Here is a 114610-nt window from a genome sequence, read left to right as displayed (position 1 = left end):
GAAAACTGTGAAAAAATCGAATCCGCTCCAATTGGCTCAATAGCCATTGGCCTATTTTTCTAAATCAAATTGCGTTTTTTTTGCAATTGAACACCTCAGCAAATTCTATCGATACTTAGCCAAACTGCTTTTTTTTGCGCAGATACACATAATACGCACCATCACCCCCGTGGCTGATATGCGCCGGAGTCACCTGAAGGACCGCTTGCGCCAGTGGCGGCAGGCTCAGCCAGTGGGGGACTTGATTTCGGAGGACACCGCGCGGGGTTGGGATAGGGCCGGGCTCGTCTCGATCCTTACCCTTTCCTGTAATTACCAACACGAGCCGTTTTCCCGAGGCTTGTGCCGATAGGATAAACTTGACCAATACAGGGTGCGCCGTGTCCATTCTCATGCCGTGCAGATCCAGACGACCTTCGGGTTTAAGTTTGCCGCGTTTCATCCGACCAAACGCCTTAACGTCCATACGCACGCCGTCTCTGCGTAGCGCTTCAGAAATTGACGTTTTCAGATTGTTGCCGGCTGGCGTCGGTTGCGATTTTTGTCCCAATTCGAAAGTTTCCAGTCTGGGTACCGGCGACTTTGTTGGTTTGGGTTTGGGAAGAACAGTCGGGTGTACCGTTTGCGGTAGCTCAGGATGCAAACGCTCGGCTTGTTTCGCGACTTTGCGCCAAAGTTCAATTTCGTCTGCGGTCAGTTTCCGGCGCGGCATCAGAACTCATCCGGCAAAAGAGCATACGCGCGCTGGATCGGCAGCAACAGAATCATTCGACCGGAATCTTTAAGGCGCCCTGCAGCTTCACCTGCCGCATCACCGGTACCAAAGAAAATATCCGCGCGCTGGGCACCCTTGATTGCCGAACCTGTATCTTGGGCAATCATCAACTGGCGAATTGGTTTCTCTCCATCCTTTTCGATCCAAACCGGCGCCCCCAAAGGTGTATAGATCGGGTCCGCCGCGATACTGCGCAACTTTGTGACTGAGCGGTTCATGGCACCCAATGGTCCAAGCTCGGGGGCGACACGTGTAACTTCACGAAAGAAAACGTACGAAGGGTTGTGTAATAGCAATTCAGCGCCTGCTTCAGGGTTTTTTCGGACCCAAGCACGTATCATTTGGGCGCTGACTTCGTGAGCGCCCAGCGCACCACGCCGAACCAACTCGGCCCCGATCGAACGATACGGATGTCCGTTTGCGCCTCCGTAGCCAACTCGCAATTTACTACCGTCAGGCAACCGGATACGCCCTGATCCTTGGATTTGCAGAAAAAACAGTTCAACCGGGTCATCGACCCACGCGATCTCCAGTCCGCGACCTTGCATAACGTCACTGGTCAATAACTCTCGTCGGCTCAGCCAACGGTCGGATTTCCTGGCCTCGGGCGGCATTCGGTATAGGGGATAGCGGTACTTTGCTGATGGCGACGTTGCGCCATCGAGCTCAGGTTCGAAATAGCCCGTAAATAAGGCAGCGGCCCCATCCTCGACCAACAGGGGACGAAAAAACAACTCAAAAAACGAGCGCGCGGATTCCGGACTATGCGTCTGCGCCGCCGCGCATAACGCTTTCCAGTCCGGGTCCTCCAGATCGCTGCATGTATTTAAAAAAACAGAAAGGGCCGCCCAATGATCGTCAGCAGCCCAGCCATCCAAATCTTCGAAAGCCAGAATGGTGCGTTTCACCTCTGCACTGGGGGCGCTCGCGGCGGTCATAGCGGCCACCAAGAAAAGCGACCGGAGTTTTCCAATCATGCGTCCGTGGCAACTAACAGCCAGTTTGGATCATCAGTACCCATGACGCGGGCAAAGGTCCAACTGTCCTTTTGGCGTTTTACAGTATTGGGGCTTCCTTCGATAATGTCGCCGCCTCGATCCCTAACGACCGAAGTCAACTCTCCAATAAACCGCATCGTGATTTCGGCCTGGTTTGTGTCCTTGTCAAAATGAGCGTCCGCCAATGTCGTTTCGCGTACACCCACGAACTCGGCTTCAATCGTCAAGCCCTTATCCTCCCTGTCTGCCACGACCGAAACGAAGCTGTCGAACACTTCTTCAGACAGGAACGGTTGGATTTCGTCCAGATTGCCCTTTTCGAATCCCATAACGATCATTTCGTATGCGCCACGCGCGCCCTGAACAAACTCACCGACAGAAAAACTGGGTTCGACACGTTTCATTGCGGCCAAAGTTTGCGCTTGTTCGCTATCTTCTGGCACGTGATCGGTGATGTCATGATCCGGGCCACCTTCGATTACTTCAAAATCGCGACGCGACTTGCTGGCTTCGGGTTGTTGCTGCAGCGGCGGCTTTTCAAATCCTTCACGTGTTCCCAGTACGCTTTTCAGGCGCATGATCAGGAAAACAGCGATACCAAGCAAGACCAATAGCTGGATCATGGGATTGTTCATTTCGTCCTCTTTTCAGAACCGAGACTTTGTAAGCACAGCCTCATGCTCCTATGTAGGTGACAGTTGGTGGCAAGTCCACAGCCCGAACTACTAGAAAGGACAGCGCATATGTACCTGTTTCTGGCTTTTTTGTTGGTACCCATAATTGAGATCACCCTGTTCATTCAGGTCGGTGGTCTGATTGGGCTATGGCCGACACTTGCCATTGTCGTATTGACGGCTGTTTTAGGTGCCGTTTTGGTGCGGACACAAGGTCGCATGGCGCTGGGAGAATTACAGCGGTCCTTTTCCCAAATGGATGACCCGACTGAACCCTTAGCGCACGGCGCTATGATTTTGCTTTCGGGGGCTTTGTTAGTAACACCTGGTTTCTTCACTGACATTATTGGTTTTGCATTGTTAATTCCCGCTATACGTTTGGCTTTGTTCCACTACTTGAAGTCCAAAATCTCGGTCACGCAATTCCAGATGGGCGCGGGTGCGCAATTCCATAGCCGTCCAGAACCATTTGAAAATGCCGATGTGATTGACGGTGAGTACTCCGAGGTCCGGCCCAGAAATGGCTCCGCGAAACCTTCTAAGTGGGTAGAGCGGCCGCACCAGCATTGAGGTGGCTCGCGCAACTTGTTAAGCAGTGACGAAAATCATTTTTGGAGTAGATCCATGGCCGACGAAGACGCCAAAGAAAACACCGCGGCACAGGCCGCACCGCAGGTCCAAATGCGCGTTTTGGGGCAGTTCATCCGCGATTTGTCCTTTGAAAACGTAATGGCGCAAAAGGGCGTATCAGGCGAAGTTCAGCCTGAAATAGCGGTGCAGGTTAACCTGGATGCAAAAAAGCGACCGACTGAACACCAATATGAAGTGTCGATCAAGCTGAACCTGAAATCCAAAGCCAAGGGCATGGAAGATATTCTTTTCGTTTGCGAAATCGATTATTGCGGCCTGTTTCATGTTGAAGGCGTGCCAGAAGATCAGCTACATCCGTTCCTGCTGATTGAATGTCCGCGCATGTTGTTCCCTTTCCTGCGCCGCATTGTCAGCGACATTACCCGCGACGGAGGTTATCCACCGGTCAATTTGGACAATATCGACTTTGTAGCACTTTATCGAAATGAAATTGCGCGCCGCCAGGCTGCGCAGACGCAGAAAACAGAAGCTTAAGTTATCTGCTCGCGTCTGGGCACCCTCAGACGCGGGTCCAAAGGGCATTTTCGCCAAGGTTTTCTACAAAAGAGTTGTGTGCCACGCGCTCTTCTTCTGTGATCCGTTCAGGCAATGCTACCGCGCGCGGCGCAGGACGCCATGCATCGCCTCCTTCAGATACCGTCGACGCCGCTGTAGCCAGACCAAAATCCGGCTGCCGCCCACCAATCAGCTCAAGATAAACTTCAGCCAATATTTCCGAATCGAGTAATGCCCCATGAAGAACACGGTTCGAGTTATCGATGTTGAACCGGCGGCATAGCGCATCCAATGAGGCAGGAGAACCGGGGAACCGTTTTCGCGCGATTGCCAATGTGTCAACGGCCTGTTCAATCGGTATCATCGGCGCACCCATCCAACCCAATTCGGCATTCAGAAACTTCATATCAAAGGATGCGTTGTGGATTACTAGTTTTGCGTCACCGACAAAGTCGCGAAATTCCAGACCAACTTTTTTGAAAACCGGTTTATCCTTCAGCGTAATCTGCCCAGGCTTTGTAGGTTGAGGCGGGTCCAGTAAGTCTGGGCCGATTCCGTGTACACCAAACGCGTCTTCGGGCATTGATCGCTCTGGGTTAATGTAGACGTGATACGTTTCGCCGGTTGCTACATGATTCCATAGCTCCACGGCACCGATTTCTACGATCCGGTCACCGTTTTCGGGGTCAAAGCCAGTGGTTTCCGTATCGAGTACGATCTCACGCATTTCGCATTCCCACTCTGATTTGTCTGACTATATCCTGCACCTGCGCACGGGCGTGGTCCAGTGTATCCGTGACAATTACAAAGTCCGATCGCCGGCATTTCTCTTCATTTGGCATTTGTTTGGATCTGATTTGATCGAATTGAGCCTCAGTCATCGTGCCCCGTGTCATGACTCTGCGCTTTTGTTCCTCGGGCGATATCGAAACGCACGCGACCGCGTCCATGTCGGCGTCCCCGCCAGTTTCAAAGAGTAACGGGATATCAAATACAATGATATCTGCTGTTTCCGAGGCACGAAAAGTCGCCCGGTCTTTGGAAACCAATGGATGAACTATGGATTCGATTACTTTCAATGCCGACGGTTCCTTAGAAATAATCTGCTTTAAGACAATTCTGTTGACCGAGCCGTCTATTACAGCTTCAGGATAGATCTCTGATATCGACTGCACGGCGGTACCCCCTGGTGAGTACAACCGATGGACTGCATCATCTGCATCCCACAAAGCACATCCTTCGTCCGCAAACATCTTTGCTGTAGTGCTTTTTCCCATACCAATCGAACCGGTGAGTCCAAGGGCGAAACTCATGCTAACGCCGCCGTACGCGCGTCTTCGTCAACTTCTGGACGTAATCCGAACCAACGCTCAAAACCGGGCACAGCCTGGTGGAGCAACATGCCTAAGCCGTCGACCGTGGTGCATCCAGCTTCTTCAGCCGTCCGCAGGAGACGCGTTTTCAAAGGAGTGTAGACAAGATCCGTTACAACGGTACCCGGCTGCAATCCATCCAGTGGTACGCGCAACTCTGGCTGTCCTTGCATTCCCAAAGACGTTGTGTTGACGACCAGTTCGGCATTCTCGACAACATTTCCGGCCTGCACCCAATCGACTACCGTAATGCGTTGTCCAAATTCCTCTTTCAGATGGTCGGCTCTGTTGCGTGTACGATTGGTCAGCATAATTTCTGGAACACCTGCATCTGCAAGAGCCCACAATACTGCTCTGGCCGCTCCTCCAGCGCCGAACACAACTGCTGGACCATCCTGAGGCACCCAATCCGGAGCGCCCGATCTCAGGTTCGCCATAAAACCATACCCGTCAGTGTTGTCCGCATGGATCGAACCATCTTCACGGAATACCAGTGTATTCGCTGCCCCTATGACAGAAGCGCGGTCGGCTGCGTGATCCGACAGACGCAGTGCGGCCTCTTTGTGTGGAACTGTTATGTTAGCGCCGACAAAACCTGCCTTGGGCAGTGCCCGCAAAACTGTTTCGAGATCAGCAGGCGCCACGTCCATCGGGATGTAATGACCTGATAACCCATGAGCCTTGAGCCAATGACCATGTAATTTCGGTGACTGGGAGTGTGCAACGGGGTGTCCTATCACCCCGGCCAGTGGGATACGATGGTCCGTCATTGGTCAATTACGCCTTTCACAGCCAAAAAATTAATGATTTCTAACAACGGAATACCCAGAACGTTAAAGTAATCGCCGTCTATGTCCGCAAATAGGCGTACACCTTCTTCTTCCAGTTTATACGCTCCAACAGAATAGCGAATACTTTCCCAATTTCGAGTGACATAGTCGCGTAAGTACGCGTCCGAACTCGCTCGCATCCGCAATCGCACCTGGCCAATATGTCTCCAGACTGGTTCGCTATTCTGATAGACGACTGCCGCAGAAAGCAAAGCGTGCCGTCTACCGCGCATAGACTTGAGCTGTTGCAGAGCATCTTCAGGCGAATCCGGTTTCGAAATTACCTTGCCGTCAAAGTCCAATACCTGGTCGCACCCTATTACCATAGCACCTGGCGACTTATCACTGACTTTCCGCGCCTTCATTTCGGCCAAAGCGTCTGCGATATCCCGAGGAGACGCATCTTCGGCCAACAACGCTTGTTTCACGCTATCCTCGTCTATGCGCGCGACATTTACGGAAAAATCAATACCAGCATTTCGCAGCAGCTGTGCTCGAATAGTAGAACCAGAAGCCAAAACAATGGGGACAGACATGTGGAAAACCAGCCGAGTAATTCGTTAACAGTTCTGGGATGTTTTGTATGGTTTTCCGATTGACACGCAAGTCCTGTGTTCATGCAAAAAATATCTGTGAGTCGCTCAAGTTCGGTCCAGATGGGACAAGGATAAGTTCATTAAACGGGATAAGGTAGTTTTCAAAGAGTTCCTCAGGAGATATCCCCAGAATTAAGTTTGTGTCTACATCTCAACCTGTTGTTTTTATTTATTTATTTTTCTATATCAACAGAACTTCTACTCTGAACTTTAAACTCATCCAGCTTGGGGAAAAACCTTGGACAAACAAGTAATCCACGGATTCTACACTCCCTACAAAACCATCATCCTTTTTCTTTTCTATTTTTTTTATTAGGGAAGATCAGAACAAAGCTCGAGGCCGGGATGACTGACTTTCTTATTACCCTTTATCCATGGGTGAAGTCCTTACACATCATGGCAGTGATTTCATGGATGGCTGGTCTATTCTATTTACCGCGATTGTTCGTCTATCACGTCGAAAAGGCGCAAACGGTGGCAGGTGCGCAAGAAATTTTCTTTGAAATGGAAGAAAAGCTACTTCGTGTGATCATGCGTCCTGCAATAATAGTAGCATGGATATGCGGATTATTGATGGTCTTTACGCCTGGCATTGTCAGTTGGGATTGGGCATGGCCGTGGGTTAAAGGCGTTGCCGTATTAGGTATGACTTGGTTTCACCATTGGTTAATGGCAAGGCGAAAGGACTTTTTGGCGGGAAGCAATAGACTTACCGGGCGCCAGTATCGAATGATGAACGAAGTTCCGACAGTCTTGATGGTGATTATTGTACTATCTGTTGTTCTAAAGTTCTAAGGGCGTTTGACTCTGCTGCCATTGACCCTTAATTAAGGCAAAACGCTCCCGTCCGGGCTGCTTATCTTCCAACTGCAAATTTTCAGATGTGCCGCAGGCTTTGCGGCCAAGGTCCGTATAATCATGACAACTGAATCCCTGAACCTGTCCGATCTCAAGGCCAAAAGCCCAAAAGACCTTTTGGCGATGGCTGAAGAGCTAGAGATCGAAAACGCCTCGACCATGCGCAAGGGCGAGATGATGTTCCAGATTCTGCGCGAACGCGCGGATGAAGGTTGGACTGTCGGCGGTGACGGTGTGCTTGAAGTTCTCCAAGATGGCTTCGGGTTTCTGCGGTCGCCTGAAGCTAATTATCTTCCCGGACCAGACGACATCTATGTCTCACCAGACATGATCCGCCAGCACTCGTTGCGTACAGGTGACACGGTTGAAGGTGAAATAAAGGCGCCGGATGAGAACGAACGTTATTTTGCGCTGATCAAGGTTACGAAAATCAATTTTGAAGAACCTGATAAGGCCAAACATAAGATCCTTTTCGACAACCTGACGCCTTTGTATCCAGAAGAGCGTCTTAAAATGGAGATTGAGGATCCAACCATCAAAGACAAGTCTGCCCGTGTTATTGACTTGGTCGCGCCGATCGGTAAGGGACAGCGTTCGTTGATCGTGGCGCCGCCGCGGACAGGTAAGACAGTAATCTTGCAGAACATTGCGCACTCTATCGAACAGAACCATCCTGAATGCTATTTGATCGTACTATTGATCGATGAACGTCCCGAAGAAGTGACGGACATGCAGCGGTCGGTGAAGGGCGAAGTCGTTTCTTCTACCTTCGACGAACCGGCGACACGTCACGTGGCTGTGTCAGAAATGGTAATCGAAAAAGCAAAACGTTTAGTCGAGCATAAACGAGATGTTGTTATTCTTCTCGACTCGATAACAAGACTTGGTAGAGCTTTTAACACTGTTGTTCCATCTTCAGGTAAAGTTTTAACGGGTGGTGTCGACGCAAATGCACTTCAGCGGCCAAAGCGGTTCTTCGGCGCCGCACGGAATATAGAAGAGGGCGGTTCGCTGACCATCATCGCGACAGCGCTAATCGACACCGGTAGCCGGATGGACGAAGTGATCTTTGAAGAATTCAAGGGTACCGGTAACTCAGAAATTGTTTTGGATCGTAAGATTGCTGATAAGCGCGTGTTCCCGGCAATCGACATCCTCAAATCTGGTACCCGTAAAGAGGATCTTCTGGTTGATAAAGGCGATCTCGCTAAGACTTTTGTCTTGCGTCGCATCCTGAACCCAATGGGGACAACAGACGCGATTGAGTTTTTGCTGTCAAAGTTAAAGCAGACTAAGACGAACTCTGAATTCTTTGACTCTATGAATACCTGAAACAGAGAGCTGACTCTCGCGGGGCCTACGAATGGATACGATATTCGCCTTGGCCAGTGCGCAAGGCAAGGCCGGGGTGGCTGTTATTCGTCTTTCCGGCCCACTGGCCCACACAGCCGCAAAGAAGCTTGCGGGCAAAGATCTTCCGCCTCGTGGCATGCGACATTGCTGTCTGCGTGATTTTAGTGGTGCGCGACTGGATGACGGTCTGGTTTTAACCTTTCAAGCGCCTAAGAGCTTTACAGGCGAAGATGTGGCCGAGCTGCAAATCCACGGCAGCGTTGCTACTGTAAACGCGTTACTTCGGTGTCTTTCTGAAATACGCGGACTTCGTCTTGCGGATCCGGGAGAGTTCACCCGGCGAGCGTTGGAAAATGGTAAGATCGACCTGACTCAGGTAGAAGGTTTGGCGGATCTAATAGATGCGGAAACCGAAGCCCAACGCAAGCAGGCTCAATCCGTTCTAGCCGGTTCGTTAGGATCTTTGGTAGAGCGTTGGCGTCGAGATTTAATCCGAGCGGCGGCACTGCTCGAGGCGGTGATTGACTTTGCCGATGAGGAGGTTCCGACTGACGTATCCCCAGAGGTCCAAACTCTGGTTTCGGGAGTTGTTTCAGACTTGGAGCAGGAAGCAAGAGGCGTACGTATTGCGGAACGAATCCGAAATGGTTTTGAAGTTGCGATTGTCGGTTTGCCAAATGCGGGAAAATCTACTCTCCTGAATGCGTTGGCTGGCAGGGAAGCGGCGATTACATCGGAATTCGCTGGAACAACCCGGGATGTGATCGAAGTTCGAATGGACCTAGCGGGCCTTCCAGTCACACTGCTTGACACGGCGGGGTTACGAGAGACGGATGATTATGTCGAAAGCATCGGGGTAGAATTGGCGCGAAAGAGAGCTGAAACTGCAGATTTAAGGGTTTTTTTATCCGAGACAACGGACGAGTTGGGGGTTGAGTTGCAGGCCGGCGATATACAAGTTCTTCCAAAGGCCGATCTTCGGAGCTCGTCTGCGGGTGTGTCTGGAAAAACTGGGCAGGGTATTGACGAACTTGTATCCAACATATCGCGGGTTCTGGTTAATCGATCCACTATCAGTGGTATTGCAACACGAGAACGACACCGTATAGCGATGTTAAAGGCAATAGACGCTTTAACTGCTGCGCGGACTGTTCTGGAATCGGGGCCGGATATGTATGATATAGTTGCAGAAGAGTTACGCTCAGCTATTCGAGCACTCGAATCAATAGTTGGCAGAATAGACGTTGAGAACTTGCTGGACGAAATATTTTCCAGTTTTTGTTTGGGAAAGTAAGGATTGTTTCACGTGAAACATTCAAAGTTTGATGTTGTAGTTGTCGGCGCTGGACATGCCGGAACAGAGGCAGCTCATGCAGCGGCAAGGATGGGTGTGTGCACGGCATTAGTTACTTTGTCTGAACGAGATATCGGAGTGATGTCCTGCAACCCTGCGATTGGCGGCCTTGGTAAAGGGCACCTGGTGCGAGAGATCGACGCCATGGACGGTGTTATGGGAAGAGTAGCAGACCGCGCTGGTATACAGTTTCGGTTATTAAACAGACGGAAGGGACCCGCAGTACAGGGACCTCGCGCGCAAGCGGATCGCGCCCTTTACCGCGCAGTAATGCAATATGAAACGCAGCGACAACCGAATCTTTCTGTTATCACAGGCGAAGTCACCGACTTTGTTTTACGGAATGACCGTGTTTCTGGTGTTCGTTTATCGGATGGTTCCGAAGTTTATTCTGGGTCGGTTATTCTTACCTCGGGCACGTTTCTGCGCGGCGTTATTCACATTGGAGACGTTTCGCGCCCCGGCGGCCGAATGGGCGACAAGCCGTCTGTCAGGCTGGCAGATAGGCTGGATAATTTTGGAATACCGACAGCTCGGCTAAAAACAGGAACACCGCCCAGGTTAGATGGGCGTACAATTAATTGGAACGTTTTAGAAAGACAGGAAGGCGACCCTGAGCCCACCTTGTTTTCATTCTTGTCGAGCGCCACAACAGCACCTCAGATCGCATGTGGAATCACTCATACGAATGCACGGACTCATGAAATAATTGAAAAAAATCTTTCCAGGTCGGCTATGTATGGTGGTCACATAGAAGGAGTGGGACCCAGATACTGTCCTTCAATTGAGGACAAGATTGTAAGGTTTGCTGATAAGGAATCTCACCAGATCTTTCTGGAGCCCGAAGGCGTAAATGACCACACGGTATACCCGAATGGAATCTCGACCTCGTTGCCTGAGGAAGTGCAGTGGGATTATGTGCGGTCGATCAAAGGTTTAGAAATGGCGGAGATCCTGCAGCCAGGATACGCCATTGAATATGATTATGTAGATCCGCGCGCTTTAACCGCCTCATTGTCGGTGCATGAAGTACCGGGTCTGTACCTGGCCGGACAAATCAATGGAACCACGGGTTATGAAGAAGCTGCTGCACAAGGTCTTGTAGCCGGTTTAAATGCAGCACTAGAATCCCAAGGCCGTGAGCCGCAGCATTTTACTCGAACGGACAGCTATATTGGAGTTATGATTGATGATTTAACTACGCGCGGTGTTGCAGAGCCATACAGAATGTTTACGTCGCGCGCGGAGTTTCGGCTTTCACTTAGGGCTGACAATGCCGACCAACGTTTGACGCCGATTGGCATAGATTTAGGTTGCGTAAGCAAAGAGCGGCAATCAGCGTTTGAGAACAAGAAAGAGAAATTGAAGGCCGCAAAGTCGAAGCTTACTTCGGTTTCGTTGACCCCTAAAGAAATTCGTTCTTCCGGTATAAATGTCAATCAAGACGGTAACCGTCGAGATGGAATGGCATTGTTGGCTTTTCCGGACGTTACGTTTGATGATGTCGCCGCCTTATTGCCAAGTGTTGTTGGCACAGAACCGGAAATACGCCGCCAGATCGAGCGAGAAGCCCTGTACGCCAACTATATTACCCGTCAACAGAGAGATGTTGACGCGATGAAGCGAGATGAGTCGCATAGAATTCCTAACGATTTCGACTACTTTCTACTGGATGGATTGTCGACGGAGATGAAGCAAAAACTGTCCAAGGCGCGCCCAGAAAATATAGCGCAGGCAAGTAGGGTCGAAGGGGTGACTCCCGCTGCTCTAACCCTTGTTCTTGCGAAACTTAAGCGATCTCAGAAAGCTTTAAAGGCATGATGGAAAGCTTCGGTAAGGAGCTGCGCGACCTGAATGTTTCACGTGAAACATTTGACCGACTTTCTATTTACGCCAACTTGATAACCCGCTGGAACGCAAAAATAAATCTAGTTTCGCGAAAGAGTTTAAGTGAACTATGGTTCCGACATATACTGGATTCTGCACAGCTTTTCAGGTGTGCGCCAACCGCTAATCATTGGGTAGATCTTGGAAGCGGCGGGGGGTTTCCGGGAATGGTATGCGCCATAATGGCGATTGAAGAAGCGCCGGCAACACGGTTTTCGCTAGTAGAGAGCGACCAGCGAAAATCGGCGTTTTTGAGAACCGTGGCTAGGGAGTGCAAGGCAAACTGCACGGTTATTTCGAAGCGAATTGAAGAAATTGATCCACTTGATGCCGACGTCCTTTCAGCACGGGCTTTGGCCAATCTGACAACACTGATTTCTTTTTGTGAAAGACATTTGACCGACACTGGCTTAGCACTGTTCCTTAAGGGCGAAAGCTGGGAAAAAGAGCTGGCGGAAGCGCGAGAAGAATGGAACTTTCAAGTTGAGCCAATTACAAGCTTAACCGAGCGCAAGGCCGTTATCCTTAAGATAAAAGGAGTGACTCGTGGTTGATCTTTCTCGTCCAAACGGACCCCGGATAATTGCAGTTGCCAATCAAAAGGGGGGCGTGGGGAAGACGACGACAGCAATTAATCTTGCCGCGGGCTTAGCAGAAGCAGGATGTAAAGTACTGGTGGTAGACCTGGATCCGCAAGGAAACGCGTCTACTGGCCTGGGGGTCGAGGATCGAGATTGGACAACTTATGATCTGATTTTGGATGATGCTCCACTTGAGGCTGTTGTTCAGGAGACGGAAATCGAGAACTTACTTATCGTGCCGGCTACAGTAGACCTCAGTTCGGCGGATATCGAATTAATTTCAAATGAAAAGCGTAGTTACTTGTTACACGACGCCCTCAGGCAAACATCTATAGATTCATTTGAATTGGACTTTGTATTAATAGATTGCCCCCCATCGCTGAACTTATTGACAGTGAACGCGATGGTGGCTGCACATTCTGTTTTAGTTCCATTGCAAAGTGAGTTCTTTGCACTTGAGGGATTATCGCAATTAATGCTCACGATCCGAGAAGTTCGCCAAACAGCCAACCCAGCCCTGAGAATCGAAGGCGTTGTGTTAACAATGTTTGATAACCGCAACAACTTGTCCCGTCAGGTCGAAAAGGACGCACGTGACAACCTCGGAGAGATGGTATTTAAAACCAAGATACCAAGAAACGTGCGGGTCAGCGAGGCACCGTCTTATGCGTTGCCAGTGTTACAGTATGACTCGGGTTCATTGGGGGCGATGGCTTATCGGCATCTTGCTCGGGAAATAATGCACAAAAACAAAAAGGTAGCTGCCTAAGTGGTTATCAGGAGGGTGAAATGAGCGTTAAGAAAAGCAAATCTCGCGGATTGGGACGGGGACTTTCAGCTTTAATGGCGGACGTGACGCCAGAAAGTGAAGGCCGTGCTTCTTCAGAGCCGCGGCGACCGGACCAAAAGGTTCCAATAGAAAAGCTTCGTGCCAACCCGAACCAACCCCGCCGCACATTTTCACAGGACCAACTGGATGACCTTGCTGCCTCAGTCAAAGAAAAAGGAATTATTCAGCCACTGATCGTGCGAAGTGTTTCGTTTGATGAGTATGAAATTGTTGCTGGCGAACGTCGATGGCGTGCTGCTCAGATGGCGCAACTTCATGAAATTCCTGTAATTATTCGGGATCTGGATGATACCGAAGTTCTCGAGATTGCGATCATCGAGAACATTCAGCGTGCGGATTTGAATGCTGTCGAAGAGGCGGCAGGTTACAAACAGCTGATGGACAAGTTCGGCCACACTCAGGAAAAACTTTCTCAGGCTTTGGGAAAAAGTCGCAGTCATATCGCCAATCTGATGCGCTTGCTGACATTGCCGATGGATGTTCAAACACTTGTCGTTGAAGGCAAGCTGTCCGCAGGTCATGCGCGCGCACTTATCACCGCAAATAACGCATCGGAATTGGCAAAAGAGGTTGTCCGCAAGGGCCTATCTGTTCGTGAGACCGAAGCAATGGTTCAAAAACAGAGCCATAATGATGAAGAAAAACAGACAAAAGCAAAAAGGAACCGCCCCGAAAAGGACGCAGACACACGAGCGCTTGAAAAGGACCTGTCCGCAATTTTGGCGATGAAGGTATCGATCAACCACAAGCCTGGGAGCGAAACGGGGCAAGTCGTGCTGAACTATGAAAATCTGGATCAATTGGACGATCTGTGCGCCAAGCTTAGCCGTTAGGTCTTGTCCAGATAAAGATCATCACGCCCCCTAGCGTTAGCGCTTGTATAATCAAGACATAGGGCGGTACGGAAAACACAACAGATAGTCCAAATACGGCGATAACTGAGATAGTGGCGGCCTTTTTCGCCCCCGGACGGATGGAGCCGGAGGTTTGCCAGTCCAGTATCATTGGTCCAAAAGTTCGATGAGTTATGAGCCAATTGTGAAGGCGTGACGAAGAGCGAGCAAAAAAGAAGGCCGCCAGCAAGAGAAAAGGTACTGTTGGTAACAGCGGCAATACAATCCCGATTATTGCAATTGCAACGCAGATCAACCCCAGCCCTGCCCAAAGAAACTGCATATACTACTCCAGCAGTGATCTTATGACTGCGTTCAATACAGCGCGTCCTTTGTCAGTTGCAGAAAGTTGGTTGCCCCTGACGTTCACCATACCATAGCCGATGAGTTCCTCAATTTTGCTTTCGTTCAACGGAACCGCGGAAAGGGCATTAAACCGTTCTATATCTAGACCATCTGTCAGTCTTATGCACATCATGAGGTATTCAATGGCTTGATCCTGTTTTGCTAAAACAAAACGTTTCTTTTCGCCTGTTCCTTTGGAAACGGCATTGAGCCAAGCATTTGGCGACAAGTAAGTTTCAGTGGCGAATTTATGCCCGCCCAATGTAAGCCGCCCATGAGCACCAGGGCCTACGCCGACGTAGTCACCGTAACGCCAATAGATCAGATTGTGTCGTGACTCAGCGCCGGGGCGAGCATGATTTGATACCTCGTAAGCTGGCAGCCCGTTTGCCTCGCAAATCTCCTGCGTCGCAGTGTACATGTCGGCAGAGCTGTCTTCTTCTGGCAGGCCGCGTAATTTACCCAGAGCGTAGCGATCGCCAAAGGCGGTACCGTCTTCGATTGTCAGTTGATAAAGCGATAAATGATCAACTGCCATAGACAATGCCTCGGACAGCTCTGCGCGCCATTCACCCACGGATTGGTGTTGCCTGGCATAAATCAGGTCAAAGCTGACCCTGTTAAAGCAATCGCGGGCAACGTCAAAGGCTGCGCGTGCCTCGGCCACTGTATGATTCCGGCCCAATCGACGCAGATCGTTATCATTCAGCGCTTGGATACCCATCGAGATGCGATTGACACCAGCATCGCGGTAGGCGCCAAAACGTCCGGCCTCGACGGAACTGGGATTTGCTTCAAGGGTTATCTCCATGTCATTAGCTGGCCGCCAGAGCGCGCGCGCCGTATCAATGATCGCCGCAACAGACTCCGGGTCCATTAGTGAAGGGGTGCCGCCTCCAAAGAATATCGTATTAAGAATCCGGTCTGAAGTTTGATGTGCCGAACGCTTCAATTCACTCAGATAAGCCGCAAGCCACTGTTTTTGATTAATATTTATGGACACATAGCTATTGAAATCGCAATATGGGCATTTGGCCTCACAAAAAGGCCAATGAACATAGAGGCCAAAGCCTCCATTCAGCCAATCATCCGCCAAAGCAGCCATTCACAAACATCTGAACAGCGCGTCCACGGTGGCTGATCTTATTCTTTTCCCAACGATCCATTTCAGCATAAGTGACTTCGTAGCCTGATGGGACAAACATCGGATCATATCCGAACCCGTCTTTGCCTCGGATGGGCCAAACCAAATGGCCTGGGGCGACACCCTCAAAAACTTCGTCATGCCCATCGGGCCAAGCCAAAACCAAAGTGCAGCGAAACTGTGCTGTGCGGGGAAAGGGGGCCCTTTTTTTCTCTAACTCATGATGTGCTCGGGTCATTGCTGCCAGGAAATCGCGGCCCTGATCAGTTTCAGCCCAATCCGCCGTGTACACTCCTGGCGCCCCATTCAGGGCGTCGATTGTAATCCCAGAGTCATCCGAAAGCGCGGGTAGACCTGTAGCTTTGGCTGCAGCATGGGCTTTGATCCGGGCATTGCCGACAAAGGTATCTTCGGTTTCTTCTGGTTCGGGCAAGCCCAAGTCACCGGCACCCACAACCGCCACCCCAAAGGGCCTCAGGAGATGCGCCATCTCCTCAAGCTTGCCTGTATTGTGCGTTGCAACAAGCAGTCTGTCGCCTGTGAACTTGCGCGTCATGCGGTGGCGGCCTTTTGAGCAGCAACCAATTCACCGACTCCCTTTTCAGCCAGATTCATCAAGTTGTTCATTTGATCACGACTAAAGACCGAACCCTCCGCACTCATCTGAACTTCGATCAGCTTCCCAGAGCCCGTCATAATAAAATTGCCGTCGACGCCGGCTTCGCTGTCTTCCGGGTAATCCAGATCCAAAACAGGTTGACCGGCATATATACCACAGGAAACAGCCGCCACAGGGTCGACAAGTGGGTCCGAAATCACGTCCCCTGATTTAAGAAGCTTATTAACCGCCAGTCGCAGAGCGACCCAGCCGCCAGTAATTGACGCGCAGCGAGTTCCTCCGTCAGCTTGAATGACGTCACAGTCTACAGTGATCTGGCGTTCTCCAAGAGCTACACGGTCCACGCCAGCACGTAATGCGCGACCAATTAGGCGTTGAATTTCAACCGTACGGCCGCCTTGTTTGCCGCTGGCTGCCTCGCGCCTCATTCGAGTGTTTGTTGCGCGCGGAAGCATGCCGTACTCCGCAGTGACCCAACCCAGACCAGAACCTTTGATAAAAGGCGGCACACGATCTTCAATTGTTGCTGTACACAGCACATGGGTGTCGCCAACCTTGATCAGGCACGATCCTTCGGCATGTTTGGTAAATTCCGTTTCAATTGAAACGGCGCGCATTTCACTTAAATCTCTTCCTGAAGGTCGCATGGGATTTCCTTTGTTTTCTGGATTGGGGATAACGCTCAGCGGCGCTACGATGCAACCCCGATTGACCTTTCCGATGTCTGCTATTTAATGACAGTCCAGCAGAGGATTCTTGATGAGTGAAGCCAGTAAAATACTGGATGAAATGAACGACCGATCACGTGAAGTGTTCCGTTTGATCGTCGAGAGCTATCTGGACAGCGGTGAACCGGTTGGCAGCCGTACCTTGACCAGAACGCTTTCAGAAAAAGTTAGCGCAGCTACCGTTCGAAACGTTATGCAAGACCTCGAATTTTTGGGTCTTCTCGATAGTCCGCATATCAGTGCGGGTCGCATACCTACGCAGGTGGGTTTGCGAATGTTTGTAGATGGCTTGTTGGAAGTGGGCGACCTTGGTGCAGACGATCAACAGAAATTGGATGAGACTTTAGGCTCTAATTCAGGCGATGTTGGCGATATGCTTGATCGCGTCGGATCAGCATTGTCGCACGTGACCCACGGAGCATCCTTGGTTCTGACGCCTAAGCACGAATCCGAGATTAAGCACATAGAGTTTGTTTCGCTTGCGCACGATAGGGCTTTGGTGGTTCTGGTTTTTGCTGATGGACATGTTGAAAACCGACTTTTTACACCGCCTCCCGGGCAAACGCCCAGCTCAATGCGTGAAGCGGCGAATTTTTTGAACGCTTTGATCGAGGGGCGAACGCTCAGCGAAGTTCGGCAGCAAATGCAAACCCAAATTGCCAGCCGAAGACAAGAGATCGACTTGCTGGCACGTGAAATGGTCGAAAGCGGCATGGCGGCTTGGGACGGTGATGGAGCAGATTCGGCAAGACTTATAGTGCGCGGGAGAGCGAATCTGCTTGGCGAAACAGGTCAACAAGAGGAACTTGACCGGATTCGAACCCTGTTTGATGATCTTGAACGCAAGCGTGACATAGCTGAATTTCTCGAATTAACCGAAACGGGCGAAGGTGTTCGCATTTTTATTGGCTCTGAGAACAAACTTTTCTCACTTTCGGGTTCCTCTTTGGTGGTGTCTCCATATATGAACGCTGATCGAAAGATTATCGGTGCGGTTGGGGTCATTGGACCAACACGCCTTAACTATGGGCGAATCGTTCCGATTGTGGACTATACAGCGCAACTGGTCGGCAAGCTGATATCCGATCGGAGCTAGAGGGTAAGAGATGGCAGAACCCAAGAACGAAGAATTTCTGGATGACATCGCAACCGCCGAGGCGGAAGAAATGGCAGATGAGTTTGTGGAAATCAGCGAAGAAGCGTTGGAGCTGGATGAGCTGCGCGCCGAGCGGGACGATTTCAAAGATAAGTTCATGCGAGCGCTGGCTGATGCGGAGAATGCTCGCAAGAGAGGCGACAAAGCGCGCCGCGAAGCCGAGCAATACGGTGGCTCGAAACTGGCAAGAGATATGCTGCCTGTTTATGACAATCTAAAGCGGGCATTGGAGGCTGCGACTGATGAGCAGAAAGAGGTTGCCGCCGGTTTGATCGAAGGTGTCGAATTGACGATGCGAGCGCTGACAGACGTATTCCACAAACATGGGATCGAAGTGATTGCGCCCCAAGTTGGCGATCGATTTGATCCAAACGTGCATGAAGCCATGTTCGAGGCACCGGTTCCCGGCACCAAAGCCGGCGACATTATTCAAGTTTCAGCAGAGGGTTTTATGCTGCACGACAGACTGTTGCGTCCGGCGCAGGTCGGTGTTTCGTCAACCCCTGCCAACTAAATGCACGTATAGACGCGAACAGTTTCTGAAGGTGTGAGAGGCGGTCAAGAATTGGCCGCCTCTTTGAGCTTATATAACAAATCAAGAGCTTCACGAGGCGTCAGCTCGTCTGGCAAAACCTCGTTTAACATGTCCTCTACTTGCGATGCCCTTGGCGAAGGTGGTGGCGGAGATGGTGTGGCCGAGAAAAGCGGCAGGTCGTCTATCAGCGTCTTTTGCTTGCCGCCTTCACGCTCCGTTTTCTCCAATTGGTCCAACACAATGCGGGCACGCTCAACGACAGCCGGAGGAAGACCCGCAAGCTGGGCGACCTGAACACCATATGAACGATCGGCCGCGCCCTTGTGCACCTCATGTAAAAATATAACCTCGCCCTCCCACTCTTTCACTGCGACAGTAGCGTTTTCGACTCCGTCTAAGGACCCAGCCAGCGCCGTAAGTTCATGATAGTGAGTGGCAAACAGAGCCCGGCACTGATTGGCGGCATGCAAATGCTCTAATGTCGCCCAGGCAATTGACAAGCCATCATAGGTAGCGGTGCCCCGGCCAATCTCGTCGAGGATCACCAGCGCGCGGTTGTCTGCCTGGTTTAAGATAGCGGCTGTTTCGACCATCTCGACCATAAATGTAGATCGGCCGCGAGCAAGATCATCAGACGCACCAACGCGGCTAAACAGTTGGCTCACAAGGCCGATATGCGTTTTTTCTGCCGGAACATAACTGCCCATTTGCGCTAACAGAGCGATAAGGGCGTTCTGCCGTAAAAAAGTGGACTTACCTGCCATATTTGGGCCGGTCAGCAACCAAATCGCCGCGCCCGCATCTGCATTAAGCTCGCAATCATTCGCCACAAACGGATCACCGTTTTGCTGACGCAAAGCATTCTCGACAACCGGGTGTCGACCACTAATCACTTCGAATGCGCGGGAGTTGTCGATGTGTGGGCGGCACCAGTTCTCGCCGCGCGCAAGATCGCCCAGCGCGGTGGTCAGGTCCAGTTCAGACAGGCCCCTCGCAGCTTGGTTTAAAAGCACGGCCTGATCGAGGACAGCGCCAGAAAGCCTTGAGTAGAGCCGCTTTTCGATCTCTAACGCATGGTTGCCGGCATTCAGTATCCGCGTTTCAATTTCTGACAGTTCTACTGTAGTGAACCTTACCTGGTTGGCTGTGGTCTGGCGATGGATGTAGGTTTCACTCAAAGGCGGGCTTAACATTTTCTCGGCATGGGTGGCCGTGGTTTCGATGAAATAGCCCAGTACGTTGTTGTGCTTGATCTTAAGCGAAGAGATTCCGGTGTGGCTGGAATATTTTTGTTGGAACCCCGCAATTACAGAGCGGCCTTCGTCGCGTAGTTTTCTGGCTTCATCCAGTTCGCCGTCAAACCCCGGCGCAATGAAGCCGCCATCACGCGCCAGCAAAGGCGGTTCTGCGGTTATAGCTTCGTCCAGAAGGGATAGAAGATCATCAAATCCCAGTAAGTTCTGCAGTGCCGTCGTTAACCGGACAGGTAGGTCCCGTCCGGTGCAAATTTCGGCGATTGCCGAAGCTTGTGTCAGAGCGTTTCGTATTGCCGCCAAGTCCCGTGGGCCACCGCGATCCAGCGACAGGCGGGAAAGAGCGCGGTCCAGGTCCGGGGTCTTCCGCAACGCATCACGGAGGTCGGAGGCCAACGGCCCTTCTTCGACAGCAAAGTTTACTGCATCCAGGCGGTCTTGGATCACATTCAGATTGCGCGATGGGCTGGACAGGCGCTGCTCCAACAGCCTTGCGCCGCCAGGAGTAACGGTGCGATCCATCACCGACAGTAGCGAACCAGCGCGACCGCCGGACAGCGAGCGGGTCAACTCCAGATTGCGCCTGGTAGCGGCGTCAATCTGAACGACGCGGTCCTCGGACTCTTTTAGCGGTGTCTGCAGCAAAGGGAGTTTGCCCTTCTGAGTGATCTCAAGGTAATCAACCAAAGCACCCATGGCCGAGACTTCAGCTCGGCTGAAGCTGCCAAATGCGTCCAATGCGTTTACTTGAAACAACGCGCAAACACGCTTTTCAGCGGCAGTACTATCAAAACTGGCACGCCCGATGGGAGTCATGGAAATTCCCATATCCCGAGCCAAGTCCCCCAATCTCTGCTCGATTCCATCGGCAACGATAAGCTCCGATGGTGCCAAACGCGCCAACTCGGGATTCAGGTGCACTGTCGCCAGTGGCATTACGTGAAACGCGCCAGTTGAAATATCTGCCCATGCCAGCGCAGCTTCGTCTCGAACCTCAGAGTAGGCGGCCAAAAAGTTGTTCCGTCGCGCCTCTAACAGCGCATCTTCAGTCAGGGTTCCTGGGGTAACAAGACGGACTACATCGCGCTTTACGATAGATTTAGAGCCTCTTTTCTTTGCCTCGGCCGGGCTTTCCATCTGTTCACAGACCGCCACTCGGAATCCTTTGCGGATCAATGTCAGTAAATACCCTTCTGCCGAATGAACTGGCACGCCACACATCGGAATGTCTTCACCATTGTGTTTTCCACGTTTGGTCAGCGCGATGTCCAATGCTTCAGCGGCATTCACGGCGTCTTCAAAAAACATCTCATAAAAATCCCCCATGCGATAAAAGAGCAAAGCGTCGGCATGGTTCTCTTTGATTTCGAGATATTGCGCCATCATCGGCGTGACTGTGGACAAGGCTTACCTCTTATGGCGTCTTCCGCGGGCGACCTTACAAATCCCCTCACTGGTGTGAAAGATGAAATGTATTCGAGATTGAGGCGCGTCCCAGCCTGCGCTATGAGGCGAAGGCCTTGAAGCTGTAAAGAAATGACCCGTTTGATGCCAAAAGCAAAGATTACCCAAGAAGAGGCGCTGGCCTTTCACCTGGAGCCAACCCCCGGCAAGTGGGAGGTTCAAGCCACAATTCCGATGACCACACAGCGAGACCTGTCGCTTGCGTACAGTCCCGGCGTGGCGGTACCGTGTGAGGCCATCGCTGATACCCCGGAAACGGCTTATGACTATACAAACAAGGGCAATCTGGTTGCTGTGATCTCGAATGGCACTGCGGTTCTGGGTCTTGGTAATATTGGCGCCCTTGCCTCAAAGCCGGTGATGGAGGGTAAATCTGTTCTGTTCAAGCGGTTCGCAGACGTAAACTCGATCGACATAGAACTTGATACTGAAGACCCCGATGAATTCTGCCGCGCTGTACGTTCGATGGGGCCGACGTTTGGCGGCATCAACCTCGAAGATATCAAGGCTCCTGAATGTTTCATCATTGAACAGCGCCTGAAAGAAGAGATGGACATCCCGGTCTTTCACGATGATCAGCACGGAACGGCCGTGATTTGCGCGGCTGGTCTGATCAACGCTCTTCACATCTCGGGAAAGAAGATCGAGGATGTTAAGATCGTACTGAACGGGGCAGGTGCTGCCGGAATCGCCTGTATTGAGCTCCTTAAAGCGATGGGAGCAAGCCACGAAAACTGTATTGTCTGCGACACCAAGGGCGTAATCTATCAAGGCCGCACCGAAGGTATGAACCAGTGGAAGTCAGCCCACGCGGTTTCGACGGATCTTCGTACGCTGGAGGAGGCAATGAAGGGTGCTGACGTATTTCTGGGCGTTTCCGTCAAAGGGGCGGTAACCCAGGAAATGGTCCTGAGTATGGCCGACAACCCCGTGATTTTTGCCATGGCGAACCCAGATCCTGAGATCACTCCGGAAGAGGCGCATGAGGTCCGCGTTGACGCCATCGTCGCAACAGGTCGCAGCGACTATCCTAATCAGGTCAATAACGTACTGGGCTTTCCATACTTGTTTCGCGGCGCTTTGGACATTCATGCACGTGCTATCAATGACGAAATGAAAATCGCCTGCGCTCATGCTTTGGCGCGTCTTGCGCGAGAAGATGTGCCGGACGAAGTCGCGATGGCCTATGGCAAGTCGCTGACCTTTGGACGGGATTATATCATTCCAACGCCTTTTGATCCCCGGCTGATTCACCGCATCCCATCGGCCGTGGCCCGCGCAGGTATGGACACCGGCGCAGCCCGGCGACCGATAATTGATATGGAAGCCTACGAACTGAGCCTCAAGTCACGCATGGACCCAACAGCTAGTATTCTTAGGGGGTTGAATGCCCGCGCCCGCGCTGCCCAAAGCAGAATGATTTTTGCCGAAGGCGACGATCCACGCGTATTGCGCGCAGCCGTAATGTATCAGCGTTCCGGTTTTGGAAAGGCCTTGGTTGTCGGCCGTCCGGACGACGTTAAGCTAAAACTGGAAGAGGCGGGTCTGGGCGATGCCGTGCGAGAGTTAGAAGTGGTGAACGCCGCTAACACTACGCATTTGGATGCCTACAAGGAGTTCTTGTATCAAAGGCTTCAACGCAAGGGTTTTGACCGTAAGGATATTCACCGACTGGCAGCGCGCGATCGCCATGTGTTCTCGTCACTGATGCTGGCACATGGGCACGGGGACGGGCTAGTAACCGGTGCAACACGTAAATCGGCACACGTACTGGATCGAATCAATCATGTCTTCGATGCGGATGCCGCGAGAGGCGCCGCAGGCGTGACAGCTCTGTTGCACAAGGGGCGCATCGTCCTGATCGGCGACACTCTGGTTCACGAATGGCCAGATGAGAACGATTTGGCCAACATAGCAGAGCGTGCGGTCGCGGTAGCTCGGCATATGGGTCTGGAACCTCGGGTCGCATTTGTCAGTTTCTCGACCTTTGGTTATCCGGTTTCAGAACGTGCCGAAAAAATGCATGTCGCACCGACGGTTCTGGACAAACGCGGTGTCGATTTTGAATACGAAGGTGAGATGACGGTCGATGTGGCGCTGAATGTGGATCAGCAAGAAAGCTATCCGTTCCAACGCCTGACAGGTCCGGCAAACATCCTGATCGTACCTGCGCGCCATTCTGCGTCTATTTCGACAAAGTTGATGCAGGAAATGGGTGGCGCAACAGTAATTGGCCCCATTCTTTCTGGTATCGACAAGCCAATTCAGATTTGTTCGACAGTCTCAACTGCGAATGACATTTTGAATATGGCCATTCTGGCCTCCTGCGATATCGGATAAGATATGACCATCTGGAATCTTGGCTCGATCAACGCAGACATGGTATATTCCGTGCCGCACTTGCCCCGGCCCGGGGAAACTTTGGCGGCGCAAGGGCTTGACCGTTTTCTTGGCGGTAAGGGGGCAAATATGTCCGTCGCAGCCGCCAGAGCGGGATCGCGGGTTTCGCATATCGGGGCAGTTGGCCCTGATGGGCGCTGGGCACAGGAAAGACTGACAGAATACGGCGTGGATACACGCAATATTGCTCAAGTGGATAGCCCTACGGGCCATGCCATAATCGCGGTGGATGACCATGGAGAGAACAGCATAATCCTGTTTCAGGGTGCCAACCATGCGATTTCCGAAGACCTGTTGGCAGGAGCGTTGTCCTCGGCGCATCCTGGTGATCTGCTGGTGATGCAGAACGAAACCAACGCGCAGATAATTGCCGGTAAAATGGCGCACGAAATGGGCCTCACCGTATGTTACTCGGCGGCACCATTTCAGTCAGACGCGGTTCTGGCCGTCCTGCCATACTTGGATTTTCTGATCTTGAACGAGGTTGAGGCTGAACAGTTGAAACAGTCCACCGGCAACTCGCCGTCAGAGTTGCCGGTGGAGCATGTGATCGTTACACTCGGGGCAATGGGCGCGCGGTATTTTCACCATGATTCCGAGCCTGTTGATTTTGAAGCGCACTCAGTTGAACCAGTAGATACGACCGGGGCGGGGGACACGTTCACAGGTTATGTGCTGTCAGGCATGGACCGCGGTATGCCAATGGCACAGGCGATAGTACTAGCAAATCGCGCCGCGGCGCTTATGGTGACTCGACACGGTACAGCAGATGTGATTCCAGATCTGAAAGAAGTGCGCGAAGCGAGTTTCGGTTAAGATCCGGCAAAGGGTGCCTTACCGCCCCAAAGCTGTTTGACCCGGGCGTCGCGCCCGCAAGCTTTGCGATAGGCTTTGTAGGCATTCTTTTGGCGTTTAGGACCAAACCGCGTAAGTACAAGCTTGTCTCCTTTATAGTAGTCCTGATGATATGCCTCAGCCGGGTAAAAGGCTGAATGGTTCAGGATAGGCGTGACAACCGTCTGTCCCAGTACGCGCTGGGCATCAGCCTTAGCGGCCTCGGCAATCGCCTTTTCCCCTGAATTAGAGACAAAGATTGCAGTGCGATAGCTTTCGCCTCGGTCGCAAAACTGACCACCGGGGTCTGTTGGATCGACGGAACGGAAGAACATTTCTAATAGCTTCGCGCGCGAAACCAGATTTGGATCAAATGTAATCTGGACGGCCTCATAGTGACCCGTTCCGCCCTTTGTTACCTGATCATAGGTCGGGTTGGCTGTTGAACCACCAGTATAACCAGATACGGCACCAATTACGCCCGACACGGATTCGAAATCAGATTCCACGCACCAGAAACACCCACCTGCAACTGTCAGTGTTTCAGTTCCCGCGGCCGGCGCGGGGAGGGCGCGTAATATCGCTGCCAGAGTAATCAAAAAAAACAACAAGGCAGGCTTAATGCAGTTGGTGCGAACATTCCGGTCCATGACAAGTCTCCTTCAATCACAAGGCTGCCTTCGGACTCTGCCCGTTTCAATCCGCTGTCATCGTTTGTCACGGGTTGGTGACAGGATTTTATCGCTCTAACGGTTGTGTGTCAGGGCATCCAGGTGTTCGATCCGCTCTTTAAACCCGGGATGGGTGCTGAACCAGTTGCCGTGCTGATCCCCATGATGCGACACCATTAAGTCGAAGAATTCACTCAGTCCTTTGGGGTCAAAACCTGCGCGTTCTGCCAACCTGACACCAAACTGGTCTGCCGCAAGCTCGTGTTGACGTGAGTAAGAAAGCGACAGTATCAGGCTGCCTTCCAGTAAAACGTCCTCAAGGATTGGTCCGGTGTCTCCCGCCAATAAGCTGATTAAGACAAAACCGCCAGCTGAGCGATAAATTTGGCGCAACCCATGCTGCTGGGCCACGTGCCCGACTTCGTGCCCGATGACACCGGCGACTGCGTCTGGTGAGGCGATATTGATGAGATCATCGGTAATAACGATTGTACCGTTTGGCAGCGCCATCGCGTTCGGGCCCATTCCGGGCATGTTTCGAAATTCAAGCTTGTAGTCATGTCCACCTGCTTGCGATCCCAGAGCAGAAATAATCAGATCGAAGCTGATTTGAACTTCTTCCTTCTTCTTGTCCGGCAGTCTACTTGGTTCCGCAGCAATCGCGTCAATTGTCTGCATGATGGTTTTGTCGATTGACGCAATCAGGGTCGGAGGAGTCATCCAAACCGCCAGTGACATGAGGATGGGCAGCCCGTATTTCCAAACACCCCAAGTTCCGACGAGGCAGGCCAGCAGAACGATCATCAGGCGAGGATGAAGTCGCTCGTACCGGTGCAGAAGCGATCCACGACGGTCACCAACTAAGTGCTCCAGCGCATCGTGATGGTTTGTCAGAAACAAGGTGCCGTCTGGTAAAACAACGTGACGCTCTGCTCTGCCAACGCGGGTTCCTAGCTGCAGTTTAAGGGGATCACATTGCACAATAACCCGTTCGTCATCATCGATCAGCCAGGCCGTATTGGTGTCGACAGATAAGCGGGCCGCCATCTCTCGTGAACTGAGGGGCGGATAGGCGCGCCCGGTGACGGATGCGTCAATGTTTTGGGCGTTATGCACCATGCGTTTAGACCGCGAATCCGATATCGAATCCTTCGATATCACCGTAGGCGTCGCCAATTGCACTAACGTTAGCGGTAATTTCGCCGACGAATTCATCCAGCGGCCCGCCTGGGACAAATGTGGTGTGGCTGGCTAAGTACGACGCGCGGCGGACATGAGCCCACGGCAGCATCAGACCCAGCGACAGCACCACGACGACAAAGTTTGACATGTCAATCCAAAGCAAACTTAGAGCAGAAACATCCGAATAGAACCGGTGGTTTTCACCCAGAATAGTGTAATTGTAGACTGTGTTGCGCAACATGGCTTGGTAGATGGCCACGGCGGGAATGATGCCAAAAGGCACAATTCCGATAGTCAAAATGGTTATGATTTGGAACGTGCTGCCGACAAAAAACTGCAGTTGCGTGTCAGCAGCGACGCTGTCCATTTGGGCGGCAATTATTGTCAGTGCGGCAACGAAAATTTGGAGAATGACTATCAAGGTTATAACGGTTACCAATACCCAGGCAAAAGCTGCCAGCATCGCCGTATAGAACGGTTTTATCGGGCTATCAAAATATAGTGGTGTTTGCCCGAATTTGTGCCCATTCACGTGAAACCGTTGAACCGATCGTGCCACAAAGGGCCACGTTGTAAACAACGTCAATATGGCGATGATCGGGTAAAGGTAGTAATTCAAAGCGGCGGACCCGGTTGTACCATTAAAGGCGAACCGAACGTTGGACCAGCTGGTCATATGGGCATTGAAGCGTAATGACTTGACCAACAAGTATGGGATCAACATCAAAAGTGTCAGCGACAAAACTATGTTCAAAAACGGAATAATTGACAGCAGAGCAGAGGCGATAACTAAAACAAGAATTATCAGCCTTGCTATCAAAATCTGCTTTCCAGTGGCGTGAAAATCAAAATTGCGCCCTGCGACATAGGTATTCTGGTAAAAGTACTTTTTGGTTCGAACCTTGGCCCAAGCGCTGTAGATGCCCAAAGTCAGAATTGACAAAAGCAGGTTTACAATCCAAATCCCAAAAAATTCTTTCGCTGTTCCCCGAAATTCGAAATCAGCAGAAAGGTTATATTCCCCGTCCGTGTGCATAAGATCCTCAATCATGCTGCCAAAAAGAAAGGGCCAACCCGCGGCGGAGTCGGCCTCTTTTTGAAATAAATCAAACGGACATTTGTTAGGAAAAGTTGTGTTCAGAAACAGAAAATCAACTTTTGCGTGTTTTTATTTTAGACGCTTATCCCGCGCAGCAAGCAACTTGAGGCGCAGTGCGTTCAATTGAATGAACCCTGCAGCATCTTTTTGATCATAGGCCCCAGCATCTTCCTCAAACGTCACGTGCGCCTCGGAATACAAAGAGTGGTCTGACCAGCGACCCACGGTCGAGGCCAATCCCTTGTAAAGCTTAAGGCGAACGGTCCCAGTGACATGTTCTTGGGACTTGTCTATCGCAGCCTGCAACATCTCGCGTTCTGGGCTGTACCAAAAACCATTATAGATCAGTTCGGCATATTGCGGCATCAGCTGATCTTTCAGATGCATCGCGCCTCGGTCCATGGTTATCGACTCGATACCACGGTGCGCTTCCAGCAGGACAGTACCGCCTGGGGTTTCGTAGATACCGCGTGATTTCATACCTACAAAACGTCCTTCGACCAGATCTAAACGACCAATCCCATGCTTACCGCCATATTCATTCAGCTTTGTCAGGATCGTTGCGGGGCTCATCGCTTCGCCGTTGATACTTACGGCATCGCCTTTTTCAAAGCCGATCTCGATGTATTCTGGCTCGTTTGGGGCATCCTCGGGGTGGACGGTGCGCTGGTATACATAGTCTGGCGCCATATCGGCAGGGTCTTCCAGAACTTTACCCTCGGAAGACGTATGTAACAGGTTAGCGTCGACTGAAAACGGTGCTTCACCGCGTTTGTCCTTGGCAATAGGTATCTGATTGGCTTCAGCGAATTCCAGCAATTTTGTACGGCTTGTAAGGTCCCACTCCCGCCATGGAGCGATAACTTTGATGTCTGGGTTCAGCGCATAGGCAGCCAGCTCAAATCGGACCTGATCATTGCCTTTACCAGTCGCGCCATGGGCAACAGCATCCGCACCGGTCGCCTCCGCAATTTCTACAAGGCGTTTTGAGATCAGCGGCCGGGCGATCGAGGTGCCCAAAAGGTAAAGGCCTTCGTATTGCGCGTTGGCGCGGAACATCGGGAAGACAAAATCGCGAACGAACTCTTCGCGAATGTCCTCTATATAGATATTTTCAGGTTTGATCCCCAGCAGCTCGGCCTTTTTGCGGGCAGGCTCTAGTTCCTCGCCCTGACCCAGATCAGCAGTGAAGGTCACAACCTCACAGCCATACTCGGTCTGCAGCCATTTCAGGATGATCGAGGTATCGAGGCCACCGGAATAGGCCAGAACAACTTTCTTGGGCGCGGACATCTGACTTCCCTTTATGCGTAGAACGATTGGCCCCTAGCGGGTTTTGAACGTGGGGGCAAGTTGCGTGGATTGACGCACTACAGGATTTGAAATGTTGGATGGATAGATTTGCGAGCAAACCGGGCAAATTCAGAGCCGAAAAGTCACGTGTCAAAGGAACTTGTACGAGAAGATGCCAAGCAATTCAGTCCAGCTGGAGTCTTAACCTGTCGGCTCAGAAAGAGCTATTAGGGCCGATCTAAAGGCGATAATTTGTCAGATTTTAAAAGCCGGTACCCAGAAATCTGGGTCGGTATAGTGCCGTCTTGGTTATGTTCAATGCGAATTCTTGTATTTCGGCAAACTGAGGCTGTCCAAGTCGTCGAAATGAGCAGGTCCCACCGAGCATCCGTACACATATGTATTCCTTGCCCTTTCTACAGTGATACGGCAGTGAACCGGTTATGAGTGATTTTTTGACCCGCGCCCGAGCTGCTGAACAGGCGATGCGATCTGTTTTCCCCGCTACCCCACTGCAGAGGAACGCGCACCTGTCAGACCGCTATGGTGCAGAAATCTGGTTGAAACGCGAGGACCTAAGCCCGGTGCGGTCCTACAAGATTCGCGGTGCGTACAACGCGATGCGCAAGCGGCCGGAACAGGACCTTTTCGTTTGCGCAAGCGCAGGGAACCACGCGCAAGGCGTGGCTTATATGTGCAAACACTTAGGTTTGAGAGGCGTAATTTTCATGCCCGTCACAACACCGCAGCAAAAAATCCAGAAGACCCGGATTTTTGGCGGCGATAACGTCGAAATTCATCTGATTGGAGACTACTTTGATGACACGTTGGCCGCCGCGAAATCATGGTGCACCAAGCAAGGCGGATATTTTCTATCGCCTTTTGACGATGACGACGTGATTGAAGGCCAGGCCTCGTTGGCGGTCGAAATCGAAACCCAACTGAGTGATACACCCGATCATATAATATTGCCGGTCGGCGGCGGTGGTATGTCCGCCGGTGTTGCGACGTGGTTTGGAGAACGCACCCACTGCCTGTTCGTAGAACCTTCTGGTGGGGCCTGTTTGCGCGCTGCGCTCGCTGCTGGCCACCCAGTTTCGCTGGATCATATCGACACATTCGTTGATGGCGCTGCTGTAGGAAGGATTGGTGCGAAACCGTTTGAGTTACTGAAGACGCGTCACTTATCGGATGTTCTTGTTCTTTCCGAGGATCGAATTTGCACGACAATGATCGAGATGCTGAATGTTGAAGGCATCGTTCTGGAGCCTGCGGGGGCGCTCGCAATAGAAGCAATTCGCGACGTCCAAAGTTTCGTTCGGGGCAAAACCGTGGTTTGCGTCACTTCGGGAGGAAACTTTGACTTTGAGCGTTTGCCCGAAGTCAAGGAGCGTGCGCAACGGTATCTGGGCGTCAAAAAGTACTTTATTCTTCGGCTACCGCAGCGTCCGGGTGCCCTAAAAGAATTTCTGGGCGTTTTAGGTCCCGATGATGATATCGCCCGGTTTGAATACATGAAAAAGTCTGCGCGCAATTTCGGTTCGGTTCTAATCGGGATCGAAACGCGTAAGCCTGAAAACTTCGTCCGCCTTCTAGCTCATTTGGATGACGCTGGATTCACCTACACCGACATTACCGAGGACGAAACGCTGGCACAGTTCGTGATCTAAGTCAGCGCAGGTGCCTCTTTCGTTTTGTGTCAAACTCTGTTTTCGAGGCATAAAACGCCGCGACAATCTCTGCAATGTGCGCGTCCATTTCATTACCCGCGGCGGCGCGCCTTTCTCCGTCCTGGCATAATTTGGAAACCTGATCAAAGCCCAAACTCGAAGCACTACCTTTTAAAAAGTGCAAATTCTGTTCAATTTGCCCGCGTTCCGTTTCTTGTTGCAGACGTAAAATTACGCCCTGCACCTCCCGTAGAAAAATCCGTAGAATCGCCTCGAATTCATCACTGCCCACTTCGTCCCACAACTGCTTGACTCTGGGCCAATTTATCATGGCCTGCCCCCACCTTTACCTCGAGTGTCCGACGATATTCAGTTCCGGGTAAACACCCCGTTAAGGGCGGCAAGATCGGGGTTTCACCAGATATTAAGTGCCCAGCTCATAAGCTGAAGGAGAAAAAGACTAGCAGGGAAAACATGGTGCCGGGAATCAGACAATCCGAGGTCAGAGTAGAGCCGGATTTTGGCGCGATTCGGAAGGTGCTGATCGTCGACGACAGCCGCCTGCAGCGTCGAATTCTGGCGGCTTCTCTCAAGAAATGGGGATTCGAAGTACTCGAAGCTGAGAATGGCGAGCAAGCAATTGCCATCTGCAGGTTGGAGCAGCCTGATTTGGTCCTCAGCGATTGGGTAATGCCCGGTATGGGCGGACTTGAATTTTGCAAAGCTTTCCGGGAATTGGAAAGCAGGCATTATAGCTATTTCATATTGTTGACAGCCAAAAGCGAAAAACAGGAAGTTGCGCGCGGATTGGATGCTGGTGCGGACGATTTCCTGATCAAGCCGCTGGAGGCTGACGAGTTGCGCGCTCGCATTGCCGCTGGGGCCCGCATACTTCTTATGCAGCGCGAACTTTCAGAGAAGAACCAGCTGATTGAAGCCGCGCTGGAAGAGTTGCGGCTGGCTCATGACGCGATCGACAAGGATTTGATGCAGGCGCGCAAAATTCAAGAATCTCTGGTGCCAGAGTTAAAGGCGTCATTTGGCGCATCCAAGGTCAGTTTGTTGCTGAAGCCATGCGGCCATATCGGTGGAGATCTTGTCGGGATGTTTTCGCCAGGAGCTAATCGGCTTGGGTTCTACAGCATCGACGTTTCAGGGCATGGTATAACCTCGGCGATGATGACAGCGCGTCTGGGGGGATATCTTTCAAGCAAACACTTCGATCAAAACGTCGCGATGGAACAGCGCTTCAATAGTTTTTACGCTTTGCTGCCACCAGAGGAGGTGGCAAAGGTATTGAACTCACGATTGATGGCTGACACAGGAATTGAAGAATATTTCACCATGGCATATGCCACTGTCGACCTGAGGAACGGGCACCTCAAGATGGTACAGGCCGGACACCCTCACCCACTTCTTTTGAGGCGTGATGGCAGCACCGAGTTTTTAGGCGACGGTGGTTTGCCGATTGGTTTGCTGCCAGACGCGCCATTTCAACAGACCGACGTCTTTCTGGAACCGGGCGACAGGTTACTTTTGTATTCTGACGGATTTACTGAATGCCGCCTGCTGAATGGAAGTTTGTTGGACGAAACCGGGTTGCAAAGAATGGCCCTTGAATGCGCAGCAACCTTGGCAGAGGGGTCAGAGTTTTTAGATGATTTGTTCTGGCAGTTGACCCAAGCCATGTCGCCCAAGGGCGGAATGGATGATGATGTTTCGGCGGTCTTCTTTGAATACAATGGTCCCTAAAGATCACGAAGCAGCAGCGACGCAAAATGCCGATCTCCGGCGTTTCCCAATAAATGGGCAGCATCCGCAGTTCGCATCCACAAAGCCTCATGGAAGGGTTCTGTTGGAAGGCCTTTGCATCGGACCGGACGGGCGCAGTAAATCAGGCATATTTTTTCGGCCCAAAGATCGTATTCAGGCATAAAGACAAAGCGGCGAAATGCGCCGACACGGCGTGGCGTAGCGATTGACCAACCGGTTTCTTCGAACACTTCACGATGTAAAGCGGCGACTGGAGACTCGCCCGGGTCAATTCCACCGCCTGGCAGTTGCAAATCCGGATCAGGTTGCCTTTGGCAGGTCAGCAAAAGGCGATCTCCTTGCGGCAAAAGTGAATACACTCCAATCCGGCGGGTATAATTTCGGCCCCGTTCGGGGCTTTCGCCAAACCGCCTGATCATGTATGGCCCCTTTCAACCGAGTCCGTTCAACCTATATGGTGGCGGTATGCCAACCCTTGGCGTGTAAGGAAACCCCATGTCTCTTGGAACGAAAATCGCGTGGGACGATACCGTCCTACCCTTTCAACTTGATGTATCAGATATGCGTGGCCGTGTGGCGCGCTTGGATGGCGTACTAGACGGAATCCTTAAGCAGCACGAGTACCCAGATACCGTCGAGGCTCTGGTAGCCGAAATGGCCTTGTTGACCGCGTTAATCGGCCAGACCGTATCTCTGCGCTGGAAACTGTCGCTTCAGGTTCAGTCCAAAGGCGCAGTGCGAATGATAGCGACTGATTATTATGCGCCTCAGGAAGAAGGGCAACCTGCGCAGATCAGAGCCTATGCCAGTTTTGACAGGGATCGATTGACCGACAATGCGCCGTTCGATCAGGTCGGTGAAGGTTACTTTGCGATCATGATTGACCAAGGCGAAGGTACGCAGCCCTACCAAGGAATTACGCCGCTTGCCGGAGGGTCGCTGAGCGCGTGTGCGGAGGCGTATTTTGCGCAGTCCGAACAATTACCGACAAGGTTTTCACTAAGCTTTGGCAAATCGACGGAGCCGAAAGTTGGAGAACATTGGCGTGCGGGTGGAATCATGTTGCAACACATGCCTAAGGCGTCACCATTTGCTGCCTCGGAGGACGGTAACGGAGAGATTCTGACCGCTTCTGACCTAGTTGACGGAGAAGAGGGAGAAAACTGGGAACGCGTCAACATCCTTTTGGATACAGTTGACGACCTGGAGCTAATCGGACCATCCGTGGCGCCCACAGATTTGTTGGTTCGGCTTTTCCACGAAGAACAGCCGCGCGTCTATGACGCGCAGGCTGTGCAGTTTGGGTGCACCTGTTCCGAGGACCGCGTCCGGCAAAGCCTTTCAATTTACTCCGCTCAGGACATTGAGAAGATGACGACGGAAGACGGCAGTGTAACGGCGGACTGCCAGTTCTGTGGTGCTCACTATGTGCTGGACCCTCGAACGGTCGGCTTTGATGCCGAAGACGCGGATGGCGTCTGATACGATCTCGAAACTAAAGGCGGCTCTGAGTCGCCAAGGAGCCGGGTCCAGCGATTTTGATCTGAACCCGGAAGTTAATCTGCCCGCGGGGCGCAAACTGCGCCCTGCCGGGGTGCTTGTTCCAGTAATGGTGACCGAAAGTGATCCGCGCCTAATTTTGACCAAAAGGTCGTCGGCACTAAAACACCACCCCGGTCAAATCGCGTTTCCGGGCGGCAAGCAGGATGAAGGTGACAAGGATGTCACTGCGACCGCACTACGCGAAGCAAAGGAAGAAATCGGTCTACCGCTGGAATTTCCACGTATTCTGGGACGTCTGCCGACCCATGAAACCGTTACATCCTTTTCGGTGACCCCAGTTATTGCTGTGCTTGATCGTCCGTTCGACCCTGTACCAGAACCTGGCGAGGTAGAAGAGGTCTTCTCGGTTCCGCTTGCGCATGTCCTAGACCCCGCGAACTACGTGATCGAATCTCGTCGGTGGCGCGGCCAAAAGCGATATTACTTTACCGTACCATACGGGCCTTATTACATTTGGGGCGCCACGGCCCGCATTCTGCGAGGGCTGGCGGCGCAGGTAAACGAATGAATCGAATCACCGAAGAATGGATAACCAAACCGGCTACTCAGGCGGTTTGTGCCGCACTGACAGCAGGAGGTGCGCAGGTTTTTTTTGTCGGTGGCTGTGTACGAAACACGATCCTGCAGGTGCCAGTAACGGATATAGACATTTCCACAGATGCGCATCCGGAACAGGTCATTCACATGGCTGCGGCGGCGGGGCTGAAAGCGATCCCAACCGGTTTTGAGCATGGAACAATTACCGTTGTAAGCGATGGTGTACCACACGAAGTCACAACTTTTCGCCGAGATGTAAAAACTGACGGTCGCCGCGCGGTTGTTGCTTTTTCGGAGAAGGTCGAGGAAGACGCCGCTCGCCGCGACTTTACGATGAACGCGCTTTATGCCCGGCCGGACGGTTCTATTCTGGACCCACTGAATTGCATGCCGGATTTATTGGCGCGAAAGGTTCGATTTATTGGCACGGCTCGGGACAGAATCCGCGAGGATTACTTACGCTCGCTGCGATATTTTCGGTTTCACGCCTGGTATGGCGACGCCGAGGCCGGATTTGATGCCGACGCGCTATCTGCGATTGCTGAAAATCTTGGCGGGCTAATCGGGCTGTCGCGGGAAAGGGTTGGGGCAGAGCTACTGAAACTCTTGGGCGCGCCGGATCCTGCACCTTCAGTCGCGGCAATGCGCCAAGCCGGTGTTCTGGCGAGTGTACTACCGGGCTCTGAAGATCGACCGCTTCCAATCCTGGTTGCAGCTGAAAATGATGCGGGTGCGATCCCCGATCCTGTTCGGCGACTGGCTGCCATCGCCAGGCCCGAAGTTGCGGAAACCTTGCGCCTCAGCCGCGCTCAACTGCACCGGCTGACAAGGATGAGGGACGAAGCGATGAGTCCGGCAAGTGTTGCCGAACTTGGATTTCGCTACGGCATCGAAGGTGGATTGCACAAAACACTGTTGCGTTGTGCATTTCTGGAGCATCCATGGTCACATCAGATGGCAAGGGATTTGAAACGCGGGGCAAGCGCCAAATTCCCGGTAAAGGCGCAAGATCTGATACCGGACTTTACCGGCCCGGCGCTGGGTCGGAAACTGGCCGAGCTCGAGGCAAGATGGATCGAGTCAGGGTTTAAACTGAAACGCGAAGATTTGCTGTCTGAGTAAATGAAGTCTCAAAAGGGGATGACAAGCTGAGCGGTTTGTGATTACGTTCGGCTGTGACCCAATAGGAGGGAGGAATGCGAATGTATTACGGGATTTGGTTCGCCTAAAGCGCGGAACACTTGACCCGTAGGGTGGTGTTTAAGCGCCATCTTTTTTCGTATTCCAATTTTAAGCTCATCGGAGCACCCTCAATGTTTCGCTATTTCGAAAACCTCGTTGACCCATTTGTCGCCTATGATGAGGTCGACAAACCACCAACGCAATTGTGGCCTTTCATGTTGGATTATTCCCGGCCTTTCTTTCGCGTTTTTGTTTGGGCGGGGCTCATTTCCGTGGTCGTTGCCGCAGTCGAAATCGGGCTCATCTATTACATGGGCCGGGTCGTTGACCTGCTAGGGAAAAGTCCGGCTGAGGTTTGGCGGGACCACGGGACCGAGCTGTTGCTGGTTGCCGCGTTTGTCCTGTTGTTGCGGCCCCTCCTACATGTCATCGATGTTCTGTTGCTGAACAACACTATCTTACCCAACTTTGGTACGCTAATCCGATGGCGTGCACATAAACATGTTTTGCGCCAATCCGTTGGTTGGTTCGAAAATGATTTTGCAGGGCGAATTGCAAACCGGATAATGCAAACACCGCCTGCAGCTGGTGAAGTCGTGTTTCAAGTGTTTGACGCGATTTCATTCTCCCTGGCGTATCTAATTGGAGCTGCAATACTTTTGATGGCTGCAGACCCACGTTTGCTGTTGCCGCTGCTGATCTGGTTTGCCCTTTACGCGCTTCTCGTGCGCTGGACGGTGAAGCGTGTCGGGCCGGCGTCGCAGGCTGCATCAGATGCGCGGTCCACCGTGACGGGGCGTGTCGTTGACAGCTATACCAACATACATTCGGTCAAGATGTTTGCCCACGCCCAGCAAGAGTTGGACTATGCCCGCGAGGCCATTGAAGAAACGCGCCGCACATTCCAGATCGAAATGCGTATCTTCACAATCATGGATGCTGTTTTGGTTACATTGAACGGATTGTTGATCGTTGGCGTTGTTGGATGGGCGATTATGTTGTGGATGCAAGGCAGCGCAACCGTGGGCGTTGTGGCCGCAGCAACGGCACTGACTCTGCGTCTCAATGCGATGACCGGTTGGATCATGTGGGCGCTTACAAGCTTTTTCCGGCAGCTTGGTGTTGTAGCCGAAGGCATGGAGACGATAGCGCAGCCCATCGACCTTTTGGATTCGCCGGGCTCCAAGCCCCTGCAGCTAACAGAAGGTCGGATTGAAATCCGCGATTTATCGCATCACTACGGTCGGAAAGCTGGTGGGTTGGATCGCGTCTCAATGACGATACACCCAGGGGAAAAAATTGGTCTGATCGGTCGGTCGGGAGCTGGAAAATCGACCCTAGTTAAGCTTCTTTTGCGGTTTTACGATGTCGAAAAAGGCGCAATCCTTATTGATGATCAGAATATTGCTAACGTGTCTCAGGACAGTCTCAGGCGCCACATCGGTATGGTTCAGCAGGACAGCGCGCTTTTGCACCGCTCTGTCCGCGATAACATATTGTACGGACGTCCCGACGCGACCGAAGAGCAGATGGTCGCCGCGGCCAAGCAGGCAGAGGCTCATGAGTTCATTCTGGACCTTCAGGATCCACAGGGCCGTGCGGGATACGATGCGCATGTCGGTGAACGAGGCGTAAAGCTTAGCGGGGGTCAACGGCAACGCGTGACGCTGGCGCGGGTTATTTTAAAGGATGCTCCAATCCTTTTGCTGGACGAAGCAACTTCGGCACTAGATTCCGAGGTTGAAGCGTCAATTCAGGAGACACTTTACGGAATGATGCAGGGAAAGACCGTGATCGCGATAGCTCACAGGCTTAGTACGATTGCACAGATGGACCGGATTCTAGTCATGGATAGCGGGCGGATCGTCGAGCAAGGCGCTCACGCTGATTTGTTGGCCCATGGCGGCCTGTACGCGCAATTCTGGGCGCGGCAGTCCGGAGGATTCATGAACCCAGAGGCCGCCGAATGAGAATTGCCGATCTCATTCAGCCTTTCCGACCAACCGAAACGCCCCCGCCGCAGACTTTGGGGGCGTTCATTCGCTGGTGTTTGTCTGGTGCCTGGCCCATGTTGTTCGCGGCTGCGTTCTTTTCGGCCTTTGCGGGCGCTATGGAGGCAGGTACCGCTTGGATCTTGGGGCGCGTCATTGACGTGGTGACCGCCAGTGGCCCGGATAACTTTCTGACAGGTGCAAACTTGTGGAAGCTGATGGGTGCGGTTGCTTTTTTCATGTTGCTGCGACCCCTGTTGTTCGGCCTCTCCTCGCTGTCGAACAACTATATCGTCATGCCGAATATCACGCCGTTGGTTCTTGCCAAACTAAACCGCTGGACATTGGGACAGTCGGTGACTTACTTCGACGACGATTTTGCTGGTCGCATTGCTCAAAAACAGATGCAAACCTCGAACGCGATGGCGTCTGTGGTGTCTGAAACAATCAGCGCGATTGTATTTGCAATTGCCTCGTTGGTTGGCTCTTTGCTTTTGTTAGGGTCAATACATCCATTGGTTATGGCGCCGTTCGCGGCTTGGCTGGTGGTCTACTTTCTATTAATCCGCTGGTACTTGCCTCGAATACGTAAACGTTCTGCTGCGCGCGCCGGCGCACGCGCGACGGTTTCCGGGCAGGTTGTCGATACGATTACCAACATCAAGACAGTAAAGCTGTTCGCGCATGGCGAATTTGAAGAACAATCCGCACAACAATCGATGGTTGATTTGCGGGAAAGATCCCTTGATTTTGGTATGTTGTCCGCAAGTTTTCGATTTGTGCTAATGACACTTGCTGGCGTTCTGCCAGTTCTGCTGCTGGGTGCGACGCTTTTGTTGTGGCAGAATGGGAACGCCACGGCTGGTGACATAGTTGCTGCAGGCGCTGTTTCTATCCGGATTGCTCAGATGACTGGCTGGGTCAGTTTCACTCTTATGGGTCTTTATGCAAATGTCGGTGAAATCGAAAACGGAATGAAAACCCTGACCAAGCGAGACAGGTTCGAAGATGCGCCTGCAGCGCAAAACCTGAACGTAAAACGCGGGCAGATTGTTTTTGAAAATGTAAGCTTTGCCTATGGTCGGGACATAGGCGGTGTAACGGACCTATCCATGACAATTGAGCCGGGCGAAAAACTTGGTATTGTCGGCGCTTCCGGGGCGGGAAAGTCCACATTAGTTTCACTGCTTCTTAGACTCTATGACAGGGAAAAAGGCGCTATTCTTATAGACGGGCAAGATGTTGCGGCGGTTACCCAAGACAGCTTGCGGAGTCAGATCGGAATGGTCACGCAGGAAACCGCGATGTTTAACAGATCAGCGCGTGACAACATTCTTTATGGTAACCCATCCGTGTCCGAGAAAGACATGATTTCTGCTGCGCGGAAGGCTGAGGCGCATGAGTTCATTTGCGATCTGCAGGACGCGCATGGCCGCAAAGGATACGATGCGCATCTAGGAGAACGCGGTGTGAAACTAAGTGGCGGGCAGCGCCAACGGATTGCTTTGGCGCGCGCGATCCTAAAGGACGCGCCTATTCTCGTTCTGGATGAAGCGACTTCGGCGTTGGATTCCGAGGTTGAAGCTTCTATCCAAACGGCCCTGCATCGGGTGATGGAAGGCAAGACAGTTTTGGCCATCGCGCACCGCCTTTCGACACTGAGCGAGATGGACAGAATCATTGTTCTGGACCATGGCAAGATCGTCGAAAACGGGTCTCATGACGTTCTGCTGGCTCAAAACGGTCTGTACGCCCGCTTTTGGCATCGGCAATCCGGAGGTTTCATTCAAACCGCGGCTGCCGAATAAGGGTTTTGTTACTGGCCAAGCCCCGGTATCAGGCCAGCCATGACGCAGGATTACACCATTCTCCGGCTTGGACATCATGGAGACGGAATAGCAGACGGTCCGATATACGCCCCTCGCACTTTACCGGGCGAGGTGGTTACTGGCGTGCTTGAAGGTGATCGACTGAGCGATATTCGCTTCAAATCCCCATCAAGTGAGCGCGTCAAAGCCCCTTGTGATCATTATAAGTCTTGTGGCGGATGCCAATTGCAACATGCTTCGGACGAGTTCGTAGCGAGATGGAAGATGGACGTGGTTCGAGCGGCATTAGCCGCACAACACATCGAAGCCATTTTGCGCCCCATCCAGACTTCTCCTGTCCGGTCCCGCCGGCGTGCAGTGTTATCCGCGCGCCGCACAAAAAGAGGAGCCTTAACAGGGTTTCATGGGCGCAGCTCAGGCACCATCGTGGAAATATCAGATTGCCATGTGCTTGACCCTGCCCTGACAAACGCCCTGCCCGTTGCCGAGGCTATGGCTGAATTGGGCGGCAGCCGCAAAGCCGAACTCTCGGTTACTCTCACCCTTTCCGAGGTCGGACTGGATGTGGCGGTGAGAGGGGGTAAGGCGTTAGACGGTCCGCTGGAATTGGCATTGGCGCAAGAAACAGAGCAGCACGGTCTTGCGCGCTTGACTTGGAATGATGAGATCATTGCCATGCGGCAACCACCGGCCCAGCATTTGGGACCGGACCTCGTAGTCCCGCCGCCAGGCGCGTTTTTGCAGGCTACAAAGCACGGAGAGCAGGCTCTAACACAGGCGGTTATGGAAATATCCAAAGGCGCAACGAAAATAGCTGACTTGTTTGCTGGCTGCGGTACGTTTTCCTTCCCGCTTGCCCATTTGGCCGAAGTCCATGCAGTCGAAGGCGACGCAGCTATGACCCGCGCGTTGGACCAGGGTTGGCGTACGAGCATTGGCTTAAAAAAAATCTCAACCGAGGTGAGGGACCTTTTTCGCCGCCCTCTTATGGCAGACGAGTTAAAACAGTTCGATACCGTCGTTTTGGATCCACCGCGGGCTGGTGCCATCGCGCAGATTGCAGAAGTGGCAATGTCCAAATGTCCTGTCGTCGCCTACGTGTCGTGCAATCCAATCAGTTTTGCGCGGGACGCCAAAAAACTGATTGCCGCGGGTTACACCCTTGAATGGATACAGGTTGTTGACCAATTTCGATGGTCGTCACACATCGAACTGGTGGCCGGGTTCACACTTCGTCGATAGATAGGATCAAACAGGAGAGTGCCAGAATGGAGATCAGGCAGCGGCTGCAGGATTTTGTCGAGGATCCAAGGTTTGCGCGGTTCATCACAGCCGTAATTCTTGTCAACGCGGTCCTATTGGGAATGGAGACTGCACCCAGTTTGATGGACCGCTTTGGTTCGGTAATCGTTTTTTTGGACACGATTTGCCTTGCGATTTTTGTTGCTGAAATCGCGTTGAAGCTGGTCACCTTCGGGCGGCGATTTTTTACCAGCGGCTGGAATTTGTTTGATTTTACCATCGTTGGGGTCGCACTGATCCCAGGAGGCGGTGGCCTTTCAGTGCTGCGGGCCCTTCGAATTCTGCGCGTTTTACGGGTAATTTCAGTTGCCCCACGATTGCGCCGTGTCGTCGAGGGCTTCATCTCAGCGCTTCCCGGAATGGCCAGCGTTTTCCTGTTGATGGCCATTTTGTTCTACATAGGCGCGGTGATTTCGACAAAACTGTTTTCTCAATCCTTTCCGGATTGGTTTGGCGACCTTGGTCTGTCAGCCTACACGTTGTTCCAGATCATGACGTTGGAAAGCTGGTCGATGGGCATCGTTCGGCCGGTGATGCAGGTTTACCCGTATGCTTGGTTGTTTTTTGTCCCCTTCATAATGGTGACGACATTTGCGGTGGTAAACCTGCTGGTTGGTTTGATCGTCAATTCGATGCAGGATGCGCACCATGCAGAGGATGAAGTTAAAACAGATGCGTATCGTGATGAGGTGCTTGAGCGGCTGGAAAACATCGAACGCAGACTTATAGAACAGGCGAACATCAAAAAGTGATTTCAGTTTTTCTCGTTTCTGGCATAATGCGAAAAAAAAGAGCAATCAGGCAGTGAAAACATGGATCGTCGAGCATTTGGACTAGGGGCGATGGCGACGCTGAGCCTTTCAGCATGTGCCTCCACAGGCCCCAGATTTCTAAGTTACAATGGCCCTGAAGTGACCTCTTTGGTCATAAACAAGGGTGCCCGCAGAATGTATCTTCTGCATAACGAAAGGGTCCTCAAGGAATATAAGGTGGATCTTGGGTTTGCGCCCTACGGTACAAAAACCAAACGTGGCGATGGTCGTACACCCGAAGGTACCTATCTAATAGATCGCCGCAATCCGCGCAGCAGATATCATCTTTCACTGGGTATCTCGTACCCAAATTCTGAAGATATCGCCAAGGCCAAAGCTGCAGGTGTCGATCCGGGCGGTGACATTTTTATTCATGGCCAACCCAATCGACGATCTGAACGCAAGCGTGCGAAGAAAACAGAAGACTGGACAGCAGGCTGCATCGCGGTGAAGAACAATGAGATCGAAGAGATATATTCCATGGTCTACGAAGGTACTGTGATTACACTGCGCCCTTGATTTTATGCACCAGATGGCCACCAGGGACCAAAGCCAAACAGCAAATAGTCTTGCCGATAGGCTTTGTGCGCCAAGGCTTCTAAATCCGCATCGTAAATTTGAGCCAACGTGAACGGAGAGTCTGGATCTGATGCGATTGGTCTTGGCGGGTGTAGGTGACCAACTTGTCGGGCCAGCTCGGGCAACGCGTTGTTCAATTCGTCTTCGCGCAGAATGCTGTCCGGCAACGCGAAAGATGAAATCCCCTGTAATGTCTGAACCTGCGAACACCAAAGCCCATCGACGCGGATGGGCGTTTGTCCGGCTAAAATCTTCTGCAAAAACGCAAGAAATGCTGAAAATCCCTCGTGGTGCTGTTCAACGGAATAATTTGAAAGTTCAAAATCTTCCGGTATTGGAAGTTTGTAGCGGTTGCGCAGCATGTTGCGAATTTTGATGTATGCGCCTGGCGCCGTTCCCAGTATACGCTCGCAGTACACGGAATGAGCCCTCGCCAGTGGATGCCGCAAAACTGTAAATTTGCGGTGGCCTGGTTTCGATTCCATCCAACTGCGCACTTTTTTTTGGTTACGATCGGTTAATAAGTCTTGGACATTGACCGAATCCAGCTCAGCAAGCCACCGTTCGACCGCCGCCTCGGGACCTCCGCGAACCGGAAGATACATCAAGGACGTTTTTGCTGCACATACGTATCGGGATACAGAAGGCCCTCTTCGTGGTTCGAAATTCGGGGTGCGATGCAGATTAAACCGATCCAACCCTGATACCGCGCGTTCCATTTCCTCGGGGTTCTTGACTTTAGACAAAGTCAGCTCAGGGTTTTGGCGTTTCAGATGTCGGCTAAGTTCATTCAGACGCGAACGTACACCAAGCCATCCTGCCAACCCATTTAGAACTTCAATATCGTTCAGATCATCAAAGCCGATGTAAAACGGAGTTTGACCAGACGTTTGCAGTTTATTCAAAACCATGCGTTGAAAATCGGTCCGCTGCTCGATTTGTTCAGCAAACTCTGCTGGGTCAAATGTAACTTGTGCCTCACGTCTTTGTTTTATGTTCACAAGCTTCCACTGATTGGTTTCAACCGCGATCTTCCATGAGACATAACTGTCCAGTGGGTTGCGCGTTAATATGATTTTAGCGCAACGCGGGTCGTCCAGTGCGGGACCCAAAGCGCGTGCGTCGTGAGTGCTAAAAAAGCGAAACCCATTCAGTTCACCAGGTGCATTGCGAATTGCGTCGATTAGTGCTGATGGATCGCGATCACGCTTTTCGGGTGTGAAACCCAGCATTTCAGGCAATTTGGGCAACCCCACGAAAAATGGATTGAAAGCTTCGCCATAACAGGTGACCCCATCCAGTGTGTTTAAGTGAAGCTCTAAAAGGTTGGACCCGGTGCGCATATCGGCCAACACGATGAAATAGTCAAAGTCCGGTGTCATTGCAGTCTATTTCACCAGATAGGGTTTGCGAAATGGCTTGACTTGCGTGTCAAAAACATCGTCGGCAGAAAAATCACCCGTCAAATATGGGTGCATACCCTGGTTCTTGAGGTTTTGAAGAAATTTACCGAACCCAGTCAGATCAACCATTTTTGGAGCCTCGGTTACAGGCCTAAGATGCGGAGCGCCAATATCATCGATTATGGTCTGAAGCTGTTCCATAGGAGATTCGACGAATTCGGAAAGTGACCAAATACGAATGTCAGCCTTGGCATCCAGCGATTTCAAAACCCTCAACTGTTGCGTTTCGACTTGCTGCAACCGGGCGGCCTCGGCCCGGATATCCGCGAAATTCATATTCGATCTAAATAACGAAATGGCCCAGGCTCCGGTTATGATCGAAATTTTAGCGTTCTTATCGAACGCCAGAAAAGTGTTGATTTTTTGTAAATCGGAGGGACCGAACTGGAAGCACTGTCGTTCGCCGCGCGTGTTCCAGATCAGGTTCGTGATAAAGGCTTCCGGGTTATAGTCCCTCAACTTGGCGCTATCGCTTAGTCCGCCATTCAACACCGTTTCATTTCCGCCAAACCGTGCCCGTTCGGGGCTGAAAAGATGTCCGTGAACGCGGGAACCGGTTGCGTTAGTCAGCCATGGCTGGAAATCTGAAAACAGATCGGTAAAGCCCTGAAAGACTGAATATGGGAAAGCTGTTAACCCGCACCCTTTGTTTAGACTGGGAAATCGGCTTTGCATATATAACCCATCCCGGCCCCGCGTGCGTCGTTCCATTGCCTTTGCAAATAGACGGTCGATTTTGCCTGGATTGGGCTCGGCGGGTTTCATGGCGCCAGCTTGATCGGTCAGAAATGCCTGATACAGCCGATCCGCCCGATGCCATACCTTGCGCGCAACAAAACAGTCTGACCGGCGCAGCAATTGCAGGTGATCATCGTAGAAAATGTGAGGCCGACCTTGGTAGTCAAATTTTGACAACGTCAAAGAGCGGCTTTCTATTTGAGTAGAATATAGTCGGGCCAGGGTTTGAAAATAACTTTCGTCCGGGATCCAAACCTGCTGAAAATACCGGTCGTAAATCCGGCGTTTTGGGTCTTGCAGAATGGCGGAAAGGGTCTGTCGGGTGAGGCACCACCACTGACTGCCCATATGAGGAACTAATCCTTCCGGAACGGCACGGCGAATTCCCAAGGCTCGTTGAAGTCGAACATGTGCGTCAAATAATCTGCGCTGTTTTCGCCAGGAAAACGGAAACCGAAATGTGAACCGCTCAAGATCCAGACCACCGACTGTCCACGTTACGTCGCGAGTGGTTGCGCTTTCAATGAAATCTACCCGCTTGCGATCGGCCAAATAATTGACCAATTCAGTCACTGGCCGCAACGGTAGACAAGCCCCGGACGACAGATAGACATGGTGAACTTCTGAAAACCGTTCCAACAAAAGGGTGGCTGCAGACTGTGACGCTGCAACAATACCCCAACCTCCCCAATCACAGACATGACGATCGGAAAACAATATCAGCGGATCGTCAGAGCAAGACTTAACGAACTGGGAATAAGTCGTTTTTTTTACCTTGCGGTCAACGTGGATCACTACTGGACAGCCCGATGCGGTCCAGTGTCTGGCAACTTGTTCCGCCCGGTCCAAGGCGGTGTGAACCAGCATGACGATGCCCAGAGTGCTCATGCCCAGTTTCCTTTAGACATCAGCCCCAATATTTCCAGTTGCCGCCAGTTGATGAACTTTTCTGACCACTCGTTCCAAAAAACAGGACCATCCTGCAACCGTTCAGCATAAGCGCGATATTCATCCGACTGGCGGTAATGTTGTCCGCGACTCAGTTCTTCGTGTGCTTTGTCACCCAAGGTGTCGAGCAGTTTGGCGTGCAATAGAGCACCGCTGGTCTTTTCTCCGCCATTTTGCTCGTAGACTTGGTTCAACCCTCGCGGAAGCAATGCATGGGTCGAGCTTACATATGTGTAGCGCCGATCCCACTTGACCAGCGGGATCTTATTCAAAGCTGGCGCTTTGGAAGGTGTTTCATAAAAAAACACCCGACTGCGTGGCCCGCCTTGTATCCAAAGATTTCCGTAGGTCGGATTGCGCGAAATCATATAATTCCCAGTGTCGAACCACGGTGCGACCTCAAAGGGGTTCTGACCTTCTTGGTACGGCGTCTCTTCGATTGGGCCGCGCGGATACATGTCGATTAACATTGTGCCAAAACTGCGTACACTTGTGTCGTCGAGCCAATCCGTGAGAGCACGGATTGGTCGGGTATCGCAAAATGGATAGATAAAGAACTCGTCCGGATCGACTGTTAGGACCCAATGGCCATGGGCGTAACTGCGTAGCAAGTAATTGACCCAATCGACCCCAAAGGTTGCGCGTCGATAGCTGGCCTGGGTGTTCCAAACGGAAACGTCAGGTTGTTGGGTCAAAAACTCGGCTGATCCATCGTCGCTGTCATTGTCGACAAACAGAAAATGATCAACACCCAGCTTGCGGTAGTAATCCAGGAAATACGGAAGGCGGATTTTCTCGTTCCGGATGACGCTCATCAAGAGTATGTCATCAGGCTGGATGACATTGGTGGCGTCTTGTTTGACGTTCAACTCACGTCTTTTGCGCATGCAACGCAACAAACGGCGCTTGCGCCGCAGTCTCATCCGATAGGAATCCAAAAGGCTCACGCGACTGCCCTACCCTCTTTACGCGAGCTTGCCCGGAAGTGGCATTGGCCTGAGTGGTCCCGGACAATTAACGTTTTATGGCATTTTTGCACATTGCGAGGCAACGGGTTTAAATCCCGTATATTTCTCCTTGAAGCCCCGGCATTTCATATCCTGCCCCAATCCCCTGCCTGCATCAGGCCAAGATCAACCAACTGCACCCAATCTTCATACTTGGTTGACTGGTGTGTCCACATATTGGGTCCTGAAATTATGTCATCGTAATAGGATTGGAACTTCAAAGGATCGTGAAAATGCTGTCCCCTTTCCTTTTCGGCTTTAGATTTTTCGATCACATCCGGAAGGAATTTGTTGTGTAACAAAACGCCTGAAGGCATTTTACCACCGGGCCCATCGTAGGCCTGATTCAAATGGTGTGGAAGTGCCGAGTGGCACGAGTTCACATAGGTAAAGTGCCGAGACCATCGTACAAGCGGTATCTTGTTCAATGTCGGCGAGAGGTCTGGGCTATCGGTGAGAAAGACACGTTCCCGAACGCCTCCTTGAACCCAGAGGTTGTCCATGGGTTTCTGCCTTTTGATCCTGTAAGGCCCATCGTCAAACCAGCCCAAGGTCGATACCGGGTCCGTTTTTGGGTCATAATTCTGCGTGCCGAGCGGACCCTTAGGGTACATATCCAGCATTAGCGCGCCGAATGCGATCTGGCCAGTCGCATCAAGCCAGTTAGTTAGATGCGGCAATGGTCTCGTGTCGTGGTGGGCGTAAATCAGGATTTCGTCAGCGTCCACCATCAGCGCCCAGTGCTCGTGGCCATAACGCATTTGCAGCCACGTAAGCCAATCAAGTCCGAACCGAGACCTCCGGTAGCTTGCATCGGTATGCCACAACGAGACGTCAGGTTGATTGCAAAGAAATTCAAAGGTGCCATCGTCGCTGCCGTTATCCACCATTAGGAAATGGTCAACTCCCAAGCTGCGATAGTGATGGAAGAACCAAGGCAAGCGGGTTATCTCGTTTCGCACGATGGAAAAGGCCAGAATAGCACCTGGCGCAATGTTTTCCGTGCGATTTGACTGACAGCTTAGCTGATGGCGGCTTCTAAAAGACCGCCAAAGCAGACGTTTGCGTTTGAGGCGCAGCCGATATTTCTGCTGCCAATTCAGAGGATTAGAATCGGCAGCTTCGCTATTTACGTAATCCTTATTTCCAGGAGCCACCGTTTTCTTGCCACCGTCCGGCATTCGCCTAATTTTCGCAGCATGCGAGCGCATAACAGGTTTGCGCCAGGGCTGTGCAAGCATGAAACCCAATATAACTTGCGCCGCCTGTCACTCGGATATTGGTCATTCCAAACCCATCGCGGCCATCATTTCCTCGATTTTGGAAACGTCCTGAGGGTTATTCAACTCCCAGAATTGGCGGCCCTTGGCTTCAACTTCCACACACAAAACTTTGCGCCCGTTTTCCATAAAACGTAATTGTTCAAGTCCTTCTAGCGTTTCCAGGGGCCCAATATGCCAATTGGGATAAGCCGCGAGCGCATCTGGGCGGTAAGCGTACACTCCGACATGATGAAAAACTGGCGTATCATCTGAGCTATCGTATGTTTCTGAAGTAAAGGGTATCACTTCCTTCGAGAAATATAACGCGCTCTTATCATTCCCGAAAACCGCAGTCGTTCCACCAACCCGGCCATGTTTTCGATCATTCAAAAGACCGTTCAGCGCGTCGCCGTCACATCGTAGAACCGGGGTTGCGACGCCTGCCTGGGGAGCGGCACGCAGACCCGAGATCAAGTCCTCGATGAACCAATGCGGGGTCAACGGGGCGTCACCCTGCAAGTTGACTACGATTTCGTATCTTCCGTTCAGTTTGGCCAAGGTTTCAGCGCAGCGTTCAGTGCCGTTTCGACAACTTTCAGAAGTCATTACAACTTCGGCGCCAAACCCTTCAGAAACTTGGCGAATTCGATCATCGTCAGTTGCTACCACAACCCGATCAGCGCCAGACACGCTCATAGCCGCGCGCCAGGATCTTTCAATCAAAGTCATGGTGGCGCCCTTTGCGCCAGTCAGCGGCACGAGGGGTTTGCCCGGATAGCGGGAAGAGGCATAGCGCGCGGGAATGGCAATAAGAACAGACATCAGGCTTCCTTAAGCTCAACACCCGGAGCGTAGGCTATGAAGAATGGATTTGCATAGCCATCCTTTCCATATTCAAGAGGCATATGATCATCAAACCTCACTACTTTGCCGCCCGCACCCAAAAGTACGGCGTGCCCTGCAGCGGTGTCCCATTCCATTGTGCGGCCAACCCGGGGGTAAAGGTCGGCTTCACCTGTAGCCACTAAACAAAACTTCAGCGATGATCCTGCACTCTTGCTGTCTCGGACATGATATTTATCAATATAGTCCTCGGTCGCCTGATCGCGATGCGATTTCGAGGCCACAACAAAAAGTCCGGAATTGTCAGGTTTAGAGACTGAAATTGGCGCCGTCTCTCCCGGCTGATCTTTCTCCAAAGCGCCGGTTTCTTCGACTGACTGACCATTGGCCTGAGTGTAAAACATCCTTCCGCGCGCAGGCGCATAAACCACACCCCGCGTTGGTACGCCGTTTTCCACCAGTGCTATATTTACGGTGAAATCACCACGTCGATTTATGAACTCTTTGGTGCCGTCCAACGGATCGACAATCAGAAAGGTTTCATTGGTTTTTTTGTGCGAGTCTGCCTGCTCTTCGGTAACCAACATGACATCGGGGAACGAATCCCGCAGGCCCGCCGCGATCAAGGCGTCAGCGGCTTCGTCGGCTTCGGTCACAGGGCTGGAATCGGATTTGACTTTTACCTCAAAGTCATCGACTTCGTAGATCTGCATGATCCTGTCGCCAGCTTCTAAGGCAAGTCGCCTTATGACGGGAATGAGGGAATTATAATTCACAAAAAAACTCCGTTCCTGTGGTTTGTTGATCCGAAATTATGTCGGCCTTATGCTGCGATGAATACGGAACGGCAAGAATTTCGTGCCAAATTGATGGCGAAGTAGCAGGGAAGAGTGTTCGCGTGTTTCATTACAGTAGAAATCAGACTTTGGTGGGCGGAGCATTCACGACTGCCGAATTGGTCTTTCACGCCGTCGTTCGTAACATTCGATCTCAGCACTCAAACGCGGTTGTCGCGATTATTGTTAATATTATTCAAGTCCTTCTCATTGTTACGGCGTTCTATTTTCTTTTGTCATTATTAGGAACACGAGTAGCCAAGATACGCGGGGAATTCATACTTTTCCTTCTTTCTGGCGTCTTCGTCTTTCTGACGCATATTAAATCCGTTGGAGCGATTGCCAGCGCTGGTTCCGGCAACAGTCCGATGATGCTGCATTCCCCGATGAACCGGATTGTTATGCTGATGGCGTCGGCCTTTGGGATTTTTTACACCCAGCTCGTTTCGATCCTTGTGATCTTGTTTGGATACAGCGTTGCCGTCGCCCCGCTGGAGGTTCAAGACCCTGGCGGAGCGTTTGCCATGCTGGTTTTGTCGTGGTTTACGGGGTGTGCGGTGGGCTTGGTTTTTCTAGCTATACAGCCCTGGTTTCCGCGTCTGGCCGCAATATTGAGTTTGGCTTATCGGCGCTTGAACATGATTTTTTCAGGCAAAATGTTCATTGCCAATGCGCTGGGCGGTTTCATGTTGACCATGTTTGCCTGGAACCCCTTGTTCCACATAATTGATCAGTGCCGCGGCTTCATTTTTCGAAATTACTTTCCGCGTAACACCAGTTGGGAATATGCGCTTTGGGTCGGGATTGTTCTGACCATGATCGGTTTAATGGCTGAATTTTACACGCGAAAGCATGTGTCGAAAAGCTGGAGCGCGCGGCGTTAGGTCGCCACACGCAACGTTAGGTTTATGCGCCCACCTTTCGGCAGCAATCGAGACGAACCAAACCGGATGCGGTCAACTCCGTGATAGGCAAGCCGAGCGGGGCCTCCCATAATGACCACATCACCTGAACCCAACCAGATCGACTCGGTTTTGCCTCCCCTGGTGGTATTGCCAATGCGGAACAATGCATCATCGCCCAAGGAAATTGAGACAACGGGCCATGAAAAATCCGCCTCATCTTTGTCTTGATGCATGCCCATGCGTGTACCGTCGCCATAATAGTTGATCAGGCAGCATTCGGGCAAACGGGCCACGCCTGTTACATCATGCCAGATAGAGGCGATTTGGTCTGGAATCGCGGGCCAAACCACGCCATTGGGGTGGGTATCCTGATATCTATAGCCGCGCTTGTCCGAGACCCACCCCAGATTCCCCGCCGACGTCATGCGCACCGACATTTTCTTGCCAGAAGGAGTTGTCGGATGAAATAAAGGTGCGGATTTCAGAACCGGGCGCAGAACCTGAACCAATTCAGTTTGAGCGGAGGTATTCAAATAGTTCTTTCGAATGTCGAAACCACGCAAAAGCAGCCTTGTCATCGCGGAATCCTCATTCCTTAACTATTCCTTTTCCCAAAAGGCACCAGAATCCTTGATTCCCACGTTTCTGAACGCTTGCAGGCCTCTGGTCACGCCCTTATATACGCCGGGACGCGCTAAGGTGTAGTGCCGTAGCGCAAATCAGATCGGGGCAGGGATGCCATAACGGGTCCCGGCCTCGGGACATCGCCTTGAAGAGAAAGGGATTGCAAAAATGGGAAAAGTAATCGGGATCGACCTCGGAACCACGAACTCGTGTGTTGCCATCATGGACGGCTCGCAGCCGAAGGTCATCGAAAATGCCGAAGGGGCGCGGACCACGCCCTCGATCGTCGCGTTTACCGAAGATGAGCGACTGGTCGGTCAGCCTGCAAAGCGACAGGCGGTCACCAACCCCGACAATACGATCTTTGGCGTAAAGCGCCTGATCGGACGTCGTGTGGATGATGCAGAAGTAGAAAAAGATAAGAAGATGGTCCCGTATGCCATCGTCGATGGTGGCAACGGCGACGCGTGGGTCGAAGCCCGCGGCGAAAAATACTCCCCAAGCCAGATTTCGGCCTTCACTCTGGGTAAAATGAAGGAAACCGCCGAAAGCTATTTGGGTGAGGAGGTCACACAAGCCGTAATCACCGTTCCGGCATACTTCAACGATGCTCAACGTCAGGCTACAAAAGATGCTGGTAAAATTGCCGGTCTTGAAGTTCTGCGGATCATCAACGAACCGACAGCGGCTGCACTTGCCTATGGTCTGGACAAAGAAGAAACTCAAACCATTGCGGTTTACGACCTTGGCGGTGGTACTTTTGACGTGACCATTCTGGAAATCGACGACGGCCTGTTCGAGGTCAAATCGACCAATGGTGACACCTTCCTGGGTGGCGAAGACTTTGACATGCGCATCGTCAACTACCTGGCGGATGAGTTCAAAAAGGAACATGGTGTCGATCTGTCCGCCGACAAGATGGCCCTGCAGCGTCTGAAAGAGGCTGCTGAAAAAGCCAAAATCGAACTTTCGTCAACCTCGCAGACCGAAATCAACCAGCCATTTATTTCGATGGGTTCGAACGGTCAGCCGCTGCACATGGTTATGAAGTTGACCCGTGCAAAGCTGGAATCCTTGGTTTCTGACCTGATCAAAAAGTCGATGAAACCCTGTCAGGCCGCTCTGAAAGACGCTGGTCTGTCTGCAGGCGATGTGGACGAAGTTGTTCTTGTCGGCGGCATGACCCGTATGCCGAAAGTGATCGAAGAGGTTACCAAATTCTTCGGTAAGGAACCCCACAAAGGCGTGAATCCGGACGAAGTGGTTGCCATGGGCGCCGCAATTCAGGCCGGTGTTCTGCAGGGCGATGTCAAAGACGTGGTTCTGCTGGACGTTACTCCGCTGTCGCTGGGCATCGAAACGCTTGGTGGCGTGTTCACCCGGCTCATTGACCGTAACACGACGATCCCAACGAAAAAGTCCCAGGTCTTTTCTACGGCCGAAGACAACCAAAACGCCGTAACGATCCGAGTGTTCCAAGGTGAACGTGAAATGGCGACTGACAACAAAATATTGGGTCAGTTCAACCTGGAAGACATCCCGCCCGCACCACGAGGCATGCCTCAGATCGAAGTTACCTTTGACATCGACGCCAACGGTATTGTTTCGGTTTCAGCCAAGGACAAAGGTACCGGCAAGGAACAAAAGATCACCATCCAGGCCTCTGGCGGATTGTCCGATGAAGATATCGAAAAGATGGTCAAGGACGCCGAAGAGAATGCCGAAGCTGACAAGGAACGCCGTGAACTGGTAGACGCCAAAAACCAGGCGGAAAGCCTCATCCACTCGACTGAGAAGTCAATGGAAGAGCATTCCGACAAAGTCGACCCGACCACGATCGAAGCCATTGAACTGGCAATCGCTGCACTGAAGGATGAGTTGGAAACCGAAAATGCCGACAAGATCAAGTCGGGCATCCAAAACGTCACCGAAGCTGCTATGAAGCTCGGCGAAGCTATCTATAAGGCTCAGTCCGAAGAGGCTGATGATGAACCGGCGGCTGCGGACGCTGCTCCGGGCGAAGATGACATCGTCGATGCCGAGTTCGAAGATCTGGACGACGACAAGCGTAACTAACGGAAAGCCGGGCCAATTCGGGCCGGTCCGGTTGCCGGGCCGGCCCGATTACGTTGAGGCAGAAGGACATGCTGATGTCAAAACGCGACTATTACGAAGTGCTCGGCGTGTCCAAGGGCGCTTCGGCGGATGAGATCAAAAAGGGCTTTCGTAGAAAAGCCAAGGAACTTCACCCGGACCGCAACAAGGACAACCCCGACGCAGAAGCGCAGTTCAAAGAGGCTAACGAGGCCTATGATATATTGCGCGATGCCGACAAAAAGGCGGCCTACGACCGTTTCGGTCATGCCGCGTTTGAAAACGGTATGGGAGGCGGAGGCCGCCCCGGCGGTGGGTTCGGCGGTCAGGGAGATTTTTCAAGCGCGTTTTCGGACGTGTTTGATGATCTGTTCGGCGACTTCATGGGCGGTCAAAGGGGCGGCGGCGGTCGTCGTGCTGCGCGGGGTTCGGACCTACGGTATAACCTTCGGGTAACCCTTGAGGAAGCCTTTGGCGGTTTGCAGAAGACCATAAACGTGCCGACGGCAGTTGCCTGTTCGTCTTGTGAAGGTACCGGCGCTGAGGGTGGCGTTGAGCCCACGACCTGCCCGACGTGCTCTGGCATGGGAAAAGTCCGGGCGCAACAGGGTTTCTTTACGGTGGAGCGTACGTGCCCAACCTGTTCGGGGCTTGGCCAGATCATTAAGAACCCGTGTAAGTCGTGCCAAGGTGCTGGTCGCGTCGAAAAAGAACGCGCGTTGTCGGTCAACATTCCCGCAGGTGTTGAAACAGGTACACGCATTCGTCTTGCAGGCGAGGGCGAGGCTGGAATGCGCGGCGGACCTCCGGGTGACTTGTATATATTTGTCGAGGTCTCTGATCATAAACTTTTCGAACGCGACAGCGTGAATCTCTATTGCCGTGTTCCGGTCAGCATGGCTAAGGCGGCGCTGGGCGGCTCGATCGAAGTTCCGACTATCGACGGTGGGCGTGGGCGCGTTCAGATACCAGCAGGCAGCCAATCTGGTCGCCAGATGCGCCTGCGCGGAAAGGGCATGCCGGCCCTGCGCGGCGGCGGCGTTGGCGATATGTTCATCGAGTTAGCGGTGGAAACTCCGGTCAACCTGACAAGCCGCCAAAAGGAAATTCTGAAAGAGTTTGAAGATTTGGGCGAAGACAATCACCCGGAATCTAAAAGCTTCTTTTCGTCTGTAAAGTCATTCTGGGACGGAATGAAAGGCTGAGTCCAACTTGACTCGGCTTTGCCGACACTTCTCATATTTTTGGACCAGATCAATGGGGACAACTAGTTTTGATCTGGTCTCACTGTCTCTGTGGTGGTTGGCGCTATCTGTGAAATGAATCAAGTTCATTTACTCTATTTTTTCCAAATTTGACGATAGAATTTCGTATTTGCGCTTGCACTCAGACTCACCACCTGAGAATGTCCCTCCAACCGTTGGGGTGCCCTGATTGGAGGGCTGAGAGGCGTTGCTGCGTCAACCCATCGAACCTGATCCGGGCAATACCGGCGTAGGGAACGGTCTATTATGCACAGACGTTTTCTAAGTTCGCTTTGCCTTATATTGGAGCAAAGGCATGGCGTACGTAGCTTTGGCAATAGCTGGATCCGACAGCGGCGGGGGCGCGGGCATTCAGGCGGACCTAAAAGCCATGTCCGCGCTTGGCGTTTTTGGCGCCAGCGTAATCACTGCGGTAACCGCTCAAAACACACAGACCGTCAAGGCTGTTCACGGTATCCCACAGGACGTAATTGCAGCACAAATCGAAGCAGTTCTGTCCGATCTTGATGTCGGCGCGATCAAGGTGGGAATGCTTGCAACGCGCGAGATAATCCAGACCGTGGCGATTGGCCTTCAGGGATACGAAGGTCCACTGGTACTTGATCCAGTCATGATCGCAAAGTCCGGAGATGTTCTGTTGCGGCAAGATGCAGTTCGGACGCTACGCGAAACACTGTTGCCGCGCGCAACGGTTTTGACACCCAACTTGCCCGAGGCCGCCCTATTGCTCGATGCCCCTTTGGCGGAATCACCGAAGGAAATGGTAGAACAGGGGTTGGCTTTGTGCGAGTTCGGCGCGGGTGCAGTCCTGATGAAGGGCGGCCACGCAATCGGGGAAACTTGCCACGATCTATTGATTGACTGCAAAGGTATAGTTGGTGAATTCAAGGCCCGACGAAGGAAGACGAAGAATACTCATGGTACGGGATGTACCCTGTCATCTTCCGTTGCTGCAGGGTTGGCAAGTGGGCTTGATTTGAAGCTGGCCACCGCAACTGCACATGCCTACTTGCAGGGCGCGATCGCGCATGCGGACGATTTGAAAATCGGTTCTGGCCACGGTCCAGTTCATCACTTCCATAAGGTTTGGGCGACGTGAGCAAGTGGTCGGTAATTGGTGCCGGAGTGGCGGGCTTGACTGTGGCGTGCGAGCTGTCTGCCAGGGGTGAGTCGGTGACCGTCTATGACACCAAAGGATTGCCCGGAAAGCAAAGTTGTTCGTGGTGGGCAGGTGGCATGTTGGCACCCTGGTGCGAATCCGAAAAGGCGGAAGAACCGGTTCTGAGGCTGGGCCGAAAGGCGATCGCTTGGTGGGCAAACAGAACCGAAATTACAAAAAACGGAACTTTAGTCGTTGCGAACAAGCGCGACGCTCCGGACCTAAAGAGGTTCGGGCGGCGAACCGGGGGTTTCTGCAAGATAAAGGATGTCCAATTGCTAAAGTTAGAGCCTGACCTGACTGGTTTTGACGATGGACTGTTTTTTGCAGAAGAAGCCCATTTGGATCCCAGAAGGGCCCTGCGTGATCTGCATAACTACTTAATCAACCAAGGCGTGAAAATCAGTCGTCAAACTGCACCAAGCAACCTTGGAAACACGATTGACTGCCGGGGGTTGAGTGCTCGGGACGTTCTTAAAGATTTGCGGGGGGTCAAGGGTGAAATGCTTATCATCCGTTGTCCCGACGTACGATTGTCTCGACCTGTGCGACTGTTGCATCCGCGAATACCTCTTTATGTCGTGCCGCGTGGCGACGGCGTCTACATGCTGGGTGCGACCATGATTGAGGCTGAGGATCGTGGTCGCATTACCGCCCGGTCAATGCTGGAATTGCTGAGCGCTGCTTATTCTCTGAACCCCGCCTTTGGTGAGGCAGAAGTTCTGGAAGTTGGTGTCGACTTACGCCCTGCGTTTCCGGACAACCTGCCGCGTATCAGGCGGCGAGGACGCACAATTTACGCCAACGGCCTCTATCGTCACGGGTACTTACTTGCCCCTGCTTTGGCGCAAGGCGTGGCCGACTTGGCGTTGGAAAATAAACACTCGGAGATGGTCGATGAAGATAGTTCTTAATGGTGAGCTTTGTGAAGTTCAGGCAATGAATCTCGCAGAAGTTCTGGTGGAGCGCGGGCTAAACAGTCGCGTCGCTACCGCGGTAAACGAAGAATTTGTGCCATCAGTCATGCGCGCGGGTCATCAGCTAAGGGACGGAGACCGCGTCGAAGTTCTTTCGCCGATGCAGGGAGGCTAATTGTGAAACCTTTTTACGGGACGCAGTTGCCCAGCCGAATGATGCTGGGTACGGCTCAATACCCAAGCCCGGCAGTCCTTGCGCAGGCGTTTCGTGCCAGCAAGGCGAGTGTCGCGACGGTGTCTCTGCGTCGTGAGTCAGGTGCCGGGGAAACTTTCTGGCGGATGATCCAGGACCTGGGCGTGCTGATCCTGCCCAATACAGCTGGATGTCACACGGTTAAAGAGGCCGTGACTACAGCACACATGGCGCGAGAAGTTTTTGATACCAACTGGATCAAGCTGGAAGTCATTGGTCATGCAGATAGTCTGCAGCCAGATGTTTTTCAGCTGGTCGAAGCCGCACGCATATTGGCCGCCGATGGGTTTCAAGTCTTTCCCTACACAACGGAGGATCTGATTGTTGGCGAAAAGCTTTTGGATGCAGGCTGCGAAATATTGATGCCCTGGGGCGCGCCAATTGGATCAGGCCTTGGGCTGAACAATGAATATGCTTTACGGGCCATGCGTGCAGAATTTCCGGATGTCCCAATGGTGATAGACGCGGGGATAGGCTTGCCTAGCCATGCGGCTCATGCGATGGAACTGGGCTTTGATGCTGTGCTGATGAACACCGCAGTAGCCCATGCGGGTGATCCAGTGGAAATGGCACGAGCTATGGCGCAGGCAATTGAGGCGGGGACGAAAGCCCATCGGGCTGATCCCATTGAAGCTCGCGACATGGCAGAACCGTCCACGCCGGTTATCGGGAAGGCCTTTTTAACATGAATTTGGCCCGGTTTTACCCGATATTCGATAACTCGGATTGGTTGCGTAGAATGCTGCCTTTCGGGATAAAGCTTGTTCAGCTTCGCATCAAAAACCAGCCAAAAAGCAAGGTCTGCGAAGAAATCGCGATTTCACGCGAACTTTGCCAGAGCCAAGGCGCTGTTCTGGTGATTAACGACTACTGGCAAGAAGCGATCGATGCGGGGTGCGATTGGGTTCATCTTGGACAGCAGGATTTGGACGGGGCCGATCTTGCGGCGATCAAGAAGGCCGGCTTAAAACTCGGCGTATCGACCCATGACGATCTAGAGCTTGAAAGAGCTTTGGCAATAAACCCCGACTATGTGGCATTTGGTCCGATTTATCCGACGGTTCTCAAGAAGATGAAGTGGCGCCAACAAGGTCTGCCGCGTGTAACAGAATGGAAGTCACGAGTTGGCAGTATCCCATTGGTTGGGATAGGCGGCATGAGCGTTGAACGCGCGCCAGGGGTCTTGGCCGCCGGTGCGGATGTTGTTTCGGCGGTGACAGACATAACGCTGAACTCGAATCCTGAGTCACGTTTAATCCAATGGATTGAGGCGACTAGGTGAACCGGTACCAGCGTCAAACAATACTGCCGGAAGTGGGCGCGCATGGACAAAAATGTTTGTCCGAAGCCCGTGTTTTGATTGTGGGTGCTGGCGGGTTGGCCGCGCCAGTCTTGCAACTGCTCGCAGGGGCCGGATTAGGACATCTGACAATCGTTGATGGCGATGTTGTGGCACTATCGAACTTGCATCGCCAAACGTTGTTCAGCGAAACCGATTGCGGGCGACCCAAGGCACAAGTCGCGGCAGAACGATGCCGTGCGATAAACAGTGAAATCACAACCAACGTTCTGGAACAGGCTCTAACACCGTACATTGCGCCAGAATTGGTTGCTGACTCCGATGTTGTTTTGGATTGTGCGGACAGCTACGCTGCTAGTTACACGCTGTCTGATGTGTGTTTTACGCTAAAAAAGCCGCTTATCAGTGCCTCGGCCCTTGGTCTGTCCGGTTACGTTGGCGGGTTTTGTGGTGGCTCTCCGTCTCTGCGAGCGCTTTTCCCAGATGCTCCTGATACCTTGGCGAGCTGCGCGACAGTGGGTGTGTTGGGTCCGGTCGTAAGCATGATTGGGGCCATGCAGGCGCAAATGGCTCTGAATAAACTTCTTAGTTTTGACCCTTCGCCGTTGGGACAGTTAGTACAGTTTGATGCCCGGACCGGCCGCAGCACAGTATTTCGTTTTGACGATGCGCCTGAACCTGAGCGGTATTTCTCATTTGTCTCAGCCAATCAAATGTCCGAGCGCGATCAAATTATCGAATTGCGCGACACACTTGAGGCACCAGTGCCGATTCATCCGTCCGCAGCACGAATCTCTGTCGGTGAGCTTCAGAAATTAGCCCCTAAACAAGGCCAAAGACTGGTTTTGTGCTGCGCGACGGGTCTGCGTGCTTGGCGTGCTGCAGAGTCGGTTCAATCAATTTGGTCAGCTGAGATCGTTCTGGCCGCAGCTTCGGCTTTGTGAGCAAAGGGCAATACTGGAAATGACAACCAAAATCACAAATGACCGAACACGAGCAATTAAATGAGCAAGCAAAATCGTCGCCGTGTATCGTTTTCGAAATTTTTCGCGACGGTTTTGCGTTCCATAGGTGTGTTTTTCAGAGTTTGGCCCATTCCAACGCCCAATTTAACAACGTGTGTGGGGTTGTTGGTTATTCCGATATCGGCAAACTTGCCAACAGGAAATGCATTGAAGCCGCGTACACGCAAATGCCATTTGGACGCAAAGCTGTGACGAAGGCGCCTTCTCTGACAATCAGTGGTGCGGCGAAAATCCGTGGTGCTCCTTTGTTCGGTACCTTGAATCTGACTCTGGCTGCCGGGCAATGGAATTGCCTTCTGGGAGCGTCAGGAGTGGGCAAGACCACCGTTCTGCGCCTGATCGCGGGACTTGCAACCAAAGCGAAATTTTCCGGACAAATCACAGCAGGCGATGAGCAGCCAATTTCTGGTCGAGTCGCCTACATGGCCCAGAATGACCTGCTGCTACCTTGGGCGACCGTGACTCAAAACGTGTCCTTGGGCGCGCGCTTGCGGGGTGAAAAACCAGATTCTGACCGTCAGGATCACCTGATCAAGCGGATGGGTCTACAAGACCACCGGAACAAAAAACCCGGTGCTTTGTCTGGTGGTCAGCGTCAACGTGTTGCCCTAGCTCGCACTTTGATGGAGGACTGCCCCTTCGTTTTATTGGACGAGCCATTTTCAGCACTTGATGCACGCACCCGCGCAGATATGCAGGACTTGGCGAGCGAGGCCCTGCAGGGCCGCACAGTGTTGCTTGTAACTCATGACCCTGGCGAGGCTTCCCGGCTTGGACATTCGATCACGGTCATGACGGAACAACGTCTAATACGGTTTCAGCCACCGAATACATTGCCGCCGCGGAACGTTGATGATCTTTCAACGCTGGAAGTTCAAGGAGCATTGCTGCGCCTGCTACGGAAGGATGCGGCTTGAAATATCTTTCCGGTTTTTTCGCCGTTCTATTCGGGCTTGCGGTTTGGCAGGCCTTTGTCGAACTGACTGGGCTGCCCAAATTTATCTTGCCGGGTCCGGTACGGGTCGCCGATACTTGGTGGCAGAACCGCTGGCTGATCGCCGAGCACGCATGGGCAACAGCGGTCGAGGTTGTTGTCGCTCTGCTCTGCGGTACCGCCCTGGGCGTCGCCACCGCGCTACAACTTGCCAGTTCGCGTATTGCCCGGATGTTGGTTCAGCCCGTACTGGTCTTTAGTCAATCTCTGCCGGTTTTTGTTCTTGCCCCTCTGTTGACCCTTTGGCTGGGTTACGGACTTTGGTCCAAAGTGGCGATGGCGGTTCTTATCATTTACTTTCCAATTACTTCGTCATTCTTCGACGGGTTAATGAGGACTCCGTCCGGTTACCTTGATCTGGCTCGCGTTATGCAAATTGGCCCCAAGGCGGTGCTTTGGCACATCCGAATTCCTGCAGCTTTACCTTCGCTGGCCACGGGGCTGCGTCTGGCGGCAATTTATGCCCCGATTGGGGCAGTTATTGGCGAATGGGTTGGGTCGGCACAGGGTTTGGGCTATCTGATGCTGCTTGCAAACGGTCGCGCCAAGACCGACCTGATGTTCGCAGCGATGCTTACACTTGGTGTATTTTCGATCACCTTGCATTTGATCGCTCACCACGCGACGGCTCGACTGATAGGCGAAAGCCGTTAACCTTTCAGAAACTGATTCTGCCGCAAATTTCAAACATGACACAGGACGCCTTTGCTGAAGCACCGACGCTATTTGAAATTGACGAAGCCCCGGTACAGCCGCTGCCTTCTGGTAAGTTGCCATCTTACATCAAGGATCACCGCAAAAGGCTGCGCGAACGGTTCATGTCAGGCGGTTCGGCCGCTATGCCGGACTATGAATTGCTGGAACTTGTACTGTTCCGTTCGATTCCACGGCAGGACGTTAAGCCGTTGGCGCGGGTTTTGATGGACACTTTCGGTGACTTCAACCGTGTTTTAACGGCACCAGAAGAACGGTTGCGAAAGGTGAAAGGCGTAGGCGACACGGTGATCACCGACCTGAAATTACTCGAGGCTTGCGCGCATCGAATGGCGCGCGCGCGCGTTATTCAGAGGCATGTGATTTCCGGATGGGACGCCTTGCTAGACTATTGCCACACAACGATGGCCCATCGAGAGACAGAACAATTTCGCGTCTTCTTTTTGGACCGAAAAAATGTCCTGATCGCTGATGAGGAACAAGCAAAGGGCACAGTTGACCACGTACCGGTTTATCCGCGCGAGGTTGCCAAACGCGCGCTCGAGCTAAACGCCTCAGCATTGATTCTGGTTCATAACCATCCGTCAGGTGATCCGACGCCGTCGCAATCTGATATCGAAATGACAAACCGAATTCAGGACGCATGCTTGGCGCTAGGTCTTACACTGCATGATCATTTGATAATCGGAAAATCGACTGAGCTGAGTTTTCGGGCCAAAGGATATTTGTAAGGTCTATTGGATCCAGATTTCGACCCTGCGATTGATCTTTTTCCCCCATTCGGTGTCGTCACAGGCCATAGGCATTGCTTCGCCGAACCCTACGGTGGTTAGTTCGGTACTGTCTGGAATTGCTGTTTCAACCGCAGCCAGAACAGCATTTCTAACGGTGTTTGCCCTGAGTTTCGCTATTTGTGCATTCGAAGAAGCTGGTCCCTCGCCGTCGCTGAAACCAACAAAAGTCAGTTTGCGTGCATCGAACACGCCTCCCTCGAGAGCCTGCGCCAGTTGTAATATGTTAGATCGGGATTGAGCATCCGGGCGCGAGGATCCGGTCTCAAATCGAAATGAAAGAGTCAGCCTGGACATTGGGCGTAAGACTTCAATCATGCGTTGCAGTTCATCAAGACCAACTTCGGCTCCGCCAGAAGCAATCGAATTTGCAAGGCGATCGCCCTGCAGCCCTATGCGTATTGTTTCTGGTTCCTGATCGACCAGCCCTGCTTTGCGGATCACGACTTGGGCCGCAGGAGTTTGCGTATAAGCTAAAAACTGTCGGGTAATTCGAGGCAGGCGATATTGCGGAAGATACAAGAACATAGGCGCGGTCAGTGGGTAATCTTCGGTCTTCACCGATTTGCGTGTGGCGGTAATTTCATGCCCGCATCCTCCTGACAGTGCCAGGGCGCGTGCATCCCCGATTTCCGCAAGACTGCCGATCGCGATAGAAAATGGGTCATTGACGACGGTTTGGGTCAACTTACGAATTTGAGTGTGCCTAATGACATCATCGGAAAGTGTTGTTTTTGACGGGAATAGCAACTGATCGTCAACGGCTTGTGCAAGTCCCGAACCATTTGGAGGTAAGTGCAAAGAAATCGGAGCGTCTGGCCCCCCTAACTCTGACCAGTTCGCAATATCGCCAGCAAAAACGCGCACCAGATCTGATAGCGAAATATTTTGCACGGGATTGTCTGAGGAAACCATTGGCACAATGGCGTCCAGCGCCAAAACACGTGACCGTACTGGATGGGAAAGATCACCCAGGCCAGCTGCCTTGGCCGCATCCATCTCAGATTGTCGAACCTCTCGCTGAGCAAGAACAACATCTGCCTTGTTGTTGACGAGGTCTTCAAATCCGCCGCCTGTATCTGTTGAGCGGATAAAAAATTTGGCCAACGCCGCCTTGCGATCGGATTGAAGCAGACCATAAATAGTTTCCCGACCGTCTACTTCTTGGCGGCTGACGGTCAGGTTTTCTCGTTGTGCAAAGTCCTTTAACAATGCTGGCAAAAGTGCTTCCGCCATTACGGAAGAACCGGAGAACCGAATTTCAGCAACGTAGTCGATCAAATTTGGACACGCTGGGCCATCACAGGTCACGCCAGAGCCATCGATCGTCAGTTCGCCAAACTGGGTTTCCAATCGATAGAACTCACCGTCGTAACCCAAAAGAGTTCCGACTACTTCGACCTTGCCGTCATGCGAAGTCAGAGTGATGTCTTGAGCGAGTGTGCTGGTTGCGGCGACTACGCCGATCAGCGCAATAATCGCCGCACGAAAAATTGCCATTTTTGCCCGTTGACCTGACTGCCCTTACTTTGCGGCGATTGTCAGGTCTTGAAGCAGATTATTCAACACCAGAAAGTCCTCTGAAGTTGAACAGTCAGGCAGTGTCACTGTTAGGTCTCGGGATCGCAGGCGCCGGTCGCCCCGAAGCTCCAGCGTCTGCACGTTCAACGCGCTACCGCAATTGGCTTCGGTTACTTCTGCTTCCAGACTCAGTGCTATTTCGCCTGTCGGCGTTTCGGGTCCGTTGGGGTAAGAATAAATCTGGGCCTGGCGCGTCCCTGAATTTTCAGGTTGACCTAAATGAATTACCGAACCTGTACCATTGGATTCCGAACTTGCCCAAACGTGGCCGTCGTCCCCATAACTTGCGCCAAACTCCAGCGCGTGTAGTTGTAGTTCGGTCTCGCCTTGCCACTGCAAAGCCACACGTTCAAATGCCTCAATATCGGGAACATGCGTCGTTGCAACTGTACCTTTGTCATCGCCAAAAGAGATCAGGAAAATCGCATATTCAGAGAGAGCTGGAACAGTCAGTTTCAGTGTGCCGTTAGCATCGGTGGACGCAGTAAAAGTAAGGCCGCTGTGAAGGATCTGGACTTGCTCGTTCTGATGGCACGGAGCTTTTAACGTCAAACGTGCCGAGGCGTCAGGTGCTGCCGTCGCTCGAGCATTCAGGGAACAATTCGTTTGTGGAACAGGTTGCGCACGCTGCAAGCCCCTTTGAGGCCCGAACGCCAAAGTTGGACTATGAGACGGCGTCGGAGAAGACGTTAAAGTAATTCTTTCAAGTCCGGCCAGCACCGAAGCTTGATCAGATTCCGTTAGTTCACCAACAGCTTCGACTTGGTCGGCCCGTCCTGCAGAACCATTCTGCATCAGATAACCAATTGCCAGGGCGCATGCCACAGTGCCACCCATGGTCACGTAGTTTCTTACAACAAACAATTCACCATCCCCAATAACCGGAGCGACTCTGACTCTCTTTAACAATCACGGCTTATATGTGGCCGTGCGGCGGAGTCATTGTGTCCGGAATTGGGCTGGTTTAAGTCAGGCGCCCATGACAGTGCTTAAACTTCTTTCCAGATCCGCAGGGGCATTTGTCGTTACGCGACGGATTGCCCCAAGTTGATGGATCGTCTTCTACAAATCCAGGCAAAGCATCACCCGAAGCTTCGGCCTCTGCTACTGCTTCGGCTCGATTTGTCGCCTGATCCACCGCCTGTTGTGCCTGAGCCTGTTGCGCTGCCATCTGCGCTAGCATTTCCTTCTGTTCTTCTTCGGTCAGAGGGCGAACACGCGACAATTGCTGTGTGACGGTTTCGCGCAGGCCGTCAAGCATGCCCTCGAAAAGCTGGAAGCTCTCATTCTTGTACTCATTCAGCGGATCACGCTGGGCGTAGCCGCGGAACGCAACAACTGAACGCAGGTGCTCCAACGTCAGCAGATGCTCTCGCCATTTGGTGTCAATTGTCTGCAACAGAACCTGCTTTTCGATGTTTCGCATGTTTTCCGGACCAAAGGCGACTGCCTTCTGAGCCATCATTTCGTCGGCTGCTTTGACCAAACGCTCGCGTATTTCTTCGTCGTCCACGCCTTCTTCGGCTGCCCAGTCCTGAACCGGAGCATCGATGGTCAGCTTTTCTTTAACGGCTTCGTACAGACCGTCTACATCCCATTGGTCAGCATATGTTTTTGGCGGCATAAATTCGTCGATCAGGTCTTCGATCACCTGCTCGCGCATGTCCGAAACGATATCTGACAGGTCGTCCGAGGACATAATCTCGCGCCTTTGGCTAAATATTACCTTGCGCTGATCGTTCATGACATCGTCGAACTTGAGGACGTTTTTGCGCATGTCGAAGTTTCGCCCTTCGACCTTGGACTGAGCGCGTTCCAGTGACTTGTTTACCCACGGGTGGATAATCGCCTCACCTTCTTTCATTCCCAACGTGGTCAACACCTTGTCCAGTCTTTCCGAGCCAAAGATGCGCATCAGATCGTCTTCGAGGCTCAGGTAGAAAACAGTGCGACCCGGATCGCCCTGCCGGCCTGACCGGCCACGCAGCTGGTTGTCGATGCGGCGACTTTCATGACGCTCTGAGGCCATGACGTACAGACCCCCGGCGTCCAGTACTTTTTCTTTTTCTTCAGCATGCCGCGCTTCTTCGGCAGCGCGCAGCTCGGCCGGATCAGCTTCGGGATTTTCAGCCAAGGCCTGCAAAACCTTCAACTCGACATTTCCGCCTAGTTGAATATCTGTACCTCGACCAGCCATATTCGTGGCGATGGTAACCGCACCCAAACGGCCAGCGTCTGCCACGATTTGCGCTTCTTTCTCGTGTTGACGAGCATTCAGGACGTTGTGCTCGATACCTTCTTTGGTCAACAGCTGGCTGAGCAGTTCTGACTTTTCGATGGATGTCGTACCCAACAAAACCGGTTGGCCTTTGTCGGCGGCCTTTTTGGTTTGCTGGATCATAGCGTCGTATTTTTCCGCAGCGGTGCGATAGACTTGGTCGTCGCGATCCTCGCGTGCGATTGGTTTGTTCGTGGGTACTTCGACGACGCCAAGACCGTAAATCTCGGCAAACTCTTCAGCTTCGGTCAAAGCGGTCCCGGTCATGCCGCTTAGTTTTTCATAAAGGCGGAAGTAATTTTGGAACGTCACGCTTGCAAGGGTCACGTTTTCAGGTTGAATTTGAACACCTTCCTTGGCTTCGATGGCTTGGTGCAAACCTTCCGACAGACGTCGCCCTGGCATCATGCGCCCAGTGAACTCATCAATCAAAACGACATTACCATCCCGAACGATGTAGTCCTTATCTCGCACGAACAGTTTGTGCGCACGCAGTCCCTGATTGACATGGTGCACTACAGTCGTGCTTTCTGGGTCGTAGAGCGAGTGACCTTCGGGAAGCAGACCTGCAGCGATCAGCTGTTGCTCGAGAAATTCGTTGCCTTCGTCCGTGAACGTCACGTTTCTGGTCTTTTCGTCCAGTGTAAAGTGTTCTTCGTTAAGGGTCGGGATCACGGCATCGATTGCAGTGTACAAGTCCGAGCGATCCTGAGAGGGGCCTGAGATAATAAGAGGTGTTCGCGCCTCGTCGATCAGGATCGAATCAACTTCGTCCACGATCGCGAAGTTGTGGTGCTTTTGGTAAACCTGGTTCAGGTCCGCCTTCATATTGTCGCGAAGGTAGTCAAATCCCAGTTCGTTGTTGGTGGTATAGGTGACGTCGCAATTATAAGCAGCCATCTTCTCGTCGTCGGGTTGGCCGGACCAAATTACACCAGTTGTCATGCCCACGGCATTGAATACGTTGCCCATCCACTCGGCATCTCGTTTGGCCAAGTATTCGTTTACCGTAACAACGTGAACACCTTTACCCGTCAATGCGTTCAGATAAGCAGGGAAAGTAGCGACCAGAGTCTTGCCTTCACCTGTTTTCATCTCGGATATGTTGCCTTGGTGCAGGAAGGCGCCGCCCATCAACTGTACATCAAATGCACGCAGGCCCAAAGCTCGCTTCGCACCCTCCCGCACATTTGCGAACGCCTCTGGCATCAGGTCATCCAGGCTTTCGCCGCCCAGCGCGCGCTTACGCAATTCTTCGGTTTTTTCCTTCAGGCCTTCATCCGACAGTTTTTCAAACTCTGGCTCCATCGCGTTGATCTTTTCGATCAGGGGGCGGGTCGCCTTGATCTTGCGGTCGTTCGGTGTTCCGAACACCTTTTTGGCGAGCGTTCCGAGTCCCAGCATGTTCACTCCAGCGGATCAAATCTTGTCTTGGTTGCGACAGGCTTGCCCACCTTGCGCGCAACCCATAGATACGGGGGGTGAAAGGCGGCCCTGTCCAAGGCTTCAAAGCGATGTAAGCGGCAGGTTCCAGAGTGTCAACGCCGCGCCCTGTCGTGGCAAGAAAATAGGATGATTCCATGCCCAAAGGCCTCACTTTTTTGCCATCGTTGGCATTTGCTGCCGTGATGGCGCTGCCGCTTGTCGCTGAAACCAAGCCAGATGCGAAAACAGTTGCGGCCCGCGTCAATGGTGACGAGATCACATTGGGTCACGTCATTGCAACGACTGCAAACCTGCCGCAGCAGTACCAGCAGTTGGAGGATGAGGTTTTATACGACTTTATTCTCGAGCAGTTGGTTCAGCAGCAACTTCTAAGCCAGCAGCAAGAGAACCTGACCCAAAGAAATGCCCTGACGTTGGAAAACGAGTCGCGATCACTGCTTGCTGTGCAAACCGTGAATGCCATCACCGAAACAGAAGTCACCGAAGAGGCAATTCAGGCCGCTTATGATGCGCGGTTCGCAGATTTTGAAGGCGACGACGAGTTCGACGCAAGCCATATCCTTGTGGAAACCGAAGATGAGGCCAAGGCAATAAAGGCTCAGCTCGAAGATGGAGCAGACTTTGCGGAAATGGCAAAAGAGAAGTCCACGGGCCCCTCTGGTCCGAATGGCGGTGCACTTGGTTGGTTCGGGAAAGGACAGATGGTTCCTGAGTTTGAATCTGCGGTCGTCGAACTGGAAAAGGGTCAAGTTTCGGAACCGGTGCAAACCCAATTTGGCTGGCACCTTGTGATTCTGAATGACCGGCGCAAATCAAAGGCACCTGAACTCGACGCTATTCGTGAAGAATTGGCTCAAACCATTCGGCAGGACGCTATCCAGGCCCGGTTGGACGAATTGACCGAACAGTCCAAAATCGAACGCCCTGAAATTGAGGGCGCCGGTCCGGAAATTATCCGTCAGTTGGACCTAATTCAGGAGTAGACCAAACGTGGCCGCGATCACCAAAGTTTCCCCGCTTGCTCCAGCGGGCTTTCCAGAATTGCCATCGATCGATGGCGTGCGATTTGCCACGGTTGAGGCTGGAGTACGCTACCGGGGTCGCACAGACGTCATGTTGGCAGTTTTGGACCCCGGCACTTCGATTGCCGGAGTTTTTACGCGTTCAGCAACCCGTGCAGCACCAGTTCTCGACTGTCAGGAAAAAATTGGCGGCGCCAACGATAAGCCGGCAGCAATTCTTGTGAACTCAGGCAACGCAAACGCGTTTACGGGTCAATACGGTCAGACTTCGGTGACGGAGTTGACACAGGCCGTCGCCAAAGCCACCGGCGTGCCAATTGAAAGGGTATTCACATCGTCGACAGGCGTCATTGGCGAGCCATTACCCCACGATAGAATTGTCTCAAAGCTTGAAGCGCTTAAATCTCGGCTCAGTCGCCACGCGATTGAAGATGCCGCCCGGGCAATTATGACCACCGACACATTTCCCAAGGGGGCCAGTACAAAGGTCGAAATCGGTGGAAAAACAGTCTCTATTGCAGGGATAGCCAAGGGGTCGGGAATGATCGCGCCAGATATGGCGACGATGCTGGTATACATATTCACGGATGCGGTGGTGAAACAATCAGAGTTGCAAAGCCTGTTGAGCACTCAAACAGATCGAACTTTTAACTGTATAACCGTCGATAGTGACACGTCGACATCTGACACGTTACTGCTGTGTGCAACCGGCGCTTCCGGCGCGGACGTAACCGGGAGCGCGGAATTTGCCCAAGCGCTGGAAACCGTAATGCTGGACTTGGCTCAGCAAGTCGTCCGCGACGGAGAAGGTGCAACGAAGTTCGTGGAGGTCCGCGTTACAGGAGCCGTTTCGGACGGCGATGCCAAGGTCCACGGATCGGCAATTGCCAACTCACCGCTTGTGAAAACTGCAATAGCAGGCGAAGACCCGAATTGGGGCCGTGTTGTAATGGCGATCGGAAAATCAGGAGCGGCAGCAGACCGCGACAAGTTGAGTATTTCCTTTGGTGATATTCTGGTGGCTGAAAACGGCTGGGTCAGCCCGGGTTACCGTGAGGAAGACGCCGCAGATTATATGAAAGGTCAGGACCTGGTTATTGCCGTCGATCTTGGGCTGGGCGATGGAGCATCCACTGTTTGGACCTGTGACCTGACCCACGGCTACATCGAGATAAACGCGGATTATCGCTCGTGAAGACCATATTAGTCTCTGCAGTTGCCCTGATTGATATCGAAGGAAGGGTGTTGTTGGCGCAGCGCCCCGAAGGTAAATCCATGGCCGGCTTGTGGGAATTTCCCGGAGGCAAGATCGAACATGGTGAAACGCCAGAATCCGCGCTGATCCGCGAATTGCACGAGGAACTTGGCATCGATACTTGGGCCTCGTGCCTGGCGCCGCTCACTTTTGCCAGCCACAGTTATGATGACTTCCATCTGCTGATGCCACTCTTTGCCTGCCGCAAATGGGAAGGTATACCGCAGTCCAAAGAAGGTCAGGCGCTGAAGTGGGTCCGCGCGCAAGATTTACGCAATTATCCGATGCCTGCAGCAGACGTGCCATTGATTCCGATTTTGCGGGATTGGTTGTGAGTGTGAAGTAATTGAAACCCAGCGGTTATTTTGATGTGATTTTTCATGACTAAAAAATTTACAATTCTATCAGGCGTACTGCTAATCGCTTTGATCTGCTATTTGCCATTTGAACTTAACGAGTGCGACGAGATGATGAAGGAACATGGGGATGTCTTCATCTGCCTGCCAATCACTTTTGTTGCGATTCCAGTCTTTGCCGTGGTTTTTCTTGTGCTGTTGGCGCTTCTTCTGAGATCAAAGAGACGAATGCAATAAAATACAATTTTTTCATGCCGACTTGACTGCCTTTTTTACAGATCCGCCGCCACTCTGCGCTTTGCGCACCCTGTTACAATTCGTAAGAATTGAGAAAACATCAGGAAAAAGTTGACGCTGATCGTTCTTGTGTTCCTAATCGGGACGCAGGCGGCCGGGGTATGGTCCGGACCCGCCATTTCCGACCCTGGGAGGGGTTGGACAGGGAGGAAAAAAGATTGGCTCAGACGCTGTCGGGCGCCGAAGGGATGTATTCTCTTCCGGCGCTGCTTCATCGCAATGCGACTCAATTTGGCGATGCCCCGGCCTATCGGGAAAAAGAGTTTGGAATCTGGCAATGCTGGTCCTGGGCTGAAACAGCCAAAGAGGTTCGGTCGATTGCATTGGGTTTTCTTGAAATTGGCGTCGAAAAAGGGGACCACATTGCCGTGATCGGACGCAACCGTCCGGCACATTATTGGTCGATGGTAGCGGCGCAAATGGTGGGCGCCGTGCCAGTGCCGCTTTATCAGGAATCCGTCGCTGAAGAGATGGCTTATGTGATGGAGCACTGCGGCGCAAAGTACGTAGTATGCGGCGATCAGGAGCAGGTCGACAAAGTTATCGAGATCCAGCAAAACCTGCATCAGGTCAAACATATCCTCTACACCGACAAGCGGGGGATGCGGAAATACGACCACAGCCAGATGAATGCTTTGTCCGACATCATGGCCGAGGGAAGCGCCGGGCACGCGAGATTTGATGCCGAACTGGACAAACGTATCTCTGAAATCACTTACGACGACACTTGTGTAATGCTTTATACGTCGGGCACCACGGGCAAGCCCAAGGGCGTAGTATTGTCGAACCGGAACGTTATCGAAAGCGCTAAGAATTCGTCGGACTTTGATCACCTGAACCAGAAAGAGGATATACTTTCCTATTTACCAATGGCTTGGGTCGGGGATTTCATTTTTTCGATCGGACAGGCCTATTGGTGCGGGTTCTGCGTAAATTGCCCCGAAAGTGCCGATACGATGATGACCGATCTGCGTGAGATCGGGCCGACATATTTCTTTGCTCCGCCGCGTGTATTCGAAACTCAGCTAACAAACGTCATGATTAGGATGGAGGATGCGAGCAATCTGAAGCAGCGGATGTTCCGTTATTTTATGGCGCACGCGAAGAAAGTGGGTGGCCGTCTGCTTGACGGTGGTCAAGTAGGACTTGCCGATCGCATGAAATATGCATTGGGCAATTTGCTGGTATACGGACCGCTGAAAGACACCTTGGGATACGGTCGATTCAGGGTCGGCTATACGGCAGGCGAAGCGATCGGGCCTGAAATTTTCGACTTTTATCGGTCACTGGGAATAAATCTAAAACAGCTATACGGTCAGACCGAAGCAACTGTATTTATTACTATTCAGCCGGACGGCGAGGTCCGAGCTGACACTGTGGGCGTGCCAGCGCCGGACGTCGAACTGAAAATCGACGATACAGGTGAGATTCACTATCGCTCGCCCGGGGTGTTTGTCGAATATTTCAAGAACCCCGAGTCTACTGCGTCAACAAAGGATGCTGAAGGATGGGTTGCCACAGGCGATGCCGGATTTATCGAAGAAGAATCCGGCCATCTGCGTATTATCGACCGCGCTAAAGATGTCGGCAAAATGGCTGACGGATCGATGTTTGCCCCCAAGTATGTTGAAAACAAACTAAAGTTTTATCCTGACATCCTTGAGGTCGTTCTGTTCGGCAATGGAAAAGACCGTTGCGTAGCTTTTATCAATATTGACCTGACGGCCGTGAGCAATTGGGCGGAACGGAACAACGTAGCTTATGCCTCCTATCAGGAATTAACCGGCCACCCCCGAGTATTAGAGACCATACGCAGCCATGTTAAAGAGGTGAACAAGTCAGTTGCAGCAGACGAGATGCTATCGGGCTGTCAGGTGCACCGCTTTGTGGTTCTACACAAAGAACTGGATGCCGATGATGGCGAAATGACCAGAACCCGAAAAGTGCGCCGTCGCTTTGTCGAAGAAAAGTTTCAGGACATCATAGATGCGCTCTATGACGGTTCAAAAACCGTATCTACGACCACTGAAGTCACATACGAAGACGGTCGCAAGGGTTCGATCAGTGCAACCTTAGAAATCGTCGATGCGCCAGTTGTAAAGTCTACTGAACACAGGGTGGCCGCAGAATGATTGCCCACAGTGCGCCTCTCGACCTGCTGTCGCCGCCTCATTCGGTTTCCCGTTTTTGCGTAAGTCAAGGAGCCACGGATGCTGGATAACTCCGAAGGATATATCACCGAAGATGGCCGAAAGATCGGTGGCGTGGTGATGGAGATGAAAAACATCACCCTGCGTTTTGGCGGCGTGGTGGCGATCAAGGATATTTCGTTTGATATCCGCGAAGGCGAAATCCGCGCCATCATTGGCCCCAACGGAGCCGGCAAGTCTTCGATGTTGAACGTGATCTCAGGGTTTTACTTACCGCAAGAAGGTGAGGTTTGGTTTCATGCCGCAAAGCGCCCTCAGATGCGCCCTTACGAGGTTGCGCGGCAAGGCATCGCTCGAACGTTCCAGAACATTGCATTGTTCGAAGGAATGAGCGTGTTGGATAATGTGATGACGGGACGCCTTAACTACATGAAAACAAATATCTTCCAGCAGGCATTGTGGAAGGGAAAGGCCGAGGCAGAAGAAGTCGAAAATCGTGAAGCGGTCGAAAAAATTATCGACTTTCTCGAAATTCAGCACATTCGCAAAACGCCAGTTTCGCGGCTGCCTTATGGCTTGAAAAAGCGTGTGGAACTGGCCCGTGCTTTGGCGGCCGAGCCAAAACTGTTGTTATTGGACGAGCCGATGGCTGGAATGAATGTTGAAGAGAAAGAGGACATGAGCCGTTTTGTCCTCGATGTGAATGATGAATTCGGCACCACCATTGCTTTGATCGAACATGACATGGGCGTTGTGATGGACCTGAGTGACCGTGTGGTCGTGATGGATTACGGGCGCAAAATTGGTGACGGCACACCTGATGAGGTGCGCAACAACCAAGAAGTTATCGACGCCTATTTGGGAGTCAGCCATGACTAATTTCCGGTCTGACATTTGGGAGGGTAATAATGCCTGAGCAACTGGTATTTGCGATGGAGGTCATCCTCAACGGTTTGATGGCCGGTGTACTGTATGCGCTGGTCGCGCTAGGCTTTGTTCTGATCTACAAAGCGTCAGGAATTTTCAATTATGCGCAAGGTGTTATGGCCTTGTTTGCAGCTATGACACTGGTGGGCATAATGAACGGTCAGGTGCCGTTTGCACATCTGATCAACGCCGTTTTTGGAACACATATTCATAAGTTTGGCTGGAATATACCGGCGTTCGTGGCCATCCTTTTGACTATGGCCGTCATGGTCTTTCTGGCATGGGCGGTGCAAAGGTTCGTAATGCGGCATCTGGTCGGCCAGGAACCTATTATCCTGTTTATGGCCACGATAGGATTGGCCTACTTCCTGGAGGGTGTTGCGGATCTGATGTGGGGGTCCGAGATCAAGACACTGGATGTTGGTTTGCCGCAAGGCATCAACCTGTGGATTGACGAGGCAACGTTCAACATATTCGGGTACGGCTTCTTCATCGATAATCTGGATATTGTGGCCACGGTCATCGCAGCTTTGTTGGTGGCAGCTCTGGTTGCATTCAGCCAGTATACCAAACAGGGCCGGGCGATGCGTGCGGTTGCGGACGATCACCAAGCTGCGTTGTCAGTCGGAATTTCGCTGAATTTCATATGGGTGATGGTGTGGTCAGTCGCCGGTTTTGTCGCGCTGGTCGCGGGCATAATGTGGGGAACCAAGTCCGGAGTGCAGTTTTCATTATCGCTGATCGCTCTTAAGGCATTGCCAGTCCTCATGCTGGGTGGGTTCACATCGATCCCGGGCGCGATTGTGGGCGGGTTGATCATTGGAGTCGGCGAGAAGCTGTTCGAGTTTACTATAGGTCCCATGGTTGGCGGTGCCACGGAGAATTGGTTTGCCTACGTCTTGGCCCTGATCTTTCTTGTGTTCCGGCCACAAGGTCTGTTCGGCGAGAAAATCATCGAGAGGGTGTAGCGATGCAAAAGCTGATCGCCATCGTCAATGTCATTGCTTGGGCTGGCTTCTGGGCATTTGGTTATATCGCTGTCACCTCTGACAGTCTTAGTCAAAGCCAGATGGTTGTCGCCGCCTTGCTCGCATTTGCCGGGCTGGTCACAGGAGTTCTGGCTTACATGAAACTAGTGCGCGCCTCAGAATCGAGCGGATATGCAAAAGGGTCCAATCAATTGGACGCCGCCACTCGAAACCGGGCGCAAGAAGAATGGGGAAAGTAAGACATGTTCTATCGTGAAGCAGGGGACTTCAAAGTCTCCTACGTGGATGACAGCCAGACTTTCCCAATCAAGTTTGACAGATATCGGTATTACTTTGTTTTAGCGGTGGCGTTCGGCATTATTCCATTTGTCATCAATGATTATTGGGCAAACGCCCTTCTGCTGCCATTTCTGATCTATGCGATCGCCGCAATTGGGTTGAATATTCTGGTTGGATATTGCGGGCAAGTCAGTCTTGGTACAGGCGGATTTATGGCGGTCGGTGCATACGCCTGTTACAAACTGATGACCGCCTTTCCCGATGTCAGCATGTTCATTCACGTTTTGCTAGCGGGCGGCATCACAGCTCTTGTCGGCGTGTTATTCGGGTTGCCTTCGCTGCGAATAAAAGGTTTTTACTTGGCCGTTGCCACGCTTGCAGCCCAGTTTTTTCTGGTCTGGCTTTTTAACCGAGTGCCGTGGTTCTACAACTACTCTGCATCAGGCCAGATCAACGCACCTGAACGCGATGTATTCGGCATTATCATCACGGGGCCAAACGCTCCGGCGTGGGCGACGTATCTGTTCTGCCTGATCTTCCTGACTGTTTGCGCCATTATTGCTCGCAACCTTACACGCGGCACAACCGGGCGCACGTGGATGGCAATCCGCGATATGGATATCGCCGCCGAGATAATCGGAGTTAACCCTCTAAAAGCGAAACTTACCGCGTTTGCAGTCAGCTCGTTCTTTGTAGGAGTATCTGGTGCACTGTTTTTTGCGGTATATCTCGGCGCTGTCGAAGTTGGCGAAGTGTTCGGCATCCAGAAATCATTTCTGGTATTGTTCATGGTCATTATCGGCGGGTTAGGCTCGATTTTCGGATCCTTTGCGGGCGCTGCATTCCTGGTGCTGTTACCGGTGGTTCTAAAAGTTGTCGGAGCCGATTGGTTGGGTTGGCCGACAGATATCGTTGCCCACCTGCAATTGGTGATCGTAGGTGCGTTGATCATCATTTTCCTGATCCTTGAGCCACACGGCTTGGCGCAGCTTTGGCGCGTCGCGAAAGAGAAACTCAGACTATGGCCGTTCCCACACTGAGCGGGGCTGGCCCAAAGAAAAGACGGGCATTAAGCCCGGACCAACATCGGATCAAAAAAGGGAGGAAACACCCGATGAAAAAGAAACTGGCAACCTTTGCGCTGGGCGCACTGATGGCCGCGGGCCCGGCTATGGCCGATCTTGTGTTCCCATCGCTTAGCTATAGGACCGGACCGTACGCAGCGGGCGGCATTCCATTTGCCGATGGCTATGCTGACTATTTCACGCTGTTGAACGAACGTGACGGCGGAATTGGCGGTATTCCAGCCAAGGTGATTGAATGTGAAACAGGCTACAACACCGAGAAAGGTGTTGAATGCTATGAATCGACCAAGGGCGAAGGCGCGCTTGTGTACCAGCCGTTGTCGACCGGGATTACTTATCAGTTGATCCCGAAAACAATGGCAGACGGAATTCCGATGCACACGATGGGGTACGGCAGAACGTCGGCAAAGAACGGTGACGTGTTCAGCCATACCTTTAACTATCCGGCTAACTACTGGGATGGTGCTTCGGGCGCGATCAATTACCTGCTGGATGAAAACGGTGGCGACCTGAATGGCAAGAAGATTGCTTTGGTCTATCACAACTCGGCATACGGAAAAGAACCAATCCGTACCCTCGAGGAGCTATCGAAAAAGCATGGCTTTGAATTGGTAGCATTGCCGGTCGACCACCCAGGTCAGGAACAGAAGTCGCAGTGGCTTCAGATTCGTCGGGATCGTCCCGATTATGTCCTGATGTGGGGTTGGGGCGTCATGAACCAGGTTGCCGTACAGGAAGCCGCCAACATCCGGTTCCCAATGGAGAACTTCATTGGCATCTGGTGGTCAGGCTCTGAGAACGACGTACTGCCTGCAGGTGAGGCAGCAAATGGCTACAAGGCGCTTACATTCCACAACGTTGGTGCGGACTATCCGCTTTATGACGACTTGAAAAAGTACGTTGTTGATGCGGGCAAAGCGGCTGGCGCTGGCGATCAAGTCGGAACCGTTCTCTATAACCGTGGTCTCTATGCGGCGATGTTGGCAGCCGAAGCCGCCAAAAAGGCGCAAGAGATTTCTGGTAATGCAGACATCACCCCTGCCGACATGCGCGATGGCATGGAAGCATTGGAAATGACCGAAGCGAAGATGGCGGAACTTGGCATGCCGAATTTTGGCCCGACCTTTGCGGTGTCATGTGACAACCATGGTGGTGACGCCCTGGTGGGTGTGACCCAATGGGATGCGGCCAACAAAACATGGTCTCTGATTTCCGAATTCAAGGCAACGGACGGCGATGTAATTGGCCCGCTGATTGATGCGGACTCTGGCGCCTATGCCTCGGAAAACAACATCGCATCGCGCTGCAACTAAAGTGCAAAGCGAACCGGGACGGCAGATTGCTGCCGTCCTGAACACCCACGTCCACTAGTGGACAGGCATGAGGACACGCTGATGCTGGATGCGGCACAAACCAATGACGTGCAGGCGGAAACCCTGCTTGAGGTCAACAACATCGAGGTGATCTACAATCACGTTATCCTTGTGCTGAAGGGCGTGAGCCTGACTGTGCCGAAGGGTGGGATCACTGCTTTGTTGGGTGGCAACGGTGCTGGCAAGACAACAACCCTAAAAGCGGTTTCGAATTTGCTGCATTCAGAGCGAGGCGAAGTTACAAAGGGCACAATCGAGTATCGCGGCCAGAGCATTCACGAAAGCGACCCGGCTGATCTGGTTGAGAAAGGCGTTATTCAGGTTATGGAGGGTCGCCACTGCTTCGAGCACCTGACCGTCGAAGAAAATCTGCTAACCGGGGCCTACACGCGGAAGGATGGCAATACGGCTATTCAGCAAGACCTTGAATTAGTTTACAAATATTTCCCCAGGTTGCAGGAGCGCCGCCGTTCTCAGGCTGGTTATACGTCAGGTGGCGAACAACAGATGCTCGCGATGGGACGCGCGCTGATGTCCCGTCCGGAAACGATTTTGTTGGACGAGCCTTCTATGGGACTGGCGCCGCAGTTGGTCGAAGAGATTTTCGGTATTGTGAAGGATTTGAACGAACAAGAAGGCGTTTCATTCCTACTGGCCGAGCAAAATACCAATGTCGCCCTGCGGTTTGCGCACTATGGGTACATTCTGGAGTCTGGCCGCGTCGTGATGGATGGTCCTGCGGCTGAACTGCGTGAGAACCCGGACGTAAAAGAATTCTATCTCGGCATGTCCGAAGAAGGCCGCAAAAGTTTTCGTGACGTGCGCTCATACCGCCGCCGCAAGAGGTGGTTGTAAGCGGATGGAGGAGTAGGTGATGACGAAGTTTTATGATGCCCTCGAAACCCGCTCGGCAGATCAGCGTGCTGCCGAACAAACGCGAGCATTGCGTGCTCAGATTGAAAAGGCCAAAACTGCGTCAGGGTATGCTGCGTATCTGGCAGATGTGGAACCGGAATCCATTTCTTCGATGGATTATTTGGTGAATATTCCCGTTCTTAGAAAGTCTGACTTAGTACGCGCTCAGGCGGATCATCCACCATTTGGCGGATTAACGTTAAAGCCGGCGGCACGATTCCATCACATCTTTCAGTCGCCGGGGCCGATCTATGAACCCGGAAGTACGGATCACGATTGGTGGCGCATGGGGCGGTTTGTTCATGCTGCCGGAATCGGGCCCGAAGATATTGTTCAAAATTGTTTTGGCTATCACTTGACCCCCGCAGGAATGATTTTTGAAAACGGTGCCCGTGCGGTAGGTGCTGCAGTGCTTCCGGCCGGAACAGGGCAGACCGAATTGCAGGTCACTGCGGCACGTGATGTGGGATGCACAGCTTATGCCGGCACTCCGGATTATCTTAAAGTAATCTTGGACAAGGCCGAAGAAATGGGCGTTTTGCTAAATTTCAAGAAAGCCGTTGTTGGAGGCGGGGCTCTGTTCCCTTCTTTGCGGCAGGAATATGCGGATCGCGGGATCGCCTGTCTTCAATGTTATGCAACTGCGGATCTTGGCAACATCGCGTATGAAAGTCCCGCGATGGAGGGGATGATCATTGATGAACATGTGATCGTCGAGATCGTGACCCCGGGAACGGGAACTCCGGTGGAGCATGGGGATGTGGGCGAAGTGGTCGTCACCTCGTTGAACCCTGATTATCCACTCATACGTTTTGCGACAGGAGATTTGTCTGCAGTATTGCCAGGCGTGTCACCGTGTGGGCGAACCAACATGCGTATTAAGGGTTGGATGGGCCGCGCAGACCAAACCACAAAGATTAAGGGTATGTTTGTGCGCCCCGAACAGGTGGCCGCATTGGTCGATAAACATTCGGAAATCGTCAAGGCGCGCGTCATCGCGGCTCGTCACGGAGAGATGGATACTTTGACCGTGCAGATCGAAAGCCCCGGTGGCGACGACTCGGCCTACGCAAAAACCGTTGTTGAGGTACTCAAACTTAAGGGAGCCATAGAAGTTGTCGCGCCAGGCTCGCTGCCTAAGGATGGGTTGGTAATCGAAGATCAGCGGGTCTACGAATAACTGGGTGAACAACAAAAGCGTCAAAGAAACTTTGACGCGCCTACTGGTGTTTCCGAGCGTTTTAGTCGATTAAAGACAAATCGTTGGGATTGTCGATCAAAAGCCTGGTAAATGGCAAAAATCGAACTTGCAGAACACGGAACCCGCAATCGCGGAGCGCTGGGCACACGATTTGTCGGGTGCATTGCTTACATCGTGGCGGCAGCCTGTCTTTTACCAATGTTGGCTGTTGTCGTGGCGGCGGTCACTGGCGGCACGGATACAATCGCACATTTGCTGTCAACAGTTCTGCCGGAATACGTCCTGACCACTGCGATTTTGGTATTATTGGTGTCGGCAGGCACGTTTTCCGTTGGGGTTGGTGCTGCCTGGTTGGTGACCATGACGCGTTTTCCGGGGGTTAGATTTTTGGAAATAGCGCTGGTCCTTCCGCTTGCATTTCCAGCTTACGTATTAGCCTACGCCTACACGTTTATTCTGGATCATCCCGGCATTGTACAGTCCACCTTGCGGCAAGTAATGGACTGGGGTCCCCGCGATTACCGGTTTCCTGAAATTCGATCCACTGAAGGTGCAGCAGTAATGCTGATCCTTGTGTTGTATCCTTATGTCTACCTTTTGGCTCGGGCGGCTTTTCTTCAACAAAGCGCTACCGCATTTTTAGCCGCGAGAGCACTGGGAAACAGCGCATGGGCGGCTTTTTGGCGTGTATCATTGCCCATGGCGCGTCCAGCTATAGCAGGCGGTGTGCTTTTGGCGGTGATGGAGACAATCGCAGATTTCGGCACTGTTGCGTATTTTGGCGTTCAGACCTTTGCGACGGGTATTTACACAAGCTGGTTCTCGATGGCTGATCGTGCAGCGGCGGCTCAACTGGCGTCATGCCTCCTGGTTTTTGCCTTGGTAATGGCAGTGGCCGAACGGACTCAACGTGGCAAGGCAAAATACTATCAAACCGGCAAGCGTCACGCGGGAATGGGTGCGGCACAGCTGAATGGCTGGCAATCAGTCGCCGCGTTCACGTTGTGCAGCATACCAGTGTTGTTGGGGTTTTTGTTGCCCGTTTTCATTCTGGTGCAAATGGGTATGGATTCCGAGCAGGATTTGTTTTCCCGGCGCTATCTGGGTTTTATCCGTAACTCGCTGTTGTTGGCGGGAACAGCGGCGCTGGTCACGGTTTGCGCCGCAATCGGCGTTGGTTTCTTTCAACGCCTTAGACCGGGGCGCGGGTCGAATATGGCGGCTTATTTGGCCAGATTGGGCTACGCAGTGCCCGGAGGCGTTATCGCCGTAGGGCTGATGGTGCCTTTTGCCATGTTCGACAATACTTTGGACGCTTGGATGCGCCAAAATTTCGGAATATCGACAGGATTGTTGGTCACAGGATCAATTTGGCTGTTGATAGCGGCATACATGGTTCGATTTCTCGCTGCGGCCCTCAGCGCGTATGAAGGCGGGTTAAGCACTGTTCACAGCAACATGGATGCGGCGGCTCGGTCTTTGGGGCAAACGCCTCTGGGCACATTGCGCCGGGTTCATCTGCCAATTCTGACACCATCGCTGCTGACTGCGTTATTGATTGTTTTCGTTGATGTAATGAAAGAACTGCCAGCGACACTGATCATGCGACCGTTCAACTTTGACACACTTGCGGTTCAGGCCTATCGGCTGGCTTCGGACGAACGGTTGGAGGGCGCAGCGGTTCCTTCACTGGTCATATTGGCAGTAGGGTTGTTACCAGTAATTCTGATCTGTCGTCAGGTTGGCCGACGGTAACAGGTGGAAATGAAAATGCGCAATCTAAGAGCGGTAGGCTTGATTCAATTTGGATTTCCGGCGAGGCTTGGATCATGAACATGCAGCCTCCCAGCCGGTTTCCCTCACGTCCGGCGCAGATGCCGGTTTCCTTTGACCGGCGTGAGATGTCTCAGATTCTGTCCGTATATGGCCGGATGGTCGCCGCCGGGGAATGGCGCGACTATGGAATATCCAACCTGCGCGATGTGGCGATATTCTCCATATTCCGAAGAACTGCAGAACACCCGATCTACCGTGTGGAAAAGCACCCGGGATTGCGTTTGCGTCAAGGGATGTATTCCGTGGTCGGAATGGATGGTCGTATCCTGAAACGAGGGCAAGATCTGCGAACAGTTCTTAGGGTTCTGGAGCGAAAACTAATCCGGGCTGTAGACCCTGATTAAAGCCTAATGTGCGACGTAATGGCTCCGTCTCCCTGTTTCTCGATACGATAGATCGCTTTGTCCATCGGCTCATATGCCACAGCCATGTGGTAGGCGTTTGCGTGTAGCAGCAAATTCTCGCCCGCGACCCAGGCAACGTGACCTTTCCAGAACAACAAGTCGCCGCGTTCGGCCAGTGTGCCCCCAGGCAAGGTTTTGCCCAGCTGACGTTCTTGATCGCTGCTATCGCCGGGGCAAGCTGTTCCGCAAGCCAGTAGCCCGGCTTGTACCAGACCTGAGCAATCCAGACCGAACCGGCTGTTGCCGCCCCAAAGATAAGGTGTGCCAAGAAACTGCTCAGACACTGCGACAGGATCGGTCAAACGGGAAAAAGTTGGAATGGCATGCACCTGGGGTACATACCCCAACTCGGTTTCCAGAAAGCCATGTTGTTCAGACAATGCTCTTATCCTGCTACCATGACTCAACGACAGAATATCGGCGCTTTTCATGTCTGGTTGGGTATACACATGAGTTGCCGGAGCAAGTATCCAATGTGTCTCGGGGCTAAGTTCTCCCAGTTGACCAGAGGCAACCCACCCGCGGTAGCCATCCTTGTCCGAGATCACCAAACTCCACTCGTCAGCGACTTCGGACACTGTGACGGTGTCGCCAAATAACAGTTGCCGGTCCCGCTGACCCTTGGGCTCCCGAAGAAGATCAACTACAGGGTTTACTACGCGTCGTTGGCTCATAAACCCAAAACCTCCGGCAGCGCGGCGAGTATTGCGCGAGGCCCCTGCCCCAATCCGCCTTTGCTGCGACCCGGTTCCTTCGTGCGTTGCCAGGAATAGATGTCAAAATGAAGGTAACGGCATTCGTCGACAAATCGACGAAGGAACAAAGCTGCGGTTATCGAACCTGCAAAACCGCCCGATGGTGCATTATCCAAATCCGCGATCCCAGGTTCGATCATGGCCTCATATGGAGTGTGAAGCGGAAGTCTCCAGACTGGATCAGCGGTGGCTTGTCCTTTCTGCTGCACTATTTCCGCAACTTTATCGTCGTTGGAATAGAAAGGGGCGATATCTGGTCCGACGGCAACGCGAGCGGCCCCGGTCAAAGTGGCCATCGAGATAACAAGGTCAGGGTGTTCCTCAGCAGCAAAAGCAAGAGAGTCGGCCAGCACCAGCCGACCTTCGGCGTCAGTATTGTTAATCTCAACTGTCAAACCGTTTCTTGCCGTCAGAATATCCCCGGGTCTGAAGGCGTTGCCGGCCACAGCATTCTCAACCGCAGGAATCAGAACGCGTAGTTGTAGGGGCAGTTCCAAAGCCATGATCATGCGCGCCAAGCCCAACACGTTTGCGGCCCCACCCATATCTTTTTTCATTAACCCCATGGCAGAGGCTGGTTTTAAGTCCAGTCCACCGGTATCAAAACAGACGCCTTTGCCAACCAAAGTCAGTTTGGGCCCTTTGTGTCCCCAGTTCACCTCAATCAATCGCGGAGCTTGTTCTGCGGCACGGCCAACGGCGTGAATCATTGGAAAGTTGTCCCTTAACAGGGCTTCTCCGAGGACCACTTTGCACGAGGAGTCAAATTCTTGCGCCAATGCCTCGGCCGCAGACTGCAGCTGTTCGGGGCCCATGTCGGATGCAGGTGTGTTGACCAGATCGCGGGTCAAAGCCTCGGAATTGGCCAATGTTTCAATCCGAGTAACATCCACGCCTTCGGGTGCAGTCAGCCTTGCTTTGCTTGACGATTGGTCAGCGTACTTGTCAAAGCTGTAGGCTGTCATCAGCCAGCCCAAACATTCGTTTTCCAGAATGGCATCCGGCAGCTCTGATGAGATTCGGTACGAGCCTTTTGGCAAAGCTTCAGCTGCGGCAGCCAACGGAAATCGTTTACGTGCACGTTTTTCTGCGCTACCGAATCCTGCAACGGCTTTGGCCGGTGAACCGTCCGGCTCCGGCAACAAAATGACTTGCCCTAAAGCACCGGTGAATCCGTTTGCCGTGACCCATGCGGCAACCTGAGTTGGCTGTTCCTGCAACCATGCTTCAAGATCAGGTTGTGCCACGACTTCAAGAGCAATGGTGGACTCGTCGGGTGCTGCAAAGGACAAAGGCATAGGCTTCTCGGGGCTGTTGTGTTCGCGCCAAGATTATCCGCCAAAGTCCTGCCTGCAACCCCCGGTCAGACTGTCAGGTCCTTTTGGTCCCAAACGGCAGTCAAGGAGCGTTCACCTACCCTAATCAATCGTCTCAGTGTCGCTCCCGTAGCGACGGCGTCACCAGCATCTATTGTGTGGGACACGTCTTCTGCCACGCGGGCAAGTGCTGTCATCCCAACCTGATCCGAAATACCGACAAGCGACCGAACGCATTTGCGCAGATTGGCCCAGTTCCGCTGACGCCAGTGTTGTTCGCAATTGGAAATGCGTAAGGCCAGTTCCTCGATCGTGCGACTCAGCACGTCTGTAGCATTCGCATCACCCAATTGCCGGTACAGAACGTTCAAGCGGTCCGGATCCAGGCGCACGGATTCCTTTTGTTCTAGTGTGATAATATTGTTCACCACATTCACCCCAATTGTTGCGCCCCCACGGCGCCGGTCAAAAATTGCGTCCAATCCTTGCTAAATCGTTGCACTGCAGGAAGATTATGTTTCGAATTTTTTGAGAATTTGGACGAGCTGCTTTCTTTACCTGGGAGAGTTCAAAGGTGGATTGCGCACAGCCTTTGCTGGAAACGCTTGAATTTCTACCAGGGTCGCCAAGGTTATTTCTGCCCATTTGTGTTGGGTTAGAGCCATATTTCTCCTTCATGCAATAGTTGGAAATCTTGTATTGAGCGGTGCGTATCTGATGTCTGATATCGCGAGTTGTCTGTATAACGTCCCCAACCAATTTCTATTAAGGAGCGTGACATGCGATTCATAAAACGTATTCTCTTAACTTTGCTTGTCCTCATTTTGGCTCTTGTTGGCGTCTCTTATTTGTTGCCGAGTAAGGCGGAAGTTTCCCGCAGTATCACTATCAACGCTCCCGCCAGTGCAATCTTTCCTTATGTAAATTCCATGCAACAGACCGAAAAATGGTCGCCATGGTTGTCCCGCGACCCGCAGACCGAGTTGTCATACAGCGGTCCCGAGGCTGGGGTGGGCAATACTTTGTTATGGAGCTCTGACCATCCGCAAGTTGGCAGTGGATCGCAGGAGATCATCGAGAGCATCCCAGATCAATCCGTTAAGACGGCTTTGAATTTTGGGCCGATGGGGACTGCTTCGGCCTCGTTTCAATTGAAACCTGAGGGAAATCAAACGCAAGTAACTTGGGGATTCGAATCTGAATTGGGATTGAACCCTATGTCGCGTTGGATGGGGCTGATGATGGATAACTGGGTTGGTGGTGATTATGAAAGGGGTCTAGTGAATTTGAAAACTCTGGTTGAACAGCAGGCCTGAAAATCGACGGTGTCCAAGTATTTGATGGTCTGAAAACAAGGTCGACTGAGCAGACCAAATGATCTAACACCTTTCAGATAATGGCGAAAACTCAGGGCATTTTGCCCGAATGGCAGGGGAAGTAATCTGATGGCAATCACCGAGAGCGAGATAGCTGAGGCTCGGGTAGCTTGGGGCAAAGCACTAGTGGCAATCGCCAAGGCTTACGAGGTCGAGGGTATAGATGGCGCGCGGTTGATTGCGGAAAAGACACTGGATTCTGCTTATGGCTATAACCTTGGACCGGTTCTGTTCAAACCGACTATGGCAAGCGGCAAGCAAACATTTCGCCCAACCAGAAAGGGCGCGTTGTCTTATTTCGTTGGCCATGATGCAGAATACCCTTTGGACAGTGGCTTTGGCTTAAAAGGTTGGCGAACGGTTACATCAGAGACATCTGCAACTTTCATCGAAGGCGATGTTGCGATGTGGATGGGTTGGGTATTGATGACGGACAAAGATGGCAATGAAACCAAGGTGGATAAAAGTTGGGGTTACAAAAAAGATGCCAACGGAACGCTGCGCATCATATTGCATCATTCGTCTTTGCCATACCAACTATGATGGTCATCAAAGTGGGATCGCTAGAGGCCCTTAGGTAATATTCAATTTTTTCATACGGCCCTTCGTGAACCCGCGCATCGTCAAGTGGCACAAAAAACCCCGCCATGTGGTGGCGGGGTTCTTTATCAGTCAAAGCATGAATGGATGTTCCAATCAGCCTTTTTTCAGAACCTCACGACCCAACAACTCAGCGATCTGAACTGCGTTCAAAGCGGCGCCTTTGCGCAGGTTGTCAGAAACACACCATAAATTCAGGCCATTCTCCACAGTCGAATCCTGCCGAATACGACTGATGAAAGTCGCAAAATCTCCTGCGCACTCTACCGGTGACACGTATCCACCGGCTTCGCGCTTGTCGATTACCATGATTCCCGGAGCTTCGCGTAAGATGTCGCGTGCTTCATCTTCGTCCAGAAATTCTTCGAACTCGATATTTACTGCCTCGGAGTGGCCAACAAAGACCGGTACACGCACACAGGTCGCGGTGACTTTGATCGAAGGGTCGACGATCTTCTTTGTTTCAACGACCACCTTCCACTCTTCCTTGGTCGAGCCGTCTTCCATGAAGACGTCGATCTGCGGAATGACGTTAAACGCGATCTGTTTCTGAAACTTTTTAGGTTCAACTTCGGTTGTAGGGTTATAGATGGCCTTGGTCTGATCCCACAGTTCATCCATCCCTTCTTTGCCAGCGCCAGATACAGACTGGTAGGTTGAAACAACAACGCGCTTGATCTTGGCGCGGTCGTGCAATGGCTTAAGCGCCACAACCATCTGTGCGGTCGAGCAATTGGGGTTAGCGATTATATTCTTGTTCTTGTAATCGTGGATCGCTTGCGGGTTGCACTCTGGCACAATCAACGGGATATCCGGATCGTACCGGTAAAGCGAAGAGTTATCTATAACCACGCAGCCTGCATCGGCCGCTTTGGGGGCATAAATCTTGGTCGCCTCAGATCCCACAGCGAATAAAGCAATATCCCAACCAGCAAAGTCGAATGTATCCAGGTCCTTGGTCGTGAGCGTTTTGTCGCCAAAGCTGACCTCAGTACCCAAGGAACGACGGCTAGCCAGTGCGGCAATTTCATCGATGGGGAACTGGCGTTCATCCAGTATGTTCAGCATTTCGCGGCCCACGTTACCCGTGGCGCCGACGACAACGACGCGATAGCCCATTTCATGTCTCCAAAGTTAAGGACGCGCGTTCATAGCTGCGTTGCAGAAAAGAAAAAAGGCCAATTGCACAGGAATTCCGCGCAAATCACCGATTTGACGTGATTGTGGCCGTTACGGTGCGTCCAGCAGAGCGCGATAGACCCGGACGATTGCTTGCGCCTCGTCCTCGATTCGAAAGTATTGTTCGACATGGGCGCGGGCAGCGTTTCCTGTTTCGGATAGTTTTTCAGGATCGCTGAGCATGTCATGCAGGGCGTCGGCCAACGCCCGTACGTTGTCTTTTTCCACCAGCCGACCAGTCACCCCATTCTTAATCTGAGCACTAAAGGCGCCTACACCTTCGCTAGCTATTACCGGCACGCCCGAAGCCATCGCCTCCAATGGTGTCAGACCAAACCCTTCGTGGCGCGCTGGGGCGACAAACAAGTCAAGAGCGCGGTACATTTCAACGATTTCTTCCCACGGACGCTCTCCAAGAAAATGCAACCGGTCGGACAACCCGGCTGCGGCAACTTTTTCCTCTAGTTCCTTTTGGAAACCTTCAAATTCTTTGGTTGCACGTCCGGTGAACACGATCTGGGCGTCGGGATGCCTGGGAAGAACCTCGATTGCGGCGTCTACCAGCAGATCGACGCCTTTCTGCGGCCGAATTCGGCCAAAGCATCCAATGAGAGTGCCATTAGGTAACCCAACCGAAGCACGAAGTAACTGTTTGTCACTTGTTGGATGGAATAGTTCAGTGTTCACGCCGTGCATTATCACGGTAGCAGGGTATTTCAGAAAAGATGCTGCCTGAGGTGTCGTTGCAATCAGCCCATCCATCCTGGAAATCAGCCACTTGGTAAACCGGGAATGGTCGCGTTGTGCGGCTGAAGTGAACAAAAGCCTAAAGTTACACCGCAAGATCGACTTTAACACTAGCCCCATCAGCATCTCGGTGTTTCGTCGCGCATGCCAAACCCGACGGAATTTTCGCGAAAGAAATGGTACTTTCCAGAGCCTAATATGGGGAATATCAGACGGAAGCCCGGGTCCGGTCGCGCGAATTCCAATCATTTTTTGCTGAATCGGAAGCAGTCGAACAACGGTTGTGGTTACGCCAGAAAGACTGTGTTTCAGATTGGGGGCTATTACTTCGATTTCCTGCACGGGCTGTCTCCGATCCGTCAGTCCACGCTGTCCCGGCTGAATAGGTAGATCAGACAGCCAAAAACAAGGGCAACTGCAAAAAACGCAAAGATCGCAGTGTATGGTGCCGTTGGACTAATATTGACATTGGCCGCGTGAATGCGCCCGGTCGCAAATTGCGCTAACCCAACTCCGCCAATGCCAAACAGGTTTAGCAGTGTCACACCGCGGCCAACTAGATGCGCCGGAATGAATGCACGCCCATGTGCCATGATGACCGGAAAGCTGGCCCCCAGAAATCCTATGACGGCCAATAACAGAGCCGAGAACCACACGGAATCTTCGATCCAAAGGCACAAAAACGCCAGAGCACCCGCGCCCAGGGCGTTTCCACCAAAGATTACCCATTTGCGGGTTTTCAAGATTCGATCCAAGGGACCGTAAGCGAAGGTTCCCGCGATCATCGCGGCACCCATGATCAATGTAACTTGACCGATTTGTGTGGTACTTAGCCCAAAAACATCCCGCAGGTAAGGCCCAGCCCAAAGTCCGCGCAAGGCGGCAGATGGCGCATAGGCTACAAGCATTAGTGGCAGGATCGTCCATAAAGCAGGGTTTTTCAAAAGGCTTAGCACAGTACCTTTATGTTCTGTCTCTACCCTCTTGGGGTCGGTTACAGAGACCCAGATTCCCATCGCCACAACGGTGGAGACGAATGCCAAACCGCCCAGAGTAGCGCGCCAGCCCATTAGCTCAACAGCCAGCGCTGTTGGATAGGACGCGACCAGATTTCCGATCGAGCCAACACCCAACATAACTGCGGCGAGGGTAGCAAACTTTGCAGGCGGAAACTCTCGGGCGAATATGAAATAAGAAGCCATCAGCACCGGTGAACATCCAACCCCGATCAGTCCCATCGCCACAGACACATGTATTGGCGTTGTGGCGACCGCAAACAATGCTGCTCCGCCTCCACCGCCAAGCAACAACAAGACCGATGCGGTTTTGCGGGGTCCGATACGGTCCAGCGCCCAACCAACCGGGATTTGCATGGCGGCAAATATCAAAAACCAAAGACCCGAGGCAAACGCCAAGTCCTCTGGCGACGCACCAATATCGCGTCCCAATTCGGTGGTTAGAACCGCCAGAAATGCCCTGAAGAACTGGCTGAGGACGTAAGCCAGACACAAAATGATCAAACCTGCCTGCATCCAGTCCTCCTTATCCGAATGCTTGGCATGTCACGCTGTCGTACACAAGCTCATGCGATATGATTCAGGTTTGGGAAACCGATAAGGATCACGCTATCTTCAACGAGAATTACTTTTTGCGGATCAATGATGACTGACAGAGATTCTCAATTTTATGCGACGGTTCCGATTTCTGACGACTTCCTCAGCCTAAGCGAGCCCGATCAGTTCCGGGCTCTACCCGACAGCTGGTATGTAGGGGTGGCCGATATCGTTGACTCGACCGGAGAAATTGCGCGAGGTCGGTACAAAACCGTCAATATGGTTGGCGCGGCGGTGATATCGGGTATGATTAACGCTTTGGATGGTCGCGTCTTTCCCTACGTGTTTGGAGGGGATGGCGCAGCATTTGCAGTGCCGGCCGAGGATGCTGAAGCAGCGCATCGAACTCTGGCCATTTTGCGTAGTTGGGCCGAAGCCGAGTTTGATATTGCCTTGCGTGCGGCTCTGATACCAGTCAAAGCCATTCGCCAGGCAGGTCGCGACATCAGAGTGGCCAGATATGCGCCTTCATCAGGTGTAGACTATGCTATGTTATCCGGCGGCGGTTTGGCCTGGACTGAAGGGCAAATGAAAGCTGGAAATTTTGCTGTGCCACCCGACGATAGCGACACGCAGCCCGATTTGACCGGGCTTTCTTGTCGCTGGTCCAACAGTGCAGCTCGCCATGGTCAAATCGTTTCACTCGTTATTCAGCCCGATTCCGAGTCTAACGAAAGCGATTTTGCGGAAATTGCAAAATTGGTATTGTCCACGGCACAGTCCTTAGACAGGGCTGGGCACCCGGTTCCCGAACACGGACCTCCAATAAAATGGCCTCCGCCAGGTGTTGATTTGGATGCGCATGTCTCACGTCAGGGACGAAACTTGTTTCTGCACAAGCTCAGACTGCTTGCCGAAAACCTATTCCTAGGACTTTTGTTCAAGTCGGGCATGCGATTGGGAAACTTTGAACCAGTGCATTATCAGCGAATGGTCAGCAGTAACTCAGATTTCCGCAAATTTGACGACGGCTTGAAAATGACGCTGGATTGCGACCCTGCCACGCTGTCCCGGATCGTCCAAATATTAGACGACGCACAGAAAATCGGTAAAATCCGTTATGGCTTGCACGCCCAACAGGAGGCGATGATGACCTGCTTTGTCCCTTCAGCGATGCGCGATGACCACGTGCATTTCGTTGATGGTGCATCCGGCGGCTATGCGCAGGCCGCGGCGATGATGCGCGCACAGTAAGATAATGTTTTAATAAGAGATTGCGCTTTCGCCTGAAAAACATGGTTTTCGCATGTGATCTGAGCAAGCCTACGATGTTCCAGTTCTTTATTGATCTGGCAAATAAACTCGAAAAGTTCTTATTTTACGATGAGTTGCACTTATGTGAGATTTAAGCAAGAATTGACCATGTCTGATGAACTGCCACTGATGTCCCGGTCTCTTCCAATCGCTTTACTGAGAGCTCGGGAAAAGGTTATGGGACCGATCCGCGCCATTTTGGCTGATGCTGGTGTGACCGAACAGCAATGGCGTGTATTGCGCGTTCTGAAAGAGCAGGGGCCGCAGGAACCAACACAGATAGCGGCCAGCGCTTGCTTGCTTTTGCCGAGTTTGACGCGGATCCTCAAGAAACTGGAAGATAAGAACCTGATTTTTCGCCATATTTCTCCAAACGACCGGCGTCGCCAGATCGTGGAAATCAGCGAAGGCGGTGAACAGATTATTCAAGCAAACATCGCCAGAAGCTTGGGTCAGGCTGAACAAATTCGCAATCTTCTGGGTCCGGATCGACATGACTTGCTTCTGGATATTTTGGGAGAATTGGATGATCTGGAAACTTGATCACAATGTATCAGCCACGCAGTCTTCTCACGGAATTGAGAAATAGATGATTTCGGCATAATTTTTGCACCGTAATACACGAATGGGTTGGATTCGATGGCAGGACAGAACCGACCGACATTACCGGAAAACTCAAAAGACGCAGCCGACAGATCTGTTTCGACATTTCTGGACCTGGTTTCTCACTTGGGTGCTCGTGTTCGTAAGGCCCGGCAGATCAAGCGAATGTCACGTCGAGAGCTGTCTGAAAAGTCAGGAATTTCAACGCGGTATTTGGCCCAGCTTGAGGCGGGAGAGGGCAATATTTCCATCGGGTTATTACAGCGCGTTGCGCAGGCTTTGGATTACAGGATTGAATGGCTTATTGCCGAAAATGAGCCTTGGGATTCGGAAACCCTGCGTGTGGTTGAGTTGTTTCAGAGGGCAGATCGCAGTGTCAAGGACACCGTGTTGGGAAAACTGAGTTCCAAACCCTTGGATTCCCATCGTGCGCACCGGATTTGCTTCATCGGTTTGCGAGGTGCCGGAAAGTCGACTCTGGGCGCGTTGGCGGCAGACACATTGCGATTACCCTTTGTAGAGCTGACGCGTGTGATCGAGGACATGGCTGGGATGCCACAACAGGACATCATGGCGTTCTTCGGGCACGAAGGTTACCGCAAGCTGGAATCGCAGGCTCTTGACCGAACTATCGAGTCTAACGAACGAATGGTGCTTGCCGTCGCTGGGGGAATTGTGGCGGAACCAGCCACATATTCAAAGTTGCTAGACCGCTTTCACACAATTTGGTTGCGTGCGTCGCCTCAAGAACACATGGATCGTGTCCGTGCGCAAGGGGATGAACGACCTATGGCCGGAAACCCGGCCGCGATGGATCAGTTGAAATCGATCCTTGCCAACCGCGAAGCGTTGTATGCTCAGGCCTCTGCTCAGCTGGACACATCGGGTCGTTCAGTCGATTCCTCGTTGCAAGAGGTTCAGGCGGTAATCAAGGAAATGAAGTTTCTGGATTGAGATTGTGAGTCTATTTTGGGTCTTTCAACCAGTTTTCAGCAAAATCAAACCGATCAAGTTTGGCGAGCCGGCACACTCTGTCCAGCTCTGATTCCAGTCGTTTTGTTCTCGCTTGTGACCATCGCACCGATCTTTCGGGCCAAACCGCTTTCACCATTAGAACGCTTTCGTCTCGATGCGCCTTCATGTCCATTCTTCCGATAAGGCGGTCGCCTTCAAGCATTGGAAAGACGTAGTAGCCATAGATGCGTTTGGGCCCGGGCACGAAAACCTCGATACGGTAATGAAATCCGAAAAGGCGTTCAGCGCGATTGCGGTCGCGCAGCATCGGGTCAAATGGGCTGAGTATTCGGATCCGCCTTGGGGCCGGTGGTAATGACAAGGCCACATCATTAGTTCCGGGGCGCGCCACCCCTTTGCGGATGCGTCCGTCCGCGCATGAAACACTGACCTCCTCTAATTCTCCCCGTAATAGAGCCTGATCTGTCCAAGTTTTTGCCTCGGCCGGGCTAACGGTGTCCCAAAAGGCAGCCAGTTCGCCCGATGAGGCGAATCCTAGTCGGTCAAGCGCGGCGTTGCACAGCCAATCGATGGTATCCGCCGAACTGAATTCCTGGTAACCGGGGCATAAATGCTCCTCGATCACACGTTCAGTCAGATCATATCGTTTTTGGAATCCCTCGCGCCCAATGACCGTCAGGGCACCAGAGCGCCATAGGTAATCCAGCGCGGTTTTGGAAGGATGCCAATCCCACCAGCCGCCTGGCGTTCCCTTTTTTTCGCCTTTCCCCAAATCAGAAGAGCTAACCGGCCCATGATCACGAACATGGCGCAAGACTGCGCCGAATTGTTCTTCCATTGTCACGCGCCGGGAATTACTCCATCTCGCCCTCATCGTTTTTGCATCGCGCTGAAAACGTAGGTGCCAATGAGGATAGTATTCCATTGGAATCACTGCAGCGTCATGCGTCCAATGTTCGAACAACGCTCTATCCGCCTCATATAGGCGTTTCAAGTTGTTGGTCCGATAGGATGCCCTGCGTGAAAACAGGATCATGTCATGTGCGCGGGCGACAGTGTTGATGCTGTCGAGTTGCACGAAGCCCAACCGCTGAATCAAGTTCAACAAGTCGGCACCTTTGGCCGAACCGGATGGTTGCTCTAGCAGAGCATGGCGATCCATGAACAGGGCACGGGCCGCCTTATTATCTAGTTTTTGCATTTAGTTTCCGTCAGCGCCGCTTGAGCGTATCACCAAAGCTGATCTTGGGGGTCAGGGTTATGCGGGATTCTATCTCTACTTCCGGGTCTTTCAGTTGGGTCGAGATTATTTCGGCCGCTTTGCGGCCAATTTCCAGACGACAGGCATCCATGGTCGCCAGTTTGCGCGGCAAACCCTGCAGTAACTCAACATTGTTGAACCCGGCCAAGCCAATTTGACCAGGTATTTCAATTCCCTTTTCAAGTAAATACAGCAACCCGCCCGCGCCGATCATATCATTGGAGTAATACAGAAAGTCCAAGTCAGGTGACCGTTCGAGCATCGCTTGCGTCATCTCGCGCCCTTTGGCCAGCGCCGACCCGCCCGAGTAAAATTCGCGATCTTCAATCTCGATCCCATGTTTGCCCAGCACTTCGGTAAATCCCTCGAACCGTTTACGGGCCCGATGATCCAAAGGCATCTTAGTGCCCATGAAGCCGATATGCTGGTACCCCGCCTTAAGGATCGCTTGTGCCATCTCGCGCCCCGCGCGGCGATGAGAGATTCCGACCATCGCATCGACCGGTTTTCCATCCGTATCCATGATCTCAACAACTGGGATACCTGCTGAATCCAGCATGGCGCGCGCTGCATCTGTGTGTTCCAGTCCAGCGATAATTACGCCCGACGGCCGCCATGACAACATTTCGTACAGGACCTTCTCTTCCTTTTCGGGCAAGTAATCCGTTACGCCAACGACCGGTTGAAGTTCGGTATCTTCCAATACTTGATTAATGCCCGTCAGAACCTCAGGAAAAACCATATTTGACAGTGATGGAATAATGACTGCAACAAGATTGACCCTACTGGACGCAAGCGCGCCTGCGATCTTGTTTGGCACGTAACCCAGCTCTTTCGCGGCGGCCAAAACCCGGGTTCGCGTGGCGTCGGAAACATCGCCCCGGTTGCGCAGGACCCGACTTACTGTCATCTCGGACACTCCGGATGCTTCAGATACATCTCGAAGAGTAAGCGGGCGTTTGTTTTCTGTTGTCACGAGAGGGCACCTGCGTTGTTGTTTTGCCGGATGGTAGCGTGAACAAGACGTATTTTACAACTGCTACGCAAAGGTCATGACATCCCCAGAAAACCAAGCTACAGAGAACCTTGCGAGGCCCCGTGGCTCAACTGGATAGAGCAGCCCCCTCCTAAGGGACAGGTTGCAGGTTCGAATCCTGCCGGGGTCGCCATTTTTTGACAGAGTAATTTTTTCCAACAATGTTTTATGTACTATTGCATCGGCTGTGGACGTTGGAGTTTTTTACCTGGTTGCTTTGACCAGGAATACCTCTTGCGCTCATGATCGGTTTGCGGGTGTGCATTTTCCGCCGTTGAAGGGCCCGCATGATCGGCGCTTGTCGCCCAAAACGATCTGATTTCTTGTGGGTCGACTAACGTAATTAACACTTCCATATTAGATTTGGAAACTTCGGGAGTTGTGAAAATTGGATTCTCTGACCGAACCATTCTTGATCGAACCATCTCGGGTAACTGGAACCATACTGGTTACCGGTGCAGGAGGGTGTATTGGGTCGTGGGTTGTTGCGATCCTTGCAAACTCTGGCGCCAAGGTCGTGGCCTTCGATCTTCGCGAAGATCGAAGGCGATTGTCACTTCTGATTGATGACGAGGCTGCAAGTTGCGTAACCTGGGAAGTCGGCGATATATCAAATCAGGATCAGCTCTACGAAATTTGCGGTAGGCACAATGTTACCGCCGTGATTCACCTTGCTGGATTGATGATCCCTTTTTGCAAAGCTGACCCGGCGTTGGGCGCTCGTGTGAATGTAGAAGGAACAATAAATGTTCTTGAAGTCGCGCGCCGACATGGGTTGAAAAGGCTTGCTTACGCAAGCTCGTCTGCTGTCCACGGAATGCCGCCGGGCGGACCGACAATTGCCACGCTTTATGGCGCATACAAACTTGCGAATGAATACACTGCAGAAGTTTATTCGCTTGATTGGGGGGTGCCGTCGGTGGGAATTCGTCCAAACGTTGTTTACGGGGTAGGGCGCGACCAAGGGATGACGTCAGAGTTCAGCGTGGGCTTGGCGCATTCTGTCATCGGTAAACCATTTCGAATTTCTTACGGAGGACCATTGAGTTGGCTTTATGCAGGTGAAGCTGCATCAGCTTTCATAGCATCCGTGAGCAAAGATGGTGAAAGAGCCGTTGTTTTTGACCTAAATGGAACCTGCATGACTGTCGAAGAAGGGCTGGAGATACTTTCCAGCCTTGATCCAGCACACGAGATCACCACGACCGGTGATATGTTGCCGGTACCAGCTGACCTGAGTGACCAGCCAATCAGAGATTATCTTGGGGACTATCCTTCGGTAAAACCTGCAGAAGGAATCCGTTGGACGTTGGAAGCGTTTCGCAGACTGCATTCAGAAGGGAAGTTGGCGTTCAACTAGTAGCCAGGGGCAACATCTTGGAGCGAATATTGATGTGCGCCATGACTCAAATGAAAAGACTTCGTATGGTCGCGCAAGTAACTTGAGGAATGCCGTTTTGCGCATCACTTCAGAGCTTCGTTCGTCCATGGCTCGAAGTTTCGTTCTTCGAATGTTTTAGGTACGCCGCCCCAAAGGACCGAACGTTGGTCTTGCGACTTACCGAAACGAAACTTCATCTCTGCGGCATTATGTAATTCACACCGGTACTAGTCGTCTGCTGGGACCTCGAGCTTCTGCATGAGCGGTTGGCTTGGCTGTAGTAGTTGCCTCATAACTGCTTTCGCAAGAAAGCTACCCGCGGTTCCAACGTCTTCAAATTCGACAAGGATATCTTCGCGAAAAAGCTTTAATATTGGGACAACCTCCTTTGAGAATACATCAATGTCCTGCCCTAAACGTCTGCCCCTTTGCTCAACTGCAACAATAGCGGCCATCGCTGCCTTTGACGATGAGCAGATGATGGCATCGATATCAGGTGAAATTGACAATCTGCGCTTGATCCAATGACGGATGTCGTCGGAAGATTGATCACTGTCCACGTTCTGCGCCACTCGAAAAGTAAGGCCCAGATTCGGAGCCGCCTGTTCCAATCCGCGCAACATATCTTGCGAGTAGTTTTGACTTGAGGGAGGCAACATTGCGTATACATTTTTGCGGCCGCGCGCAGCAAGCCGCTTAAGGGCGACGTGCATAAAAGCTGTGTTGTCGTAATCATAGTATGCGTGTCGGTCGCACCAAATAGTGCGTCCGTGGGTCGCGAAAGGGAAATTTCGCTTCAAAAGATAGTCGACTCGGGGGTCCTCGGGCTCAGTCATATTGAAGATCACGGCATCTGCCGAGCGGGTTTCGACGATATATTTGATGGGGCGAAGTGAGTCTTCGTCTGGAAACCACGGCAGCACGTTTAGATGAAATTGAGTGCCCCGAAGTTCCAGAGCAATTGAATTCGTCAATTTCGAAGCGTTGTTTATGACTTCGCCTTCTGCAGGAACGACCAATGTTATGACGTTCGTTCTGCCTGTGCGCAGTCGGACGCCGGCCCGGTTGGGGACGTATCCGATGGCTTGAGCTATGGTTCGAACAAGCTCTTTGGTGTCGCTGCTGATGTCCGGTGCATCGCCCAACGCACGTGACACGGTCGCGACGGCCAAGCCGCTGATTCTTGCAATTGTTTTCAAAGTCGGACGTTCGCCGGGACGGACGAGTGCCTTGAGCTCGTCGGAACTCAAATTGCAAAGATCTGCTGTCGTTCGTCGCATTCCGATCAACTCCGTGAAGGCAATAATTGAGGCTCGGTATTCAAGTTCCGTCGTTCCTCCGCAAGAGCGCGGTCCATATATAGCCGTCTAAAAAAAGCCTTTGCAAGCATTAACTATAACGTTATAGATCGACCTATAACGTTATAGATTGGGAGGAAGACATGAATCGGGTCAAAGGGCTGTTATCAGCAACAGCGATTGTCGCGGCGTCCAGCGCTGCTGCTACCGAGCTGGAAGTCATGCATTGGTGGACTTCTGGTGGCGAAGCTGCGGCGGTGAAGGAATTCGCAGACGCATTCAATGCATCGGGAAACACTTGGGTTGACGCGGCAATCGCTGGCGGAGAGGCGGCGAGGGCAGTAATGGTCAGTCGATTGACCGGCGGAGATCCGATGGGCGCCTTCCAGTTCAACCATGGGCGTCAGGCCGAAGAATTGATTGAAGCAGGTCTTTTACGCGACATCACGGATATTGCCGAGGCAGAGGGTTGGAAGGATATCGTAAACCCTTCGACATTGCTTGACGCATGCACCGTAGACGGGCGCATTTATTGCGCGCCTGTAAATATTCACTCTTGGCAGTGGATATGGTTGTCGCACAAAGCCTACGAAGATGCAGGACTGCCGGTTCCCACCAATTGGGAAGAATTCGTAGCATCCGCGCCAAAACTTCAGGAGGCTGGAAAGCTCCCTCTGGCGCTGGGACAACAAGGTTGGCAACAGCGCGGGCTGTTTAATGTGCTCTTTGCTGCTTTGGTATCAAATGACGTCTTTATGTCTGTGTACGGCGACAAAAATGTTGAGATCGCCGGGGGCGAGGATGTGGCAGCGGTGTTCAAAGCGGCTGAAACCGCGCGCGCCATGGCCGCAGAATCAACGGTACAAAACTGGAATGACGCAACTAATCTCGTAATCACCGGGCAGGCCGGAGGTCAGGTCATGGGTGACTGGGCGCAAGGTGAATTTGCCATGGCTGAACAAGTCGCCGGTGAAGATTATAGTTGCCTGCCCGGTTTGGGCATGACCGAGCTGCTGAGCACCGGAGGTGATGCCTTCTATTTCCCGGTGTTGGAGGATGAAGCGCAAGTCGCAGCGCAGACTGAATTGGCAAAACTGATGCTGAAACCTGAAACGCAAGTGGCGTTCAATTTGAAAAAAGGTTCGCTGCCTGTTCGCGGTGATATTGATTTGTCGACTGCAAACGACTGCATGCAGAAGGGCCTGAAACTTCTGAGCGAAGGCGCCCTGCTGCCTGACACAGCGATGCTGAACACGCCTGACACGGCCGACCAGATCAGCACGCTCTTCGTCGAATTCTTCGCTGATCCTTCGATAACGGCTGAGGACGCTCAGGCGCAATTCGTGACGATTATCGAAAACGCCGAATAAACAGAAGCGCGGTCGATCAACCAAAAAGGTGGGTCGACCGCAAACTACCGTTCAATATTTGAGTTGGGGAAAGCGCATGAGCAACGGGCGCCCGAGCCAATTGTTTCGCAACAAGTCAGCAAAAATAGCGGCGATCCCGATGATCGTAACAGCGCTTTTTGTATTTGTTGGCGGCACGGCCTGGACTGTTGTCTACAGCTTCACGAAATCTGGCCTGTTACCTCGGCTCAAATGGGTTGGGTTAGATCAGTACGAAAGGCTGTGGTCGACCAACAGATGGCTTGTTTCGATCGAGAACTTGATCATCTATGGCCTGTGTATGTTGGTGCTGGTTTTTGTCATCGGCTTCATTCTAGCCGCATTGATTGATCAAAAAATCCGGTTTGAGAACACCGTTCGCACCATCATTCTCTATCCCTACGCACTTAGCTTTGTTGTTACTGGTCTGGTTTGGCAATGGATCCTAAACCCCGATTTTGGAATCCAGAGCATTGTTCAAGGACTGGGTTGGGAAAGCTTTGCGTTCGATCCTCTCTACAACGCAGACATCGCAATATTCGGGGTCTTGATCGCTGGGCTTTGGCAAGGCAGCGGTCTTGTTATGGTGCTGATGCTCGCCGGGTTACGTGGTGTAGATCAGGAGGTCTGGAAAGCAGCGCGTATCGACGGAATCCCTGCTTGGAAAACCTACATATTTATCGTCATCCCAATGATGAGACCGGTTTTTATCACGACATTGGTTTTGGTCGTCACAGGTATTGTGAAAATTTATGACCTCATCGTCGCCCAGACAGGCGGCGGCCCGGGTGTCTCGACAGAAGTCCCAGCGAAATATGTCTACGACATGATGTTCCGAGCAAACAATCTGGGTCAGGGTTTTGCCGCGTCGACGATGATGCTGTTGACCGTGGCTTTGGTTGTAATTCCCTGGGCAATTCTCGAATTCGGAGGCTCGAAAAACCGTGGTTGATGTATCGCCTTCGACATTGTCGGGACCGCAAGGTCCAAAGCCGAGGAAAGTCATCTCGCGTAGAAACATTTTTCTCTACGGCACACTCTTTGTTGTTGCGATCTACTATGCGTTGCCTCTTTACGTAATGATCATAACCTCACTTAAAGGTATGCCCGAGATCAGGTTGGGGAACGTCTTTTCCCCGCCTGTAGAGGTGACATTTGCTCCTTGGGTGAAAGCATGGTCCGAGGCCTGCACCGGCCTGACTTGCGACGGACTCAGCACCGGATTTTGGAATTCGGTCAAGATTACGGTTCCGTCTGTATTTATGTCGATCGCGATAGCCTCGGTTAATGGCTACGCTCTAGCCAACTGGAAATTCAAAGGCGCTGATGTTTTCTTTACTATCCTCATCTTTGGCGCGTTCATCCCTTATCAAGTGATGCTTTATCCGATCGTCATAATGCTACGCGAGATGGGTATCTATGGCTCGCTGGGCGGTTTGGTGATTGTGCACACCATTTTTGGAATGCCCATCCTGACCCTGCTTTTCCGGAATTACTTTACCTCGCTGCCGGAAGAGCTGTTCAAGGCCGCCCGCGTCGATGGGGCTGGATTTTGGGGCATCTATTTTCGCATTATGTTGCCGATGTCGGTACCGATTTTTACAGTTGCCGTGATCCTGCAAGTCACTGGTATTTGGAACGATTTTCTGTTTGGGGTTGTGTACGCACGACCTGAAACCTATCCGATGACCGTGGCGCTCAATAACATCGTTAATTCCACGCAAGGGGTTAAGGAATATAACGTCAACATGGCCGCAACGATTATAACTGGCCTTGTCCCTCTCACTATTTACTTTGTTTCCGGGAAACTCTTCGTTCGCGGTATCGCCGCTGGCGCAGTCAAAGGGTGAATTCGTATGAACAATTCGGTTGAAATCAAAAACCTCGACCTGGAATTCGGCTCAGTCAAAGTTCTTCAAAACCTTAATCTGGAAATCGGAAAAGGTGAGTTTCTGGTTTTGCTCGGATCATCAGGCTGCGGAAAATCTACCCTGCTGAATTGTATCGCGGGGCTGCTTGATGTGACTGCGGGACAAATCCACATCAATGGCAACAACGTTACCTGGTCCGAGCCTTCGGAACGCGGAATAGGAATGGTGTTCCAGTCTTATGCGCTTTATCCACAGATGACGGTCGAAGGGAATCTTTCCTTTGGTTTAAAAAACGCCAAGTTACCGAAGACCGAGATCGCCCAGCGCATCAAACGGGCGTCCGAAGTATTGCAGATCGAGCCGCTTCTGAAGCGCAAACCCGCTGCTCTTTCCGGCGGGCAACGTCAGCGCGTCGCGATTGGGCGGGCTTTGGTGCGTGATGTGGACGTATTTCTGTTTGATGAGCCACTTTCCAATCTTGATGCCAAATTACGGGCGGATCTTAGGGTCGAAATTAAGCGCCTGCACCAAAACCTAGAAAATACAATGATCTATGTAACGCATGACCAGATCGAGGCAATGACTCTTGCCGATCGAATTGCAATTATGCGCGGTGGTCAAATCATGCAACTTGGCACACCAGACGAAATCTACGGGCAACCAATCAATAAATACGTCGCGGGGTTCATCGGGTCACCTTCGATGAATTTTCTGGATGGTCGAATTAAAGGGCGAGAGTTCGAATTTGGTGATCTTTCTATACCGATGACCGGATACAATTTTGTCAACGGTAGCCCGACAGACAGTGAAACCACTCTTGGCATCCGGCCAGAACACGTGGTGACTGGTGAACTGGTTGGCAATGCGCCATTTCAGACGGATGTAACTGTCGGCCTTATTGAGCCCACAGGTTCTGATACTCTGGTCGACTGTGAACTGGCTGGGACACCTTTTCGGGTGCGGATGGATGGGCAGGCTAAGGTTTCAGTCGGTGAAACCCTTCGTATTGGTCTCAATCCGTCGCGGGCATCGCTTTTTGATAAACAAACTGAGTTGCGGCTCTGACCGCCACTCGCGCAATTCCAACACCGTTTCGGAAGGACATTCTATGCCATCCATTTCTTACCAGCTTTATTCTTCGCGTGATTGGGACGCCGAGGAGACTTTTTCGATGCTCGCTGAACTCGGTATAACAGAAGTTGAAGGGTTCGGACCATATTTTGAGGACCCGTCCAGAACTGCGGCGATGCTTGAGGCCAACAACCTCAAGATGCCGACGGCTCATTTCTCTTTGGATTTTGTTGAGAATAACCCTGAACGAGCCGTCGAGACGGCAAAGGCGCTGGGCATTCAAGTTGTTGTCATTCCTTTCCTGGCCCCATCAGACCGGCCAACAACTGCAGCAGGGTGGAAGTCTTTTAGTGAGAGGCTGGCGAAGGCCAGTGAGCCTATAGTTGCGGCAGGATTACAGTTTGCGTGGCACAACCACGAATTCGAACTGAGTTCAGTCGAAGGTGTCATGCCTTTGGATCTGATCGCTGCCGCCTCGGAAGATATCGGAATTGAGCTTGATCTTGCTTGGGTCAAGGTCGCGGGTCAGGATCCTGTCCAATGGCTGGAAAGGTTGTCTGGCAAAATAGTTGCCGTTCATGTAAAGGACGTCGCTCCGCAGGGCGAGAACAAGGACGAAGACGGTTGGTCCGACGTAGGTCACGGTATCTTGGATTGGGCTGCCATCAAGCGGGCAATGGATACAGCAGGCGTTGAACGCTACATCATCGAACACGATAAACCGAGTGATCATAAACGCATGGCAACCCGTTCGCTTGCCAGTGTTCGGGCGTTCTGAGGGGCTTTGTCATGAGGAACCTTGGAATTGGTATCATCGGATGTGGAAATATCTCGGCCGCCTACCTGGAGTTGGCGCCCTTGTTCAATTTCCTCGAAGTCCGGGCAGTAGCTGATCTGGACATGCAAGCTGCCGAAGCCCGAGCTCAAGAATTTGGCGTGAGAGCCGTTGCGATTGACGACCTGCTTGCTGCGGACGACATCGAAATTATCGTCAACCTGACCGTCCCTGCCGCTCATTTTGAAGTAACGAAACGAATATTGGAGAACGGCAAACACGCTTATTCTGAGAAGCCCTTTGTTCTAACCCTGAAGGAAGGCGAAGAGATTCGCCAACTTGCGCAAAGCAAGGGGCTTAGGGTCGGGTCGGCGCCGGATACGTTCCTTGGTGGCGCACATCAGCTTGCCCGGGCAGCGATAGACGAAGGTCAGGTTGGTAAGATCATAGGCGGAACTTGCCATGTAATGTCGCACGGAATGGAAGCCTGGCATCCCAACCCTGATTTTTTCTTCCAACCCGGTGGCGGCCCCATTCTTGATCTCGGACCCTACTACTTGACCAACCTTGTGCAGTTGATCGGACCCGTAAAGTCGGTAACAGCCATGGCATCGACCGGTTTCAGGACACGTACAATCGGCAATGGCCCACGAGAAGGCGAAGAAGTTGGGGTCGAAACTCCAACGAACATTCACGCAATCCTCGAGTTCGTTTGTGGCGCATTGGTGACCCTAGGGGCGAGCTGGGACGTTTGGGATCATCGTCACGCAAACATGGAGCTTTACGGCACCACCGGATCACTTTTTGTACCTGATCCAAATTTCTTCGGCGGTGAAGTTTGTATGACGGATGCAACTGGAGAAACTGCCGAAATTGCGGAACGAGCTCATCCGTTTTCAGTGATCAATACAAAAGACGGGAGCGGACTCAGCCGCGCCAATTATCGTTGCGCTGGGCTTGCAGATATGGCTTCGGCCATTATCCAAAATGTGCCGCACCGCTGCAGTCTCGAGTTGGCGACACACGTTGTAGAAGTCATGACAGCGATTTTGAATGCGGCGGAACAGCGCCGTTGGATCGAGGTTACGACGACATGTGATCGGCCTGATATACTCACGCCGAAACAAGCTGAAAGTCTTCTCCGTTAATCTTTTCTTCTGCTGGCGACACATTCTGCAAGCATTTATTCGCGAGACCTCGGAAAACCTGGGCATCGAACCCGGATATGAAACTGTTTTGTCTTTCGCGCGCTACACCGTGGCAAGTGACGCTCTAGATCTCAAAATCTTCGTATGGTCGAACGACGGGGTACAATGTGACAGTAACCAGCCTTTACTGTGCTAGGATACCGGTACGTTTCAATTGTTTTGAAGCTGTTGTGGGGTGTGAACAATGGCAGCCAAGTCGTCAATAACTCGGATCAAAGAGCTCAATATAGATCAAGAAGAGGCACTTTTACTTTGTGGCCTTGTAGATGACGTGCAAGATCCTTTGGCACTGGAGCCACGTCCGTACAGGTATGCCGAGGGAGAAAGCATATGTCGCCCGGGTGACCCGGCCGAATGCCTTTGGATTATTGTAACAGGTTCCGTTGCAGTCAGACTGAACGATCAAACTTTGTTTGTGAGACGCCGAAATGAGGTCATTGGGGAACAGCATCTGGTAGGTAATGGATATCGTCGTATTTACGAGTTGGTCGCTGACGAAAGCAACGTTGAAGTTTTGATCATCGACAAAACGAAAATAGAAGCGCACCCGGAATCTGGCGTTCTATGGCGTAACATAGCAAAAATTATATCAATCAAACTTCGAAACGCGACTAGAAAAACCGCGTCTTTGGGCCGCCAGCTGGCTGACGATACGCGCATTCTTCACGCATACACCAACCAATACGCGTTGAGCCGCCGAATGCAATCGGGTGGTGAAAACCAAGCAGATTATGTCGTAGAGCGCGCGGTTATCTGGTTCTCGGATGTTGTCAACTTTAGCAGGTTCACCCTGAAGACTTCGCCGGAACGAATTGCGGATGTTGTCCAACGTTTTTTTAACGCTCAGACGACGCCTGTTTTGGATTGCGGCGGGCATATCGACAAGTTCATAGGTGACGGCTTGATGGCGTTTTGGGTGATGAAGGACAAAAGAGAAAGTGCTGCAGCGATTTGTGCTGAAGCGGTTAACGCTGCAGAGCAAGCGGCTAAGAATGTTTCGGAAATAAAAATAGGAAATGAACCGCTGTCCTTAAGGATTGGTCTGCACCTTGGTCTGGTCGTAAGTGGAGACTTTGGCTCAGCGACACGACACCAATTCACCATGATAGGCCCTGAGGTAAACAAGGCGGCCAGATTGGAGCAGATCCATTCTGACGATATAGAGCAAGGTGAGGGTGCATTAGGTGGTATTAGGCTAAGTCAAGAGTTCTGGAACGAACTAAGTGAATTCCACAAAGGGAAGTTCAGCCATCAATTCCTGGTTAAAGCCAAAAATATTGGAGAGCTTGACGTTTTCACAAACTGATTTGGTGGGATAGGCGGCGGAGCCAATGAACAAACCACATCCAACACGAACAAACGGCAAGTCCGCCCGCATGATAGACTTCAGTCCAATAGCTCGGCGGTATGCAAACGCGCGGGTATGGAGTTTGAACAGGCAAAGCCCCAATATCATTCAGTCGCGATTATTGATCCGGCTCGTAAGACGGGCGGCTAAAACAAAGTTCGGGAAAACCCATAGCTTCGACCAAATCACCCAGATTGAAGAATTCCAGAAAAGAGTGCCTGTTCGTCATTACGACGAGTTCTGGCAAGACTGGTGGAAGGCTGGTTATCCGGATCTAATCAACGAGACTTGGCCGGGGCGGATCCCCTTTTTCACGATGACTTCCGGGACAACGACTGGTCGTTCCAAATTCATTCCCTATACGACCGAGATGCGGCGCTCCGCAGCGCGAGGTTTTTTGGATCTGTTGTGCCACCACTTTGTTCACAGACCTGACAGCCGGTTGTTGGGCGGTTCTGCGCTGGGGCTGACAGGGCCAGCTCAACTGCAGCACGCGATGCCGGGTGTAGACGTAGGTTCTGTAAGCGCGATTACAGCTGGCGCTTTACCAAGTTGGTTTGCTGATCGTGTGCTGCCGCCCCCAGACATTGCCGGTATCGCAGACTGGGAGGAAAAGATCCGCCGGCTGGCCCCTTTGTCTTTGCGGCAAGACGTTCGTTTCTTAGGTGGATCACCCAACTGGTTATTAATCTTCATGGAAGAATTGGCCCAAACCCAGCAGAGGCCGAATGGCAGACTTGTCGATTGGTATCCCAACCTTGAACTAATCGTTCATGGGGGCGTAAACTTTGCCCCTTACCGGCATCGGTTTTCAGACTTGATGCAGGGAGGTCATGCAGAAACACGCGAGATGTTCTCGGCAAGTGAAGGCGTATTTGCCTATGCCGACCGTGGCGACGGTGAGGGCATGCGCTTGCATCTGAACGGGCAGGTTTTCTTTGAATTCATACCTGCGGAACAGGTTCATTCGGAAAACCCTGATCGGCATTGGGTGGGAAATATTGAAACTGAAGTAGATTATGCTTTGATAGTTTCAACAGCTGCTGGACTCTGGTCGTATCTGGTGGGTGACATTGTTCGCTTTGTAGACACTTCGCCGCCTCGTTTGTTTGTTGTTGGACGAGTTGAGAATGGACTGTCAGCCTTTGGGGAACATCTGATCGAGGCGGAAATCGCAGACGCTGTGGCTTTCGCTGCATCGCAAGCAGGTCTTTCAGTTCTCGATTATTGTGTGGGGCCCATTCGCGAAATCAGAGGCAATCGCCACCTCTTCCTCATTGAGGTTGAAGGCGCGCCAGAACCGGAAACTGCAAAGAATTTCGCCGATATCATCGACCGCGTTCTATCTGAGCGAAACGAAGACTATTCGGAACTTCGCGGCAGCGGCCTCGCTATTTCAGCGCCTGAAGTAAAATTTGTCCCTTCCGGGGGTTTTCTTAGGTGGATGAAAGCCCGCCGCAACTTGGGAGGCCAGTACAAGGTTCCTCGGATAATAATAGATGGCAGCCTGTTCGAAGATTTACTTGCGACCGTTCTAGGCAGTGCTGCCAAAGGCCAAACTCATGACAGTTGAATTGATCTGGAAAGACATCAATTCCCAAAAAATGATCACACGATCGGACAAACCGTCTGACGCGACTGTCGAAATGCTCGGTCAGACAATTTGGGGAAGCCGATCGACCAAGTACCGCATTATGAATATTTCTGAAAAACTCGCCCGATTGCGCAATCCCAGCTATTTCGTTTTATCCGAAGCCGGGCAGGAACTGTGCGTTTTCGTTCTTGATAAATGTTCCAAGTTTTTAGCGGGGCGCCAGTGCAATGGGTTTCACTTTGTCATGGCCTCAACACGGCCTGATCGACAAAATCAGGGCCTGGCTGGACAGTTGATCGAGCACGTTGGAGAATACTGTAAGTCAGAAGTTGGATCGCCAGGCTTCGGTTTTGCCTACGTCGAAGAAACGACTGAGTATTCGCTGCACCTATCAGATCAAATTGGCCATACGGTTGAGGCAGACATTCCCTTAACGCTGTTTGCAAGGTTTTTCCCGCGTCGCGATCCATCTGCAGGTTTGATCCGACCGGATGAAGTTCAACCGATTATGGCAAGGTTAGAAGAAAGTTATAAAGACCATGAATTGACCGATTTCCCCTCGTCTTTCAAATCCGAAGAGTGCTTTGTTTCGCGTGAAGGATCAGAGATTGTCGCGGTGGCTCAGGCCGAGTTGTTGCGATGGGCCGTTGTCTCGATGCCCGGCATTCAAGGTGTTTTTTTATTGAATATTCTGAAACGGTTGCCCTGGTTTAACCGCCTTCTGAACCTTGAGGATCTAAGGATCGTTCGGATTGGGAATCTGATTTTGAATAAAGGACATGAGGCCGCATTTTTTAGTTTGTTAGAGACCTGTTTGCATTACCATCAAGCAAAAATTGGCCTCATTATGTTGGATGCGCGCAGCCCATCGTTTCGAGCTATTCGAGAGTACGGCAAAATGGGATTGCTGGCCCATTCCATATCAGGGTCAGCAAAACTGAGAATCGATGTTGTTGGTATGAATGAGATGATGCTTGCGCAATTACGAAATGGGCCTTTGATGGTAAGTGCCGGCGACGTACTCTGATTGGTCAACCACCGACTATCATTCTCCCTATCGAAGCAGGCATGAGTTTGAAAAAAAGAGCAACAGTCTTGTTGAAAAGGCCCGGGATGCAGATCGGTTGGTTCTTCCTGACTGCACGTATAGCGGCGACTGCCACGTCATTCGGCTGGCTCCACATCCAAGTTGGGATTGTCACAGATTCCACGGTGCCACCTGCCGCAGTTTGAAACCCAGTGCGTGTGAAACCCGGGCAAACAGCGCAGACATTCACGCCAGTTGCTTTCAATTCTGCCCGCAATGCTAGCGAGAATTGTGCCAAGTAAGACTTCAAGGGATAGTACAAAGTTCCCCCAGCGTGCGGTGGTAGCAGTGCAGCCAACGACGATACATTAATGATCTGGCCTGATCTTCTTTCCCGCATCGCTGGCGCAAAAAGATAGCTCAGTTGAACCGGGGCTGCGGCCATCACTTCGATGGTGTCACGATGCCTGCTCCATTCCACTTCGCACAAATTTCCCGGAACCCCAAATCCAGCATTGTTGACGAGGATATCCACTGGGATTTGTCTTTCGGACAGAAAATTGAACAGGCGATGCGGTGTCTCAGGGTCAGCAAGATCACCCGCCCAAACTTGCACTTTAATGCCATGCTTTGAACGAAGCTGAGACGCCAATTGCTGCAGCGGGTCATTGCGGCGAGCGACAATTACCAAATTGACGCCTTCGCGTGCATATTCCTCAGCAAACGCAAGGCCAATTCCAGAAGACGCTCCTGTGATCAGAGCTGTTCTGCTATTAGAAGGCACTATCATCTAAGGAACCTTAAAGTTTCAATGTCTCGCGCATTTCCGCGAGACATCCCAACAAGAAATCGATCTGTTCGCGCTCGTGTTGGCACGTCATCACAAACCGAATTCGGGCTTGTCCCAGCGCAACAGCAGGATACCGAGCATGCGGCGCAATTATACCTCGATGTCGCAGAAGACGGGTCACCTCAGCCGCTTTTAGTTCGTCACCTATCAGGGTCGGGACGATATGCGCTTCGCTGCCAAGCGTTTTGTAACCTTGCGACTCGACTTCGCGGCGGAAATAAAACGCGTTCTCCAGCGCCTTTTCACGCCGCCAAGGTTCACGTTCGGCAATGTCTATAGCCTCAGTCACACCTGCTGCGATTGAAGGCGGCAAAGGCGCTGAAAAAATGTAGGTGCGTGCCGAGATTCTTAAGAAGTCGATCACCTCTTGATCACCGGCGACGTACCCCCCAACACCACCGAATGCCTTTGTAAATGTTCCCATTTGCAGGTCTACGTCTGATGAAGAAACTCCGTGGTGTTCCAAGCTGCCACGTCCGTTTTCCCCAAGCATCCCAACCCCGTGCGCGTCATCGATCATCAGCATAGCGTTGTTTTTGCGGGCCAGCTCGGCCATCGCTGGAATTGGGGCAATGTCTCCGTCCATACTGAACACACCGTCGCTTAGAATGAGTTTTGACGGCATGGTTGATTGACTAATTGTTTCCGCCAGTCGTTCCATATTCTTGTGCGGGAACCGACTGACCTTGGCCTTGGCAAGACGGATGCCATCCACGACACTGGCATGGTTCAGTTCTTCGCTGAAAACTTCCCAGCCGAACGTTTCATCTTCTCTGACGCTGGTGGCATCTTGGTGGCCAAGGTGAGTCTGGGCCAGAGATTGAAGAAAGTCGACTTTCATAAGGGCCGGAATGACCCCAACATTGGCCATGTAACCCGCGGCAAAACAGATAGCGTCTTCTTGGCCCACAAACTCCGCGATGCGGCATTCAAGTGCTCTGTGAACATCTATGTTTGCCGCCATCTGCCGAGATCCGCCCGATCCGAGCCCATAGCGTTCCAGCGCTTTTTGCGCCGTCGCCTTGACGTTGGGATGGTTGGAAAGACCAAGTAGATTGTTCGAGCAGAATAACAGATGGTCCCGGCCATCGACCCAAATTACAGGCTCCGTCGTTGCACTATTCACGATGGGATTGTTTGGATAGAGACCCGAGTTCTGCACAAGTCGCGTTAGTGATTTTATCCGTTCAGAGGGTGAAGAAGCAGTTCCAGCCATTAGTTGAACCTTTCTTTCCAAGTCTCAAATTTCAAAACAACTCAAGACGCGCAAAAAGGTTAGCCCGCCCGGAAGTGGTTTTAATTGATTTGAATCATGGAGCCTGCGATCCCCGCATGAGAGGATCGGCTATGCTTGAGAGGTCGTTAGACAGCAGGGCAGATGTTTCGCTGTGCCAAACTATTCCCGAGGCGTTTGAAGCAAGGGTTAGCGATACGCCAGACTGCCCGGCCTATCTACAGTTCGTTGACGGTGAATGGCGGACTTTGACATGGCGCATGGTGCATGAACGTGTCGCCAAACGTCGTGCCGCGTTTGCGCAATCCGGGTTGCGCCCAGGTGACAGAGTTGGAATTTTCTTACCCAACGGGGTAGATTGGGTTGTCACCGATCTGGCGGCCATGAGCGAAAGGCTTGTCACCGTTCCGGTCTACACCCGGGACAGCGCCGCCAATATTTGCCACGTTTTACGCGACAGCGGCGCGGTACTGTGTGTAACCGACGGAATTGAACGCTGGAAAGCTTTGGGGCCGCAGCGCAAAACCCTATTCGAACTTAGAGATGTCTGGCTGGTCAAAGATAAACAAGCCTCAGGTGGGCGCGCGATTTCTTGTCCGGAACCATTGAGCTGTAGTACGCAGAAAGTCGGTGGCGATTTTGGTTCGCAAGACGACTTGGCAACACTGATCTACACGTCCGGAACCACTGGCCCGCCCAAGGGTGTGATGCTTGCACACAGGGCGTTGCTTTGGAATGCGGGGACTGTCGGAAAGATAAACCCGATTTCCGAAAAAGATTTGTTCCTATCCATTCTTCCATTGGCCCACGCATTTGAGAGAACTTTGGGTTATCTCTGTCCCATGCTCGCCAATAGTCCGGTGGCATTTACGCGGTCGGTTCAAGACTTGGCGGAAGATATGCAAGAGTTGCGTCCTACCGTAATGTTGGCGGTTCCGAGACTTTTTGAACGGATCCGTGAAAGGGTAATCTCCAAGGCAGACACGTCAGTTATTTCACGCAAAATTCTGGCTTGGACCGAGGTAACAGGTTGGCGTCGGCGACAGTCTATTGAAAAAAACCTTCCGACCGTGCCCGCCATTGCCCAGCTCTATTGGGCGCTGGTTGGTCAACGTGTAGCAAGGCGAGTGCGAGAGGCATTTGGCGGCCGAATACGAATGCTGGTTTGTGGAGGAGCGCACCTGTCCGCAGAAACATCGCGATTCTTTGCGGCGATGGAATTGCCGGTACTGCAAGGTTATGGACTCACAGAAGCGGGACCTGCAGTTACCGGGTCGAAAATAGATGACCGTCGCTGTGACAGCGTTGGGTTTGCGCTTCCGGGCAGCGAATTGAAAATCGGCGACAGACAAGAACTGTTAATTCGCACTCCAAGCGCTATGATCGGGTATTGGAAAAATCCAGATGCGACAAGCGAAGCCTTTGATGAGGGTGGCTGGCTCCGTACTGGGGATGCCGCCGAAATCGTCGACAGTAGAGTTTACATAAAGGGTCGGATAAAGGATATCCTCGTCCTCTCGACTGGGGAAAACGTGAATCCCACACCGATCGAGACAGCATTGGTTGCAGATCCGCTGATCGATCAGGCATGTGTTTTGGGTGATGGCAAGCCATGGTGTTCAGCTGTTGTTGTCGTGAACGTCCCGAAATTCCAAGTGTGGGCTCGTGAAATCGAACCTTCTTCAGAACAAATCCGGAAAAAGTTAGTAAAGCGTATTTCCCTCGGTTTATGCGATGTTCCACCCTATGCCCGCGTTCGGGATGTGGTCATCGAGGTCGAACCCTGGGATCTTGAAAGTGGCTTAATCACACCAACACTAAAGCCTAAGCGAGCCCGAATTGCAGAACGGTATGCAAATGCAATAAACAACCTCTACGTTTAAGTCTGGGTATTTCGGTAAGCCTCAATTTTTGTGGGAACTTGGAGTGAATTAGTTGGACGGACGTGCTGTTCCATTTTGTCGTTACGCGGTAGAATATTTCCAAACTTTTAAACCAGACGCTCTCCCTCGAATTTCTTGGTAACCTGCGAGGGTCAGCCGGTTGAGGCTCGGCGCTTTGCCATTTTTTTGGATAGCGCGCACCAACTCGTCGCTGACAATAAGTTGGGCATCAAGTTCGCGTGTAAGATGCTCGATCCTGCTGGCTATATTCACGGTATCACCGATTACACCGTATTCAAGCCTACGCTCGTTGCCCATGTCACCGGCCACCACTGGACCCCAATGCAATCCGATTCCCACGTTTATGGGCTCAAGACCTGACAAATGTCTTTCCTTGTTCCAATTGTTCAAAGCTTGGATCATCTCGAAGGCGCAATTCAAAGCGTTTGCCGGATCATTCGGACTTGGGTCGGGCGTGCCGAAAGTAGCCATAAGCCCGTCGCCAATGTACTTGTCCAAAGTACCTTGATTTTCGAATACGGCCTTCCCCAAACGCTCATGATATCCTCGTAGTAGGTCTATGATCTCTTCAGCGCTGGAATTTTCGCAGAGCTTTGTGAAACCCATGATGTCCGCGAAAAGAACTGCCACGTCTTGCTGTTTTGCGGCAGCGACCGAAGCATTCGAGTTGCTCAACTGATTTACGACATTCGGCGAAAAGTAACGCGCCAAACTCGCGCGTTTTCGTTCTGTTGAAAGTAAGTTCAGCACAAGGCGTCGGGAACGCGCGACCACTATGGCAAGGCCTGCGGAGACTATCGATACGACCAGAAGTTCTGTTGCCGCGTATCCGAGGAACAGAAAGTTGAGGTCCGAACCGGCTTGAAGCCATGCATCTACTGTTTGCTCCTGAAGATCTAGATTTGTGTAAACGTTTGGTTTGTTCAAAAACCATAACCACATTCCAAAGCGGGCTAGAATTATGCTCATCCCGCACCAGACGACCAAAGAAGGTCGAAAGCTGAACGATGCCTGCATCAAAAACAGAAAGAAATAGAGGAACCGTGTAGTATCCATCGCAATGGCAGGTGGAAGGGGATCGTTATTGTAAGGTGAGCCCAGGGAAAAAACCGCCGCCAACAGAACGCAATCGACGGAAACAAAAAAGTATTGGAGTGTTCGTCCAGTGTGGTGCTTGCGGGCGACCCAGTATTGGAATCCGCCAAGTATGACGAAAACGAAGATCTCTAAAAGGTTGAAGTAATACGTTGGCCCTGTTTCCGGACTGTCTATGGCCTGCCACAAAAGAACAAAAACCAAGGCAACGGTACGAACCTTAGCAGCCAGCATTGTGCCGCGGCGTTCCTCCTCGGCAAAGGCAGCCTCGTTGCGGGCTTGCAACCTGTTTTGAACCTCGTCCGACATCTGCATGGTATCTTAAACGGCTCGTGCAAAAACGCTAAGCCAAACTCTCTGTATGGAACCTGGCACAGAAAGCTAAGCCGAGATTTTGGTTCCCAAGGACAAAGCGCAAATCGTAAAAATACGTCCAACGGAACTAAGGTATAAAAATTGGTAATAAACGACCGCCCATTGATGGCTGTAAAGTCGCTAAAAATTTCTTGGATATGCGCTTAGGTTTCTTTGATTTAGACCCTTCGATTTATGATCAGGGTGACACCCCAAGGCACCTGCAAAAAGTTCAAAAGGCTTGCGCAAGAACATCTCGTCTTTATTCTGGAAAAATGGCCAAACATACTCTGCTTATTCTCAACAGGAAATCTGCAGCAAGACCCGATCTGCGTGCAGCAGTTCGACCGATTGAAAAAGAGCTTGGCATAAAAGTGATCATACCCTGGTCCGGAAAAGACCTTCGGAAATCTGTTCGAGAAGCCATCAACGATGGTGTGACACGGATTGTCGCTGGCGGAGGGGACGGAACCTTGAACTCCGTCGCAGCCGCGGTTTTGCGGTTGCGGAAAAAGGCGCCCGTTTCATTGGGGCTGGTACCTTTGGGAACAGCTAACGACTTCGCGCGGGCATTTGGCGACAAGGGCTCAGATTTGTCTGCATCAGTTCGGGTTGCCGCCACAAAAGCAGCCGAACCAATTGATGTCGGCTACATCAACGGCAAACCGTTTGTGAATGTGGCCAGCGGTGGCTTTGGCGCGATGATCACTGCAACTACGCCCAAGGAAATGAAAAAAAGGCTGGGCGGACTTGCATATACGTTGTTTGGGCTTGCTAAGCTTTCAGATGCGAAATCTGTGCCAGCGCAAATTTCGATTGATGGCGGAGCACCTTACAAGGTTTCAATTTCTGCCCTTGCAATTGCGAACAGTCGTTATGCAGGAGGTGGTTTCGACGTAGCGCCGGAAGCTGAAATTTCAGATGGTTTACTTGATTTAAGCGTCCTATCCACTGATCGGCTTATGCCGGAAAACCTGCCCTTCGGGAGATTGCCTGATATCTCTGACCCCAAAGAGGGCGTTGTTCAGCGATCGCGATTGAAAAGCATGGTTCTGGAGACATCCCAGCCTTTTCATATGAACCTGGATGGCGAACCAATGGTCGATCAACGCTTCGAGGTATCGATCAAGCCAAAGGCGCTGAACTTCGTTTTTCCGGGTGCTTGACCTTGTAGTCGTGATGATTGGTCGACTTTTTGCGGCCGACTAAATGTTTCTGACGCGATGCGGACCCAACTAGAAGAGCTATGAAAGATGAAAAGCTGATTTTTACATGAGAAAATCATGTGACGGGAGGCGTTTTTCTAACATATGCCAAACTCAGTTAGAGCGTTCCGTCACAGAATAATTCGAAAAGCAAAGCGATCAGCTGTTTGCTTCTTTTACATTGCCGATCTTTCCGTCACCGGACATCAATATTGCAATTGGCTGCGTAGGCGGAATGTTGGAAAGAACAATCATTATACAAACAGTGATCGGTACACTCATCAAAGCGCCAGCGATCCCCCAAACTGCCGTCCAGAATGTGAGCGCCAGAATAACCATAAATGGTGACAAGTTCAGACTTTTGCCAAGAAGCATTGGCTCCAGAATATTTCCGACAGAGAACTGAACAGCACCACAGCCAATCAGAACGATCAGGAACGGTACAGTTTCTTCAAACTGTACTAGCGCTACAACAGAAGGAAGTGCCACGCCAATTACGGAACCCACTGTAGGGATAAAATTCAGTAAAAATGCAAGCACGGCCCAAGTTTCTGAGAAATCCAGCCCCACAGACGCCATTACCGCGTAACTGCCCAAGCCGGTAATCGCGCTCACAAGTGTTTTAATTCCAACGTATCGTTGGATGCTGTCAGAAGTACTCTTAAGAACTTGCCGAACTTTGTCAGCGGTTTCCGCATCTGGAATCGCTAGTTTTACTTTGGCCTGCATTTGAACTCGTTCGGCTAGCATGAAAGGCACATAAAGAAGCACAAGAAAAAAAGCGCTTAGAAATGCTCCGGCGGAACCGATGACCCCACTGGCAAATCCGGCGAGGTTAATTTGTTTAAACGCCTTCATTGCAGCCGCGTAATTGTCTTGCCCGACAATCGAAACCACCTGAGCAAGAATACTCGACAACCGCTCTTCATACCGCGGAAAAGCTTCTGAAACTTCGCCGGCCTGACTTGAAAGAATAGAAACGACAATCAAGAGCCCAATTACCACTACGGAAAGGGCTGAAAAATGCGCCAACCACTTTGGGATGTTCCTTCCCATCAGTTTTAGCCTGCTAATTCGATCTGAAGTCGCGGTGAGAAGAACAAATAGCAGGGCTGCAAAAGAGAGTGGAACCAATACCGAAGAAGCGAATACCAAAGAGGCAACGGACAAGAAAAGGAAAACAACCAACTGATACCAAAATGTAAGACCGATAAATTGCGGAGCAGGTTTATCAGGCTGAGAGGTCTTTTTCATGCAACGGCTCCATCATCAGACCTTTACGGCTCAGAGATCATTCATTTCCTTTGATGTATTAGGGCTGCTCTGATTGTTTTTGGCAAGTGTGACCAAGTTGTTGGACGCTTGGCGCACTTTCGTAATTCAGAAGCACGAATGATTTTGGTTTATAAAGATCGCAGCAAGACAACTTCGAACGGTTTTCGATTGCGTCAAAAATGTCGTGGTCACCAAGCTAATCTTCCGCATTTGAAGCGGCCAAGAAGTCCGAACGTACATCTTCACAGCAAAGTGGATGATTTCGGATTCCGTCGTGAGATAACTGTTGGGCAAGATGATCATGTTAAATTGACAGCCTTGCATGGACGTATACCCACGCAACTATTCACGCTAAT

At 52.0% G+C, this 114610-nt stretch carries 107 protein-coding genes, 1 tRNA gene and 1 riboswitch; of the genes, 67 read left to right on the top strand and 41 right to left on the bottom strand.

Features of this window, described 5'->3' with window-relative positions:
* Positions 1–115 precede the first annotated feature (115 nt).
* The 3 genes from GOV45_RS19635 to GOV45_RS19625 are packed head-to-tail and all read right to left on the bottom strand — an operon-like array spanning position 116 to position 2408.
* The gene (locus GOV45_RS19635; RefSeq protein WP_170481058.1) at positions 116–712 is read right to left on the bottom strand and encodes a Smr/MutS family protein; all 597 of its coding nucleotides are present in this window, start codon (positions 710–712) and stop codon (positions 116–118) included.
* The gene (mltA, locus tag GOV45_RS19630) at positions 712–1752 is read right to left on the bottom strand and encodes a murein transglycosylase A (RefSeq protein ID WP_170481056.1); all 1041 of its coding nucleotides are present in this window, start codon (positions 1750–1752) and stop codon (positions 712–714) included. The genes GOV45_RS19635 and mltA overlap by 1 nt, the downstream gene beginning before the upstream one ends.
* Entirely contained in the window at positions 1749–2408 is a 660-nt protein-coding gene (locus GOV45_RS19625; RefSeq protein ID WP_170481053.1) for a Tim44/TimA family putative adaptor protein, read from the bottom strand. Before GOV45_RS19625 ends, mltA begins: the two co-directional genes overlap by 4 nt.
* Before the next feature lie 108 nt (positions 2409–2516).
* Here GOV45_RS19625 and GOV45_RS19620 point away from each other — a divergent pair, with 108 nt between their 5' ends.
* Both GOV45_RS19620 and secB read left to right on the top strand, forming a co-directional pair.
* Positions 2517–3017: an FxsA family protein gene (locus GOV45_RS19620; protein WP_170481050.1), complete on the top strand. Its 501-nt coding sequence runs from the start codon at positions 2517–2519 to the stop codon at positions 3015–3017.
* A gap of 54 nt (positions 3018–3071) precedes the next feature.
* On the top strand, positions 3072–3572 hold the full coding sequence (gene secB, locus GOV45_RS19615; protein WP_170481047.1) for a protein-export chaperone SecB: 501 nt from the start codon (positions 3072–3074) through the stop codon (positions 3570–3572).
* A 25-nt stretch (positions 3573–3597) separates the two neighbouring features.
* Here secB and dnaQ read toward each other — a convergent pair whose 3' ends face one another.
* The 4 genes from dnaQ to GOV45_RS19595 are packed head-to-tail and all read right to left on the bottom strand — an operon-like array spanning position 3598 to position 6332.
* Positions 3598–4320 (bottom strand): DNA polymerase III subunit epsilon, encoded by a 723-nt coding sequence (gene dnaQ / locus GOV45_RS19610; protein WP_170481044.1) that lies wholly within the window; start codon positions 4318–4320, stop codon positions 3598–3600.
* A complete protein-coding gene (coaE, locus tag GOV45_RS19605; protein ID WP_170481041.1) occupies positions 4313–4906 on the bottom strand; it encodes a dephospho-CoA kinase in 594 nt (197 codons plus the stop codon). Before coaE ends, dnaQ begins: the two co-directional genes overlap by 8 nt.
* The gene (locus GOV45_RS19600) at positions 4903–5736 is read right to left on the bottom strand and encodes a shikimate dehydrogenase (RefSeq protein WP_170481038.1); all 834 of its coding nucleotides are present in this window, start codon (positions 5734–5736) and stop codon (positions 4903–4905) included. The genes coaE and GOV45_RS19600 overlap by 4 nt, the downstream gene beginning before the upstream one ends.
* A complete protein-coding gene (locus GOV45_RS19595) occupies positions 5733–6332 on the bottom strand; it encodes a Maf family protein (protein ID WP_170481036.1) in 600 nt (199 codons plus the stop codon). The genes GOV45_RS19600 and GOV45_RS19595 overlap by 4 nt, the downstream gene beginning before the upstream one ends.
* 405 nt (positions 6333–6737) lie before the next feature.
* Between GOV45_RS19595 and GOV45_RS19590 the strand changes: the two genes are divergently transcribed.
* The 7 genes from GOV45_RS19590 to GOV45_RS19560 all read left to right on the top strand — a co-directional run bounded on the left by GOV45_RS19590 (position 6738) and on the right by GOV45_RS19560 (position 14108).
* Entirely contained in the window at positions 6738–7187 is a 450-nt protein-coding gene (locus GOV45_RS19590; RefSeq protein ID WP_170481033.1) for a CopD family protein, read from the top strand.
* 123 nt (positions 7188–7310) lie between these two features.
* A complete protein-coding gene (rho, locus tag GOV45_RS19585) occupies positions 7311–8582 on the top strand; it encodes a transcription termination factor Rho (protein ID WP_170481031.1) in 1272 nt (423 codons plus the stop codon).
* Between the two features lie 31 nt (positions 8583–8613).
* On the top strand, positions 8614–9897 hold the full coding sequence (mnmE, locus tag GOV45_RS19580; protein ID WP_170481028.1) for a tRNA uridine-5-carboxymethylaminomethyl(34) synthesis GTPase MnmE: 1284 nt from the start codon (positions 8614–8616) through the stop codon (positions 9895–9897).
* 12 nt (positions 9898–9909) lie between these two features.
* Positions 9910–11778, top strand: a complete 1869-nt coding sequence (gene mnmG / locus GOV45_RS19575) for a tRNA uridine-5-carboxymethylaminomethyl(34) synthesis enzyme MnmG (protein ID WP_170481025.1) — start codon at positions 9910–9912, stop codon at positions 11776–11778.
* Complete coding sequence (gene rsmG / locus GOV45_RS19570) at positions 11775–12398, top strand: 16S rRNA (guanine(527)-N(7))-methyltransferase RsmG (RefSeq protein WP_170481022.1); 624 nt, start codon at positions 11775–11777, stop codon at positions 12396–12398. The genes mnmG and rsmG overlap by 4 nt, the downstream gene beginning before the upstream one ends.
* A complete protein-coding gene (locus tag GOV45_RS19565) occupies positions 12391–13194 on the top strand; it encodes a ParA family protein (protein ID WP_170481019.1) in 804 nt (267 codons plus the stop codon). Before rsmG ends, GOV45_RS19565 begins: the two co-directional genes overlap by 8 nt.
* 20 nt (positions 13195–13214) lie before the next feature.
* Positions 13215–14108, top strand: coding sequence for a ParB/RepB/Spo0J family partition protein (locus GOV45_RS19560; protein WP_170481013.1), 894 nt, complete (start codon positions 13215–13217; stop codon positions 14106–14108).
* Here the strand turns inward: GOV45_RS19560 and GOV45_RS19555 are convergent.
* From GOV45_RS19555 to rph, 4 genes are read right to left on the bottom strand one after another with little or no spacing between them, the layout of a single operon-like run.
* Positions 14098–14451 carry a YbaN family protein gene (locus GOV45_RS19555; RefSeq protein WP_170481010.1) on the bottom strand — a complete coding sequence of 118 codons (354 nt, stop codon included), beginning with the start codon at positions 14449–14451 and terminating at the stop codon, positions 14098–14100. The two genes, GOV45_RS19560 and GOV45_RS19555, sit on opposite strands and share 11 nt — an antisense overlap.
* Positions 14452–14454: 3 nt before the next feature.
* Positions 14455–15618 carry a radical SAM family heme chaperone HemW gene (hemW, locus tag GOV45_RS19550; protein WP_170481007.1) on the bottom strand — a complete coding sequence of 388 codons (1164 nt, stop codon included), beginning with the start codon at positions 15616–15618 and terminating at the stop codon, positions 14455–14457.
* A complete protein-coding gene (gene rdgB, locus GOV45_RS19545; protein WP_170481005.1) occupies positions 15599–16213 on the bottom strand; it encodes an RdgB/HAM1 family non-canonical purine NTP pyrophosphatase in 615 nt (204 codons plus the stop codon). The genes hemW and rdgB overlap by 20 nt, the downstream gene beginning before the upstream one ends.
* Positions 16210–16923, bottom strand: coding sequence for a ribonuclease PH (gene rph, locus GOV45_RS19540; RefSeq protein WP_170481002.1), 714 nt, complete (start codon positions 16921–16923; stop codon positions 16210–16212). Before rph ends, rdgB begins: the two co-directional genes overlap by 4 nt.
* A gap of 112 nt (positions 16924–17035) precedes the next feature.
* Between rph and hrcA the strand changes: the two genes are divergently transcribed.
* Together hrcA and GOV45_RS19530 are read left to right on the top strand one after the other, a co-directional pair.
* Complete coding sequence (hrcA, locus tag GOV45_RS19535) at positions 17036–18100, top strand: heat-inducible transcriptional repressor HrcA (RefSeq protein ID WP_170481000.1); 1065 nt, start codon at positions 17036–17038, stop codon at positions 18098–18100.
* A 10-nt stretch (positions 18101–18110) separates the two neighbouring features.
* Entirely contained in the window at positions 18111–18674 is a 564-nt protein-coding gene (locus GOV45_RS19530) for a nucleotide exchange factor GrpE (protein WP_170480998.1), read from the top strand.
* Positions 18675–18718: 44 nt separating this feature from the next.
* Here GOV45_RS19530 and mutS read toward each other — a convergent pair whose 3' ends face one another.
* Complete coding sequence (gene mutS / locus GOV45_RS19525; protein ID WP_170481296.1) at positions 18719–21334, bottom strand: DNA mismatch repair protein MutS; 2616 nt, start codon at positions 21332–21334, stop codon at positions 18719–18721.
* 162 nt (positions 21335–21496) lie between these two features.
* Between mutS and GOV45_RS19520 the strand changes: the two genes are divergently transcribed.
* Together GOV45_RS19520 and GOV45_RS19515 are read left to right on the top strand one after the other, a co-directional pair.
* Positions 21497–23752, top strand: a complete 2256-nt coding sequence (locus tag GOV45_RS19520; RefSeq protein WP_170481293.1) for an NADP-dependent malic enzyme — start codon at positions 21497–21499, stop codon at positions 23750–23752.
* Between the two features lie 3 nt (positions 23753–23755).
* On the top strand, positions 23756–24628 hold the full coding sequence (locus GOV45_RS19515; RefSeq protein ID WP_170480995.1) for a ribokinase: 873 nt from the start codon (positions 23756–23758) through the stop codon (positions 24626–24628).
* Here GOV45_RS19515 and msrA read toward each other — a convergent pair.
* From msrA to GOV45_RS19495, 4 genes are all read right to left on the bottom strand, one after another.
* Positions 24625–25296 (bottom strand): peptide-methionine (S)-S-oxide reductase MsrA, encoded by a 672-nt coding sequence (msrA, locus tag GOV45_RS19510; RefSeq protein ID WP_170480991.1) that lies wholly within the window; start codon positions 25294–25296, stop codon positions 24625–24627. The genes GOV45_RS19515 and msrA overlap by 4 nt on opposite strands.
* A 96-nt stretch (positions 25297–25392) precedes the next feature.
* A complete protein-coding gene (locus GOV45_RS19505) occupies positions 25393–26436 on the bottom strand; it encodes a M48 family metallopeptidase (protein WP_170480987.1) in 1044 nt (347 codons plus the stop codon).
* A gap of 4 nt (positions 26437–26440) precedes the next feature.
* Positions 26441–27550 carry a YjgN family protein gene (locus GOV45_RS19500; protein WP_254448050.1) on the bottom strand — a complete coding sequence of 370 codons (1110 nt, stop codon included), beginning with the start codon at positions 27548–27550 and terminating at the stop codon, positions 26441–26443.
* A gap of 117 nt (positions 27551–27667) precedes the next feature.
* Complete coding sequence (locus GOV45_RS19495) at positions 27668–28891, bottom strand: argininosuccinate synthase (protein WP_170480984.1); 1224 nt, start codon at positions 28889–28891, stop codon at positions 27668–27670.
* Positions 28892–29334: 443 nt separating this feature from the next.
* Between GOV45_RS19495 and ilvA the strand changes: the two genes are divergently transcribed.
* On the top strand, positions 29335–30561 hold the full coding sequence (ilvA, locus tag GOV45_RS19490; protein WP_170480981.1) for a threonine ammonia-lyase IlvA: 1227 nt from the start codon (positions 29335–29337) through the stop codon (positions 30559–30561).
* A gap of 1 nt (position 30562) precedes the next feature.
* Here ilvA and GOV45_RS19485 read toward each other — a convergent pair whose 3' ends face one another.
* Positions 30563–30892, bottom strand: a complete 330-nt coding sequence (locus tag GOV45_RS19485; RefSeq protein WP_170480979.1) for an Hpt domain-containing protein — start codon at positions 30890–30892, stop codon at positions 30563–30565.
* A 143-nt stretch (positions 30893–31035) separates the two neighbouring features.
* On the opposite strand from GOV45_RS19485, the gene GOV45_RS19480 reads away from it, so the two are divergent.
* Complete coding sequence (locus tag GOV45_RS19480; RefSeq protein WP_170480977.1) at positions 31036–32313, top strand: PP2C family protein-serine/threonine phosphatase; 1278 nt, start codon at positions 31036–31038, stop codon at positions 32311–32313.
* Here the strand turns inward: GOV45_RS19480 and GOV45_RS19475 are convergent.
* Positions 32310–32753 carry an NUDIX hydrolase gene (locus tag GOV45_RS19475; RefSeq protein ID WP_170480974.1) on the bottom strand — a complete coding sequence of 148 codons (444 nt, stop codon included), beginning with the start codon at positions 32751–32753 and terminating at the stop codon, positions 32310–32312. The two genes, GOV45_RS19480 and GOV45_RS19475, sit on opposite strands and share 4 nt — an antisense overlap.
* A gap of 76 nt (positions 32754–32829) precedes the next feature.
* Between GOV45_RS19475 and GOV45_RS19470 the strand changes: the two genes are divergently transcribed.
* The 8 genes from GOV45_RS19470 (at position 32830) to GOV45_RS19435 (ending at position 42069) form a co-directional block, all read left to right on the top strand.
* Positions 32830–33816, top strand: coding sequence for an Hsp33 family molecular chaperone HslO (locus tag GOV45_RS19470; protein WP_170480971.1), 987 nt, complete (start codon positions 32830–32832; stop codon positions 33814–33816).
* Positions 33806–34405, top strand: a complete 600-nt coding sequence (locus tag GOV45_RS19465; RefSeq protein WP_170481285.1) for a CoA pyrophosphatase — start codon at positions 33806–33808, stop codon at positions 34403–34405. The genes GOV45_RS19470 and GOV45_RS19465 overlap by 11 nt, the downstream gene beginning before the upstream one ends.
* On the top strand, positions 34402–35556 hold the full coding sequence (locus tag GOV45_RS19460; RefSeq protein WP_170480968.1) for a CCA tRNA nucleotidyltransferase: 1155 nt from the start codon (positions 34402–34404) through the stop codon (positions 35554–35556). Before GOV45_RS19465 ends, GOV45_RS19460 begins: the two co-directional genes overlap by 4 nt.
* Positions 35557–35747: 191 nt before the next feature.
* Positions 35748–37586, top strand: coding sequence for an ABC transporter ATP-binding protein (locus tag GOV45_RS19455; RefSeq protein WP_170480965.1), 1839 nt, complete (start codon positions 35748–35750; stop codon positions 37584–37586).
* Positions 37583–39415 carry an ABC transporter ATP-binding protein gene (locus GOV45_RS19450; RefSeq protein ID WP_170480962.1) on the top strand — a complete coding sequence of 611 codons (1833 nt, stop codon included), beginning with the start codon at positions 37583–37585 and terminating at the stop codon, positions 39413–39415. Before GOV45_RS19455 ends, GOV45_RS19450 begins: the two co-directional genes overlap by 4 nt.
* Before the next feature lie 39 nt (positions 39416–39454).
* On the top strand, positions 39455–40678 hold the full coding sequence (locus GOV45_RS19445; protein ID WP_170480960.1) for a class I SAM-dependent RNA methyltransferase: 1224 nt from the start codon (positions 39455–39457) through the stop codon (positions 40676–40678).
* 26 nt (positions 40679–40704) lie between these two features.
* Positions 40705–41490, top strand: coding sequence for an ion transporter (locus tag GOV45_RS19440; RefSeq protein ID WP_170480957.1), 786 nt, complete (start codon positions 40705–40707; stop codon positions 41488–41490).
* A gap of 60 nt (positions 41491–41550) precedes the next feature.
* A complete protein-coding gene (locus GOV45_RS19435) occupies positions 41551–42069 on the top strand; it encodes a L,D-transpeptidase family protein (protein ID WP_170480954.1) in 519 nt (172 codons plus the stop codon).
* A 2-nt stretch (positions 42070–42071) separates the two neighbouring features.
* Here the strand turns inward: GOV45_RS19435 and GOV45_RS19430 are convergent, their stop codons facing one another.
* The 6 genes from GOV45_RS19430 to cysQ all read right to left on the bottom strand — a co-directional run bounded on the left by GOV45_RS19430 (position 42072) and on the right by cysQ (position 49166).
* Positions 42072–43511, bottom strand: a complete 1440-nt coding sequence (locus tag GOV45_RS19430) for a nodulation protein NodH (RefSeq protein ID WP_170480951.1) — start codon at positions 43509–43511, stop codon at positions 42072–42074.
* 6 nt (positions 43512–43517) lie between these two features.
* Positions 43518–45218 (bottom strand): DUF5927 domain-containing protein, encoded by a 1701-nt coding sequence (locus tag GOV45_RS19425; RefSeq protein ID WP_170480948.1) that lies wholly within the window; start codon positions 45216–45218, stop codon positions 43518–43520.
* Entirely contained in the window at positions 45215–46201 is a 987-nt protein-coding gene (locus tag GOV45_RS19420; protein WP_170481282.1) for a glycosyltransferase family 2 protein, read from the bottom strand. The genes GOV45_RS19425 and GOV45_RS19420 overlap by 4 nt, the downstream gene beginning before the upstream one ends.
* A 170-nt stretch (positions 46202–46371) precedes the next feature.
* Positions 46372–47247 (bottom strand): glycosyltransferase family 2 protein, encoded by an 876-nt coding sequence (locus GOV45_RS19415; protein WP_367648700.1) that lies wholly within the window; start codon positions 47245–47247, stop codon positions 46372–46374.
* A 321-nt stretch (positions 47248–47568) separates the two neighbouring features.
* The gene (locus GOV45_RS19410) at positions 47569–48369 is read right to left on the bottom strand and encodes a 3-deoxy-manno-octulosonate cytidylyltransferase family protein (RefSeq protein ID WP_170480945.1); all 801 of its coding nucleotides are present in this window, start codon (positions 48367–48369) and stop codon (positions 47569–47571) included.
* A complete protein-coding gene (gene cysQ, locus GOV45_RS19405; RefSeq protein ID WP_170480942.1) occupies positions 48369–49166 on the bottom strand; it encodes a 3'(2'),5'-bisphosphate nucleotidase CysQ in 798 nt (265 codons plus the stop codon). The genes GOV45_RS19410 and cysQ overlap by 1 nt, the downstream gene beginning before the upstream one ends.
* 122 nt (positions 49167–49288) lie before the next feature.
* Here cysQ and GOV45_RS19400 point away from each other — a divergent pair, with 122 nt between their 5' ends.
* Positions 49289–50110, top strand: a complete 822-nt coding sequence (locus GOV45_RS19400; RefSeq protein WP_170480939.1) for an ABC transporter permease — start codon at positions 49289–49291, stop codon at positions 50108–50110.
* Here the strand turns inward: GOV45_RS19400 and GOV45_RS19395 are convergent.
* Positions 50107–50709 carry an alpha-ketoglutarate-dependent dioxygenase AlkB family protein gene (locus GOV45_RS19395; RefSeq protein WP_170480936.1) on the bottom strand — a complete coding sequence of 201 codons (603 nt, stop codon included), beginning with the start codon at positions 50707–50709 and terminating at the stop codon, positions 50107–50109. The two genes, GOV45_RS19400 and GOV45_RS19395, sit on opposite strands and share 4 nt — an antisense overlap.
* Before the next feature lie 214 nt (positions 50710–50923).
* Between GOV45_RS19395 and dnaK the strand changes: the two genes are divergently transcribed.
* The 11 genes from dnaK (at position 50924) to radC (ending at position 61207) form a co-directional block, all read left to right on the top strand.
* Positions 50924–52831, top strand: a complete 1908-nt coding sequence (gene dnaK / locus GOV45_RS19390; protein WP_170480933.1) for a molecular chaperone DnaK — start codon at positions 50924–50926, stop codon at positions 52829–52831.
* Between the two features lie 74 nt (positions 52832–52905).
* Positions 52906–54054: a molecular chaperone DnaJ gene (gene dnaJ / locus GOV45_RS19385; protein WP_170480914.1), complete on the top strand. Its 1149-nt coding sequence runs from the start codon at positions 52906–52908 to the stop codon at positions 54052–54054.
* Between the two features lie 206 nt (positions 54055–54260).
* Positions 54261–54367, top strand: a riboswitch (TPP riboswitch).
* A 42-nt stretch (positions 54368–54409) separates the two neighbouring features.
* Complete coding sequence (gene thiD, locus GOV45_RS19380; protein ID WP_170480911.1) at positions 54410–55213, top strand: bifunctional hydroxymethylpyrimidine kinase/phosphomethylpyrimidine kinase; 804 nt, start codon at positions 54410–54412, stop codon at positions 55211–55213.
* A complete protein-coding gene (locus GOV45_RS19375; RefSeq protein WP_170480908.1) occupies positions 55210–56187 on the top strand; it encodes an FAD-dependent oxidoreductase in 978 nt (325 codons plus the stop codon). Before thiD ends, GOV45_RS19375 begins: the two co-directional genes overlap by 4 nt.
* Positions 56171–56365: a sulfur carrier protein ThiS gene (gene thiS, locus GOV45_RS19370; protein WP_170480905.1), complete on the top strand. Its 195-nt coding sequence runs from the start codon at positions 56171–56173 to the stop codon at positions 56363–56365. Before GOV45_RS19375 ends, thiS begins: the two co-directional genes overlap by 17 nt.
* A 2-nt stretch (positions 56366–56367) precedes the next feature.
* Positions 56368–57132, top strand: a complete 765-nt coding sequence (locus tag GOV45_RS19365) for a thiazole synthase (RefSeq protein WP_170480901.1) — start codon at positions 56368–56370, stop codon at positions 57130–57132.
* Entirely contained in the window at positions 57129–57725 is a 597-nt protein-coding gene (locus GOV45_RS19360; RefSeq protein WP_170480898.1) for a thiamine phosphate synthase, read from the top strand. Before GOV45_RS19365 ends, GOV45_RS19360 begins: the two co-directional genes overlap by 4 nt.
* Positions 57722–58687 carry a HesA/MoeB/ThiF family protein gene (locus GOV45_RS19355; RefSeq protein ID WP_170480895.1) on the top strand — a complete coding sequence of 322 codons (966 nt, stop codon included), beginning with the start codon at positions 57722–57724 and terminating at the stop codon, positions 58685–58687. The genes GOV45_RS19360 and GOV45_RS19355 overlap by 4 nt, the downstream gene beginning before the upstream one ends.
* A 269-nt stretch (positions 58688–58956) precedes the next feature.
* The gene (locus GOV45_RS19350) at positions 58957–59685 is read left to right on the top strand and encodes an ABC transporter ATP-binding protein (protein WP_170481277.1); all 729 of its coding nucleotides are present in this window, start codon (positions 58957–58959) and stop codon (positions 59683–59685) included.
* Positions 59682–60416 carry an ABC transporter permease gene (locus GOV45_RS19345; RefSeq protein WP_170480891.1) on the top strand — a complete coding sequence of 245 codons (735 nt, stop codon included), beginning with the start codon at positions 59682–59684 and terminating at the stop codon, positions 60414–60416. The genes GOV45_RS19350 and GOV45_RS19345 overlap by 4 nt, the downstream gene beginning before the upstream one ends.
* A 35-nt stretch (positions 60417–60451) precedes the next feature.
* Positions 60452–61207 (top strand): RadC family protein, encoded by a 756-nt coding sequence (gene radC / locus GOV45_RS19340; RefSeq protein WP_170480888.1) that lies wholly within the window; start codon positions 60452–60454, stop codon positions 61205–61207.
* 3 nt (positions 61208–61210) lie between these two features.
* Here radC and GOV45_RS19335 read toward each other — a convergent pair whose 3' ends face one another.
* The 3 genes from GOV45_RS19335 to secA form a co-directional block, all read right to left on the bottom strand.
* The gene (locus tag GOV45_RS19335; protein ID WP_170480886.1) at positions 61211–62767 is read right to left on the bottom strand and encodes a phosphate ABC transporter substrate-binding/OmpA family protein; all 1557 of its coding nucleotides are present in this window, start codon (positions 62765–62767) and stop codon (positions 61211–61213) included.
* Between the two features lie 24 nt (positions 62768–62791).
* Positions 62792–63712, bottom strand: a complete 921-nt coding sequence (locus GOV45_RS19330; RefSeq protein WP_170480883.1) for a hypothetical protein — start codon at positions 63710–63712, stop codon at positions 62792–62794.
* 100 nt (positions 63713–63812) lie between these two features.
* Entirely contained in the window at positions 63813–66530 is a 2718-nt protein-coding gene (secA, locus tag GOV45_RS19325; protein WP_170480881.1) for a preprotein translocase subunit SecA, read from the bottom strand.
* Between the two features lie 176 nt (positions 66531–66706).
* On the opposite strand from secA, the gene GOV45_RS19320 reads away from it, so the two are divergent.
* From GOV45_RS19320 to GOV45_RS19255, 14 genes are all read left to right on the top strand, one after another.
* Complete coding sequence (locus tag GOV45_RS19320; protein WP_170480872.1) at positions 66707–67555, top strand: peptidylprolyl isomerase; 849 nt, start codon at positions 66707–66709, stop codon at positions 67553–67555.
* 7 nt (positions 67556–67562) lie between these two features.
* Positions 67563–68789, top strand: coding sequence for a bifunctional glutamate N-acetyltransferase/amino-acid acetyltransferase ArgJ (gene argJ, locus GOV45_RS19315; RefSeq protein WP_170480870.1), 1227 nt, complete (start codon positions 67563–67565; stop codon positions 68787–68789).
* Positions 68786–69184 (top strand): 8-oxo-dGTP diphosphatase MutT, encoded by a 399-nt coding sequence (gene mutT / locus GOV45_RS19310; RefSeq protein WP_170480869.1) that lies wholly within the window; start codon positions 68786–68788, stop codon positions 69182–69184. Before argJ ends, mutT begins: the two co-directional genes overlap by 4 nt.
* Positions 69185–69229: 45 nt before the next feature.
* Positions 69230–69442, top strand: coding sequence for a hypothetical protein (locus GOV45_RS19305; protein ID WP_170480867.1), 213 nt, complete (start codon positions 69230–69232; stop codon positions 69440–69442).
* 248 nt (positions 69443–69690) lie between these two features.
* Positions 69691–71634, top strand: coding sequence for an AMP-binding protein (locus tag GOV45_RS19300; protein ID WP_170481275.1), 1944 nt, complete (start codon positions 69691–69693; stop codon positions 71632–71634).
* A gap of 78 nt (positions 71635–71712) precedes the next feature.
* The gene (locus GOV45_RS19295) at positions 71713–72531 is read left to right on the top strand and encodes an ABC transporter ATP-binding protein (RefSeq protein ID WP_170480865.1); all 819 of its coding nucleotides are present in this window, start codon (positions 71713–71715) and stop codon (positions 72529–72531) included.
* A gap of 29 nt (positions 72532–72560) precedes the next feature.
* Positions 72561–73547, top strand: a complete 987-nt coding sequence (locus GOV45_RS19290; RefSeq protein WP_170480863.1) for a branched-chain amino acid ABC transporter permease — start codon at positions 72561–72563, stop codon at positions 73545–73547.
* A 2-nt stretch (positions 73548–73549) separates the two neighbouring features.
* The gene (locus GOV45_RS19285) at positions 73550–73807 is read left to right on the top strand and encodes a hypothetical protein (RefSeq protein WP_170480861.1); all 258 of its coding nucleotides are present in this window, start codon (positions 73550–73552) and stop codon (positions 73805–73807) included.
* Between the two features lie 3 nt (positions 73808–73810).
* Positions 73811–74887 carry a branched-chain amino acid ABC transporter permease gene (locus tag GOV45_RS19280; protein ID WP_170480859.1) on the top strand — a complete coding sequence of 359 codons (1077 nt, stop codon included), beginning with the start codon at positions 73811–73813 and terminating at the stop codon, positions 74885–74887.
* Between the two features lie 74 nt (positions 74888–74961).
* Positions 74962–76245, top strand: a complete 1284-nt coding sequence (locus tag GOV45_RS19275; RefSeq protein ID WP_170480857.1) for an ABC transporter substrate-binding protein — start codon at positions 74962–74964, stop codon at positions 76243–76245.
* Between the two features lie 81 nt (positions 76246–76326).
* On the top strand, positions 76327–77160 hold the full coding sequence (locus GOV45_RS19270; RefSeq protein WP_170481273.1) for an ABC transporter ATP-binding protein: 834 nt from the start codon (positions 76327–76329) through the stop codon (positions 77158–77160).
* 19 nt (positions 77161–77179) lie between these two features.
* Complete coding sequence (locus GOV45_RS19265) at positions 77180–78400, top strand: phenylacetate--CoA ligase family protein (protein WP_170480855.1); 1221 nt, start codon at positions 77180–77182, stop codon at positions 78398–78400.
* Between the two features lie 111 nt (positions 78401–78511).
* Entirely contained in the window at positions 78512–80176 is a 1665-nt protein-coding gene (locus tag GOV45_RS19260) for an ABC transporter permease (protein WP_170480853.1), read from the top strand.
* Positions 80177–80250: 74 nt separating this feature from the next.
* The gene (locus GOV45_RS19255; RefSeq protein ID WP_170480851.1) at positions 80251–80601 is read left to right on the top strand and encodes a DUF2794 domain-containing protein; all 351 of its coding nucleotides are present in this window, start codon (positions 80251–80253) and stop codon (positions 80599–80601) included.
* Here the strand turns inward: GOV45_RS19255 and GOV45_RS19250 are convergent.
* The 3 genes from GOV45_RS19250 to GOV45_RS19240 form a co-directional block, all read right to left on the bottom strand.
* Positions 80598–81335: an NlpC/P60 family protein gene (locus tag GOV45_RS19250; RefSeq protein WP_170480849.1), complete on the bottom strand. Its 738-nt coding sequence runs from the start codon at positions 81333–81335 to the stop codon at positions 80598–80600. The two genes, GOV45_RS19255 and GOV45_RS19250, sit on opposite strands and share 4 nt — an antisense overlap.
* On the bottom strand, positions 81332–82714 hold the full coding sequence (locus GOV45_RS19245; protein WP_170480847.1) for a leucyl aminopeptidase family protein: 1383 nt from the start codon (positions 82712–82714) through the stop codon (positions 81332–81334). Before GOV45_RS19245 ends, GOV45_RS19250 begins: the two co-directional genes overlap by 4 nt.
* A 65-nt stretch (positions 82715–82779) precedes the next feature.
* Complete coding sequence (locus GOV45_RS19240) at positions 82780–83169, bottom strand: hypothetical protein (protein WP_170481270.1); 390 nt, start codon at positions 83167–83169, stop codon at positions 82780–82782.
* Positions 83170–83511: 342 nt separating this feature from the next.
* Between GOV45_RS19240 and GOV45_RS19235 the strand changes: the two genes are divergently transcribed.
* Both GOV45_RS19235 and GOV45_RS19230 read left to right on the top strand, forming a co-directional pair.
* On the top strand, positions 83512–84048 hold the full coding sequence (locus GOV45_RS19235) for an SRPBCC family protein (protein WP_170480845.1): 537 nt from the start codon (positions 83512–83514) through the stop codon (positions 84046–84048).
* A 129-nt stretch (positions 84049–84177) separates the two neighbouring features.
* Positions 84178–84651 carry a phosphoribosyl-AMP cyclohydrolase gene (locus GOV45_RS19230; protein WP_170480843.1) on the top strand — a complete coding sequence of 158 codons (474 nt, stop codon included), beginning with the start codon at positions 84178–84180 and terminating at the stop codon, positions 84649–84651.
* Positions 84652–84804: 153 nt separating this feature from the next.
* Here GOV45_RS19230 and GOV45_RS19225 read toward each other — a convergent pair whose 3' ends face one another.
* The 3 genes from GOV45_RS19225 to GOV45_RS19215 all read right to left on the bottom strand — a co-directional run bounded on the left by GOV45_RS19225 (position 84805) and on the right by GOV45_RS19215 (position 88166).
* Entirely contained in the window at positions 84805–85827 is a 1023-nt protein-coding gene (locus GOV45_RS19225) for an aspartate-semialdehyde dehydrogenase (RefSeq protein ID WP_170480842.1), read from the bottom strand.
* 111 nt (positions 85828–85938) lie between these two features.
* Entirely contained in the window at positions 85939–86976 is a 1038-nt protein-coding gene (locus tag GOV45_RS19220) for a glycosyltransferase family 4 protein (RefSeq protein WP_170480832.1), read from the bottom strand.
* Positions 86977–86993: 17 nt separating this feature from the next.
* A complete protein-coding gene (locus GOV45_RS19215) occupies positions 86994–88166 on the bottom strand; it encodes an MFS transporter (protein ID WP_170480830.1) in 1173 nt (390 codons plus the stop codon).
* A 126-nt stretch (positions 88167–88292) separates the two neighbouring features.
* Here GOV45_RS19215 and GOV45_RS19210 point away from each other — a divergent pair, with 126 nt between their 5' ends.
* From GOV45_RS19210 to GOV45_RS19200, 3 genes are all read left to right on the top strand, one after another.
* Positions 88293–89441: a DUF3095 domain-containing protein gene (locus GOV45_RS19210; protein ID WP_170480828.1), complete on the top strand. Its 1149-nt coding sequence runs from the start codon at positions 88293–88295 to the stop codon at positions 89439–89441.
* Between the two features lie 168 nt (positions 89442–89609).
* A complete protein-coding gene (gene hpaR, locus GOV45_RS19205) occupies positions 89610–90044 on the top strand; it encodes a homoprotocatechuate degradation operon regulator HpaR (protein ID WP_170480826.1) in 435 nt (144 codons plus the stop codon).
* A 96-nt stretch (positions 90045–90140) separates the two neighbouring features.
* Positions 90141–91058: a helix-turn-helix transcriptional regulator gene (locus tag GOV45_RS19200; protein WP_170480824.1), complete on the top strand. Its 918-nt coding sequence runs from the start codon at positions 90141–90143 to the stop codon at positions 91056–91058.
* Between the two features lie 10 nt (positions 91059–91068).
* Here the strand turns inward: GOV45_RS19200 and GOV45_RS19195 are convergent, their stop codons facing one another.
* Positions 91069–92280 (bottom strand): winged helix-turn-helix domain-containing protein, encoded by a 1212-nt coding sequence (locus GOV45_RS19195; RefSeq protein ID WP_170480822.1) that lies wholly within the window; start codon positions 92278–92280, stop codon positions 91069–91071.
* 10 nt (positions 92281–92290) lie between these two features.
* On the bottom strand, positions 92291–93316 hold the full coding sequence (locus tag GOV45_RS19190) for a LacI family DNA-binding transcriptional regulator (protein ID WP_170480820.1): 1026 nt from the start codon (positions 93314–93316) through the stop codon (positions 92291–92293).
* Between the two features lie 116 nt (positions 93317–93432).
* Between GOV45_RS19190 and GOV45_RS19185 the strand changes: the two genes are divergently transcribed.
* A tRNA-Arg gene (locus GOV45_RS19185) sits at positions 93433–93509 on the top strand.
* 255 nt (positions 93510–93764) lie between these two features.
* Positions 93765–94736, top strand: a complete 972-nt coding sequence (locus tag GOV45_RS19180; RefSeq protein WP_170480818.1) for an NAD-dependent epimerase/dehydratase family protein — start codon at positions 93765–93767, stop codon at positions 94734–94736.
* Between the two features lie 248 nt (positions 94737–94984).
* Here the strand turns inward: GOV45_RS19180 and GOV45_RS19175 are convergent, their stop codons facing one another.
* The gene (locus tag GOV45_RS19175; RefSeq protein ID WP_170480816.1) at positions 94985–96037 is read right to left on the bottom strand and encodes a LacI family transcriptional regulator; all 1053 of its coding nucleotides are present in this window, start codon (positions 96035–96037) and stop codon (positions 94985–94987) included.
* A gap of 161 nt (positions 96038–96198) precedes the next feature.
* Here GOV45_RS19175 and GOV45_RS19170 point away from each other — a divergent pair, with 161 nt between their 5' ends.
* The 9 genes from GOV45_RS19170 to GOV45_RS19130 all read left to right on the top strand — a co-directional run bounded on the left by GOV45_RS19170 (position 96199) and on the right by GOV45_RS19130 (position 106337).
* Positions 96199–97425 carry an ABC transporter substrate-binding protein gene (locus GOV45_RS19170; protein ID WP_170480813.1) on the top strand — a complete coding sequence of 409 codons (1227 nt, stop codon included), beginning with the start codon at positions 96199–96201 and terminating at the stop codon, positions 97423–97425.
* A gap of 76 nt (positions 97426–97501) precedes the next feature.
* Positions 97502–98395: a carbohydrate ABC transporter permease gene (locus tag GOV45_RS19165; RefSeq protein ID WP_170480811.1), complete on the top strand. Its 894-nt coding sequence runs from the start codon at positions 97502–97504 to the stop codon at positions 98393–98395.
* Positions 98388–99293: a carbohydrate ABC transporter permease gene (locus tag GOV45_RS19160; RefSeq protein WP_170480808.1), complete on the top strand. Its 906-nt coding sequence runs from the start codon at positions 98388–98390 to the stop codon at positions 99291–99293. The genes GOV45_RS19165 and GOV45_RS19160 overlap by 8 nt, the downstream gene beginning before the upstream one ends.
* A 6-nt stretch (positions 99294–99299) precedes the next feature.
* Positions 99300–100379, top strand: coding sequence for an ABC transporter ATP-binding protein (locus GOV45_RS19155; protein ID WP_170480806.1), 1080 nt, complete (start codon positions 99300–99302; stop codon positions 100377–100379).
* A 43-nt stretch (positions 100380–100422) separates the two neighbouring features.
* A complete protein-coding gene (locus tag GOV45_RS19150; protein ID WP_170480804.1) occupies positions 100423–101163 on the top strand; it encodes a sugar phosphate isomerase/epimerase family protein in 741 nt (246 codons plus the stop codon).
* An 11-nt stretch (positions 101164–101174) separates the two neighbouring features.
* Positions 101175–102308, top strand: a complete 1134-nt coding sequence (locus tag GOV45_RS19145; protein WP_170480803.1) for a Gfo/Idh/MocA family protein — start codon at positions 101175–101177, stop codon at positions 102306–102308.
* 244 nt (positions 102309–102552) lie between these two features.
* Positions 102553–103674 (top strand): adenylate/guanylate cyclase domain-containing protein, encoded by a 1122-nt coding sequence (locus tag GOV45_RS19140; protein WP_170480802.1) that lies wholly within the window; start codon positions 102553–102555, stop codon positions 103672–103674.
* A gap of 25 nt (positions 103675–103699) precedes the next feature.
* Positions 103700–105289, top strand: coding sequence for a GH3 family domain-containing protein (locus GOV45_RS19135; RefSeq protein ID WP_170480801.1), 1590 nt, complete (start codon positions 103700–103702; stop codon positions 105287–105289).
* The gene (locus tag GOV45_RS19130; RefSeq protein WP_170480800.1) at positions 105279–106337 is read left to right on the top strand and encodes a hypothetical protein; all 1059 of its coding nucleotides are present in this window, start codon (positions 105279–105281) and stop codon (positions 106335–106337) included. Before GOV45_RS19135 ends, GOV45_RS19130 begins: the two co-directional genes overlap by 11 nt.
* Before the next feature lie 4 nt (positions 106338–106341).
* On the opposite strand, the gene GOV45_RS19125 is transcribed toward GOV45_RS19130, so the two are convergent.
* Positions 106342–107127 (bottom strand): SDR family NAD(P)-dependent oxidoreductase, encoded by a 786-nt coding sequence (locus tag GOV45_RS19125; protein ID WP_170480799.1) that lies wholly within the window; start codon positions 107125–107127, stop codon positions 106342–106344.
* Positions 107128–107137: 10 nt separating this feature from the next.
* On the bottom strand, positions 107138–108403 hold the full coding sequence (locus GOV45_RS19120; protein ID WP_170480798.1) for an aminotransferase class I/II-fold pyridoxal phosphate-dependent enzyme: 1266 nt from the start codon (positions 108401–108403) through the stop codon (positions 107138–107140).
* 116 nt (positions 108404–108519) lie between these two features.
* On the opposite strand from GOV45_RS19120, the gene GOV45_RS19115 reads away from it, so the two are divergent.
* The gene (locus GOV45_RS19115; RefSeq protein WP_170480797.1) at positions 108520–110304 is read left to right on the top strand and encodes an AMP-dependent synthetase/ligase; all 1785 of its coding nucleotides are present in this window, start codon (positions 108520–108522) and stop codon (positions 110302–110304) included.
* Positions 110305–110385: 81 nt separating this feature from the next.
* Here GOV45_RS19115 and GOV45_RS19110 read toward each other — a convergent pair whose 3' ends face one another.
* Positions 110386–111729: an adenylate/guanylate cyclase domain-containing protein gene (locus tag GOV45_RS19110; RefSeq protein ID WP_170480795.1), complete on the bottom strand. Its 1344-nt coding sequence runs from the start codon at positions 111727–111729 to the stop codon at positions 110386–110388.
* Between the two features lie 320 nt (positions 111730–112049).
* Between GOV45_RS19110 and GOV45_RS19105 the strand changes: the two genes are divergently transcribed.
* A complete protein-coding gene (locus tag GOV45_RS19105) occupies positions 112050–112940 on the top strand; it encodes a YegS/Rv2252/BmrU family lipid kinase (RefSeq protein ID WP_170480793.1) in 891 nt (296 codons plus the stop codon).
* Between the two features lie 198 nt (positions 112941–113138).
* Here the strand turns inward: GOV45_RS19105 and GOV45_RS19100 are convergent, their stop codons facing one another.
* A complete protein-coding gene (locus GOV45_RS19100) occupies positions 113139–114233 on the bottom strand; it encodes an AI-2E family transporter (RefSeq protein WP_170480791.1) in 1095 nt (364 codons plus the stop codon).
* Positions 114234–114610 lie beyond the last annotated feature (377 nt).

It is taken from the genome of Ruegeria arenilitoris (assembly GCF_013035425.1).
GTDB classification, from domain to species: Bacteria; Pseudomonadota; Alphaproteobacteria; order Rhodobacterales; family Rhodobacteraceae; genus Ruegeria; species Ruegeria arenilitoris_A.
The sequence above is the reverse complement of the archived record's forward strand: the minus strand, read 5'-3'. Positions and strand labels throughout refer to the sequence as shown.

What these genes read in the sequence shown, in the direction of transcription:
- GOV45_RS19635 (WP_170481058.1), bottom strand. Translation starts at nt 712, where the DNA reads ATGCCGCGCCGGAAACTGACCGCAGACGAAATTGAACTTTGGCGCAAA.
- mltA (WP_170481056.1), bottom strand. Translation starts at nt 1,752, where the DNA reads ATGATTGGAAAACTCCGGTCGCTTTTCTTGGTGGCCGCTATGACCGCC.
- GOV45_RS19625 (WP_170481053.1), bottom strand. Translation starts at nt 2,408, where the DNA reads ATGAACAATCCCATGATCCAGCTATTGGTCTTGCTTGGTATCGCTGTT.
- GOV45_RS19620 (WP_170481050.1), top strand. Translation starts at nt 2,517, where the DNA reads ATGTACCTGTTTCTGGCTTTTTTGTTGGTACCCATAATTGAGATCACC.
- secB (WP_170481047.1), top strand. Translation starts at nt 3,072, where the DNA reads ATGGCCGACGAAGACGCCAAAGAAAACACCGCGGCACAGGCCGCACCG.
- dnaQ (WP_170481044.1), bottom strand. Translation starts at nt 4,320, where the DNA reads ATGCGTGAGATCGTACTCGATACGGAAACCACTGGCTTTGACCCCGAA.
- coaE (WP_170481041.1), bottom strand. Translation starts at nt 4,906, where the DNA reads ATGAGTTTCGCCCTTGGACTCACCGGTTCGATTGGTATGGGAAAAAGC.
- GOV45_RS19600 (WP_170481038.1), bottom strand. Translation starts at nt 5,736, where the DNA reads ATGACGGACCATCGTATCCCACTGGCCGGGGTGATAGGACACCCCGTT.
- GOV45_RS19595 (WP_170481036.1), bottom strand. Translation starts at nt 6,332, where the DNA reads ATGTCTGTCCCCATTGTTTTGGCTTCTGGTTCTACTATTCGAGCACAG.
- GOV45_RS19590 (WP_170481033.1), top strand. Translation starts at nt 6,738, where the DNA reads ATGACTGACTTTCTTATTACCCTTTATCCATGGGTGAAGTCCTTACAC.
- rho (WP_170481031.1), top strand. Translation starts at nt 7,311, where the DNA reads ATGACAACTGAATCCCTGAACCTGTCCGATCTCAAGGCCAAAAGCCCA.
- mnmE (WP_170481028.1), top strand. Translation starts at nt 8,614, where the DNA reads ATGGATACGATATTCGCCTTGGCCAGTGCGCAAGGCAAGGCCGGGGTG.
- rsmG (WP_170481022.1), top strand. Translation starts at nt 11,775, where the DNA reads ATGATGGAAAGCTTCGGTAAGGAGCTGCGCGACCTGAATGTTTCACGT.
- GOV45_RS19560 (WP_170481013.1), top strand. Translation starts at nt 13,215, where the DNA reads ATGAGCGTTAAGAAAAGCAAATCTCGCGGATTGGGACGGGGACTTTCA.
- GOV45_RS19555 (WP_170481010.1), bottom strand. Translation starts at nt 14,451, where the DNA reads ATGCAGTTTCTTTGGGCAGGGCTGGGGTTGATCTGCGTTGCAATTGCA.
- hemW (WP_170481007.1), bottom strand. Translation starts at nt 15,618, where the DNA reads ATGGCTGCTTTGGCGGATGATTGGCTGAATGGAGGCTTTGGCCTCTAT.
- rdgB (WP_170481005.1), bottom strand. Translation starts at nt 16,213, where the DNA reads ATGACGCGCAAGTTCACAGGCGACAGACTGCTTGTTGCAACGCACAAT.
- rph (WP_170481002.1), bottom strand. Translation starts at nt 16,923, where the DNA reads ATGCGACCTTCAGGAAGAGATTTAAGTGAAATGCGCGCCGTTTCAATT.
- hrcA (WP_170481000.1), top strand. Translation starts at nt 17,036, where the DNA reads ATGAGTGAAGCCAGTAAAATACTGGATGAAATGAACGACCGATCACGT.
- GOV45_RS19530 (WP_170480998.1), top strand. Translation starts at nt 18,111, where the DNA reads ATGGCAGAACCCAAGAACGAAGAATTTCTGGATGACATCGCAACCGCC.
- mutS (WP_170481296.1), bottom strand. Translation starts at nt 21,334, where the DNA reads ATGATGGCGCAATATCTCGAAATCAAAGAGAACCATGCCGACGCTTTG.
- GOV45_RS19520 (WP_170481293.1), top strand. Translation starts at nt 21,497, where the DNA reads ATGCCAAAAGCAAAGATTACCCAAGAAGAGGCGCTGGCCTTTCACCTG.
- GOV45_RS19515 (WP_170480995.1), top strand. Translation starts at nt 23,756, where the DNA reads ATGACCATCTGGAATCTTGGCTCGATCAACGCAGACATGGTATATTCC.
- msrA (WP_170480991.1), bottom strand. Translation starts at nt 25,296, where the DNA reads ATGGACCGGAATGTTCGCACCAACTGCATTAAGCCTGCCTTGTTGTTT.
- GOV45_RS19505 (WP_170480987.1), bottom strand. Translation starts at nt 26,436, where the DNA reads ATGGTGCATAACGCCCAAAACATTGACGCATCCGTCACCGGGCGCGCC.
- GOV45_RS19500 (WP_254448050.1), bottom strand. Translation starts at nt 27,550, where the DNA reads ATGATTGAGGATCTTATGCACACGGACGGGGAATATAACCTTTCTGCT.
- GOV45_RS19495 (WP_170480984.1), bottom strand. Translation starts at nt 28,891, where the DNA reads ATGTCCGCGCCCAAGAAAGTTGTTCTGGCCTATTCCGGTGGCCTCGAT.
- ilvA (WP_170480981.1), top strand. Translation starts at nt 29,335, where the DNA reads ATGAGTGATTTTTTGACCCGCGCCCGAGCTGCTGAACAGGCGATGCGA.
- GOV45_RS19485 (WP_170480979.1), bottom strand. Translation starts at nt 30,892, where the DNA reads ATGATAAATTGGCCCAGAGTCAAGCAGTTGTGGGACGAAGTGGGCAGT.
- GOV45_RS19480 (WP_170480977.1), top strand. Translation starts at nt 31,036, where the DNA reads ATGGTGCCGGGAATCAGACAATCCGAGGTCAGAGTAGAGCCGGATTTT.
- GOV45_RS19475 (WP_170480974.1), bottom strand. Translation starts at nt 32,753, where the DNA reads ATGATCAGGCGGTTTGGCGAAAGCCCCGAACGGGGCCGAAATTATACC.
- GOV45_RS19470 (WP_170480971.1), top strand. Translation starts at nt 32,830, where the DNA reads ATGTCTCTTGGAACGAAAATCGCGTGGGACGATACCGTCCTACCCTTT.
- GOV45_RS19465 (WP_170481285.1), top strand. Translation starts at nt 33,806, where the DNA reads ATGGCGTCTGATACGATCTCGAAACTAAAGGCGGCTCTGAGTCGCCAA.
- GOV45_RS19460 (WP_170480968.1), top strand. Translation starts at nt 34,402, where the DNA reads ATGAATCGAATCACCGAAGAATGGATAACCAAACCGGCTACTCAGGCG.
- GOV45_RS19455 (WP_170480965.1), top strand. Translation starts at nt 35,748, where the DNA reads ATGTTTCGCTATTTCGAAAACCTCGTTGACCCATTTGTCGCCTATGAT.
- GOV45_RS19450 (WP_170480962.1), top strand. Translation starts at nt 37,583, where the DNA reads ATGAGAATTGCCGATCTCATTCAGCCTTTCCGACCAACCGAAACGCCC.
- GOV45_RS19445 (WP_170480960.1), top strand. Translation starts at nt 39,455, where the DNA reads ATGACGCAGGATTACACCATTCTCCGGCTTGGACATCATGGAGACGGA.
- GOV45_RS19440 (WP_170480957.1), top strand. Translation starts at nt 40,705, where the DNA reads ATGGAGATCAGGCAGCGGCTGCAGGATTTTGTCGAGGATCCAAGGTTT.
- GOV45_RS19435 (WP_170480954.1), top strand. Translation starts at nt 41,551, where the DNA reads ATGGATCGTCGAGCATTTGGACTAGGGGCGATGGCGACGCTGAGCCTT.
- GOV45_RS19430 (WP_170480951.1), bottom strand. Translation starts at nt 43,511, where the DNA reads ATGACACCGGACTTTGACTATTTCATCGTGTTGGCCGATATGCGCACC.
- GOV45_RS19425 (WP_170480948.1), bottom strand. Translation starts at nt 45,218, where the DNA reads ATGAGCACTCTGGGCATCGTCATGCTGGTTCACACCGCCTTGGACCGG.
- GOV45_RS19420 (WP_170481282.1), bottom strand. Translation starts at nt 46,201, where the DNA reads ATGAGACTGCGGCGCAAGCGCCGTTTGTTGCGTTGCATGCGCAAAAGA.
- GOV45_RS19410 (WP_170480945.1), bottom strand. Translation starts at nt 48,369, where the DNA reads ATGTCTGTTCTTATTGCCATTCCCGCGCGCTATGCCTCTTCCCGCTAT.
- GOV45_RS19395 (WP_170480936.1), bottom strand. Translation starts at nt 50,709, where the DNA reads ATGACAAGGCTGCTTTTGCGTGGTTTCGACATTCGAAAGAACTATTTG.
- dnaK (WP_170480933.1), top strand. Translation starts at nt 50,924, where the DNA reads ATGGGAAAAGTAATCGGGATCGACCTCGGAACCACGAACTCGTGTGTT.
- dnaJ (WP_170480914.1), top strand. Translation starts at nt 52,906, where the DNA reads ATGTCAAAACGCGACTATTACGAAGTGCTCGGCGTGTCCAAGGGCGCT.
- thiD (WP_170480911.1), top strand. Translation starts at nt 54,410, where the DNA reads ATGGCGTACGTAGCTTTGGCAATAGCTGGATCCGACAGCGGCGGGGGC.
- thiS (WP_170480905.1), top strand. Translation starts at nt 56,171, where the DNA reads ATGAAGATAGTTCTTAATGGTGAGCTTTGTGAAGTTCAGGCAATGAAT.
- GOV45_RS19360 (WP_170480898.1), top strand. Translation starts at nt 57,129, where the DNA reads ATGAATTTGGCCCGGTTTTACCCGATATTCGATAACTCGGATTGGTTG.
- radC (WP_170480888.1), top strand. Translation starts at nt 60,452, where the DNA reads ATGACACAGGACGCCTTTGCTGAAGCACCGACGCTATTTGAAATTGAC.
- GOV45_RS19335 (WP_170480886.1), bottom strand. Translation starts at nt 62,767, where the DNA reads ATGGCAATTTTTCGTGCGGCGATTATTGCGCTGATCGGCGTAGTCGCC.
- secA (WP_170480881.1), bottom strand. Translation starts at nt 66,530, where the DNA reads ATGCTGGGACTCGGAACGCTCGCCAAAAAGGTGTTCGGAACACCGAAC.
- GOV45_RS19320 (WP_170480872.1), top strand. Translation starts at nt 66,707, where the DNA reads ATGCCCAAAGGCCTCACTTTTTTGCCATCGTTGGCATTTGCTGCCGTG.
- GOV45_RS19305 (WP_170480867.1), top strand. Translation starts at nt 69,230, where the DNA reads ATGACTAAAAAATTTACAATTCTATCAGGCGTACTGCTAATCGCTTTG.
- GOV45_RS19300 (WP_170481275.1), top strand. Translation starts at nt 69,691, where the DNA reads ATGTATTCTCTTCCGGCGCTGCTTCATCGCAATGCGACTCAATTTGGC.
- GOV45_RS19295 (WP_170480865.1), top strand. Translation starts at nt 71,713, where the DNA reads ATGCTGGATAACTCCGAAGGATATATCACCGAAGATGGCCGAAAGATC.
- GOV45_RS19290 (WP_170480863.1), top strand. Translation starts at nt 72,561, where the DNA reads ATGCCTGAGCAACTGGTATTTGCGATGGAGGTCATCCTCAACGGTTTG.
- GOV45_RS19285 (WP_170480861.1), top strand. Translation starts at nt 73,550, where the DNA reads ATGCAAAAGCTGATCGCCATCGTCAATGTCATTGCTTGGGCTGGCTTC.
- GOV45_RS19280 (WP_170480859.1), top strand. Translation starts at nt 73,811, where the DNA reads ATGTTCTATCGTGAAGCAGGGGACTTCAAAGTCTCCTACGTGGATGAC.
- GOV45_RS19275 (WP_170480857.1), top strand. Translation starts at nt 74,962, where the DNA reads ATGAAAAAGAAACTGGCAACCTTTGCGCTGGGCGCACTGATGGCCGCG.
- GOV45_RS19270 (WP_170481273.1), top strand. Translation starts at nt 76,327, where the DNA reads ATGCTGGATGCGGCACAAACCAATGACGTGCAGGCGGAAACCCTGCTT.
- GOV45_RS19265 (WP_170480855.1), top strand. Translation starts at nt 77,180, where the DNA reads ATGACGAAGTTTTATGATGCCCTCGAAACCCGCTCGGCAGATCAGCGT.
- GOV45_RS19260 (WP_170480853.1), top strand. Translation starts at nt 78,512, where the DNA reads ATGGCAAAAATCGAACTTGCAGAACACGGAACCCGCAATCGCGGAGCG.
- GOV45_RS19255 (WP_170480851.1), top strand. Translation starts at nt 80,251, where the DNA reads ATGAACATGCAGCCTCCCAGCCGGTTTCCCTCACGTCCGGCGCAGATG.
- GOV45_RS19250 (WP_170480849.1), bottom strand. Translation starts at nt 81,335, where the DNA reads ATGAGCCAACGACGCGTAGTAAACCCTGTAGTTGATCTTCTTCGGGAG.
- GOV45_RS19245 (WP_170480847.1), bottom strand. Translation starts at nt 82,714, where the DNA reads ATGCCTTTGTCCTTTGCAGCACCCGACGAGTCCACCATTGCTCTTGAA.
- GOV45_RS19235 (WP_170480845.1), top strand. Translation starts at nt 83,512, where the DNA reads ATGCGATTCATAAAACGTATTCTCTTAACTTTGCTTGTCCTCATTTTG.
- GOV45_RS19230 (WP_170480843.1), top strand. Translation starts at nt 84,178, where the DNA reads ATGGCAATCACCGAGAGCGAGATAGCTGAGGCTCGGGTAGCTTGGGGC.
- GOV45_RS19225 (WP_170480842.1), bottom strand. Translation starts at nt 85,827, where the DNA reads ATGGGCTATCGCGTCGTTGTCGTCGGCGCCACGGGTAACGTGGGCCGC.
- GOV45_RS19215 (WP_170480830.1), bottom strand. Translation starts at nt 88,166, where the DNA reads ATGCAGGCAGGTTTGATCATTTTGTGTCTGGCTTACGTCCTCAGCCAG.
- GOV45_RS19210 (WP_170480828.1), top strand. Translation starts at nt 88,293, where the DNA reads ATGATGACTGACAGAGATTCTCAATTTTATGCGACGGTTCCGATTTCT.
- hpaR (WP_170480826.1), top strand. Translation starts at nt 89,610, where the DNA reads ATGTCTGATGAACTGCCACTGATGTCCCGGTCTCTTCCAATCGCTTTA.
- GOV45_RS19200 (WP_170480824.1), top strand. Translation starts at nt 90,141, where the DNA reads ATGGCAGGACAGAACCGACCGACATTACCGGAAAACTCAAAAGACGCA.
- GOV45_RS19195 (WP_170480822.1), bottom strand. Translation starts at nt 92,280, where the DNA reads ATGCAAAAACTAGATAATAAGGCGGCCCGTGCCCTGTTCATGGATCGC.
- GOV45_RS19175 (WP_170480816.1), bottom strand. Translation starts at nt 96,037, where the DNA reads ATGCGACGAACGACAGCAGATCTTTGCAATTTGAGTTCCGACGAGCTC.
- GOV45_RS19170 (WP_170480813.1), top strand. Translation starts at nt 96,199, where the DNA reads ATGAATCGGGTCAAAGGGCTGTTATCAGCAACAGCGATTGTCGCGGCG.
- GOV45_RS19165 (WP_170480811.1), top strand. Translation starts at nt 97,502, where the DNA reads ATGAGCAACGGGCGCCCGAGCCAATTGTTTCGCAACAAGTCAGCAAAA.
- GOV45_RS19155 (WP_170480806.1), top strand. Translation starts at nt 99,300, where the DNA reads ATGAACAATTCGGTTGAAATCAAAAACCTCGACCTGGAATTCGGCTCA.
- GOV45_RS19150 (WP_170480804.1), top strand. Translation starts at nt 100,423, where the DNA reads ATGCCATCCATTTCTTACCAGCTTTATTCTTCGCGTGATTGGGACGCC.
- GOV45_RS19145 (WP_170480803.1), top strand. Translation starts at nt 101,175, where the DNA reads ATGAGGAACCTTGGAATTGGTATCATCGGATGTGGAAATATCTCGGCC.
- GOV45_RS19140 (WP_170480802.1), top strand. Translation starts at nt 102,553, where the DNA reads ATGGCAGCCAAGTCGTCAATAACTCGGATCAAAGAGCTCAATATAGAT.
- GOV45_RS19135 (WP_170480801.1), top strand. Translation starts at nt 103,700, where the DNA reads ATGAACAAACCACATCCAACACGAACAAACGGCAAGTCCGCCCGCATG.
- GOV45_RS19130 (WP_170480800.1), top strand. Translation starts at nt 105,279, where the DNA reads ATGACAGTTGAATTGATCTGGAAAGACATCAATTCCCAAAAAATGATC.
- GOV45_RS19125 (WP_170480799.1), bottom strand. Translation starts at nt 107,127, where the DNA reads ATGATAGTGCCTTCTAATAGCAGAACAGCTCTGATCACAGGAGCGTCT.
- GOV45_RS19120 (WP_170480798.1), bottom strand. Translation starts at nt 108,403, where the DNA reads ATGGCTGGAACTGCTTCTTCACCCTCTGAACGGATAAAATCACTAACG.
- GOV45_RS19115 (WP_170480797.1), top strand. Translation starts at nt 108,520, where the DNA reads ATGAGAGGATCGGCTATGCTTGAGAGGTCGTTAGACAGCAGGGCAGAT.
- GOV45_RS19110 (WP_170480795.1), bottom strand. Translation starts at nt 111,729, where the DNA reads ATGTCGGACGAGGTTCAAAACAGGTTGCAAGCCCGCAACGAGGCTGCC.
- GOV45_RS19105 (WP_170480793.1), top strand. Translation starts at nt 112,050, where the DNA reads ATGGCCAAACATACTCTGCTTATTCTCAACAGGAAATCTGCAGCAAGA.
- GOV45_RS19100 (WP_170480791.1), bottom strand. Translation starts at nt 114,233, where the DNA reads ATGAAAAAGACCTCTCAGCCTGATAAACCTGCTCCGCAATTTATCGGT.